General features: G+C 49.8%; 107 protein-coding genes, 13 tRNA genes and 2 rRNA genes (1 of these 122 running past the window's edge). 60 read left to right on the forward strand and 62 right to left on the reverse strand.

What is annotated here, in order from left to right; all coding sequences use genetic code 11:
• The first annotated feature begins 35 nt into the window (after positions 1-35).
• From AC6R0S_RS01175 to AC6R0S_RS01195, 5 genes are all read left to right on the forward strand, one after another.
• Positions 36-111, forward strand: a tRNA-Lys gene (locus AC6R0S_RS01175).
• 94 nt (positions 112-205) lie between these two features.
• A tRNA-Val gene (locus tag AC6R0S_RS01180) sits at positions 206-281 on the forward strand.
• A 377-nt stretch (positions 282-658) separates the two neighbouring features.
• Positions 659-3547: ribosomal RNA gene (locus AC6R0S_RS01185) — 23S ribosomal RNA — on the forward strand.
• Positions 3548-3687: 140 nt separating this feature from the next.
• Positions 3688-3803, forward strand: a 5S ribosomal RNA gene (gene rrf, locus AC6R0S_RS01190).
• 41 nt (positions 3804-3844) lie between these two features.
• Positions 3845-3921: transfer RNA gene (locus tag AC6R0S_RS01195), tRNA-Asp, on the forward strand.
• A 341-nt stretch (positions 3922-4262) separates the two neighbouring features.
• On the opposite strand, the gene AC6R0S_RS01200 is transcribed toward AC6R0S_RS01195, so the two are convergent.
• On the reverse strand, positions 4263-5423 hold the full coding sequence (locus AC6R0S_RS01200; RefSeq protein WP_500637055.1) for a GGDEF domain-containing protein: 1161 nt from the start codon (positions 5421-5423) through the stop codon (positions 4263-4265).
• Positions 5424-5567: 144 nt separating this feature from the next.
• Positions 5568-6845: a cation:proton antiporter gene (locus tag AC6R0S_RS01205; protein ID WP_500631414.1), complete on the reverse strand. Its 1278-nt coding sequence runs from the start codon at positions 6843-6845 to the stop codon at positions 5568-5570.
• Between the two features lie 169 nt (positions 6846-7014).
• On the opposite strand from AC6R0S_RS01205, the gene metH reads away from it, so the two are divergent.
• Positions 7015-10695, forward strand: coding sequence for a methionine synthase (gene metH, locus AC6R0S_RS01210; protein ID WP_500637056.1), 3681 nt, complete (start codon positions 7015-7017; stop codon positions 10693-10695).
• Positions 10696-10800: 105 nt separating this feature from the next.
• Here the strand turns inward: metH and mgtE are convergent, their stop codons facing one another.
• The 12 genes from mgtE to AC6R0S_RS01270 all read right to left on the reverse strand — a co-directional run bounded on the left by mgtE (position 10801) and on the right by AC6R0S_RS01270 (position 20201).
• Entirely contained in the window at positions 10801-12156 is a 1356-nt protein-coding gene (mgtE, locus tag AC6R0S_RS01215) for a magnesium transporter (RefSeq protein WP_334553454.1), read from the reverse strand.
• Between the two features lie 181 nt (positions 12157-12337).
• Positions 12338-12616: an HPr family phosphocarrier protein gene (locus AC6R0S_RS01220; protein ID WP_334553456.1), complete on the reverse strand. Its 279-nt coding sequence runs from the start codon at positions 12614-12616 to the stop codon at positions 12338-12340.
• 4 nt (positions 12617-12620) lie between these two features.
• On the reverse strand, positions 12621-13484 hold the full coding sequence (rapZ, locus tag AC6R0S_RS01225) for an RNase adapter RapZ (protein WP_500627839.1): 864 nt from the start codon (positions 13482-13484) through the stop codon (positions 12621-12623).
• The gene (gene ptsN, locus AC6R0S_RS01230) at positions 13484-13930 is read right to left on the reverse strand and encodes a PTS IIA-like nitrogen regulatory protein PtsN (protein WP_334553460.1); all 447 of its coding nucleotides are present in this window, start codon (positions 13928-13930) and stop codon (positions 13484-13486) included. The genes rapZ and ptsN overlap by 1 nt, the downstream gene beginning before the upstream one ends.
• A 10-nt stretch (positions 13931-13940) precedes the next feature.
• A complete protein-coding gene (hpf, locus tag AC6R0S_RS01235; RefSeq protein ID WP_334553461.1) occupies positions 13941-14228 on the reverse strand; it encodes a ribosome hibernation promoting factor in 288 nt (95 codons plus the stop codon).
• Between the two features lie 25 nt (positions 14229-14253).
• Positions 14254-15741, reverse strand: a complete 1488-nt coding sequence (locus tag AC6R0S_RS01240; RefSeq protein WP_500637057.1) for an RNA polymerase factor sigma-54 — start codon at positions 15739-15741, stop codon at positions 14254-14256.
• A gap of 71 nt (positions 15742-15812) precedes the next feature.
• Positions 15813-16538: an LPS export ABC transporter ATP-binding protein gene (gene lptB / locus AC6R0S_RS01245; protein ID WP_500631417.1), complete on the reverse strand. Its 726-nt coding sequence runs from the start codon at positions 16536-16538 to the stop codon at positions 15813-15815.
• A 120-nt stretch (positions 16539-16658) separates the two neighbouring features.
• Positions 16659-17156: a lipopolysaccharide transport periplasmic protein LptA gene (gene lptA, locus AC6R0S_RS01250; RefSeq protein WP_500627772.1), complete on the reverse strand. Its 498-nt coding sequence runs from the start codon at positions 17154-17156 to the stop codon at positions 16659-16661.
• Positions 17137-17700 (reverse strand): LPS export ABC transporter periplasmic protein LptC, encoded by a 564-nt coding sequence (gene lptC / locus AC6R0S_RS01255; protein ID WP_500633838.1) that lies wholly within the window; start codon positions 17698-17700, stop codon positions 17137-17139. The genes lptA and lptC overlap by 20 nt, the downstream gene beginning before the upstream one ends.
• On the reverse strand, positions 17697-18254 hold the full coding sequence (gene kdsC / locus AC6R0S_RS01260; protein ID WP_500627770.1) for a 3-deoxy-manno-octulosonate-8-phosphatase KdsC: 558 nt from the start codon (positions 18252-18254) through the stop codon (positions 17697-17699). The genes lptC and kdsC overlap by 4 nt, the downstream gene beginning before the upstream one ends.
• Complete coding sequence (locus tag AC6R0S_RS01265; RefSeq protein WP_500633837.1) at positions 18254-19219, reverse strand: KpsF/GutQ family sugar-phosphate isomerase; 966 nt, start codon at positions 19217-19219, stop codon at positions 18254-18256. The genes kdsC and AC6R0S_RS01265 overlap by 1 nt, the downstream gene beginning before the upstream one ends.
• Before the next feature lie 16 nt (positions 19220-19235).
• A complete protein-coding gene (locus AC6R0S_RS01270; RefSeq protein ID WP_334553471.1) occupies positions 19236-20201 on the reverse strand; it encodes a calcium/sodium antiporter in 966 nt (321 codons plus the stop codon).
• Between the two features lie 241 nt (positions 20202-20442).
• Between AC6R0S_RS01270 and mlaF the strand changes: the two genes are divergently transcribed.
• From mlaF to AC6R0S_RS01310, 8 genes are all read left to right on the forward strand, one after another.
• Positions 20443-21240: a phospholipid ABC transporter ATP-binding protein MlaF gene (mlaF, locus tag AC6R0S_RS01275; RefSeq protein ID WP_334553473.1), complete on the forward strand. Its 798-nt coding sequence runs from the start codon at positions 20443-20445 to the stop codon at positions 21238-21240.
• Positions 21240-22028, forward strand: coding sequence for a lipid asymmetry maintenance ABC transporter permease subunit MlaE (gene mlaE / locus AC6R0S_RS01280; protein WP_334553475.1), 789 nt, complete (start codon positions 21240-21242; stop codon positions 22026-22028). The genes mlaF and mlaE overlap by 1 nt, the downstream gene beginning before the upstream one ends.
• A gap of 2 nt (positions 22029-22030) precedes the next feature.
• The gene (gene mlaD, locus AC6R0S_RS01285) at positions 22031-22519 is read left to right on the forward strand and encodes an outer membrane lipid asymmetry maintenance protein MlaD (RefSeq protein ID WP_334553477.1); all 489 of its coding nucleotides are present in this window, start codon (positions 22031-22033) and stop codon (positions 22517-22519) included.
• A gap of 10 nt (positions 22520-22529) precedes the next feature.
• Positions 22530-23168 (forward strand): ABC transporter substrate-binding protein, encoded by a 639-nt coding sequence (locus AC6R0S_RS01290; RefSeq protein ID WP_500637058.1) that lies wholly within the window; start codon positions 22530-22532, stop codon positions 23166-23168.
• Complete coding sequence (locus tag AC6R0S_RS01295; RefSeq protein WP_500637059.1) at positions 23168-23476, forward strand: STAS domain-containing protein; 309 nt, start codon at positions 23168-23170, stop codon at positions 23474-23476. The genes AC6R0S_RS01290 and AC6R0S_RS01295 overlap by 1 nt, the downstream gene beginning before the upstream one ends.
• A 14-nt stretch (positions 23477-23490) precedes the next feature.
• On the forward strand, positions 23491-23745 hold the full coding sequence (ibaG, locus tag AC6R0S_RS01300; RefSeq protein ID WP_487903523.1) for a BolA family iron metabolism protein IbaG: 255 nt from the start codon (positions 23491-23493) through the stop codon (positions 23743-23745).
• A 9-nt stretch (positions 23746-23754) separates the two neighbouring features.
• A complete protein-coding gene (murA, locus tag AC6R0S_RS01305; RefSeq protein ID WP_500633834.1) occupies positions 23755-25014 on the forward strand; it encodes a UDP-N-acetylglucosamine 1-carboxyvinyltransferase in 1260 nt (419 codons plus the stop codon).
• A 122-nt stretch (positions 25015-25136) separates the two neighbouring features.
• On the forward strand, positions 25137-25877 hold the full coding sequence (locus AC6R0S_RS01310) for a 1-acylglycerol-3-phosphate O-acyltransferase (protein WP_487903521.1): 741 nt from the start codon (positions 25137-25139) through the stop codon (positions 25875-25877).
• A 110-nt stretch (positions 25878-25987) separates the two neighbouring features.
• On the opposite strand, the gene AC6R0S_RS01315 is transcribed toward AC6R0S_RS01310, so the two are convergent.
• From AC6R0S_RS01315 to mutY, 12 genes are all read right to left on the reverse strand, one after another.
• Positions 25988-26063: transfer RNA gene (locus tag AC6R0S_RS01315), tRNA-Asn, on the reverse strand.
• A gap of 45 nt (positions 26064-26108) precedes the next feature.
• Positions 26109-26184: transfer RNA gene (locus AC6R0S_RS01320), tRNA-Thr, on the reverse strand.
• A gap of 33 nt (positions 26185-26217) precedes the next feature.
• A tRNA-Asn gene (locus AC6R0S_RS01325) sits at positions 26218-26293 on the reverse strand.
• 27 nt (positions 26294-26320) lie between these two features.
• Positions 26321-26396 (reverse strand) — tRNA-Thr (locus tag AC6R0S_RS01330).
• Positions 26397-26456: 60 nt separating this feature from the next.
• Positions 26457-26532 (reverse strand) — tRNA-Phe (locus AC6R0S_RS01335).
• A gap of 399 nt (positions 26533-26931) precedes the next feature.
• Positions 26932-27007 (reverse strand) — tRNA-Asn (locus AC6R0S_RS01340).
• Positions 27008-27045: 38 nt separating this feature from the next.
• Positions 27046-27121: transfer RNA gene (locus AC6R0S_RS01345), tRNA-Phe, on the reverse strand.
• A 7-nt stretch (positions 27122-27128) separates the two neighbouring features.
• Positions 27129-27204, reverse strand: a tRNA-Thr gene (locus AC6R0S_RS01350).
• 164 nt (positions 27205-27368) lie between these two features.
• A tRNA-Phe gene (locus AC6R0S_RS01355) sits at positions 27369-27444 on the reverse strand.
• A gap of 103 nt (positions 27445-27547) precedes the next feature.
• Positions 27548-28702: a membrane-bound lytic murein transglycosylase MltC gene (gene mltC, locus AC6R0S_RS01360; protein ID WP_500631425.1), complete on the reverse strand. Its 1155-nt coding sequence runs from the start codon at positions 28700-28702 to the stop codon at positions 27548-27550.
• A 55-nt stretch (positions 28703-28757) separates the two neighbouring features.
• The gene (locus AC6R0S_RS01365; protein ID WP_138971437.1) at positions 28758-29030 is read right to left on the reverse strand and encodes an oxidative damage protection protein; all 273 of its coding nucleotides are present in this window, start codon (positions 29028-29030) and stop codon (positions 28758-28760) included.
• Complete coding sequence (gene mutY, locus AC6R0S_RS01370) at positions 29027-30103, reverse strand: A/G-specific adenine glycosylase (RefSeq protein WP_500637060.1); 1077 nt, start codon at positions 30101-30103, stop codon at positions 29027-29029. Before mutY ends, AC6R0S_RS01365 begins: the two co-directional genes overlap by 4 nt.
• A 228-nt stretch (positions 30104-30331) precedes the next feature.
• Here mutY and trmB point away from each other — a divergent pair, with 228 nt between their 5' ends.
• Both trmB and glsB read left to right on the forward strand, forming a co-directional pair.
• Positions 30332-31051, forward strand: a complete 720-nt coding sequence (trmB, locus tag AC6R0S_RS01375; RefSeq protein ID WP_334568334.1) for a tRNA (guanosine(46)-N7)-methyltransferase TrmB — start codon at positions 30332-30334, stop codon at positions 31049-31051.
• Between the two features lie 77 nt (positions 31052-31128).
• Positions 31129-32049 (forward strand): glutaminase B, encoded by a 921-nt coding sequence (gene glsB / locus AC6R0S_RS01380; RefSeq protein ID WP_334568335.1) that lies wholly within the window; start codon positions 31129-31131, stop codon positions 32047-32049.
• 52 nt (positions 32050-32101) lie between these two features.
• Here glsB and hemW read toward each other — a convergent pair whose 3' ends face one another.
• The 7 genes from hemW to AC6R0S_RS01415 all read right to left on the reverse strand — a co-directional run bounded on the left by hemW (position 32102) and on the right by AC6R0S_RS01415 (position 36936).
• Positions 32102-33280 (reverse strand): radical SAM family heme chaperone HemW, encoded by a 1179-nt coding sequence (gene hemW / locus AC6R0S_RS01385; RefSeq protein WP_500637061.1) that lies wholly within the window; start codon positions 33278-33280, stop codon positions 32102-32104.
• A gap of 18 nt (positions 33281-33298) precedes the next feature.
• Positions 33299-33898 carry an XTP/dITP diphosphatase gene (locus tag AC6R0S_RS01390; RefSeq protein ID WP_500627761.1) on the reverse strand — a complete coding sequence of 200 codons (600 nt, stop codon included), beginning with the start codon at positions 33896-33898 and terminating at the stop codon, positions 33299-33301.
• Between the two features lie 24 nt (positions 33899-33922).
• Complete coding sequence (locus AC6R0S_RS01395) at positions 33923-34354, reverse strand: DUF4426 domain-containing protein (RefSeq protein ID WP_500627760.1); 432 nt, start codon at positions 34352-34354, stop codon at positions 33923-33925.
• A gap of 95 nt (positions 34355-34449) precedes the next feature.
• Positions 34450-34740 carry a DUF167 family protein YggU gene (gene yggU, locus AC6R0S_RS01400; protein ID WP_500637062.1) on the reverse strand — a complete coding sequence of 97 codons (291 nt, stop codon included), beginning with the start codon at positions 34738-34740 and terminating at the stop codon, positions 34450-34452.
• The gene (locus AC6R0S_RS01405; RefSeq protein WP_334568339.1) at positions 34740-35297 is read right to left on the reverse strand and encodes a YggT family protein; all 558 of its coding nucleotides are present in this window, start codon (positions 35295-35297) and stop codon (positions 34740-34742) included. Before AC6R0S_RS01405 ends, yggU begins: the two co-directional genes overlap by 1 nt.
• Before the next feature lie 50 nt (positions 35298-35347).
• Positions 35348-36166, reverse strand: a complete 819-nt coding sequence (gene proC, locus AC6R0S_RS01410; protein ID WP_500629335.1) for a pyrroline-5-carboxylate reductase — start codon at positions 36164-36166, stop codon at positions 35348-35350.
• A 68-nt stretch (positions 36167-36234) separates the two neighbouring features.
• The gene (locus tag AC6R0S_RS01415) at positions 36235-36936 is read right to left on the reverse strand and encodes a YggS family pyridoxal phosphate-dependent enzyme (protein WP_500637063.1); all 702 of its coding nucleotides are present in this window, start codon (positions 36934-36936) and stop codon (positions 36235-36237) included.
• 24 nt (positions 36937-36960) lie between these two features.
• Between AC6R0S_RS01415 and AC6R0S_RS01420 the strand changes: the two genes are divergently transcribed.
• Together AC6R0S_RS01420 and AC6R0S_RS01425 are read left to right on the forward strand one after the other, a co-directional pair.
• Positions 36961-37998: a type IV pilus twitching motility protein PilT gene (locus AC6R0S_RS01420; RefSeq protein ID WP_500637064.1), complete on the forward strand. Its 1038-nt coding sequence runs from the start codon at positions 36961-36963 to the stop codon at positions 37996-37998.
• 10 nt (positions 37999-38008) lie between these two features.
• A complete protein-coding gene (locus AC6R0S_RS01425) occupies positions 38009-39115 on the forward strand; it encodes a PilT/PilU family type 4a pilus ATPase (protein WP_487903652.1) in 1107 nt (368 codons plus the stop codon).
• Between the two features lie 62 nt (positions 39116-39177).
• Here AC6R0S_RS01425 and ruvX read toward each other — a convergent pair whose 3' ends face one another.
• The 8 genes from ruvX to metK form a co-directional block, all read right to left on the reverse strand.
• On the reverse strand, positions 39178-39600 hold the full coding sequence (gene ruvX / locus AC6R0S_RS01430) for a Holliday junction resolvase RuvX (protein ID WP_334553512.1): 423 nt from the start codon (positions 39598-39600) through the stop codon (positions 39178-39180).
• 95 nt (positions 39601-39695) lie between these two features.
• Entirely contained in the window at positions 39696-40259 is a 564-nt protein-coding gene (locus tag AC6R0S_RS01435) for a YqgE/AlgH family protein (protein WP_334554101.1), read from the reverse strand.
• A 77-nt stretch (positions 40260-40336) separates the two neighbouring features.
• Positions 40337-41287 carry a glutathione synthase gene (gene gshB / locus AC6R0S_RS01440; protein WP_500637065.1) on the reverse strand — a complete coding sequence of 317 codons (951 nt, stop codon included), beginning with the start codon at positions 41285-41287 and terminating at the stop codon, positions 40337-40339.
• A gap of 16 nt (positions 41288-41303) precedes the next feature.
• Positions 41304-42035: a 16S rRNA (uracil(1498)-N(3))-methyltransferase gene (gene rsmE, locus AC6R0S_RS01445; protein ID WP_500637066.1), complete on the reverse strand. Its 732-nt coding sequence runs from the start codon at positions 42033-42035 to the stop codon at positions 41304-41306.
• Between the two features lie 141 nt (positions 42036-42176).
• Positions 42177-42875, reverse strand: a complete 699-nt coding sequence (gene endA, locus AC6R0S_RS01450; RefSeq protein ID WP_500637102.1) for a deoxyribonuclease I — start codon at positions 42873-42875, stop codon at positions 42177-42179.
• A gap of 199 nt (positions 42876-43074) precedes the next feature.
• On the reverse strand, positions 43075-43572 hold the full coding sequence (locus AC6R0S_RS01455) for a SprT family zinc-dependent metalloprotease (protein ID WP_500627753.1): 498 nt from the start codon (positions 43570-43572) through the stop codon (positions 43075-43077).
• A gap of 89 nt (positions 43573-43661) precedes the next feature.
• Positions 43662-44462, reverse strand: coding sequence for a DUF2189 domain-containing protein (locus AC6R0S_RS01460; RefSeq protein WP_334568345.1), 801 nt, complete (start codon positions 44460-44462; stop codon positions 43662-43664).
• Positions 44463-44950: 488 nt separating this feature from the next.
• Positions 44951-46105, reverse strand: a complete 1155-nt coding sequence (gene metK, locus AC6R0S_RS01465; RefSeq protein WP_334553521.1) for a methionine adenosyltransferase — start codon at positions 46103-46105, stop codon at positions 44951-44953.
• Positions 46106-46463: 358 nt separating this feature from the next.
• Between metK and tkt the strand changes: the two genes are divergently transcribed.
• From tkt to mscS, 5 genes are all read left to right on the forward strand, one after another.
• On the forward strand, positions 46464-48458 hold the full coding sequence (gene tkt / locus AC6R0S_RS01470; protein WP_500637067.1) for a transketolase: 1995 nt from the start codon (positions 46464-46466) through the stop codon (positions 48456-48458).
• A 169-nt stretch (positions 48459-48627) separates the two neighbouring features.
• On the forward strand, positions 48628-49674 hold the full coding sequence (gene epd / locus AC6R0S_RS01475; protein WP_500637068.1) for an erythrose-4-phosphate dehydrogenase: 1047 nt from the start codon (positions 48628-48630) through the stop codon (positions 49672-49674).
• 185 nt (positions 49675-49859) lie between these two features.
• Positions 49860-51020, forward strand: coding sequence for a phosphoglycerate kinase (locus AC6R0S_RS01480; protein WP_500629325.1), 1161 nt, complete (start codon positions 49860-49862; stop codon positions 51018-51020).
• Between the two features lie 165 nt (positions 51021-51185).
• Positions 51186-52262, forward strand: a complete 1077-nt coding sequence (gene fbaA / locus AC6R0S_RS01485; protein ID WP_500627749.1) for a class II fructose-bisphosphate aldolase — start codon at positions 51186-51188, stop codon at positions 52260-52262.
• A 173-nt stretch (positions 52263-52435) separates the two neighbouring features.
• Entirely contained in the window at positions 52436-53299 is an 864-nt protein-coding gene (gene mscS / locus AC6R0S_RS01490; protein WP_500627748.1) for a small-conductance mechanosensitive channel MscS, read from the forward strand.
• A gap of 60 nt (positions 53300-53359) precedes the next feature.
• Here mscS and AC6R0S_RS01495 read toward each other — a convergent pair whose 3' ends face one another.
• The gene (locus tag AC6R0S_RS01495) at positions 53360-53986 is read right to left on the reverse strand and encodes a LysE/ArgO family amino acid transporter (protein ID WP_500627747.1); all 627 of its coding nucleotides are present in this window, start codon (positions 53984-53986) and stop codon (positions 53360-53362) included.
• A gap of 109 nt (positions 53987-54095) precedes the next feature.
• On the opposite strand from AC6R0S_RS01495, the gene AC6R0S_RS01500 reads away from it, so the two are divergent.
• From AC6R0S_RS01500 to AC6R0S_RS01510, 3 genes are all read left to right on the forward strand, one after another.
• Positions 54096-54998 (forward strand): LysR family transcriptional regulator ArgP, encoded by a 903-nt coding sequence (locus AC6R0S_RS01500; protein WP_500637069.1) that lies wholly within the window; start codon positions 54096-54098, stop codon positions 54996-54998.
• Between the two features lie 86 nt (positions 54999-55084).
• The gene (locus AC6R0S_RS01505; protein ID WP_500637070.1) at positions 55085-55801 is read left to right on the forward strand and encodes an oxidative stress defense protein; all 717 of its coding nucleotides are present in this window, start codon (positions 55085-55087) and stop codon (positions 55799-55801) included.
• A gap of 194 nt (positions 55802-55995) precedes the next feature.
• Positions 55996-57816: a GGDEF domain-containing protein gene (locus tag AC6R0S_RS01510; protein ID WP_500637071.1), complete on the forward strand. Its 1821-nt coding sequence runs from the start codon at positions 55996-55998 to the stop codon at positions 57814-57816.
• Positions 57817-58012: 196 nt separating this feature from the next.
• On the opposite strand, the gene pykF is transcribed toward AC6R0S_RS01510, so the two are convergent.
• Positions 58013-59425 carry a pyruvate kinase PykF gene (pykF, locus tag AC6R0S_RS01515; protein WP_334553540.1) on the reverse strand — a complete coding sequence of 471 codons (1413 nt, stop codon included), beginning with the start codon at positions 59423-59425 and terminating at the stop codon, positions 58013-58015.
• A gap of 431 nt (positions 59426-59856) precedes the next feature.
• Here pykF and AC6R0S_RS01520 point away from each other — a divergent pair, with 431 nt between their 5' ends.
• Positions 59857-60618, forward strand: a complete 762-nt coding sequence (locus AC6R0S_RS01520; protein WP_500632911.1) for a DeoR/GlpR family DNA-binding transcription regulator — start codon at positions 59857-59859, stop codon at positions 60616-60618.
• A gap of 156 nt (positions 60619-60774) precedes the next feature.
• The gene (gene glmS, locus AC6R0S_RS01525) at positions 60775-62607 is read left to right on the forward strand and encodes a glutamine--fructose-6-phosphate transaminase (isomerizing) (RefSeq protein WP_500637072.1); all 1833 of its coding nucleotides are present in this window, start codon (positions 60775-60777) and stop codon (positions 62605-62607) included.
• A gap of 49 nt (positions 62608-62656) precedes the next feature.
• Here the strand turns inward: glmS and AC6R0S_RS01530 are convergent, their stop codons facing one another.
• Complete coding sequence (locus tag AC6R0S_RS01530) at positions 62657-64753, reverse strand: TonB-dependent siderophore receptor (protein WP_500637073.1); 2097 nt, start codon at positions 64751-64753, stop codon at positions 62657-62659.
• A gap of 136 nt (positions 64754-64889) precedes the next feature.
• Here AC6R0S_RS01530 and AC6R0S_RS01535 point away from each other — a divergent pair, with 136 nt between their 5' ends.
• From AC6R0S_RS01535 to AC6R0S_RS01585, 11 genes are all read left to right on the forward strand, one after another.
• On the forward strand, positions 64890-66713 hold the full coding sequence (locus AC6R0S_RS01535; RefSeq protein ID WP_500637074.1) for an ABC transporter ATP-binding protein: 1824 nt from the start codon (positions 64890-64892) through the stop codon (positions 66711-66713).
• Positions 66714-66848: 135 nt separating this feature from the next.
• Positions 66849-67694, forward strand: coding sequence for an ABC transporter ATP-binding protein (locus AC6R0S_RS01540; protein WP_500637075.1), 846 nt, complete (start codon positions 66849-66851; stop codon positions 67692-67694).
• Positions 67625-68689 carry a FecCD family ABC transporter permease gene (locus tag AC6R0S_RS01545; protein WP_500631443.1) on the forward strand — a complete coding sequence of 355 codons (1065 nt, stop codon included), beginning with the start codon at positions 67625-67627 and terminating at the stop codon, positions 68687-68689. Before AC6R0S_RS01540 ends, AC6R0S_RS01545 begins: the two co-directional genes overlap by 70 nt.
• Position 68690: 1 nt before the next feature.
• A complete protein-coding gene (locus AC6R0S_RS01550) occupies positions 68691-69734 on the forward strand; it encodes a FecCD family ABC transporter permease (RefSeq protein WP_500637076.1) in 1044 nt (347 codons plus the stop codon).
• Positions 69735-69754: 20 nt separating this feature from the next.
• Positions 69755-70702 carry an iron-siderophore ABC transporter substrate-binding protein gene (locus AC6R0S_RS01555; RefSeq protein ID WP_500637077.1) on the forward strand — a complete coding sequence of 316 codons (948 nt, stop codon included), beginning with the start codon at positions 69755-69757 and terminating at the stop codon, positions 70700-70702.
• A 48-nt stretch (positions 70703-70750) separates the two neighbouring features.
• Entirely contained in the window at positions 70751-71527 is a 777-nt protein-coding gene (locus AC6R0S_RS01560; protein ID WP_500632904.1) for a DUF3450 domain-containing protein, read from the forward strand.
• Between the two features lie 5 nt (positions 71528-71532).
• Positions 71533-72879, forward strand: a complete 1347-nt coding sequence (locus AC6R0S_RS01565) for a MotA/TolQ/ExbB proton channel family protein (RefSeq protein ID WP_500637103.1) — start codon at positions 71533-71535, stop codon at positions 72877-72879.
• Entirely contained in the window at positions 72879-73427 is a 549-nt protein-coding gene (locus AC6R0S_RS01570; protein ID WP_334553577.1) for a MotA/TolQ/ExbB proton channel family protein, read from the forward strand. Before AC6R0S_RS01565 ends, AC6R0S_RS01570 begins: the two co-directional genes overlap by 1 nt.
• An 8-nt stretch (positions 73428-73435) precedes the next feature.
• A complete protein-coding gene (locus AC6R0S_RS01575) occupies positions 73436-73840 on the forward strand; it encodes an ExbD/TolR family protein (RefSeq protein WP_334553579.1) in 405 nt (134 codons plus the stop codon).
• Between the two features lie 43 nt (positions 73841-73883).
• The gene (locus AC6R0S_RS01580; RefSeq protein WP_334568364.1) at positions 73884-74510 is read left to right on the forward strand and encodes an energy transducer TonB; all 627 of its coding nucleotides are present in this window, start codon (positions 73884-73886) and stop codon (positions 74508-74510) included.
• Entirely contained in the window at positions 74510-75727 is a 1218-nt protein-coding gene (locus AC6R0S_RS01585) for a tetratricopeptide repeat protein (protein ID WP_500637078.1), read from the forward strand. Before AC6R0S_RS01580 ends, AC6R0S_RS01585 begins: the two co-directional genes overlap by 1 nt.
• Here AC6R0S_RS01585 and AC6R0S_RS01590 read toward each other — a convergent pair.
• Entirely contained in the window at positions 75708-76388 is a 681-nt protein-coding gene (locus AC6R0S_RS01590; protein WP_500637079.1) for an HAD family hydrolase, read from the reverse strand. The genes AC6R0S_RS01585 and AC6R0S_RS01590 overlap by 20 nt on opposite strands.
• Before the next feature lie 465 nt (positions 76389-76853).
• Between AC6R0S_RS01590 and AC6R0S_RS01595 the strand changes: the two genes are divergently transcribed.
• The 3 genes from AC6R0S_RS01595 to AC6R0S_RS01605 all read left to right on the forward strand — a co-directional run bounded on the left by AC6R0S_RS01595 (position 76854) and on the right by AC6R0S_RS01605 (position 80618).
• A complete protein-coding gene (locus AC6R0S_RS01595; RefSeq protein WP_500637080.1) occupies positions 76854-78737 on the forward strand; it encodes a PTS mannitol transporter subunit IICBA in 1884 nt (627 codons plus the stop codon).
• 142 nt (positions 78738-78879) lie between these two features.
• Positions 78880-80031 (forward strand): mannitol-1-phosphate 5-dehydrogenase, encoded by a 1152-nt coding sequence (locus tag AC6R0S_RS01600; protein ID WP_500629574.1) that lies wholly within the window; start codon positions 78880-78882, stop codon positions 80029-80031.
• Positions 80032-80081: 50 nt separating this feature from the next.
• Positions 80082-80618, forward strand: coding sequence for an MltR family transcriptional regulator (locus tag AC6R0S_RS01605; RefSeq protein WP_487902172.1), 537 nt, complete (start codon positions 80082-80084; stop codon positions 80616-80618).
• Between the two features lie 155 nt (positions 80619-80773).
• Here AC6R0S_RS01605 and nagB read toward each other — a convergent pair whose 3' ends face one another.
• From nagB to ispB, 4 genes are all read right to left on the reverse strand, one after another.
• Positions 80774-81574, reverse strand: a complete 801-nt coding sequence (gene nagB, locus AC6R0S_RS01610) for a glucosamine-6-phosphate deaminase (RefSeq protein WP_500637081.1) — start codon at positions 81572-81574, stop codon at positions 80774-80776.
• Positions 81575-81894: 320 nt separating this feature from the next.
• Positions 81895-82956 carry a TRAP transporter substrate-binding protein gene (locus AC6R0S_RS01615; protein ID WP_334554112.1) on the reverse strand — a complete coding sequence of 354 codons (1062 nt, stop codon included), beginning with the start codon at positions 82954-82956 and terminating at the stop codon, positions 81895-81897.
• A 330-nt stretch (positions 82957-83286) separates the two neighbouring features.
• The gene (locus AC6R0S_RS01620; RefSeq protein WP_500637082.1) at positions 83287-85050 is read right to left on the reverse strand and encodes a bifunctional lysophospholipid acyltransferase family protein/GNAT family N-acetyltransferase; all 1764 of its coding nucleotides are present in this window, start codon (positions 85048-85050) and stop codon (positions 83287-83289) included.
• Between the two features lie 177 nt (positions 85051-85227).
• Positions 85228-86199, reverse strand: coding sequence for an octaprenyl diphosphate synthase (ispB, locus tag AC6R0S_RS01625; RefSeq protein ID WP_500629569.1), 972 nt, complete (start codon positions 86197-86199; stop codon positions 85228-85230).
• 269 nt (positions 86200-86468) lie between these two features.
• Between ispB and rplU the strand changes: the two genes are divergently transcribed.
• The 6 genes from rplU (at position 86469) to folA (ending at position 90401) form a co-directional block, all read left to right on the forward strand.
• Complete coding sequence (rplU, locus tag AC6R0S_RS01630) at positions 86469-86780, forward strand: 50S ribosomal protein L21 (RefSeq protein ID WP_000271393.1); 312 nt, start codon at positions 86469-86471, stop codon at positions 86778-86780.
• Positions 86781-86800: 20 nt separating this feature from the next.
• On the forward strand, positions 86801-87058 hold the full coding sequence (rpmA, locus tag AC6R0S_RS01635) for a 50S ribosomal protein L27 (RefSeq protein ID WP_004409945.1): 258 nt from the start codon (positions 86801-86803) through the stop codon (positions 87056-87058).
• Positions 87059-87308: 250 nt separating this feature from the next.
• Positions 87309-88481 (forward strand): Obg family GTPase CgtA, encoded by a 1173-nt coding sequence (cgtA, locus tag AC6R0S_RS01640; RefSeq protein WP_500637083.1) that lies wholly within the window; start codon positions 87309-87311, stop codon positions 88479-88481.
• Positions 88482-88639: 158 nt separating this feature from the next.
• Positions 88640-89407 (forward strand): threonine/serine exporter family protein, encoded by a 768-nt coding sequence (locus tag AC6R0S_RS01645; RefSeq protein WP_500637084.1) that lies wholly within the window; start codon positions 88640-88642, stop codon positions 89405-89407.
• A complete protein-coding gene (locus AC6R0S_RS01650; protein ID WP_334553598.1) occupies positions 89395-89886 on the forward strand; it encodes a threonine/serine exporter family protein in 492 nt (163 codons plus the stop codon). Before AC6R0S_RS01645 ends, AC6R0S_RS01650 begins: the two co-directional genes overlap by 13 nt.
• A 35-nt stretch (positions 89887-89921) precedes the next feature.
• Complete coding sequence (folA, locus tag AC6R0S_RS01655) at positions 89922-90401, forward strand: type 3 dihydrofolate reductase (protein ID WP_500637085.1); 480 nt, start codon at positions 89922-89924, stop codon at positions 90399-90401.
• 135 nt (positions 90402-90536) lie between these two features.
• Here the strand turns inward: folA and apaH are convergent, their stop codons facing one another.
• The 6 genes from apaH to lptD all read right to left on the reverse strand — a co-directional run bounded on the left by apaH (position 90537) and on the right by lptD (position 97330).
• Positions 90537-91346 (reverse strand): bis(5'-nucleosyl)-tetraphosphatase (symmetrical) ApaH, encoded by an 810-nt coding sequence (gene apaH, locus AC6R0S_RS01660; RefSeq protein ID WP_500637086.1) that lies wholly within the window; start codon positions 91344-91346, stop codon positions 90537-90539.
• Positions 91347-91360: 14 nt separating this feature from the next.
• Positions 91361-91738 carry a Co2+/Mg2+ efflux facilitator ApaG/CorD gene (apaG, locus tag AC6R0S_RS01665; RefSeq protein WP_334568374.1) on the reverse strand — a complete coding sequence of 126 codons (378 nt, stop codon included), beginning with the start codon at positions 91736-91738 and terminating at the stop codon, positions 91361-91363.
• Positions 91739-91803: 65 nt separating this feature from the next.
• Entirely contained in the window at positions 91804-92610 is an 807-nt protein-coding gene (gene rsmA / locus AC6R0S_RS01670) for a 16S rRNA (adenine(1518)-N(6)/adenine(1519)-N(6))-dimethyltransferase RsmA (protein ID WP_334553605.1), read from the reverse strand.
• A gap of 12 nt (positions 92611-92622) precedes the next feature.
• Positions 92623-93615 carry a 4-hydroxythreonine-4-phosphate dehydrogenase PdxA gene (gene pdxA, locus AC6R0S_RS01675; protein ID WP_500637087.1) on the reverse strand — a complete coding sequence of 331 codons (993 nt, stop codon included), beginning with the start codon at positions 93613-93615 and terminating at the stop codon, positions 92623-92625.
• Positions 93605-94900 (reverse strand): peptidylprolyl isomerase SurA, encoded by a 1296-nt coding sequence (gene surA / locus AC6R0S_RS01680; protein ID WP_500637088.1) that lies wholly within the window; start codon positions 94898-94900, stop codon positions 93605-93607. The genes pdxA and surA overlap by 11 nt, the downstream gene beginning before the upstream one ends.
• 51 nt (positions 94901-94951) lie before the next feature.
• On the reverse strand, positions 94952-97330 hold the full coding sequence (lptD, locus tag AC6R0S_RS01685) for an LPS assembly protein LptD (protein ID WP_500637089.1): 2379 nt from the start codon (positions 97328-97330) through the stop codon (positions 94952-94954).
• 148 nt (positions 97331-97478) lie between these two features.
• Between lptD and djlA the strand changes: the two genes are divergently transcribed.
• Positions 97479-98330 carry a co-chaperone DjlA gene (gene djlA / locus AC6R0S_RS01690; RefSeq protein WP_500631459.1) on the forward strand — a complete coding sequence of 284 codons (852 nt, stop codon included), beginning with the start codon at positions 97479-97481 and terminating at the stop codon, positions 98328-98330.
• Positions 98331-98377: 47 nt separating this feature from the next.
• Here the strand turns inward: djlA and AC6R0S_RS01695 are convergent, their stop codons facing one another.
• From AC6R0S_RS01695 to rpsU, 6 genes are all read right to left on the reverse strand, one after another.
• The gene (locus AC6R0S_RS01695) at positions 98378-99688 is read right to left on the reverse strand and encodes a methyl-accepting chemotaxis protein (protein WP_500637090.1); all 1311 of its coding nucleotides are present in this window, start codon (positions 99686-99688) and stop codon (positions 98378-98380) included.
• A gap of 301 nt (positions 99689-99989) precedes the next feature.
• Positions 99990-100065 (reverse strand) — tRNA-Ile (locus tag AC6R0S_RS01700).
• A 148-nt stretch (positions 100066-100213) separates the two neighbouring features.
• On the reverse strand, positions 100214-102073 hold the full coding sequence (rpoD, locus tag AC6R0S_RS01705) for an RNA polymerase sigma factor RpoD (protein ID WP_500631461.1): 1860 nt from the start codon (positions 102071-102073) through the stop codon (positions 100214-100216).
• A gap of 98 nt (positions 102074-102171) precedes the next feature.
• Positions 102172-103932, reverse strand: coding sequence for a DNA primase (gene dnaG, locus AC6R0S_RS01710; protein ID WP_500637091.1), 1761 nt, complete (start codon positions 103930-103932; stop codon positions 102172-102174).
• A 102-nt stretch (positions 103933-104034) separates the two neighbouring features.
• Entirely contained in the window at positions 104035-104478 is a 444-nt protein-coding gene (locus tag AC6R0S_RS01715) for a GatB/YqeY domain-containing protein (RefSeq protein ID WP_334553619.1), read from the reverse strand.
• Between the two features lie 26 nt (positions 104479-104504).
• Positions 104505-104720: a 30S ribosomal protein S21 gene (gene rpsU, locus AC6R0S_RS01720; RefSeq protein ID WP_001145625.1), complete on the reverse strand. Its 216-nt coding sequence runs from the start codon at positions 104718-104720 to the stop codon at positions 104505-104507.
• Between the two features lie 228 nt (positions 104721-104948).
• Between rpsU and tsaD the strand changes: the two genes are divergently transcribed.
• A complete protein-coding gene (gene tsaD / locus AC6R0S_RS01725) occupies positions 104949-105974 on the forward strand; it encodes a tRNA (adenosine(37)-N6)-threonylcarbamoyltransferase complex transferase subunit TsaD (RefSeq protein WP_500626383.1) in 1026 nt (341 codons plus the stop codon).
• 67 nt (positions 105975-106041) lie between these two features.
• On the opposite strand, the gene plsY is transcribed toward tsaD, so the two are convergent.
• Entirely contained in the window at positions 106042-106638 is a 597-nt protein-coding gene (gene plsY / locus AC6R0S_RS01730; RefSeq protein WP_487902140.1) for a glycerol-3-phosphate 1-O-acyltransferase PlsY, read from the reverse strand.
• A 184-nt stretch (positions 106639-106822) separates the two neighbouring features.
• On the opposite strand from plsY, the gene folB reads away from it, so the two are divergent.
• From folB to nlpD, 10 genes are all read left to right on the forward strand, one after another.
• Positions 106823-107182, forward strand: a complete 360-nt coding sequence (gene folB / locus AC6R0S_RS01735; protein ID WP_500626382.1) for a bifunctional dihydroneopterin aldolase/7,8-dihydroneopterin epimerase — start codon at positions 106823-106825, stop codon at positions 107180-107182.
• Complete coding sequence (gene folK / locus AC6R0S_RS01740) at positions 107179-107676, forward strand: 2-amino-4-hydroxy-6-hydroxymethyldihydropteridine diphosphokinase (protein ID WP_500631464.1); 498 nt, start codon at positions 107179-107181, stop codon at positions 107674-107676. The genes folB and folK overlap by 4 nt, the downstream gene beginning before the upstream one ends.
• Positions 107677-107683: 7 nt before the next feature.
• Entirely contained in the window at positions 107684-108487 is an 804-nt protein-coding gene (locus AC6R0S_RS01745) for an undecaprenyl-diphosphate phosphatase (RefSeq protein WP_500631465.1), read from the forward strand.
• Between the two features lie 102 nt (positions 108488-108589).
• The gene (ftsB, locus tag AC6R0S_RS01750) at positions 108590-108868 is read left to right on the forward strand and encodes a cell division protein FtsB (RefSeq protein ID WP_334553629.1); all 279 of its coding nucleotides are present in this window, start codon (positions 108590-108592) and stop codon (positions 108866-108868) included.
• Positions 108869-109603 (forward strand): 2-C-methyl-D-erythritol 4-phosphate cytidylyltransferase, encoded by a 735-nt coding sequence (gene ispD / locus AC6R0S_RS01755; protein ID WP_500637092.1) that lies wholly within the window; start codon positions 108869-108871, stop codon positions 109601-109603. It begins immediately after the preceding gene.
• A gap of 18 nt (positions 109604-109621) precedes the next feature.
• A complete protein-coding gene (gene ispF, locus AC6R0S_RS01760; protein ID WP_500637093.1) occupies positions 109622-110098 on the forward strand; it encodes a 2-C-methyl-D-erythritol 2,4-cyclodiphosphate synthase in 477 nt (158 codons plus the stop codon).
• A 65-nt stretch (positions 110099-110163) separates the two neighbouring features.
• Entirely contained in the window at positions 110164-111219 is a 1056-nt protein-coding gene (gene truD, locus AC6R0S_RS01765; RefSeq protein WP_500637094.1) for a tRNA pseudouridine(13) synthase TruD, read from the forward strand.
• Between the two features lie 63 nt (positions 111220-111282).
• On the forward strand, positions 111283-112041 hold the full coding sequence (surE, locus tag AC6R0S_RS01770) for a 5'/3'-nucleotidase SurE (RefSeq protein ID WP_500637095.1): 759 nt from the start codon (positions 111283-111285) through the stop codon (positions 112039-112041).
• A gap of 2 nt (positions 112042-112043) precedes the next feature.
• Complete coding sequence (locus AC6R0S_RS01775) at positions 112044-112670, forward strand: protein-L-isoaspartate(D-aspartate) O-methyltransferase (protein WP_500631469.1); 627 nt, start codon at positions 112044-112046, stop codon at positions 112668-112670.
• Between the two features lie 2 nt (positions 112671-112672).
• Positions 112673-112706 carry the 5' portion of a murein hydrolase activator NlpD gene (nlpD, locus tag AC6R0S_RS01780; protein ID WP_500637096.1) on the forward strand. The gene runs 896 nt beyond the window's last position, so only the first 34 of its 930 coding nucleotides appear in the window; the start codon lies at positions 112673-112675; its stop codon lies beyond the right edge, outside the window.

The following is a 112706-nucleotide window of genomic DNA, read 5'->3' on the forward strand; positions in this document are numbered from 1 at the left end:
GGTAACAGGGGTTCGACTCCCCTACGGGATACCACGGGTCGTTAGCTCAGTTGGTAGAGCAGTTGACTTTTAATCAATTGGTCGCAGGTTCGAATCCTGCACGACCCACCACTTTTCTCTTATGCGGCGTTAAGTTGCTCGTTGTGTATTTTTGTACACGGCCTTACAACTTGCCTTGCCTAAGAAAAAAGTAACCACATAATGTGGGCGATTAGCTCAGTTGGGAGAGCACCTGCCTTACAAGCAGGGGGTCACTGGTTCGAGCCCGGTATCGCCCACCATTCTCTAAATGTTTTTGGATAGAAATTCCAAACCACTTCAGTAATTCGTATGTGGTTGGTTTTTTTGACGCCGAAAGTCTTTAGAAAATGACCTTCTTCGGAAGAATCATGCTCTTTAACAATTTGGAAAGCTGACAAAACAACAATTTATTGTTGTTTGTAAAGTTCTCAAAGTATTCATATACATGAATACACAAAAACACATTCAAGTGTTCTTGGGTTTTGTCTTACTGTTTCAGTAAAACAAAACATATTTGAGTCCGGCAAAATCGAGTCTGCATCATGTTTAAATAATTGCAGACAACTTTGGTTGCTTAGTTTGTTTTCACTTTTCAAACTGAAAGTAAATGAGCCAATAAGACCCTTTGGGGTTGTATGGTTAAGTGACTAAGCGTACACGGTGGATGCCTTGGCAGTCAGAGGCGATGAAGGACGTATTAACTTGCGATAAGCCCAGATTAGGTAGTAAAAACCACTTGAGTCTGGGATTTCCGAATGGGGAAACCCACCTGCATAAGCAGGTATCGTTATGTGAATACATAGCATAACGAGGCGAACCGGGGGAACTGAAACATCTAAGTACCCCGAGGAAAAGAAATCAACCGAGATTCCGAAAGTAGCGGCGAGCGAAATTGGACTAGCCCTTAAGCTTTATATGCGTTAGACGAACGGTCTGGAAAGTCCGGCAATAAAGGGTGATAGCCCCGTAGTTGACAACGCACATTCAGTGAAATCGAGTAGGGCGGGACACGTGATATCCTGTCTGAATATGGGGGGACCATCCTCCAAGGCTAAATACTACTGACTGACCGATAGTGAACCAGTACCGTGAGGGAAAGGCGAAAAGAACCCCTGTGAGGGGAGTGAAATAGAACCTGAAACCGTGTACGTACAAGCAGTAGGAGCACCTTCGTGGTGTGACTGCGTACCTTTTGTATAATGGGTCAGCGACTTATATTCAGTGGCAAGGTTAACCATCTAGGGGAGCCGTAGGGAAACCGAGTCTTAACTGGGCGCTCAGTCTCTGGATATAGACCCGAAACCAGGTGATCTAGCCATGGGCAGGTTGAAGGTTGAGTAACATCAACTGGAGGACCGAACCGACTAATGTTGAAAAATTAGCGGATGACTTGTGGCTAGGGGTGAAAGGCCAATCAAACCTGGAGATAGCTGGTTCTCCCCGAAAGCTATTTAGGTAGCGCCTCGGACGAATACTACTGGGGGTAGAGCACTGTTAAGGCTAGGGGGTCATCCCGACTTACCAACCCTTTGCAAACTCCGAATACCAGTAAGTACTATCCGGGAGACACACGGCGGGTGCTAACGTCCGTCGTGGAGAGGGAAACAACCCAGACCGCCAGCTAAGGTCCCAAATTATTACTAAGTGGGAAACGATGTGGGAAGGCTTAGACAGCTAGGATGTTGGCTTAGAAGCAGCCATCATTTAAAGAAAGCGTAATAGCTCACTAGTCGAGTCGGCCTGCGCGGAAGATGTAACGGGGCTAAGTAATAAACCGAAGCTGCGGCAATACCTTTTAGGTATTGGGTAGGGGAGCGTTCTGTAAGCCGTTGAAGGTGTGTTGTAAAGCATGCTGGAGGTATCAGAAGTGCGAATGCTGACATGAGTAACGATAATGGGGGTGAAAAACCTCCACGCCGGAAGACCAAGGGTTCCTGTCCAACGTTAATCGGGGCAGGGTAAGTCGACCCCTAAGGCGAGGCCGAAAGGCGTAGTCGATGGGAAACGGGTTAATATTCCCGTACTTCAACTTATTGCGATGGGGGGACGGAGAAGGCTAGGTGGGCCTGGCGACGGTTGTCCAGGTTCAAGTGCGTAGGCTTGAGAGTTAGGTAAATCCGGCTCTCTTTAAGGCTGAGACACGATGTCGAGCGCCCAAGGGCGTGAAGTCATTGATGCCATGCTTCCAGGAAAAGCCTCTAAGCTTCAGATAAGTTGGAATCGTACCCCAAACCGACACAGGTGGTCGGGTAGAGAATACCAAGGCGCTTGAGAGAACTCGGGTGAAGGAACTAGGCAAAATGGTACCGTAACTTCGGGAGAAGGTACGCTCTTGACGGTGAAGTCCCTCGCGGATGGAGCTATTGAGAGTCGCAGATACCAGGTGGCTGCAACTGTTTATTAAAAACACAGCACTGTGCAAAATCGTAAGATGACGTATACGGTGTGACGCCTGCCCGGTGCCGGAAGGTTAATTGATGGGGTTAGACTTCGGTCGAAGCTCTTGATCGAAGCCCCGGTAAACGGCGGCCGTAACTATAACGGTCCTAAGGTAGCGAAATTCCTTGTCGGGTAAGTTCCGACCTGCACGAATGGCGTAATGATGGCCACGCTGTCTCCACCCGAGACTCAGTGAAATTGAAATCGCTGTGAAGATGCAGTGTACCCGCGGCTAGACGGAAAGACCCCGTGAACCTTTACTACAGCTTGGCACTGAACATTGAGCCTACATGTGTAGGATAGGTGGGAGGCTTTGAAGCAGGTACGCCAGTATCTGTGGAGCCGACCTTGAAATACCACCCTTGTATGTTTGATGTTCTAACTTAGCCCCGTTATCCGGGGTGAGGACAGTGCCTGGTGGGTAGTTTGACTGGGGCGGTCTCCTCCCAAAGAGTAACGGAGGAGCACGAAGGTGGGCTAATCACGGTTGGACATCGTGAGGTTAGTGCAATGGCATAAGCCCGCTTGACTGCGAGAATGACAATTCGAGCAGGTGCGAAAGCAGGTCATAGTGATCCGGTGGTTCTGAATGGAAGGGCCATCGCTCAACGGATAAAAGGTACTCCGGGGATAACAGGCTGATACCGCCCAAGAGTTCATATCGACGGCGGTGTTTGGCACCTCGATGTCGGCTCATCACATCCTGGGGCTGAAGTCGGTCCCAAGGGTATGGCTGTTCGCCATTTAAAGTGGTACGCGAGCTGGGTTTAGAACGTCGTGAGACAGTTCGGTCCCTATCTGCCGTGGGCGTTGGAAGATTGAAGGGGGCTGCTCCTAGTACGAGAGGACCGGAGTGGACGAACCTCTGGTGTTCGGGTTGTGTCGCCAGACGCATTGCCCGGTAGCTAAGTTCGGAATCGATAACCGCTGAAAGCATCTAAGCGGGAAGCGAGCCCTGAGATGAGTCTTCCCTGATACTTTAAGTATCCTTAAGGGTTGTTCGAGACTAGAACGTTGATAGGCAGGGTGTGTAAGCGCTGTGAGGCGTTGAGCTAACCTGTACTAATTGCCCGTGAGGCTTAACCATACAACACCCAAAGGGTTTTGATGGACTCAATAAAAGAACATTGAATGTGTAAGAACGTAAACAGCTTTCCGAATTATTAAGTTCTAGGAACTAGGGGCTAGGCACTAGGCACTAACTTCTAAGAACTTTAACAAAATTTGCTTGGCGACCATAGCGATTTGGACCCACCTGATTCCATGCCGAACTCAGAAGTGAAACGAATTAGCGCCGATGGTAGTGTGGGGTTTCCCCATGTGAGAGTAGGACATCGCCAGGCTTCAAATTATGGACACTTGCTTAGGCGAGTGATACCACTGCGGAGTGGTAGTTCAGTTGGTTAGAATACCGGCCTGTCACGCCGGGGGTCGCGGGTTCGAGTCCCGTCCACTCCGCCACTTATTAGAAAGCCTAGTCGAAAGACTGGGCTTTTTTACGTTTAACGCTCCCGAAAGTGCTGTGCACTTTTTCGCAGGCCGGAATGCCAGACCACGGAATGCTGGACCATCTACTCTCCCCTGCTCAGCCAGCAACTCGTATCCAGCTGTACTACTACAGGTAGAAAAGTAGGCTTCTTCGCATCAAAGCAATACAAATTGCCATCAACTCAGCGTTTTCAGCAGAGTCGAAGTCTCTAGTTTCTATGGGTCAGCTCCCGCTTTCTGAATGTCACCTTTGTACAGACAGTATAGATGTGAGAAGCCCTGCTATAGGCAGGCTTCTCAACAAATGGTTGCGGTCACTGGGCAACAACCACTTGGTTTCGTCCACCATTTTTGGCTTCATAGAGGGCAATATCGGCATTGGAGAGTAGGTCATCCACCGAGTCACTGCGTTTGAGTTCTGCGACGCCAAAGCTCATGGTGCAATCAAGATGAACACTACTGACGATAGGGTTCAGCGACACCTTTTGCCTCAATAGTTCTGCTTGTTGAATCGCTTCTTCCGCTGTGTGCTTGGGTAACAGTAGCATAAACTCATCACCGCCAAAACGTATTGCCAAAACCGAGTCTGGTAGAGAGTGCTGCATAAGCTTGGCGACTTTCTCAATGGTTTTGTCTCCCACCAGATGCCCTAGCTCATCGTTAATCTGTTTGAAGTTATCGATATCGGTCATTATCACGCTAAGGGGCAGATGTTCCTCTTTCGATTGACAAACTAGAGAAGGCAGTAACGAGTCCATCGCTCGTCGGTTATAGAGTCCTGTCAATGGATCCTTTTGTGACAACTGATGGATGGAGTCGAGCAATCTCGCATTGATGAGCCATAACATGCTCAGGCTAATGGCAACCATTAATATGATGCAGAATAGGTAGGTCAGGGCATGAATCAGTCCAGAACTCATATAACTGCTAATTGTAGGCCCCAGCGCGGTATAGACGAGGCGAAAAGCCATAAAACTGCCATAGCTGACAAATGGAATCACCATCATGAGAAGAGGAAACTTGGCATCGTCCTTCTCGCCCTTAAGCAGTGCCCAAGCCGCGAAAAAACAGGAGGCGCTGAGGTAGGCGCTTAAGATAAGAATACGGGCATTGATGGATGGCGTTACATAGGTAAAGAAAACAAACAGTAGACCTGCTAGCAGCAATGCCCCCTCTAGCCATCGCACTCCTTTACTGTGATAGGCGCGAATCGCGCAGATGCCTTTTACGGTAAAAAGAAAACCCAGCATGATGAGGGTATTGGCGAGCACTATGGTCAGCCACTCTGGCGCGGTTCCTCGAAAACCTAAAAACATCGGCCCTAAGCCAATCATAAAGATGCCAGCGGCCAGTCGGTTTAGTCCAAGAACTTGTTTCTGCGAGGTTTGATAAAAGAACAAGCCTGAAGAATAAATAAAGGAGAAGACGATAACCGTGAAGTTAAGTGTGCGAATGTCTAAAGAGAGGATTTCCATAATGTAGCCAAAGATGGGGGCGCCTATCGAAGAGTCATAGTAGACATTTTGCTTGGCGATAGCTGCAATCGGATGTCATTTATCCGATACAGGTAGAAAAATGCCAGCGTATTTCGCTGGCACTTATGCACTATGCTGCATCGATTAGGCTTGCTGTTCTGCCCGTTTGGCTTTCTCTATCATTGGGGTAATGGTAGAGCCTTGCACTAAGATGGAAAATACCACTACAGAGTAAGTCATAACCAGGATGATCTCTTTAACGTCAATCAGCTTATCTTGAATGACCCAAATGCCAGAGGGAATGGAGAGTGCCATGGCCAGCGCTAATCCACCTCTTAGGCCGCCCCAGGTAAGGATTTTGATGGACCAAGGGTTGTAGGTGCGATAGCGCTTAAACCCTACGTAAGAGAAAAACACGCTCAGATAACGCGAAAGCAAGACCAAAGGAACGGCGACCGCCATCATGATCCAGTCTTCTTGATGGAATTCAAACAGCAACATCGACATACCGATCAAAAGGAACAAGACCCCGTTAAGGAATTCATCGATCAGCTCCCAGAAATGGTCGAGGTGATCTTCACTCTCTTTTGAAAAGCCGATAAAGCGCGTCCAGTTACCGATCATGATTCCTGATACCACCATTGCTAACGGGCCCGACACATGCAAAATCTCGGCAAAGGCATAACCTGCAGTGGGAATGCCGATGGTCAGCAGCAGCTCCATAGAGTGATCGTCGGTCGCGCTGATCAGGTAGTGGAACAAGAGCCCTAAGGCAAAGCCATACACAATGCCACCTATCGCTTCTTGTGCGAACAGCAAGGCGACGCTGCCTAGTGTTGGCGTGTCGTGACCAAAAGCGATAGTGTAAAGAGTGACGAAAATGACCAAGCCAAAGCCGTCATTAAAAAGGGACTCTCCCTCAATTTGGGTCGAGATACGTTTGGGGGCATCGAGCTTTTTGACAATCGCTAACACGGCAATCGGGTCCGTCGGAGAGATCAGTGCCCCGAAGAGTAAGCAGTACACCAGATCAAACGGAATGTGCAGCCATTGGCAAAAAGCATAAAGACCAAATCCGATGAAGAACGTCGAAAACAGCGTGGCGCCCAAGGCTAAGACAGTGATCTCCCATTTTTGATCTTTAAGGTTGGGCAGTTTGATACCCAATCCGCCAGCGAAGAGGAGAAAGCCGAGAATCCCCTTCAACAAAAAATCTTCGAAGTTGATGCTGGCGACCGTCTTTGACGCAATGTCTGTCAGTTGGAACCAATCATTTTGGCCTGCAACCAAAATGAGTAACGACAGCACCATAGAGCCCGCTGTGATGGCGATGGTGGTCTGCATTTTACCTATCTTGCTGTTTACAAAGGCAATCAGCATTGCCGCAGCCGATAAAAAGCAGAGTGTGTAGTAGACTGACATGAGCGTTCCAGTATGTAACAAATTATGAACAAGAATTTTGTTACTGACTTGTTCAAATAGCAAATGATTTTTACCCGTGGTGTGAGACGTATTTTTACCGTTTAGACGTCTAGACTCCTTTTTGATCTGTGATAGGATGGGGAAATAACGAAAGGAATGAGGCAGTACTGTGGGAAGTAATGTAAGGCAGCAAATCGAAGCGCAATTGCAACAACGAATACTTTTGATCGATGGTGGTATGGGCACCATGATCCAAGGTTACAAGCTCGAAGAGCAAGATTATCGTGGTACGCGTTTCGCCGATTGGCATTGTGATTTAAAAGGGAACAACGATCTGTTGGTGTTGACTCAGCCTACATTGATCAAAGAGATCCACAGCGCCTATTTAGAAGCCGGTGCGGATATTCTCGAAACCAATACCTTTAATGCCACCACGATTGCGATGGCCGACTACGACATGCAGAGTTTAAGCGAAGAGATTAACTTCGCAGCGGCCCAACTTGCACGTGAGGCGGCCGATGAATGGACGGCAAAAACGCCGGACAAACCTCGCTATGTCGCGGGCGTATTGGGCCCAACCAACCGAACCTGTTCCATCTCTCCTGATGTGAACGACCCAGGTTATCGCAACGTCAGCTTTGATCAGTTGGTCGAGGCGTACTCTGAGTCGACTCGCGCCCTAATCAAAGGCGGCAGCGATCTGATTCTTATCGAAACCATCTTTGACACCCTCAACGCCAAAGCGTGTGCGTTTGCCGTTGATAGCGTATTTGAAGAGCTCGGCATTACCCTGCCTGTGATGATTTCAGGGACGATTACCGATGCCTCTGGACGTACGCTCTCTGGCCAGACTACCGAAGCTTTTTACAACTCACTGCGTCACGTTAGACCGTTATCGTTTGGCTTGAACTGTGCACTTGGCCCTGATGAACTGCGTCCATACGTCGATGAACTCTCGCGTATTGCGGAGTCTTTTGTCTCGGCGCACCCAAACGCCGGTTTGCCGAATGCGTTTGGTGAGTATGACTTGTCGCCACAAGAGATGGCGCAACATGTTGAGGAGTGGGCGAAAAGCGGCTTTCTTAACTTAATTGGTGGCTGTTGTGGTACCACACCAGAGCATATTCGTGAAATGGCTCGTGTGGTCGATGGTGTAACACCGCGCGCGCTGCCAGAGCTCCCCGTCGCGTGCCGTTTGTCAGGGTTAGAGCCGCTCACTATTGAGAAAGAGACGCTATTTATTAACGTCGGCGAGCGAACTAACGTCACGGGCTCGGCACGATTCAAGCGCCTTATTAAAGAAGAGCAGTATGATGAAGCGCTGGAAGTGGCACGTCAGCAAGTGGAAAACGGTGCACAAATCATCGATATCAATATGGACGAAGGCATGCTTGATGCGCAGGCCTGCATGGTGCGCTTCCTTAACTTGTGCGCCTCTGAGCCTGAAATCTCCCGTGTGCCGATTATGGTCGACTCGTCGAAGTGGGAGGTGATTGAAGCGGGTCTGAAATGCATCCAAGGCAAAGGCATCGTTAACTCGATCTCGCTCAAAGAAGGCAAAGAGAAATTCATTGAGCAGGCCAAGCTGATCCGACGCTACGGCGCCGCTGTGATTGTGATGGCATTTGATGAAGTGGGTCAGGCGGAGACGCGTGAGCGTAAACTTCAGATCTGTACTAACGCGTATCGTATTTTGGTTGACGAAGTGGGCTTCCCACCGGAAGACATCATTTTTGACCCGAACATCTTCGCGGTGGCCACCGGTATTGAAGAGCACAACAACTACGCCGTCGATTTCATTGAAGCCGTAGCAGACATCAAACGCGATCTGCCGTATGCGATGATTTCAGGTGGCGTATCCAACGTGTCGTTCTCGTTTCGCGGTAATAACTATGTACGCGAAGCAATTCATGCGGTGTTCCTCTACCATTGTTTCAAGAACGGCATGGACATGGGCATCGTCAACGCCGGTCAGTTAGAAATTTATGACAACGTTCCAGACAAGCTGCGTGAAGCGGTAGAGGATGTGGTGCTTAACCGCCGCTCTGATGCCACCGAGCGCTTATTGGATATTGCCGGCGAATACGCCGAAAAAGGGGTCGGCAAAGAAGAGGATGCCTCAGCACTGAAATGGCGCACATGGCCTGTTGAAAAGCGTTTGGAACATGCGCTAGTGAAAGGCATCACCGAGTTTATTGTTGACGATACAGAAGAGGCGCGAATCAATGCGAGCAAGCCTCTTGAGGTCATCGAAGGGCCACTGATGGATGGCATGAACGTGGTTGGAGACCTGTTTGGTGAAGGGAAAATGTTCCTTCCTCAAGTGGTGAAATCCGCGCGTGTGATGAAGCAAGCCGTGGCTCACCTAGAGCCGTACATTAATGCAGAGAAACAAGCCGGCTCGACCAACGGTAAGATTCTGCTGGCGACGGTAAAAGGCGATGTTCACGACATAGGTAAAAACATCGTTGGTGTGGTGCTGCAGTGTAATAACTACGAAATTATCGACTTAGGTGTGATGGTGCCGTGCGAGCAAATCCTAAAAGTCGCAAAAGAAGAGAAGGTAGACATCATTGGTTTGTCTGGCCTGATCACCCCATCGTTGGACGAAATGGTGCATGTCGCCAAAGAAATGGAGCGCCTCAACTTCGATTTGCCACTCTTGATTGGTGGCGCGACCACATCGAAAGCGCATACCGCAGTGAAAATTGAGCAAAATTACTCACAACCTGTGGTGTATGTGAATAATGCCTCACGAGCGGTCGGGGTCTGTTCCTCACTGTTGTCTGAGACGTTAAAGCCAGCGTTTGTTGAAAAGCTGCAAGCGGACTACGACGTGGTGCGCGATCAACATAACCGTAAGAAACCCCGCACTAAGCCGGTAAGCTTAGAGCAGGCGCAAAGCAATAAAGTGGCAATTGATTGGCAAAGCTACACGCCGCCGGTCCCTTTGAAACCCGGTGTGCATGTGTTTGATGATTTTGATATTGCAACGCTGCGCCAATACATCGATTGGACGCCATTCTTTATGACGTGGTCCTTGGTCGGTAAATACCCAGCAATCTTTGACCATGAAGAGGTCGGTGAAGAGGCGAAACGCTTGTTCGAAGATGCCAACGCTCTGTTGGATCGCGTTGAAAAAGAGGGCTTGATGCAAGCCCGGGGCATGTGTGCTTTGTTCCCAGCGGCCAGCGTTGGCGATGACATTGAAGTGTACACCGATGAGTCGCGTACCGAGGTGGCTAAAGTGTTGCACAACTTACGTCAACAGACGGAAAAACCTAAAGGTTACAACTACTGTTTGTCGGATTACATCGCACCGAAATCATCCGGTAAAGCGGATTGGATTGGCGCGTTTGCGGTGACAGGTGGCATCAATGAGCGTGAGTTGGCCGATGAATACAAAGCGCAAGGGGATGATTACAATGCCATTATGATTCAGGCGGTGGCAGACCGTTTGGCCGAAGCGTTCGCCGAGTACTTGCATGAGCGGGTGCGCAAAGAGATCTGGGGCTACGCGGCCGATGAGAACTTATCCAACGAGGAGTTGATTCGCGAGAAATACCAAGGCATTCGTCCTGCACCGGGCTATCCTGCGTGTCCTGAGCACACAGAGAAGGGCGCAATTTGGGAACTCATGGACGTTGAAAACACCATAGGCATGACGCTGACGTCGAGCTATGCGATGTTCCCTGGCGCTTCTGTCTCGGGTTGGTACTTCTCTCACCCTGACTCGCGCTACTTTGCCGTTGCTCAAATCCAGCAAGATCAGGTGGAGAGCTATGCACAGCGCAAAGGTTGGGACATGTTGGAAGCGGAGAAGTGGCTTGGTCCCAACATCAATGGGTAACCTGCTCTCTTAGCACTTGCGCTGAGTGTCACAAACAAAAAGCGCGGCCCTTGGGTCGCGCTTTGTCTTTTTGAAATATCTGTTGAATATCTGTTGGCGGCTGAGTTAAACAAACAGCGTCGCTAAGCCTAAAAAGACCGACAGACCTATGACGTCGGTGACAGTAGTGAGCGCCATGCCGCCTGCCAATGCAGGGTCGATGTTCATTTTTTTCAGCAGCACTGGAATCATTACGCCAGCCACACCGGCAACAAACAGGTTGGTGAGCATGGCGGCAGAGATGATGCCTCCAAGCATCCAGTCGCCTTTCCAAGCAATCACGATCCCGCCGATGATCAATGCCCACAAAATGCCGTTAAGCAGACCGATGGCGGCTTCTTTCATTAATAGTTCACGTTTGTTGGCGTCACCGATATGGCCCAATGCCAAGCCACGGATGACGAGCGCGACCGTCTGATTGCCTGCTACGCCGCCCATCGAAGGCACTATGGTCATCAAGACGGCAATAGCGGCCATCTGCTCGAGTGTGGCTTCAAACATGTTCGATACCGAGGCCGCTGCAAGCGCCGCTAACACATTGGCCCCAAGCCAAATGCTGCGTTTTCGGGCTGATTTGACCACGGGCGCAAAGGTATCTTCGTCGTCGTCCATACCGGCCATACTCATCATGGAGTGCTCGGCATCTTCTCGGATGACATCGACCACATCATCGATGGTAATACGCCCAACCAGATGTTTGTTCTCATCGATAACCGGCGCTGAGACCCAATTACGGCGTTCAAACAAGCTGGCGACGTCGGAGTCGCTCATGGTCACTTCGATGGCTTCATCCGCATCTTCCATTACTTCGGCGACTTTGATGTCGGGCTGAGTCGTAATCAGCGTGGTAATGGGCAGTTCACCAATAAGGTGGTTCTCTTCATCAATGACATACAAGGCATCCGTCGCTTCTGGAAGCTCGCCTTTCATGCGCAGATAACGCAGCACGACATCCACATCGACATCACCACGAATGGTGATGACATCGGTATTCATTAGACCACCGGCTGAGTCCTCTGGGTAAGAGAGCGCGGTTTCAATGCGTAGACGCTCTGTCGAATCCATTTGGGACAGAACTTCTCTAGAGAGATCATCCGGTAGGCTTCGCAGTACGTAAGCGACATCATCGGTGTCCATCCCTTCGGTGGCTTCGGCGAGCTTTTCTGGTGCCATTTTGGACACCAAGTCGTCTTTGACGTCTTCGTTGAGCTCGTCGAGGATTTCACCGTAATCTTCTGGATCGGTGAGTTGCCAAAGGACTTCACGGCTTTTACGAGGTGAGGCTTCGAGGAGATGGGCGATATCTTCGGGTTCCATGTCCTGCAATTGGCGACGGACATGGACGAAGCGGCCGTTTTCGAGCGCTTCAGATACTTCTTGCAGGGCTTGGTGAGCTTGATCGAATTCAATTTGCTCGGCCATGGATTCCCCCTGACTCTAATGGTTCACAATGGTTTGAATAGTAACTTAAATCTTACGTTAAGTAACCTCATGATACGACTTTGCCGAGGAGAAAAGTGCACCCACGTGATGAATGGAAGGCGAGTGGCATTCTAAGGGGGGAATTAAAAGGTAGCGTGTGCGAGTGAGGACCGAGTCGGTGTTATTCCTCTTCGTCGAACTTGTCTTCGATCAGCGAGCAGACCGCTTCTAAGGCGGGTGAGGCATCGCTGCCTTCTGCGCTGATCGTCACGTGTTCACCTTGAGCGGACTCAAGCATCAGTAGACCCATCACACTGTCTGCGGTGGCTTCTTTGCCTTCAGGGTTTTGGATGGTGAGCACGGCATCGAAGGATTGAGCAAGCTCGACCAATTTGACGGCAGCACGAGCATGAAGGCCAAGTCGATTTTGAATGAGGACGGTTCTGCTCTCTTGCTGCATACGGCTATTCCTTGTGATGTTTCTCTAGAGAGGTATGACGAATTTGGACCTGATGGCCCAGCTGGGCAAAGTACTCGCCAATCTGCTGAGTGAGGTAGACCGAGCGATGTTTCCCGCCGGTGCAACCTATGGCTACGGTGAGGTAGCTGCGATTATTTTTTTCAAGCAGCGGCAACCACTGCTCAATAAATCCTTGGATTTGTCGTTTTAACTCCAGCACCTCTTGATGCTGCTCTAAAAACGATTTGATTGGCGTATCGAGGCCAGTCAACGGCCGGAGCGACGGATCCCAATGTGGGTTAGGTAAAAAGCGCACATCGAACACGTAGTCGGCATCAGAAGGTAGGCCATATTTAAAACCAAACGACTGAAACACCATCACCAAATCTTTGCGTTCGCGGCCTTCCACGCGCATGCGCACGGTTTCGCTCAGCTCATGCAATGATTGGCTGCTGCTGTCGATGATCAAGTCGGCTTGCTCTTTGAGCGGGGCGAGGAGGCATTTCTCTTTTTCGATCGCTTGCTCAAGGGAGGTGTTGTGCTGGGTTAACGTCAGCGGGTGAATGCGGCGCGTTTCACTGTAGCGTTTGAGTAACGTTTCTTTGTTGGCATCGAGAAACAACACGCTGGCATCCGATGATTGCTTAAGTTTGGTCAGGATGTCTTCCAGTAGTGTTGGCTCTGAGGGCAGGTTGCGGATATCAATGCTGACTGCAACGCTCTGTTTGCTGGTCTGCACTCTCTGGATAAACACATCCAAAAGATCCACCGGTAGATTGTCGACGCAATAGTATCCGAGGTCTTCTAAGACACGCAGTGCCACGCTTTTCCCGGCCCCCGATTGACCGCTGACCACAATTAAGCGCATTACTGATTTACCATGATGTCGTAGAGTTCTTGATCAGACTGAGCTTTGCGCAGCTGTTTGAGGACCTGTTTGTCGTTGAGGCGTTCTGCCATACTCGAGAGGGTTTTCAAATGCTCTTTGCACTGCTCGTCAGGGACCAGAAGCGCAAACATCAGATCGACAGGGCGATTGTCGATGGAATCAAATTCGACCGGCGATTCGCATTGCAGTAGAACGGCAATCGCTTTGTCGCTCGATTGCATACGAGCATGGGGAATGGCAATTCCATTTCCTATGCCAGTACTGCCCATTTTTTCGCGGCTGAGCATACATTCGAATAATTCAGTGGAACTTTGGCCTGTTTTATCAGCCACAATTTCACTGATCATTTCTAGGGCTCGTTTTTTGCTGGTGCACTGAACTGCACTTTTCGTGCAGTCCAGTGTAAGGATTTCGCGTAGTTGCATGGTTATGGACTTAGTGGGTATTTAGCTTTTCTTTGTGCTTGTTCAATTGACGCACGAGTTTATCGACCAACGAATCGATCGCCGCGTACATGTTTTCTTCGTCTGAAGAGGCGTGAATGTCGCCTTGGTTTACGTGAAGGGTAGCTTCAGCGATCTGACGGACTTTTTCAACTCGAAGTACCACATGGACGTTGTTGATGTGATCGAAGAACCGCTCTAGCTTTTGAAACTTTTCGTTTACGTAGTCTTGCATTGCATCGGTGAGCTCGACGTGATGACCGGTAATATTAATTTGCATAGACTTTCCTTCTCGGTTGTTGGCCTTATAGCAGGCGTTTACGCTGACTCGACGGGGCGATCCCTAGAGATTCACGGTACTTAGCTATTGTCCGCCTTGCGACCTGAATTCCTTGGTCAGCGAGTAGTGCTGCAATCTTACTGTCACTAAGAGGTTTGGCGCTGTTTTCGGCAGCGACCAGCTTCTTAATGAGTGCTCGGATTGCAGTGGATGAGCACTCTCCGCCATTGTCGGTACTGACATGGCTAGAGAAGAAATATTTCAACTCAAAAATGCCACGAGGGGTGTGCATATACTTTTGTGTCGTAACCCGTGAGATGGTGGACTCGTGCATATCAACCGCTAATGCGACGTCGTTCAATACCATCGGCTTCATGGCTTCTTCGCCATACTCAAAGAAATCGTGTTGATGTTCAACAATACATTTTGCAACTTTGAGTAGCGTCTCATTTCTACTTTCTAAGCTTTTGATCAGCCATTTCGCCTCTTGCAAATTGGTGCGAATGTACTGGCTATCGGCACTGTTGCCTTTACCGAGCGCCGCGTACTGTTGGTTGACTTTCAAACGTGGCACAGAGTCGGGATTGATGGTCACCACCCATTTGCCATGATCTTTGTACACCGACACATCAGGGATAACGTACTCGGCGTGATCTTCAGCGATCCGGCTACCAGGGCGAGGATCTAACTGTTGAATCAGTGCTAAGGTCTCTTTGAGCTCGGCTTCTTTGAGCTTAGTCTCTTTAATGATCAGTTTGTAGTCGCGGTTACCTAATTGATCAATATGATCGGTCAGCACCTTTTTCGCTTCCGCAAGCCAAGGGGTCTCTTCAGGGAAGGTCGCCAGTTGCAGCAGCAAGCAATCTTGCAAGTTCACAGAGCCGACGCCGAGTGGGTCAAATTGCTGGATGCGTTTACGCACCGCTTCAATCTCTTCGATTTCGATCTCTTCATTGTCGAAGCTGTCGAGAATATCTTGCGGTGAAACGGTGAGGTAGCCGTAGTCATCAATGGCATCAATGAGCGCGAGTGCTATGGTGCGGTCAGTGTCGCTAAACGGGGTCAGATCCAGTTGCCACACCAAGTAATCTTGGAGAGATTGGGTGGTTTCACCCTGATAAACCGGCATGTCATCATCAACGGCTAACCCTGTGCTGCCGGTGTTGGCGCTGTAGACATCATCCCATGTAGTATCGATTTCAAGCTCATTACTGATTTCCGATTTTTCAATCATTTCGGAGCTGTCTTGGGTCTCGATCTCGGAAAATTCAGGTTCTGCAGAATCCGAGTCTGACGCCTCGTTGCGGCTCTCTTTTTCCTCAGTACGGTTTTTTTCTTCAACGTTTACCTCGTCATTGGCCTCTTCCACTTCGAGTAGTGGGTTGGAGTCTAATGCTTCCTGAATTTCTTGTTGAAGATCCAAGGTCGACAACTGCAATAAGCGAATCGCTTGTTGCAATTGTGGCGTCATGGCTAACTGCTGTCCTAGCTTGAGTTGTAATGAGGGTTTCATTCAGTAATGCTTGCCTTAATGCTGGAGAACTTTCTTGTTCGTCCTATTATTATCTCTGTTACTTACTGTAATCATAGACGGAATTGTTCACCAAGATAAACTTGTTTCACCTGCTCGTTGTTCAACACTTCGCTCGGTGTGCCCTCTGCAATCAGATGGCCTTGGCTAACGATGTATGCCTTTTCACACACATCCAGTGTTTCTCGAACGTTGTGGTCAGTGATCAAGACACCGAGACCTCTATCCCTGAGGTGTTCAATGATTTTCTTGATGTCGATAACGGAAATGGGGTCGACCCCAGCAAAGGGTTCATCCAACAAAATGAACTGTGGATTGGCCGCTAATGCTCGCGCGATTTCAACTCGGCGACGTTCTCCCCCTGATAATGCCATACCCGCACTGTGTCGAATGTGCTGAATGTGGAATTCTTCAAGTAAATCTTCCAAGCGGTCTTGGCGCTGCTCACGGGTCAACTCTTCACGTGTCTCAAGTACCGCCATGATGTTGTCCTCGACCGACAACTTACGAAAAATCGACGCTTCTTGAGGCAGGTAACCAATGCCCATGCGAGAGCGGCTGTGCATCGGCAAAATACTGATATCGTTGTCATCAATGCTGATAGAGCCTTCGTCACGAGCCACTAACCCTACGATCATGTAGAAGGAGGTGGTTTTACCCGCGCCGTTCGGGCCGAGCAACCCGACGATTTGGCCCGATTCGACTTGCAGGCTGACGTCGGTCACGACGGTTCGATTGCCGTAGGTTTTCGCTAAGTTTTGCGCTTTTAATATCGCCATAATTTTTTGTGTCGCTATGGTTTCGTATCGCTGTAGTTACGTATCGATATAGTTACGTATCGAAATAGCTACGTTTCGCTTTAGTGATGCTTTCGCGAGTGATCGCGACGTTTTAGCTCGTTACTCTTGTACCGTTTGTGGCTGAAGAACCGTCGACACGCGGTCGCCTTTCTCTTTGCCGTCTGCAATCAACTTCTGTGAAGAGATTTTATAGCGAATTTTGCTGCCGCGAATCACGCTGTCGTCTTGAGATAGCATCGCTTGGTCAATCATCGTCAGTTGATCATCGCTCATCTTGTAGTAGAGCTCTTTCGCTTCACCGTAAAGGGTTTTACCATCGTCGGTCAACTGGGAAAACGTCGCTAAATCCCCATACCCTTCAATCTCTTGAATGGAACCATCGGCAGGATCTCGAGTCACTACCACTTTATCGGCGTTGATATTGATGCTGCCTTGCTTGAGCTTCACATCGCCGAGGAAGGTGACTTGGTTACTCTGCATATCGAGCTGTTGACTGTCAGAGTCAATGTATACGGGCTGATCTCGGTCGGTTGAGAGGGCCATGGCGTTGCTTGTCAGTAACAAGCAGGAAATCAGACTAAGGTGTGAGAGTTTCATATCTACCTTGTACGTGTTTGTAGAGGGTTGCGTTGTTATCTGCAAAGTTGCCTTTCATGGCTTGCCCTACTGTTTCAAACTGTGGGCCGACTAAAGTGACTTGGTTGTCAGCCCAAAAATCTCGGTTGTCCAATTGAATACTCATGGTGTCAGTGGACAGAGTGTCAAAGCCAGAGTCTGGCAATAAGTTGGTGGTCAGAACGTCTTCATACAGAGTCAATACATGATCTTTGGTGAGGACACCACGTTTTGCGGTGACTTCCCACTCTTGCACTGTGCCGTCTCGATAGACTTTTAGCACAGGGCTTTGAAAAACGGTATCGCCGCTTTGCGCGAAGTGATCCAAATGAGCAGACGTGATCACATAGCTGCGAATCCCTTGTTCATTGTATGAGGTATTTTCTAAGCCTTGACCACTGAACATGGGCAGTTCTGTGTCCGGATCAACTTGAATATCATAACTTTGCTGCTTGTTGATCAGAGTGTAAGCACTGATGGCGACAACAAGTAGCAAGAGTAGATAGCCAATACGGGTTAGTGTCATATACTCAAACCTTTGTGAGTATCCAGTTCATCGCGTGCTTGAAGGATCAGGTCGCACACCTCACGCACGGCGCCATGTCCGCCACGAATAGCTGTGACATAATTGGCGCGCTGAGCTAGCAATGGGTGACCATCCGCCACGCACACTTTGAGCGCGACTTTATCCATAACTGGCCAATCAATCAAATCATCACCAATGTAACCGGTATGCTCAGGTGCAATGTTGAGCTTGTCGCAAATGTCTTGGTATGCCTTAAGTTTGTCATCTTGGCCTTGATAGATTAGCGTAATTCCCAGTGCTTTCATGCGATTTTCGACAATCGCAGAGCGGCGCCCGGTAATAATGGCAATCTCAATGCCTGCATTCATCAAGGACTTGACGCCATAGCCATCGCGAGTGTGAAAGGTTTTGAGTTCTTCGCCCTGATTACCCATGTAAATCAGGCCGTCAGAAAACACCCCATCGACATCGCAAATAAGCAGTTTAATCTGTTTGGCAATCGCAAACAGATTCGGTTCCACGGGTTGGTAAAGAGTGTCAATCATCGCAGACATTACATCACTCCCGCTTTCAATAAATCGTGCATATTCAGTGCGCCCACGACGCGTTGGTCTTGACATAAAATCAGGCCATTGATGCTTTTGTTTTGCATCAAAGCCAGACCTTCTGCGGCCAGAATGTCCGGGCTGGCCGTCGTCGGGTGTGTGGTCATGACATCACCGATTAATGCGGTGTGGATATCAATACGTTTATCGAGAATACGACGTAAATCACCATCGGTGAAAATGCCCACCAGTTTTTGCGCTTCATCGACCACAGCCGTCATGCCCAATCCTTTCTCGCTGATGACCAAGAGAGCATCGCGAATCACTGTGGTTGGCGTCACCAAAGGCAGTTGATCGCCGGTGTGCATGATGTCTGACAGTTTCAGCAGTAGCTTGCGACCCAAAGCGCCGCCTGGGTGGGAGAGCGCAAAATCTTCGGCGGTAAAGCCGCGTGCTTGGAGCATGGCAACCGCCAGTGCATCGCCCATCACCAGCGTTGCCGTGGTGCTCGAAGTAGGCGCTAAACCGAGTGGGCAAGCTTCTTTTGGCACCGTGATTTGCAAATGCAAATCAGACAGCTTAGCCATGTTGGATTCTGGCTTGCCGGTCATGCTGATGATTTTGATGTTTAGGCGCTTAAGCACTGGGAAAAGGCCTAGGATTTCTGAAGATTCGCCGGAATTTGAAATAGCCAGCACGATATCATTTGGGTCAATCATGCCGAGATCGCCATGCGCGGCTTCGCCTGGGTGGACGAAAAACGCCGATGTGCCTGTGCTCGCCAGCGTGGCGGCAATTTTATTGCCAATATGGCCAGATTTGCCAATCCCCATTACGACCACTTTGCCATCACGGTTGTTCAAAATGAGATCGCACGCCTTGGCAAAATCGTCATTGAAGTATTGGTCGAGCTGCTTGAGTGCATCAATTTCAGTGTTCAGCACCTCGAGCGCGGCGCTGCGGTAGTCGTACATACAAAACTCCAAAAGGTTAAGCGGCCATGTTCATCACGAGATAAGTCTGGTAGGCGATAAAGCAGAAAAACAGCACGCCACCTTCTAATCGATTGATGCTGCGTGATTTACCCAGCGCCATCGCGACCAATAAGAGTGATACGCCGAGCATGACCCAAAAATCACGTCCCATTGCATACTCGCTGAGCATGGATGGGTTAAGAATGCCAGGGATGCCCATGACCGCAAGAATATTGAATACGTTTGAGCCGATGATGTTACCGACCGCCATGTCATCTTCCCCTTTCATGACGCCAGCCAGTGAGGCGGCGAGCTCAGGAAGACTGGTGCCGACAGCAATGATGGTCAGGCCGATGACCAGATCGCTCATGCCAAAGTATTGGGCGATGACCACCGCGTTATCGACCAAAGTGTCGGCCGCGATGGGCAGCAAAATTAAACCGACCACAACCCAGATGCCCGCTTTGAGGTTACTCACCCCTTCAGGCACTTCAGACTCTTGCTCTTCCAGTAGTGCGTCGCCTTTTTGTTTTTCGCTGCGGCTTATTTGCAACATCGCCACAATAAAGGCAGCAAACAGCACAAACAGTAGCGCGCCTTCATAAAAGCCTAAATGGTTATCCCAGAGCAGGACACCCGCTAGGACGGTAACGCCCACCATCAGTGGTAACTCACGTCGAATAACGGCTGAACTGATGGAGAGAGGTTTAATGAGCGCTGTGATGCCGAGAATCAGTGCGATGTTGGCGATATTCGAGCCTAGTACGTTGCCCACCGCGGTATCGGTTTTACCTTCAAGGGCGGCGGTTGCCGAGACCATCATTTCCGGTGCTGAGGAGCCCATCGCCAAGATTGTCATACCGATAACCAACGGAGAAATACCGAAGTTTCGAGCCAGCGCGGCGGAGCCAAACACCAGTTTGTCCGCACTCCAAACAAGCAACACTAACCCGACGATGAGAAACGCAATCGCTTCAAGCATGATAATCCCTAAACAGTAGACAACGTGAGAATTTAACCGTCAATTTTGACGCTTTGCCGTTTAAAAGGGAAGCGGTAAAAGGAGAATTTTCATGTTCATTTTGTTGTGAAATTCGTAATTTAATTATTTTTGTCGTTAAATTAATAAAGAAAGAGTCACTCACAATTCACGCTATGTGGCTTTAAATTCGTCATTAATCTGCTTATGATTGCGCATCAATAGGGATATCAACGGGTTCGTTATGCCAGAAGAAGATTTGGTTACTATCCAGAAGCTTACCTTCTCTCGAGGGACGCGCAAGATCTTCGACAATGTCGATCTCAGCGTGCCGAAAGGCAAGGTCACAGCCATCATGGGCCCATCAGGGATTGGTAAAACGACCTTACTCAGGTTGATCGGCGGTCAACTCTACCCAGACAGCGGTGAGGTGTGGTTTGACGGTCACAATATTCCTACCCTCAGTCGCAACAAGCTCTATCGAGAGCGTAAAAAAATGAGCATGCTGTTTCAATCGGGCGCACTGTTCACCGACTTAACCGTGTTTGACAACGTGGCATTTCCGCTGCGTGAACATACCGAACTCGACGAAGCCATGATTCGCACTTTGGTGCTGCTTAAGCTGGAAGCTGTTGGCCTGCGCGGGGCAGCCGAGTTAATGCCAAGCGAGCTCTCCGGTGGGATGGCACGCCGCGCTGCGCTGGCTCGCGCTATTGCGCTAGACCCAGAGCTCATCATGTTTGATGAGCCTTTCGTTGGCCAAGATCCAATCACCATGGGCGTGCTGGTGGAGCTGATTCGCAGTCTTAACCACGCACTTGGGATCACCGCTATTGTGGTCTCACACGATGTCCCTGAGGTGATGAGCATTGCTGATAAGGTGTACTTAATGGCCAATGGGCAAGTGATTGCGTCAGGGTCGCCACAGCAACTGCGTGATAATCCGGATCCACAAGTGCAGCAGTTTCTGCTTGGCCAGGCCGATGGCCCTGTGCCGTTTCGTTATCCCTCTCAACCCATCGCAAAGGAGCTGTTCTCCTAATGTCGGATTTGGTCAATGTCATCGCTCATATCGGGCAACGCAGCTTAGCTATCGCGAGTGCCTTTGGTCGCTCGAGTTTGATGTTGGCGGGCGCGATCATCGCTCGCCCTCAGCCCGTCAAACACTTGCCGTTATTGGTTAAGCAGCTTTATAGCGTCGGTGTGCAATCGCTGATCATTATTGTCTTGTCGGGGCTATTTATCGGCATGGTACTGAGTTTGCAGGGCTACGTTATCTTGGTGGATTTTGGCGCGGAGGGCGCACTCGGCCAGATGGTGGCGTTGTCGCTACTGCGAGAGCTTGGCCCTGTGGTGACGGCGCTGCTGTTTGCCGGGCGAGCGGGCTCAGCATTGACCGCAGAGATCGGTTTGATGAAAGCCACCGAGCAATTATCGAGCATGGAAATGATGGCGGTCGATCCGCTGAAACGAGTGATTGCGCCACGCTTTTGGGCCGGGGTGATTTCTATGCCGCTGCTGACGATGATATTTATGGCGGTCGGCATCTGGGGCGGGCAACTGGTCGGCGTTGATTGGAAAGGGATTGATCACGGCAGCTTTTGGTCGGCGATGCAGGCGTCGGTTGAGTTAGGTCAAGACATAGGTAACAGCTTCATCAAAAGTTTTGTATTCGCTATCACAGTGACCTGGATAGCGCTGTTTAATGGCTATGATGCCGTGCCGACTTCGGCCGGGATCAGCCAAGCGACGACACGCACCGTCGTGCACTCTTCACTCGCGGTACTGGGGCTAGACTTCGTACTCACCGCATTGATGTTTGGGAATTAATCATGCAACAAACACGAAAGACAGAATTATGGGTCGGCAGCTTTGTCCTTGCCGGAATTTGCGCAATCTTAGTGATGATTTTTCAAGTCGCTGACGTTAAAGGACTCGGTTCTGGTGACACTTACACGCTCAAAGCCGAGTTTGACAACATCGGCAGCTTGAAGGTGCGTTCGCCGGTGAAAGTGGGCGGGGTAGTGATTGGACGCGTGGCGAAAATTGAGCTTAACCCTGAGTCACTGCTGCCGGTGGTCACCTTGTCGATTAGCCGCCAGTTTGATCAGTTTCCGGAGACATCGAGCCTTAAAATTCTCACCTCAGGTTTGATTGGCGAACAGTATATTGGTTTGACGCCTGGATTTGTCTTTGATGATGAGCAGATGCTGGTGGACGGCGATTATATTGAAGACACCAAGTCAGCCTTGGTATTGGAAGATTTGATTGGCCAAGTGCTATATAGCTTTGGCAGTGACTCTGACAAACAGGCAGAGTAAGGAGAAAAGGATGTTTAGAAAGTTAGTGCTTACTCTCGCATTGGTTATTGCCAGTGTTTCGGTTGGAGCAAAAGAGGTCAACAGGCAAGACCCGTATCAAATGATGGTTCAGGTGTCGGATCAAACCTTTGCGCGTCTCAAAGCGGAGCAGGCGCAAATTCAGCAAGAGCCAGAAAGATTGAAGCTCATCGTAGAACAAGAGTTGATGCCGTATGTGGATGAAAAATACGCGGCGCTCAAGCTGCTAGGGCCAAATTTAAAAGGGGCGAAGCGTGAGGACGTGTTGGTGTTTATCGACGCTTTTCGCGCTTATATTGTCGCCTCTTACGCGCAAGTGCTGACCCAATACACCGACCAGACGATTGAATTTGAACCTGAAGGTCGTGTGGATAACAGCCGCACCATTACTGGCGTGAAGCTCGACATCATTGATTCGCCAAGACCGAACATCAAGCTTGAGTTCAAATTGCGTAGAGACAAATCGAGTGGTGAGTGGAGTGCCTTTGACATGATTGCGGAAGGCATCAGCATGCTGTCGAGCAAACAATCTGAGTGGAGTGGCAAGCTGCGCCAAGAAGGAATTCTTGCCGTCGCACAGGAGCTGCAAACACTGGCGAAAACGCCGATTCGCTACGAGAACAAGTCGTAATGAGCGGGGCGACATGGCAGTCGTTGTCCGCCGAATGCTGTGAACTGTCTGGCCAATTGAATAGAGACAGCGTACCTGCACTTTGGCACACATTACAGCAGTGGCAACCTCAGGCGCAGAACGTAGAATGGTCATTAAAAGCGGTTAATCGTATCGATTCTGCCGGAATGGTGATGCTAATTCACCTAATTGAGCATGCAAAAAAACAAAACTGTCATATAATGCTCAGCTTCGTACCAGTGGAACTCAATACCCTTTTTCAATTGAGTAATATCCGCAAGGAGCTGGCTGGACACATTAAAAATTAATACCGGGGTGGATCGTGGATAGCGCACAAGTACAACAGATTTTAAATAACGCACTAAACCTGGAAGAAATACACGTTAAAGGAGAGGGCAGCCACTATGAAGTGGTGGCCGTTGATGCGTGTTTTGATGGCATGAGCCGCGTTAAAAAACAGCAGCTAATTTATGCTCCTCTCATGGAATACATCCAAAGAAATGACATTCACGCTGTTTCTATCAAAGCCTTTACGCCGCAAGAGTGGGCTCGTGATAAGAAGTTGATGTCACTATAAGGTTTAGTCATGGAAAAGTTTCGAGTAACGGGGTCTAAGCAACCTCTCGTTGGTGAAGTCACCATTTCAGGCGCCAAAAACGCGGCTTTGCCGATTTTGTTTGCCTCTATTTTGGCCGAGGAGCCTGTTGAAGTATCGAATGTTCCCAAGTTACGTGACATCGATACTACTATGGAGCTGCTTAAGCGCCTTGGCGCTAAGGTTGAGCGCAATGGCAGTGTCCATGTCGACCCAAGCTGCATCACAGAGTACTGCGCGCCGTATGACTTGGTGAAAACCATGCGCGCATCGATTTGGGCGCTTGGCCCGCTGGTGGCACGTTTTGGTCAAGGCCAAGTCTCGCTGCCTGGTGGCTGTGCAATAGGTGCTCGTCCTGTGGATTTGCATATCCACGGTTTAGAGCAACTAGGCGCAACGATCACTCTAGAAGACGGTTACGTGAAAGCGCACGTTGATGGTCGCCTTAAAGGCGCGCATATCGTGATGGATAAAGTGAGCGTGGGCGCAACCATCACCATCATGTGCGCTGCGACCTTGGCAGATGGCAAAACCGTATTAGATAACGCCGCGCGTGAACCAGAGATTGTTGATACGGCTGAGTTTTTGAATAAGCTGGGCGCAAAAATTTCTGGTGCAGGTACGGACACCATCACGATTGAAGGGGTTGAGCGCTTAGGTGGCGGTCAGCACTCTGTGGTGGCCGATCGCATTGAAACGGGGACCTTCCTTGTAGCTGCCGCCGTATCGGGAGGTAAAGTGGTGTGTCGCAACACCAATGCGTACTTGCTTGAAGCGGTACTGGCGAAACTGGAAGAGGCGGGGGCCTTGGTTGAAACGGGAGACGATTGGATTTCCGTGGATATGACTGGGCGCGAGCTTAAAGCCGTGTCGATTCGCACTGCACCACATCCAGGGTTCCCAACCGACATGCAGGCGCAGTTCACTTTGCTGAACATGATGGCGAAGGGTGGTGGTGTGATCACGGAAACCATCTTTGAAAACCGCTTTATGCATGTGCCTGAATTAATGCGTATGGGCGCGAAAGCCGAGATCGAAGGCAATACCGTTATTTGCGGTGATGTGACCTCGCTGAGCGGCGCTCAAGTGATGGCGACGGATTTGCGCGCTTCTGCCAGTCTGGTTATCGCCGGCTGCATTGCCCAAGGCGAAACCATCGTTGACCGTATTTACCACATCGATCGTGGTTACGACAAAATCGAAGACAAGTTGACAGCGCTAGGCGCCAAGATTGAGCGCTTTCGCGATTAACGTCTTGTCATAGTCTCTTGCCGACAATAGTAAGCCGAAACGGGAGTTTCGGCTTTTTTATAAGGGTGAGATCAGTTAGAGTCGAGCTAGTTTTTAGTTCATAGTGTTCTTGGAGAACCACAATGATTGCACTACTTCGTGTATTGGCTGTTGCGCTTTTTGCAATTGTTATGTTTATTTTTGGTTGCGGCTATTGCTTGTTAAGTCCTCGCAACCCTAAACATGTTTTCACCTTCGGTCGCCTGTTTGGCAAAATGTCGAGTGTGTTTGGTATCAAGCTAGAACTGCGCATTCCAGACGATGCCTACCAACGCGGTCAACATATCTACATTGCCAACCACCAGAACAACTGGGATTTGTTCACTGTCTCTTCGGCGGTGACACCAAAAGTGGTCACTGTGGGTAAGAAGAGCCTCGCGTGGATGCCACTGTTTGGTCAGCTGTACTGGTTGACCGGTAATATCCTGATTGACCGTGCGAACCGCTCGAAAGCGAAAGGTACCATTGATCAAGTGGTCGATAGCATGAACAGCAGCGATGTCTCTGTATGGATGTTCCCTGAAGGAACGCGCTCACGTGGCCGTGGCCTACTGCCATTTAAAACCGGTGCCTTTCACGCCGCTGTGGGAGCGAAATTACCGATCATTCCTATTGTGTGCAGCTCAACCAGTGGCTTGAAGCTCAATCGTTGGAACAACGGTCATGTCATTGTAGAAATGCTGCCACCGGTCTCTACCGAAGGGTATGGCAAAGAGAATGTGCGAGAATTGGCAACGCTATGCCGCGAGCAGATGGCGAAAAAGCTAGAAGAGCTCGATAATGAAGTGGCGATGCTGAATCAGCAAGAGGGTGTGAAAGCCTAATTCAACCCACGACCGCAAAGTCGAATATGAGCAGTGACCTAGAGTCGCTGCTTTTTTGTTTGATTTATAGAGACACAAAAAAGCCAAGTCTTTCGACTTGGCTTTAAAAGTGGCTCCTCCTGCTGGGCTCGAACCAGCGACCTGCGGATTAACAGTCCGTCGCTCTACCAACTGAGCTAAGGAGGAATTATCTTTTTACGCTTCTTTATGAACAGAGCTCTAATAAAGAAATGGTGCCGACTACCGGAATCGAACTGGTGACCTACTGATTACAAGTCAGTTGCTCTACCTACTGAGCTAAGTCGGCGCCGGATTAACAAGCTAAGCTCGTTAATGATATTGGCTCCTCCTGCTGGGCTCGAACCAGCGACCTGCGGATTAACAGTCCGTCGCTCTACCAACTGAGCTAAGGAGGAATTATCTCGTTTGCGATAAAGAATAAATGGTGCCGACTACCGGAATCGAACTGGTGACCTACTGATTACAAGTCAGTTGCTCTACCTACTGAGCTAAGTCGGCACACTGTATTCTTTGCGCTTTGCTGATGTTTAATTGTCTTAGACACCAACAATCAAATTGTGGTGCCCGGAGGCGGAATCGAACCACCGACACGAGGATTTTCAATCCTCTGCTCTACCGACTGAGCTATCCGGGCGACGGGGTGTATTAAAAGACTTTTCGTGTTTGAGGTCAACATCAAATTGCAAAAAAAATATCGTTTGTTGCTTTTCTATACTTAGTGGGCTGTTTTTGCCCATTTTGCTGATTTGAACCATAACGCTTGGCGTATAAAGCCGGGTGGAAAAGAACAAAGAGTGATAACAGAGAGGAAAAAGCACGCGTTAAAGCGTGCTTTTTGTTACTTATCGTATGGATTAGTGTTTAACGTTAAACTTGCTTACCTAGATTCTGACTCTCTGCTCCGTGGAGTGATATGCGCTGTACCGTTTAGCACGGGAGCTCCAAAAGCGAGATGGAGGCAATCTATATTTGTACTGAAACGATAAAGGTGTCGATACAAAAAAGCCCCAGTCTTTCGACTGAGGCTCTGATGTGGCTCCTCCTGCTGGGCTCGAACCAGCGACCTGCGGATTAACAGTCCGTCGCTCTACCAACTGAGCTAAGGAGGAATTATTCGTGTATCGCGTATAAACATGACACCAAATAATGGTGCCTCGAGGCGGAATCGAACCACCGACACGAGGATTTTCAATCCTCTGCTCTACCGACTGAGCTATCGAGGCAAAAGAATGGTGCCGACTACCGGAATCGAACTGGTGACCTACTGATTACAAGTCAGTTGCTCTACCTACTGAGCTAAGTCGGCACACTGTATTCTTTGTGCTTTGCTTGTGTATTAATATTTTATTAAGACACCAACAATTAAATTGTGGTGCCCGGAGATGGAATCGAACGCGGACGGCTAGTTCACCGACACATAATTGCAGAGCAATTATCTTTGCATTCGTCTTACTTCAAACACCTTAAATATGGTGCCCGGAGGCGGAATCGAACCACCGACACGAGGATTTTCAATCCTCTGCTCTACCGACTGAGCTATCCGGGCGACGGAGCGCTATTAAACGGATTTTCCGTCTTCGCGTCAACTTGTTTTTGGAAAAAAAAACAAAAAAGTGGTTAAGTGCCGACAATTTAGCCGTTTTGGCACATTAGGTTCTCCCCGAGTTAAAGGCTTTTTTGAAATTTGTTACTTTCTCTAGGTAACGACGCGCTTCTGCGTTGGGATGCTTTTTCGTCAGCGCCCAGTAGACCTGATTTGGCTGTAGGGCATTGAGGTCACGCATTGCCCGTTTCCTGTCGTTGCGATCAAAAGTGTTGAGTACGCCCCCGGTGCCACCGTTGTAGGCAGAAATCATGCTGTATTCGAGCGATGTCGGATGGCGAACGTCTTTCAAGTAGCGATTTTTGAGAATGTAGAAGTAGGCGGTACCCGTATCTATGTTGTTTTCAGGATTAAACAGATACTCCGGCGTCGGTTGGCCGGATTTCTTTTTCACCAGTTGAAACACATCGCGCCCTGCAGTTTTCGGCACGACCTGCATCAGGCCATACGCGTTGGCCCAACTCACCGCATAAGGATTAAAGCTACTTTCGGTTTTAATGATGGCGTAGATAAGATCTTCTGGAATGTCATATTTTTTCGATGCGCGGCGGACAATATCGGCGTACTGATAGCTGCGGATCTCAATTTGCTCTTCCACCATTGGAATTTCAACGTAGTAGGCTTTTTTGAAGTCGACATCTTTGACTTTTAGGTGATTGGCAATGAGGTAATCGGCGAAGCGATTCGCGCGCCATGACCACTGAATCGCTTTGTTGTCTTGGTCGACCACTTGGCGATAAAGAAACGGCTGACCTTCGAGTTTGATTCCTTTAGAGGAGAAGAGATCGACGTTCGCGGGATCATCGGGCGTGAGCAGTGTGGTGACGATGGCGTTTTTTAAGTGGCCTTTAGGATCGGTTGGAGAGACGGTTTCAACCGTGATCAGTCCTTTATCGAAGTTCACTTCTGAACGACTTAGATAGTTGTCGATGTATTTGACGTAGTTACTTTTACCGGCGAATTTGACTTCCGCGCGGCCCCAGCGTTTTTCGATGTTGCCAGAGAAACTGGATATGAGCGACTCCAGTGCGGCGGTGTCTTTCTCAAATTGACCAGGCAACTCAGCCAGATTTTTGGCGAAACGGTTGGTGGGCTCGTAGTTGACGTCATAAAGGCTTTCAACAAATTCGCGGCTACAACCCGTTAAGACCACGGCTAGGCTCAAGGATATAACTGGGCCAAAGTAAGCTAACTTCTTCATATCTCTCTCAAAAAAAAGACACCCGCTCTTAATGGGGTGTCTTTAAAGGCTGCTGTTATTCGCTCGGTGGCGTGTATCCCTCGATATGGACCTCTTTGCCTTCAAACAGGAAGTTGACCATCTCGGTTTCGATCAATTTACGGTGCTCAGGATCCATCATGTTGAGCTTCTTTTCATTGATCAGCATGGTTTGTTTGTGTTGCCACTGCGCCCATGCCTCTTTTGAGATGTTGTCAAAAATACGTTTACCTAGTTCGCCTGGGTAGAGCTGGAAATCCAGTCCATCGGCTTCTTTTTGTAGTCGAGCACAAAATACCGTGCGGCTCATAACGACTCCTTTGATCGAATGCTGCGTAGTTCTGACGGTAAGCTCTCCAGCAATTGCTTCACGGGAGCGGCCAAACCGACTTCTACAGGTTGAGATAAGTTATACCAAAGACCTTTGCTGCCTTCCATTATCCTATCGGGTTGCTTTGATACGTCTACCAAAATTGGCGTGATATCGAGGTGATAGTGACTGAAGGTGTGGCGAAACGCGATCAGTGGTTGTTGGTCGACAATGCTGCTTGGCAGTACGCCTCGGGTGTCGAGTGATGGTTCGATAGCAGCGTTGTTGTGTTCAGGAAAACAGTACAAACCGCCCCAAATGCCCGACTGTGGGCGCTGCTCGAGCCACACCTGTTGGTTGTGATGCAAGATCACAAACCAGGTCTCTTTGACCGGTTTCTCTTTCTTCGGCTTTTTGCCCGGGTAATCTAGCGGATTGCCCTGTTTGTAGGCCGCGCAGAAGGTGGAGACAGGGCAGAGTGAACATTTTGGTTTGCTGCGCGTGCAGACCATCGCGCCCATGTCCATCATGGCTTGGTTGTACTTGTCTACGTCGCGGCTTGGTGTGTGTTCACAGGCAAAGGACCAGAGCTGATTTTCGACCCGTTTTTGCCCCGGCCAACCTTCTACGGCAAAACAGCGTGCGAGAGTGCGTTTGACGTTGCCATCTAAGATCGCATGTGGCTGTTTGTACACAGAGGACAAAATCGCCGCCGCAGTGGAGCGGCCAATGCCGGGTAGGGCGTTGAGTTGTTCAATCTGTTGTGGAAACTCGCCTTGGTACTGGTCACGAACGATTTGAGCGGCTTTGTGCAAATTGCGCGCTCTGGCGTAATAGCCGAGCCCAGTCCATAGATGCAGCACTTCGTCTTGCGGCGCATCAGCAAGCGCGGTCACCGTCGGAAAGCGCGCCAAAAAACGCTGGTAATATGGGATAACCGTAGCGACTTGGGTCTGCTGGAGCATGATCTCCGACAGCCAAACACTGTAGGCGGTTTTATTCTGTTGCCATGGAAGGTTTTTGCGACCATAGGCGTCATACCACTCTAAGATGGCGGTTGCATAAGGCGTCACGACTTGCTCTGTGTTCTATGATTTATGGAGCAAAATTGCACCACAGAACACGCCTTGAGTGCAACCGACAATCTGTAGGGATATGTTGAGCTCATGGTTGAGCTTAGAGTTGTGTTGAGGCGCTTGAGCAATTGTCGCTTTGTTCGCGTAAAACACTTGCACCAGTGGCGATTCTTTGGATAATCACAATCCCTTTGAGGCGAGACCAATTTTTAGACAGGCAGAATCATGAGTGAAGTGACCACCAACGAGTACAACGAAGACGGTAAACTGATACGCAAAGTAAGAAGCTTTGTTCGTCGCGAAGGTCGTTTGACCAAAGGTCAAGAGAATGCGATGAAAGAGTGCTGGCCGACCATGGGCATCGATTACAAAGCGGAGCGACTCAATTGGCGTGAGGTGTTCGGCAATGATAACCCTGTTGTGCTAGAAATTGGTTTTGGCATGGGCGCCTCTTTGGTCGAAATGGCCAAGAATGCCCCTGAAAAGAACTTTATCGGTATTGAAGTACACAGCCCAGGAGTGGGTGCGTGTCTATCGGATGCGCGTGACGCAGGCATCAGCAACCTTCGCGTCATGTGTCACGATGCGGTTGAAGTGTTTGAGCACATGATCCCAGACAGCAGTCTGGCGACGCTGCAACTCTTTTTCCCAGACCCATGGCATAAGAAGCGTCACCATAAGCGCCGTATCGTTCAGCTTGAGTTTGCTGAGATGGTGCGCAAAAAGCTGATTGAAGGCGAAGGCATCTTCCATATGGCGACAGATTGGGAGAACTACGCGCAGCACATGATTGAGGTGATGAATCAAGCGCCGGGCTATGAGAATATCGCCACAGAGGGCGATTTTGTTCCTCGTCCTGACGAGCGCCCTCTCACCAAATTTGAAGCCCGAGGCCATCGTTTAGGCCACGGCGTTTGGGACATTAAATACAAGCGCGTTGGCTAATCTAAGCGCCACGTAGAGTCACAAAAGCCGACATGATTCATGTTGGCTTTTTTCGTTGAACTGATTGAGGTTTTGCAATGACACCGACCAATGACATGCTAGCGAGCATTCTCGATGAGGTGCGCCCACTGATTGGTAAGGGCAAGGTCGCGAACTACATTCCCGCGCTGGCGAGAGTGCCCGCAGACAAACTGGGCATGGCCGTTTTCACTAACCAAGGTGAGGTGTTTAAAGCGGGGGATGTCGATGAGCCCTTTTCGATTCAATCGATTTCGAAAGCGCTCAGCTTAACGTTAGCCATGTGTCTCTATCAGCCAGAAGAGATCTGGCGCCGTGTGGGGAAAGAACCGTCTGGTCAGGCGTTCAACTCTTTGATTCAGCTTGAGATGGAGCAGGGCATTCCACGTAACCCGTTTATTAACGCTGGCGCTATTGTGGTGGCGGATCTGCTCAGTTCGCGCCTTTCAGCGCCCAGGCAGAGGCTGCTGGAGTTTGTGCGTCAGTTATCCGGTGATACTCATATTTGCTATGACAAAGTGGTGGCCGCATCAGAGATGATGCACAGTGACCGCAATGCGGCGATCGCGTATTTGATGCGCTCATTTGGCAACTTTGAAAACGAGGTCATCCCGGTGCTGAACAACTATTTTCACGCTTGTGCGTTGAAAATGAGTTGCGTCGACTTGGCGAAAACCTTCAGTTACCTGGCCAACAAAGGCACCTCAGTGCAAACACAAAAGCCGGTCATCACGCCGACACAAACTAAGCAGCTCAATGCGCTACTGGCGACGTGTGGTCTCTATGATGGCGCGGGCGAGTTTGCCTATCGAGTGGGGATGCCGGGTAAATCGGGCGTTGGCGGTGGCATTGTCGCGGTGATTCCTGGTGAGATGACCATCGCAGTGTGGTCACCAGAGCTAGACGCCTCTGGCAACTCATTAGCGGGCACTCGCGCCCTTGAGTTGTTTTCTCAGCGTATCGGGCGCTCTATTTTTTAGTGCTTGCTTTCACTGGTGCTTATTAGGGCACAGGTTGGCCTGTCGCGCGCCCTTATTCACTCTCATCCATAAACGCTGCGAGCAGGTCATTGAGAAACAATTTGCCTTTCTCGGTGACTTGCCAGCTTGTTACGCTCTCATCGATATAGCCTTTTTCAACCGCCCAGTTCATGGTTGGCGCGATCACGTCTAGCGCTAAGCTAGTGGTGTCGATGAAGTCTTGCTTCGGACACGCTTCAAGCAAGCGAAAACGGTTCATAAAGAACTCAAAAGGACGCTCTTTGTGCTCGACTTGATGCTCATCAGATATGTAGGGCTTGGTGAGGTTCTGATACGCCGCCAAGTACCCTTTGGGGTGTTTGATTTTCGTGGTCCGCACAATGCGACCATCGGCAAAGCTTATCTTCCCAGCGCTGCCACAACCAATGCCAAGGTAATCGCCAAAGCGCCAGTAGTTGAGGTTGTGCTGACACTCATAGCCCGGCTTACTGTAGCCAGAGATTTCATACTGCACGTAGCCTGCTTGAGTGAGCTTTTGATGGCCCAGCTCGAAAATATCCCACAGCGCATCGTCATCCGGCAGTACGGGTGGTTTGGAGTAGAATAGGGTGTTGGGCTCAATCGTCAGCTGATACCAAGAGAGGTGCGGAGGATTGAGCTCGATGGCTTGTTCAAGATCGGACAATGCCTCTTGGACTGATTGATCCGGCAAGCCGTGCATCAAATCGAGATTAAAGCTGTTTAAGCCTATGGTATGCGCAAGTTTCGCTGCGTTGACGGCTTCTTGCTCGCCGTGAATACGGCCCAATCGTTGGAGTTTCTCGGCCGCAAAACTCTGCACGCCAATCGAGATGCGGGTCACTCCTGCAACTTGGTATCCGCCAAAGCGCTCAGCCTCTATCGTGCCAGGGTTGGCTTCCATGGTGATCTCAATGTCATCTTTAAACGCAATGCGCGCACGAATACCAGAGAGCATGCGCTCAATGCCCTGAGGCGAAATCAAGCTTGGCGTGCCGCCACCGATGAAAATCGAGTGCAAAGGCCGCGGGTTAGCATTGAGCTGGTAGCGCTCAATATCGCTGTCGAGATCCTCAAGCAGGGCATCAATGTATTGCGCTTCAGGAATCGTATCCTTGAGTGCATGGGAGTTAAAATCGCAGTACGGGCACTTTTGTACACACCAAGGGATGTGGACATAGAGACTGAGATTCGGAGGCGTTAGCTTGGTCATGAACGTTGACATGAGCGGTTACAGCGGCTGTTGTGATAGCTGAGCAAAGAGCTGCTTAAGCGCTTTACCGCGGTGCGATAGCTGCTTTTTGCGTGCGGGTTCAAGCTGCGCGCTGGCGCACTGTTCTTCTGAAACAAAGAAAATCGGATCGTAGCCAAAGCCATGTTCACCTTGAGGCTCAGTCAAAATGCGCCCTTCCCACACGCCATGACAGACGATCGGAGTAGGATCTTGGTGATGACGCATCAGGACCAAAACACAATGAAAGCGCGCCGTGCGCTGCGTTTCTGGAACATTCTCCATCGCCGCGAGCAGCTTTTCTAAGTTCTGCTGATCGCTGGCACCTTCTCCGGCATAACGCGCAGAATAAATGCCCGGCGCGCCTTGTAGGTAATCGACTTCAAGACCTGAGTCATCGGCAATGGCGGCCAGCCCCGTCTCTTTCGCGGCGTGGCGCGCCTTGATGATGGCGTTTTCGATAAAGGTGGTGCCTGTCTCGGCCACTTCTGATACCGCATAGTCACTTTGTGCGACCACATCAAAGCCAAATTCAGACAACAGATCCGCCATTTCGCGGACTTTACCTTGATTGCCCGTGGCTAATACGATTTTCTTCATACTTCTCTCGCTCTCTCTATCGTCTTACTCTTCGACATAAAATTTTTGGCTGAACTTTACTGGTCCTGTGCCTTTAATGCCAGCATTAACATCAATCGTGAACGACAAGGTTTCTTCATTGCTGATTGGAAACTCGGCGATATAGTAAATCGCTTCGCCTTCTACTATTTCGCGGAACGCCAATGTTTTGCTTTGGCCAATCAGGTTTTTGGCCTGACCGCTGACCGCAGCCTTGATAGCCGGTTTGCCGGCTGCTGAGTTGTCGAGCACACTGATATTGAGGATAGCCGAGTAGCCGTTGCGTTTGAGCTGGTAGCTGCGCGCCACCGCTGGGGTCAAAAAGGTCGAATTGAAGGCGGAGTAGTGCACTTCGATGTCTTTGATGGTTTTGAACTGCTCGGCGGCGCTAGGGAGTGACAGCAGAGCGAGTAGAAGTAGGTAAAAGCGAGCTTTCATGAGCATTCCTTTTAATGATTGTTTTTCATGCCTGGTAGACATGATCTCCTTACATGGCCGGGCAGAAAGAGGCTTGAGCGTAAAAGTAAGCCACCCTAGAGGATGGCTTGGATAACGGGTGGTATCTGCTTGGCATCGGCGATACGCACTTGTTTGTGGCGGCCCAATTCACCTTTTTCTATCGCCACCATGCCCTTGGCCACTTTGCATTGCTTGGCAAGATATTTAGTGAGATGCGCATTGGCTTTACCGTCTACTGGAGGGGCGGTAATGGCGACTTTTAATTCATCACCATGCAGCCCGACGAGACTATCGCGGCTCGCTTTAGGTTGGATATAGAGGCGCAGCACCAGATCGCTGCCCTCTAGCCAAGCCGCGAGTGCCATTAGAGCTGATACCAAATAGGGCCAATGATGTCACCCATCAGGAAGTTAGCAAACTGCAGCACGATAAACAGCACCAGTACGCTCAAATCAAAGCCGCCCATGGCTGGAAGAATGCGGCGAATCGGCGCCAACATGGGTTCAGTCAACTGATGGAACACGTACTCAATTGGGCTGCGGCCTTGGCTGACCCAGCTCAAAATCGCGCGGATCAGTAGAACCCAGAACAGTAAGCTGCCCGCGGCTTTGAGCAAAGAGAGCAAGCCAAGGAACAGGAAGTCGGCACTGAAGGTGACGGAGCCGCCTGAGGCAATCAAAATCAACGCGACAAACTTCAAAACGCACAACACGTAAGCAAATAGCACGGTGGCGAGATCAATGCTGCCTACCGATGGGATCACGCGGCGCAGCGGCGCAACGACCGGTTGTGTCGCTTTAACGATAAATTGCGAGAAGGGGTTATAGAAATCGGCGCGCGCCGCCTGTAACCAGATCCGCAAAATGACGACCATAATGTAGAGGTCGAACAGTGTGGAAATCAAAAAACTCATTGAATTCATAGGGTAACCTTACTTCGTCGAGCCAAGGCTCGGGCTGTTAAAACAGAACTTTAAAACAGTGTTTCCATCTCTTTCGCACGGCTGACCGCAGCTTGCATTGCTTTGGCTACTATAGCGGAAAGTTGGTGTTCGTTGAATGTACGCAGCGCTTCTGCGGTAGTACCACCTTTGGAGGTCACCTGCTCGCGCAGTGTCGATAGTTCAATATCTGGGTTGGCGACCACCATCTCAGCCGCGCCCAATGCCGATTGCTGGACGAGCAATCTGGCGGTCTCTTTGTCAAATCCTTGAGCCATCGCCTCTTGCTGCATCGCTTCCATAAATAGGAAGAAGTACGCCGGCGCGCTGCCTGCGGCGGCAATGATGTTGTTGATGCCGGACTCTTGCTCTACCCAACAGCAGCGGCCCACTGCGCTCATCAGCTGCTCAGCAAAGGCTTTGTCGCTATCACTGACGCTCTCTGGCGCGTAGAGACCGCTCATCCCTTTGCCTAGTTGCGATGGTGTGTTTGGCATAACACGCACCAGTGGCGCCTTTGTGGCGAGCATCTCTTGTAGGCGTTGGCAATGAATGCCTGCGGCAATAGAAATGACCAGTTTGTTGGAAAAGTCGATGCCCTGTAGTGGCTGACAGACCGCTTCCATCATTTGTGGCTTGACCGAAAGAACCACCACATCCGCATCGTTTGCTGCTTGAATATTGTCGCTGGTGGTGTGAATGCCATAGGTCTCTTCCAGTGGCAAGCGGCGCGTGGTTGACGGCGCGGTCGCGGTAATCAGTGATGCTGGGTAACCATCGGCGACAAGGCCAGCAACGATAGCGCGAACCATATTTCCTGCGCCAATAAAGGCAATCTTCTTCTGTTCCATGGCGGAGTGAATCCTTATCTCTGTGTTATTTGGCCCAAGTGTTGGCCCCTGATGGTTGGGAATGGCGCTTAACTACGGGCGCCAAAAATCGCGCTACCGATCCGCACCATAGTGCTGCCTGCTTCAATGGCGGCGTCCATATCCCCGCTCATGCCCATCGATAATGTATCTAAGGTGACGTCGGGCAAACGTTGCGCCAACGACCTCTGCAGCTCAGCCAGTTCAGTGAATGCACCTAGCTGAGCCGCGTAATCGGGTGTGCTTGCCGGAATGGACATCAATCCTCTTAAAGTGAGGTTGGGCAGCGTAGAAATCAACTCTGCGAGTGCGAAGATTTCCTCGTCGCTGGCGCCGGATTTGGACGCTTCGCCACTGGTGTTGACTTGAATGAGCACTTGCAGCGGCGCTAGGCCTTCTGGTCGCTGGTCATTAAGGCGCTGCGCTATTTTGGCGCGGTCAACAGTATGTACCCAGGCGAAATTCTCCGCCACGATACGGGTTTTGTTCGATTGAATTGGGCCGATGAAGTGCCACTCCAACGCTAACTCTGGGTGATTTTGGCGAAAGTAATCGACTTTATCCGCCCCTTCTTGGACGTAATTTTCGCCAAACGCGCGTTGCCCAACCTGCGCCGCTGCAAAAATATCGGCAACAGGTTTGGTTTTACTTACCGCGAGAAGTTGCACTGAGTCTCGAGGGCGTCCACACTTTTGTAAGGACGCATCAATCTGTGAGGTGATCTGTTCGATGTTTTGTTGAATACTACTCATAGCTAACTTTATTAAGGAATTGAAATGGATATCGCTGAGTTACTGGATTTTAGTGTAAAGCATAATGCCTCAGATCTACATCTTTCTGCTGGGGTTTCTCCAATGATTCGTATTGATGGTGATGTCAGAAAGCTGGGCGTTCCTGCTTTGTCGCACTCTGAGGTGCATCGCTTAGTGTTCGACATCATGAATGATGCTCAGCGCAGCGAATTTGAAGAGCGCCTTGAGGTCGATTTCTCGTTTGAACTCTCCGATGTTGGCCGTTTTAGGGTCAACGCCTTCAATCAAAGTCGTGGCTGTGCGGCGGTCTTTCGTACTATCCCGACAGAGATCCCAAGCCTAGAGCAGTTAGAGGCGCCAAAGATTTTCTCTGACATTGCCAATATGGAAAAAGGCTTAGTGCTAGTGACTGGGCCCACTGGCTCGGGTAAATCCACCACATTAGCCGCCATGGTGGACCACATAAATCGTCACCACAATAAGCATATCCTCACCATTGAAGATCCGATTGAATTTGTGCACAGCAACAATAAGTGTTTGATTAACCAACGCGAAGTGCATCGTGATACTCACAGCTTCAACAACGCGCTGCGCAGTGCGCTACGTGAAGACCCGGATGTGATTTTGGTTGGTGAGCTGCGTGACCAAGAGACAATCAGCCTTGCTCTCACCGCCGCAGAAACCGGTCACCTGGTGTTTGGTACGCTGCACACCAGTAGCGCCGCGAAAACCATTGACCGGATTATTGATGTGTTCCCGGGGAGCGATAAAGACATGGTGCGCTCTATGCTGTCTGAATCCTTGCGCAGCGTTATCGCCCAAAAACTGCTCAAGCGCCTTGGCGGGGGACGCGTGGCGTGTCATGAAATCATGATGGCGACGCCGGCGATTCGTAACCTTATCCGCGAAGATAAAGTGGCGCAGATGTACTCAGTTATTCAAACGGGCGCGGCGCACGGCATGCAAACCATGGAGCAAAATGCCAAGCAGTTGATCATGCAAGGCTTGGTGGATGCCGACGAAGTGGCGAAGAAATTTGAAGTGCAAAGCACGCCATTTTAAGAGGTGACGGATGGACATTACAGCCTGTTTAGAAGAGATGGTGGCGCAAAAAGCGTCGGATCTCTATATCACGGTAGGCGCGCCGCTGTTGTATCGCGTTGATGGTCAGCTTAAAGCGTACGGTGAAACGCTGACTCAACCCGATGTGGATGCGCTCTTGGTCGGCATGATGGATGAAAAACGCCAAACGGAGTTCGCCCAAACGCACGAAGCCAATTTCGCCATTGTGCGAGAAGTGGGGCGCTTTCGTGTCTCAGCATTTCACCAGCGCGAGTTGCCCGGCGCGGTCATTCGTCGCATTGAAACCAAAATCCCAACGTTTGAGCAGTTAAAGCTGCCAGAGGTGCTGCAAGACCTGGCGATTGCGAAGCGGGGCTTGGTGCTGGTGGTGGGCGCGACGGGCTCGGGTAAATCGACCACGATGGCCGCGATGACGGGTTATCGCAACCAGCATCGCAGCGGGCACATTTTGACGGTCGAAGACCCGATAGAGTTTGTTCATGAACATCAGCGCTGCATTGTGACGCAGCGCGAAGTGGGGCTCGACACCGAGAGCTATGAAGTGGCGTTGAAAAACTCATTGCGCCAAGCGCCGGATATGATTCTGATTGGTGAGATCCGCAGTCGTGAGACGATGGAATACGCCATGACCTTCGCTGAAACGGGCCATTTGTGTATGGCCACACTGCACGCCAACAACGCCAACCAAGCGCTAGAGCGGATCTTACATCTGGTGCCGAAAGAGCAAAAAGAGCAGTTCTTGTTTGACCTGTCGATGAACCTGCGCGGCGTGATCGCTCAGCAGTTGATTCGCGATAAAAACGGTCAAGGGCGTCACGGCGTGTTTGAAATCCTACTCAACAGCCCACGTGTTTCGGATCTGATTCGTCGCGGCGATTTGCATGAGCTGAAAAGCACCATGGCGAAATCCAACCAAGTGGGCATGCAGACCTTTGACCAAGCGCTATATCAACTGGTAGTGGAGGACAAGATCAACGAAGAAGATGCCCTGCACAGTGCCGATTCCGCCAATGATTTGCGCATCATGCTGAAAACCAATCGCCAAGAAGGCTTTGGCGGTGGGGCGTTGGACAACGTTAAGATTGATATGGATTAGAGTGGCGAGTTCCTAGTTCCTAGAGGGAGGGCGTTTGATAGAACTCGCTTTAGGAATTGGGGTTATTGGTATTGGGCTTCAAACCAGCTTTCTAGAATGATCACGGCGGATTGGCAGTCAACGTTGCCTTTGGTGAGCGCTTTGTAGCCGCCCATCGAGAACAGCTCGGAACGGGCTTCGGTGGTCGAGAGGCGTTCATCGTGCAGCTCTACCGGTAGGCCAAATCGGCCATGGAGGCGGTTGGCGAATTTTTTGGCTCGCGGCGTGATGCTTTCGAGATCTTTGCCGTGCAGGTCTGTGGGTAGTCCTACCACCAACAGATTCGGTTGCCACTCGGCAATCTGCTTTCCTATCTCATCCCAATTGGGAATGCCGTCTTTGGCTTTAAACGCTTTGAGTGGTGAGGCGGTGCCGGTAATTTCTTGGCCAATGGCGCTGCCAATGCTTTTGGTGCCATAGTCGAAGGCCATGATGGTTTTAGACATAAGGGTTCTGCTTAGTGAAACTAGATTCGTGAAATTAAAGTGAATCAGCGGCGAGGGGTTATCGCCGCTTATCGTTTTAGCGCAACACGGAATCGTCACGCATGACCGACGTCGTTGGACAGCTGTGCGACGTCAATGCCGAGCATCTGCACCGCTTTTTGCCAGCGATCGGCAATCGGGGTATCAAAGATGACCGATGGGTCGGCTTCAATGGTTAGCCATGAATTCTCCGAGAGCTCTGACTCCAGCTGACCCGCCTCCCAACCGGAATACCCCAGTGCGACCAAGTAGCGATTAGGCTCTGCCTCGGTGCCGAGCACACTCAAAATGTCTTTTGAGGTGGTGACACTGATTTCACTGGTCATCTGAATGCTGGATTCATACGTGTCTTTAGGGCGATGAAGGATAAAACCTCGGTCTTCAGATACAGGCCCGCCATTAAGGACCGGTTTTTCCAGACTGTCGGTATTGAGCTGCGGATGAACGGGCTGCACATCGACGCGTTCGAGCATTTTTCCAATGGTGATATCAATAGGCGCATTGATCATGAGGCCCATAGCGCCCTCTTCGTTGTGTTCACACACATAGATGACACTGCGCTTAAAGTAGGGATCTTTCATCCCCGGCATGGCAACGAGAAAATGGTTGGTTAAATTCATCATGACTCCACCTTAAATTGAGCGGCATCCACAGAGCGAATACCGCTCAAGAGCTGGGTTATCCCATCACCGATAGATTATTTCTGCTCAATGCGACGTTCAATCGCATCCATCAGCTTGCCGGTAATGGAGATATCAAATGCGGCTTCGATTTCACGAATACACGTTGGGCTGGTAACGTTAATCTCAGTCAGTTTGTCGCCGATGACGTCAAGGCCAACAAAAATCAGCCCCTTTTCTTTAAGTGTAGGCGCTACAGCGAGAGCGATCTGTTTATCTGTCTCACTCAGTGGTCTTGCTTCGCCACGTCCGCCTGCGGCTAGGTTACCGCGAGTCTCTCCTTTGGCAGGAATACGCGCTAAGCAGTAGGGCATCGGTTCGCCATCCACCACCAAAATACGCTTGTCACCATTGCTAATATCTGGGACGAAAGTTTGCGCCATCGCGTAGTGTTGACCATGGTTGGTCAAGGTTTCGATGATCACGGAAACGTTAGGATCGTTCTCTTTTACACGGAAGATCGACGCGCCGCCCATGCCATCCAATGGTTTTAAAATCACGTCGCCATGTTGCTCACGGAAGGCTTTGATCTTGTCTGCGCTGCGAGTCACCAAGGTGGTTGGCGTCAGCTCTGGGAACCACGCGGTAAACAGTTTTTCATTGCAGTCGCGCAAGCTTTGCGGCTTGTTGACGATCAAGGTGCCTTTTTCTTCGGCGCGCTCAAGGATGTATGTGGCGTAGATGTATTCGGTATCAAATGGGGGATCTTTACGCATCAATACCGCATCAAGCTCTGACAGCTCAATGGTCTGCTCAGACTTAAACTGATACCAGCGGCTCGGATCTTCTTTCAGCTCCACCACTTTGGTGTCCGCAATCGCGACGCCCTGTTCTAGATGAAGATCCTTCATCTCCATGTAGTGAATTTCGTAGCCGCGGCGCTGCGCTTCCAGCATCATGGCAAAGCTAGAGTCTTTTTTGATGTTGATGGACGAAATCGGGTCCATCACGATGCCGAGTTTGATCATGGATAGTGTTCTCCGTTTAGCCAAGATCGCCAAAGCGAACTTGTAGGGCGGTAATAGCGGTAAGGGCTGCGGTTTCGGTACGTAGCACGCGAGGACCGAGCAGCGTCTCTTCAAATTGGTATTGCTGCGTCATATCGATTTCATCGCTAGAAAGGCCGCCTTCAGGGCCAATCAACAAACGCACTTTTTCTACCGGAGTCGGTAGGGTGTTGATTGAGTATTTGGCGCGCGGATGCAAATTGAGCTTCAAGCCACCGAATTGCTCTTGGCACCACGCTTCGAGCGACATAATCGGGCGAATGGTAGGAACGGTATTCCGGCCGCATTGTTCACAGGCGCTGATAGCAATTTTTTGCCATTGAGCGAGCTTTTTCTCAAAACGTTTGGGGTCGAGTTTGACGCCACAGCGCTCAGAGATAAGGGGCGTAATGGTATTGACGCCAAGCTCAACGGATTTTTGAATCGTGAACTCCATTTTATCTCCGCGTGAGATCACTTGACCTAAGTGCAGATCCAGCGGTGACTCGCAGCTTTGCTCAACGCGGTCTAACACCTCGACGTCGACGTTTTTCTTTCCTACAGCGGTAATGGTGGCAGGGAATTGTGCGCCGCTGCCATCAAACAACAGCACCTGTTGACCCTCTTTCATGCGCAGCACTCGGCCGACGTGTCCGGCGGCATCGTCACTGAGGGCGAGAGGCCCAAGCTGGTGGATGGTCTCTGGGTGATAGAGTCGTGGCATGCGCATTGCGTTGGTTTCCTGCAAATCCAAAAGTTATCCCACTAACATGGATGCCTTTGAGCGAAAAAACAAGGGGCTAGCGTGAGATAAAGCGTGCTGAGAAGTCGAGTGCCTAGTTCCTAGTTTCTAGTTCCCAGAGCTAGGTGGTTATGGGGTTGCTTGGCATGCCTCAACCACAAACGGGTTGTGATTGCCTTGCACTTTAGCGATGCGTTTGTCACGTTCACACTCCCAGGCGTCAGCGGGGTAGGTTTTATTCCATGCATTCATTAGCTTGGTTTGCTGGCTTGAGAGTTTAAATCCGTACTCTTTACTCATGTAGAGATAGGTGCGAGCAATGGAGCCGCGGGCTCGATCGGGTGGCATCACTTCACGCTGTTTGAAGTTGACCTGCATCTCACAGCGCCCATAGCTCACCCCTTGAACCCCATTCCACTGGCTAAAGTTGTAATTTGAACGATCGCCGTTGACCTCACCAATCGCTGGGGTCAAGTTATGCAAATCGGCTTCCATCGAGCGAAATTGCTGATCGTTTTTAGTGCAGTATTTACGCCCACCTTGTTGCCAGCATTGGCGCTGATGACCAAATTGCCAAGCAGGCACCACATGCTCCCACTCAATGCGAGAGGCTCGGCGCTCTTGCTTACGCACCTGATAGCCGCACGAGTTAAGATCCGGCGTGCCTTTGCGCCCTTGCCACTCAATATTGCAGCCACAGTAAAAGCTGGTGGGGTGATCGGCGTAGATCTTGACCGCCTCTTTCTTTGCTTTGGAAAAAGAGGACGGCGGCGCTGCGTGCGCGAAAGAGAAAGCAGAAGAGAGCGTCACCGCTAGCAGCGAGCTCATCACAGTAAACCAAACGGGCAGTCGAGACATAATGAAACCTGAGTGAGCGTTAAAGCATGAAAAAAGTATTATTTTTCACAGTCTAGCACGCAAAAAGGTAGGATTTTAGTGATGATGTTATTTGTTACGCTGAACGAGATCGCGCCACAGGGTGTGATTTAGTGGGGATAGATAGCTGGCAGGGATGGAGTGCGGGTGATTACGACAACTGTTTGCCAGAAAATACCAGTGTCTGCTGACACTGTTGGCAGCGATAGCTTGCCTGTTTGCGCTGCACTTTATTGTGGCGTCGAATAGAGAGCGGGTAGTCACGACACGCACAACGGTATTCAAAGGTTTTACCCTGAACAGAGGTGACAGCAAAGCTGTGGGTGGTGTTGGCTTTGACACCGAACACTGACTCCATGACCCCTTGCCACTCTTTGCCGTGCGGGCGAACGCGACCATAAACTTGATAGGTGACAAGGTGGGCCACTTCATGGGGGATCACTTCTTGGAGAAACGCCGCTTGATTCTCCGCAAACAACACCGGATTGAGGCGGATTTCATTGAGTTGCAGGTACGCTTTTCCTGCCGCTTTGCCGCGCAGCTTAAACGAGAGCGTTGGCATAGGAAACGGCCGGCCGAACGCCTGGCGGGCTTGCTCGATGCATTGTGCGATCACTCGCTGAGTTGAATAGGTGAGGGTCAAATCCACAGGTGACTCATCTTCGCTGGCAGAGATACAGGATAAAAAACGCCCCGAGAGAGCTCGGGGCGTTCACTATACCTCAAATAGGCCACATGTTAAGGGTGATGGCGTTTCTTAATCACCTCATGATACGCGTGCCAAGTGGCGTAGCCGAGTATCGGCATCGTAAAGAGCATCCCGATACCATAAGTGGCAAAGCCAATTAAGATTCCGCCACAAATGATCGCAGCCCAGACGATCATGGCACCAATATTGGATTTAACGGCGTTAAAGCTACTGAATACGCCAGTCATCATATCCACGCGTCGCTCCATCATCAGCGGAATGGCAAACGCTGAGATACTGAACACAACACACGCCAGCACTAAACCCACTAATGAGCCGATGATCAAGAAGGGGAGAAAGTCGCTCAACGGCGCCCCTTGTACTGAAGGGTAAAGTGCATGCAACAGCGCCGCGATACGCATCCAAAAAATCATACACACCGCAAGCAGCACGGCAAACGCCCATTGTGAGGTGGAGTTGCGCCCGATGGCTTTCATCGAGTGAAGCAAACTGGGTTTATGTCCGCGCTCTCGCTCCCAGCTTGCGTCATACAAACCGAGCGCTAAAAAAGGCCCAATGAGCATATAGACGACCAGACTGGGCATCACCACAAGGTGTGTGCCTTGCCACTGGACGAGGAGAACAATGCCGATGGCCGCCGCCATAAAGCACAAGCCGTAGAAAGCGCTAATCAGCGGCATGCGAACAAAGTCGTGCAAGCCGAGCGCGAGCCAATGAAATGGGGCAGAGATACTGACCTGATTACACGGTATGGTGCGCGCGTATTCGTGGTCGCTGACTTCCTTATGTTTTTGCTCTTTGAAGTCATGTGGGTTAACCGTACGAGGCATAACTCCTCCTTGATCAATCTCGATTCTCATCCTCTTCTTTGCCTTTTGAGTGGTGGCCGAGAAAAGGGGTTGTTACGTATTTGTAAACAAAAGACGTTTTTAAACGCAAGCCGTTCGCAAACACGAGAGAGTGCTGACCCGATTCGCTGATGTGCTCCTAGACGCTGACGTTAAAGGGTGTGAACTCTCAGTTTCATGTTGATGCCGTGATCTGAACACAAGCTTTGCGCGTGTTACTCGGCGCAGAGGGGATGGCAGTCACGTCTGGTTTTATACGTAAAGACGTCATCCTTGGATGCGTTCATTTAACATATTGTTAACTATTGACCTCAATGGCGTAAATTACAACCTGGGAGGTTAAATTTTGTTCAATGATGGGTGGGGGGGATGCGAGGTCGGGGTGAGCAAAGCGAGCGAGGAGGCTAGATGGCAGGCAAAAGAAAGGGCTTTTGGCGAACCAAAAGCCCTGAAATAGTGTGGCTCAGTGATTACTTGAGACCAGCGAAGTCACGCAGTTCTGCGGCTTTATCCGTCGCTTCCCAAGGGAACTCTTCACGACCGAAGTGGCCGTAAGCGGCGGTCTTCTTGTAGATCGGCTGAAGTAGGTTCAGCATCTCTTGCAGGCCGTATGGACGTAGATCGAAGAACTGACGTACCGCCTCAATGATGATGTCGTGCGAGACTTTCTCAGTACCGAACGTTTCCACCATGATAGACGTTGGATCCGCAACACCGATTGCGTAAGACAATTGGATTTCACAGCGATCTGCCATACCCGCTGCGACGATGTTTTTCGCCACGTAGCGTGCTGCGTAAGCGGCACTACGGTCTACTTTCGATGGATCTTTACCAGAGAATGCACCACCACCGTGACGCGCTGCGCCGCCGTAGGTATCAACGATGATCTTACGACCGGTCAAACCACAGTCGCCCATTGGGCCACCGATAACAAAACGACCGGTTGGGTTGATGAAGAAGTTAGTGTCTTTGTTGAGCCACTCAGCTGGTAGAACAGGTTTGATGATCTCTTCCATTACCGCTTCGCGCAGATCCGGCGTTGAGATAGAGTCACAGTGCTGAGTTGACAGTACGACCGCATCGATACCAACGATCTTACCTTCGTTGTACTGGAACGTAACCTGAGATTTTGCATCTGGACGCAACCATGGCAGTGTGCCGTTCTTACGTACTTCCGCTTGCTTTTGCACTAGGCGGTGTGAGTAAGTGATAGGCGCTGGCATGAGGACTTCAGTCTCGTTACATGCGTAACCAAACATGATGCCTTGGTCACCGGCACCTTGCTCTTTTGGATCCGCTTTGTCGACACCTTGGTTGATGTCTGGAGACTGTTTACCGATGGTGTTTAGCACTGCACACGAATCCGCGTCAAAGCCCATGTCAGAGTGAACGTAGCCAATTTCACGTACGGTTTGGCGCGTTAACTCTTCGATGTCTACCCATGCAGAAGTGGTGATTTCACCGCCGACCATGACCATACCGGTCTTGACGTAGGTTTCACACGCTACGCGAGCTTTTGGATCTTGCTCGAGGATCGCATCGAGAACCGCATCTGAGATTTGGTCTGCAATTTTATCTGGATGGCCTTCTGATACGGATTCAGAAGTAAACAGGTGCTTAGCCATGAGAGCTCCATTTAATCTGTTGGATGGGCGTCATTGCTCGCCCAGCACAAAAATAAGGTTAAATTATGTAGGTGTATCTACATCTAGACGTCTATTCTAGTTTTGCGTGCTCGAATTACAAGTTATTTTTGTGATTTAAGTAGAGTAAAAACGCGTATTTTTCTCAATCCGCCGCGTGAGGTAAAGAGCAATCGTTTGCATCAAGCAGTAACGAAAACCGGCGGTCTTCGAGAAATTTGCAATAAATATCGTAGATCTGGCGTTGATTAGACAGTAATCGATTGCACCCGCGCAGATGCTCTGCGAGAATTATCGCCCACATTAGTTATCAATTCGCTTAATGCATTCAGGAGCAGACATGTCTTCTCGTAAACACTTGGCCAATGCAATTCGTGCACTTAGCATGGATGGTGTTCAACAAGCTAATTCCGGTCACCCAGGCGCACCGATGGGGATGGCGGATATCGCCGAAGTTCTTTGGCGTTCACACTTAAACCACAACCCAGCGAACCCAGAATGGGCAAACCGCGACCGTTTTGTGCTATCAAACGGCCACGGCTCAATGCTGATTTACTCTTTGCTGCACCTAAGTGGTTACGAGCTGTCTATTGATGATCTGAAAAACTTCCGTCAGCTTCATTCAAAAACGCCGGGCCACCCAGAATATGGTTATGCACCGGGCGTAGAAACCACTACTGGTCCTCTTGGCCAAGGTATCACTAACGCAGTGGGCATGGCGCTGGCAGAGAAAGCATTAGCGGCGCAGTTCAATAAAGAAGGCCATGACATCATCGACCACTTCACCTACGTATTCATGGGGGATGGCTGTTTGATGGAAGGGATCTCTCACGAAGCATGTTCACTAGCGGGCACTCTGGGCCTTGGCAAGCTGATCGCTTTTTGGGATGACAATGGCATCTCGATTGATGGTGAAGTGGAAGGTTGGTTCTCTGACGATACACCAAAACGCTTTGAAGCTTACGGTTGGCATGTTATTCCAGCTGTCGATGGCCATGATGCTGAGGCGATCAACGCCGCCATCACTGCCGCGAAAGCGGACCCTCGCCCTACTCTAATTTGTACTAAGACCATCATCGGTTTTGGTTCACCAAACAAAGCGGGCTCTCACGATTGTCACGGCGCGCCACTAGGTGCAGACGAAATCAAAGCTGCGCGTGAGTTCCTAGGTTGGGAGCACCCAGCATTTGAGATTCCAGCAGACGTATATGAGCAGTGGGATGCGAAAACCGCAGGCGCAGCATCTGAAGCGGCGTGGAACGCTCAGTTTGAGGCTTACGCAGCGGCGTACCCAACAGAAGCGGCGGAGCTGAAACGTCGTCTCAACGGTGAGCTTCCTGCGCAATGGGAAGAGAAAGCGAATCAAATCATTGCTGATCTGCAAGCCAACCCAGCGAACATTGCCTCGCGCAAAGCGTCTCAAAATGCGCTTGAAGCGTTCGGTAAAATGCTGCCTGAATTTATGGGCGGTTCGGCGGACCTTGCGCCATCCAACTTGACCATGTGGTCGGGCTCAAAATCACTGGAAGCAGACGATTTCTCAGGGAACTACGTTCACTACGGTGTGCGTGAGTTCGGTATGACGGCCATCATGAATGGTATTGCGCTGCATGGTGGTTTTGTCCCTTACGGTGCGACCTTCTTGATGTTTATGGAGTACGCTCGTAACGCGATGCGTATGGCCGCGCTGATGAAAATTCAGAACATCCAAGTGTACACGCATGACTCGATTGGTCTGGGTGAAGATGGCCCAACGCACCAACCCGTTGAGCAAATGGCGTCACTTCGCCTAACGCCAAACATGAGCACATGGCGTCCATGTGACCAGGTGGAATCTGCGGTCGCTTGGAAATTGGCGATTGAGCGTAAAGATGGCCCAACGTCTCTGATTTTCTCTCGTCAAAACCTCGCGCAGCAAGAGCGTGACGCTGAGCAAGTGGCTAACATCGCTAAGGGTGGTTACATCCTAAAAGATTGCGCGGGCAAGCCAGAGCTTATCCTTATCGCCACCGGTTCTGAAGTGGAACTGGCTGTCGAAGCGGCGGCGCAGCTTACTGCTGAAGGCAAGCAAGTACGTGTGGTGTCTATGCCATCGACGGATGCGTTCGATAAGCAAGACGCAGCGTACCGTGAATCCGTACTGCCAGCTGACGTAACAGCACGTATCGCTATCGAAGCGGGTATTGCGGACTTCTGGTACAAGTATGTCGGCTTTGGCGGCAAGATCATCGGTATGACAACCTTCGGTGAATCAGCGCCTGCTGGAGAGCTGTTCAAGCTGTTTGGCTTCACGACAGAAAACGTTGTGAACACAGCGAAAGAACTGCTTGCTTAATTGTGGCGATGTAGTTTGAAGGAAACCGAGTCGTGAGTGGCTCGGTTTTTTTTATTTAGTTCCTAGTTCCTAGTTACTAGAAATAGGCGGTTTCGGGGATTGGAACTCGCATCTGGGCACGGGCTCAGTTACTATCTGTGACACGAAAATCAGGTAGGGTGAGGAAAGGATGCTTAAAATTGCGATCAATGGATTTGGACGTATCGGTCGTAATGTGTTGCGCGCGGTTTACGAGAGCGGCAAACATCAGCAGATCAAAGTGGTCGCGGTCAACGAGTTGGCACAGCCTGATGCGATGGCGCACTTACTGCAATACGATACGAGCCACGGTCGTTTTGGCAAAAAAATCACGCATGGCCAAGAGCATATCTATATTCATCACGGCGTCGTGGAGAGTGGCGACTTTGATTCGATTCGGATTTTGCACCTAAACGACATTGAGCTACTGCCTTGGCGCGATCTTGAGGTCGATATGGTGCTCGACTGCACCGGTGTCTATGGCTCGCAAGCCGATGGCCAAGCGCACATCAAAGCCGGCGCTAAAAAAGTGCTTTTCTCCCACCCGGGCGCCAGTGATATCGACAACACCATCATCTATGGCGTGAACCATGAAACATTAACCGCAGAGCATCGCGTCGTTTCTAACGGTTCGTGTACGACCAACTGTATTGTCCCTATCATCAAAGCGTTGGACGATGCTTTTGGTATCGATTCTGGCACGATCACCACCATTCACTCCTCAATGAATGATCAGCAGGTGATTGATGCGTATCACAGCGATTTGCGTCGTACTCGAGCCGCCAGCCAATCCATCATTCCAGTCGATACGAAATTGCACAAAGGGATTGAAAGAATCTTCCCGAAATTTTCCAACAAATTCGAAGCCATATCCGTGCGCGTTCCCACGGTAAACGTCACTGCGATGGATTTAAGTGTCACAATTAATACGAATGTGAAAGTTAATGACGTAAATCAAACCATTGTTAACGCATCTCAGTGTACATTACACGGCATTGTTGACTATACTGAAGCGCCGCTCGTATCGATTGACTTTAATCACGATCCCCACAGTGCCATTGTTGATGGTTCCCAGACTCGCGTGAGTAATGGGCACCTAGTCAAAATGTTGGTTTGGTGTGATAACGAATGGGGCTTTGCGAACCGCATGCTGGATACTGCGCTCGCAATGCAGGTCGCTTCAGAACAAGCTGGGTAGTGCCGTTTAGCGGTCATTTTCACCCAGATTGGAAGCGCCGAAAGGCGGTGGAGTAATATTTATTTTTACCCTTGAAATAAATATTGATAATCTCCATATCAAAACCAGTTTGAAGAATTAATAGGCTTGGCAGGGTTGCCGAGTGACTGAAAACTTTATTTTTTGAATAGTTGAGAGGACAAACCATGTCTGTAATCAAGATGACTGACCTGGATCTAGCAGGTAAACGTGTATTCATCCGTGCTGACCTAAACGTGCCAGTAAAAGACGGCAAAGTAACTTCTGATGCGCGTATCCTCGCGTCTCTACCAACAATCAAGCACTGTCTAGAAGCAGGCGCGAAAGTGATGGTTACTTCTCACCTAGGTCGCCCAACTGAGGGTGAATACGCGGAAGAGTTCTCTCTACAACCTGTCGTAAACTACCTAAACGATGCACTTGACTGCGAAGTGAAGCTAGCGAAAGACTACCTAAACGGTCTAGAGCTGAACGCGGGCGAGCTTGTTGTTCTAGAAAACGTTCGTTTCAACGTTGGCGAGAAGAAAAACGACGAAGCACTGTCTAAGCAGTACGCTGCACTTTGTGACATCTTCGTAATGGACGCATTCGGTACGGCTCACCGTGCACAAGCATCAACTCACGGTGTGGGTATGCACGCTGACGTTGCGTGTGCAGGTCCTCTACTTGCGAACGAGCTAGAAGCGCTAGGTAAAGCAATGGACAAGCCTGCGCGTCCAATGGTTGCTATCGTTGGTGGTTCAAAAGTGTCGACTAAGCTGACTGTGCTTGAGTCTCTATCTAAAATCGCTGACCAACTGGTTGTCGGTGGCGGTATTGCTAACACCTTCATCGCAGCGGCTGGCCACAACGTAGGTAAATCTCTATACGAGGCAGACCTAGTCGACACAGCGAAAAAGCTAATGGAAGAGTGCGCGATTCCAGTGGCGACTGACGTTGCTTGTGCAAAAGCATTTGATGAGAACGCAGAAGCGGAAATCAAAGACGTATCTGAAGTTCAAGACGACGACATGATTTTCGACCTAGGTCCAAACTCTACCGCGCAATTGGCTGAGATTCTGAAGAACGCGAAAACCATCCTTTGGAACGGCCCTGTGGGCGTATTCGAATTCAAGAACTTCGAAGCGGGTACAAAAGGTATCTCTGAAGCGATCGCAGCGTCTGAAGGTTTCTCTGTTGCAGGCGGTGGTGACACGCTAGCGGCGATCGACAAGTTCGGTATCAAAGCAGATGTGTCTTACATCTCAACGGGCGGCGGTGCGTTCCTTGAGTTTGTAGAAGGCAAAGTCCTTCCAGCGGTTGAAATGCTAGAAGCACGCGCTAAGTAATTGATAGAAAGCGGGGGAGTCTCTCTCCCGCTTTCTTGTTTGCGGCACATCACATTTTTGCTAGAATAGCGCAAGTTGTGAGCAAACGTTTGCAAGAATTTAAACTGAAAAGTTTTATTTTTATAACGACCATTTTTAAAAATGACAGCTAATAGGATTAAATCCATGTCTAAGATCTTCGATTTCGTAAAACCAGGTGTTATCTCTGGCGATGACGTTCAGAAAGTGTTTGAAGTTGCAAAGGAAAACAACTTCGCTCTACCAGCAGTGAACGTAGTAAACACAGACTCAATCAACGGCGTTCTAGAAGCAGCAGCAAAAGTAAAAGCGCCTGTTGTGGTTCAGTTCTCTAACGGCGGTGCCGGTTTCTTTGCGGGTAAAGGTCTAAAACTTGAAGGTCAAGACGCACAAGTGCTTGGCGCAGTTGCTGGCGCGAAATACGTTCACGCTGTTGCAGAATCTTACGGTGTGCCTGTTATTCTTCATACTGACCACGCAGCGAAAAAACTGCTTCCTTGGATCGACGGTCTACTAGATGCGGGTGAAGAGTTCTTCGCTCAAACTGGCAAGCCACTTTTCTCTTCTCACATGATTGACCTTTCTGAAGAGTCTCTAGAAGAGAACATCGAGATCTCTGCAAAATACCTAGCTCGCATGGCGAAAATGGGTATGACTCTAGAAATCGAACTAGGCTGTACTGGTGGTGAAGAAGACGGCGTTGACAACTCACACATGGACGCATCTGAGCTGTACACTTCTCCAGAAGACGTGGCTTACGCTTACGAGAAATTGGTGGCAATCAGCCCTCGTTTCACTATCGCAGCGTCTTTCGGTAACGTACACGGCGTTTACAAGCCAGGTAACGTTGTACTGACTCCAACTATCCTACGTGACTCTCAAGCGTACTGTGCTGAGAAGTTTGGTATTGCACCTAACGCACTAAACTTCGTATTCCACGGTGGTTCTGGTTCAACTGAAGCAGAAATCCAAGAGTCAATCAGCTACGGTGTCATCAAAATGAACATCGATACTGATACTCAGTGGGCAACATGGGACGGTATTCGTAAGTACGAAGCGGAAAACCACGATTACCTACAAGGTCAAATCGGTAACCCAACTGGCGAAGATGCGCCAAACAAGAAGTACTACGATCCACGCGTATGGCTACGTGCTGGTCAAGCTTCAATGGTTGCTCGTCTAGAGAAAGCATTTGCTGACCTAAACGCGGTTGATGTTCTGTAATTCAGCCCGTCACTTTGATTGATAAGAAGCCGCTCATCGAGCGGCTTTTTTTGTGTCCGCTTTTTAATACAAATGAATATAAATTGTTATAAACTCTGGCGAAATACCATGGCTTTGCGTAATCTGTAAGCTACAACTATTCAACTAAGTCACTTTAATAGAGGAAAGAGAGTATGGCAGAAGAATCAACAGGGATTGAAACGCCAATCATTGACAGCTTGTCTCACGCCGAATCTTGGCTAAATAACAATTCAGATTTACTGATTCAGTATGGTGTGAACATCATTTCTGCGATCGCTATACTGTTTATTGGTAACATCATTGTTAAAAGCATTGCTAACAGCATCTCTAAAGTTTTAGAGAAGAAGCAGATGGATAAAGCGGTCGTCGACTTTATTCATGGTCTGGTTCGCTACCTACTCTTTGTGATTGTTTTGATTGCCGCGCTTGGCCGAATTGGTGTTCAAACGGCGTCTGTGGTTGCGGTTATCGGTGCGGCCGGTCTTGCGGTTGGTTTAGCGTTGCAAGGCTCGCTGTCTAACTTCGCAGCGGGTGTGTTGATTGTCGCGTTTCGTCCTTTCAAATCCGGTGATTATGTTGAGATTGCCGGTGTGGCAGGCAGCGTTGATTCCATCCAAATCTTCCAAACGGTGCTGAAAACGCCTGACAACAAAATGGTCGTGGTGCCAAACGCTGGCGTTATCGGCGGTGCGATCACCAACTACTCTCGTCATGAAACGCGACGTGTTGATCTCGTGATTGGCGTTTCCTACAAGGCAGATCTTAAGCAGACTAAGCAAGTGATCCGTGAAACGTTGGAAAAAGATCCGCGTATCTTGAAAAATCCAGATATCACGATTGGTGTTCTCGCTTTGGCGGATTCTTCGGTGAACTTTGTGGTTCGTCCTTGGGTGAAAACGGCGGACTACTGGGGGGTTTACTTCGACGCCATGCAAAACATTAAAGAAGCGTTGGATGCGGCGGGTATTGAGATTCCATTCCCACAAATGGACGTGCATCTCAACAAAGTCGACTAATACGATTGAACGACGTAAAGCGAAAAGCGAGGCCCTTGAGCCTCGCTTTGTTTTATCCACTCATCCCCAGCCTTGCAGCAAGTGCTTGGCGAGCATGCCCGCGATGACCCACATCATGGTACCGACCAGAAAATCAATCACTTGTTTTACTCTAGGTTTGGATAAGGTGGGCGCCAATTTAGCGGCGCCAATCGACAGCCCGTAAAACCACACAAAGGACGCCAAGATAGTACCGATGGCGAAAGAGAGTCGCTCCTGACCTTCGAATTGGCCGCCGATGGATCCCAAAATAACCACGGTATCGAGATAAAGGTGCGGATTGAATACGGTGACGGCGAGCGCGCCTAAAATGACCGCTTTACGACCGCGCGATAGCTCACTGCTTTGTAGCCCTTCGCTGTGGGAGGCCAGCGCACTTTTCAGAGAAAGAAACCCATAGTAGCCGAGAAACAGAATGCCGCCGATGGTCACTAAAGTCAGCAAGGTCTCATTTTGTGACAGAATCGCCCCGCCGCCAAAAATACCGACAGAGATAAACAGCATGTCGAGAAAGCTGCAGATCGTCGCCGTAGTCAGGTGGTGTTGACGTTTGATGCCTTGATTCAGTACGTAAGCATTTTGCGCGCCAATGGGGATAATCATACTGGCCCCTAAGCCAAACCCTTGCAGCATTAACCAGAAACTCACGATAACCTCTCTTTTTGTTCATGATAGGCGCCCACAATAATCAGAATTAAGATATAAATACAATTAATGATTTTAATTGATTATTAGTAATGCTTATGAGGATGGTGCGATGAAAGGGCTGGATTATCGTTGGATTGAAGCGCTGGATAGCGTGATCAAAACCGGTGGCTTTGATAAAGCGGCCAATGCGCTGTATGTCACCCAGTCTGCGGTTTCACAGCGAATCAAACAACTTGAGCGATTCGTGGCGCAGCCCGTCTTGGTTCGTGACCAGCCACCAAGGCCTACTCCCCTTGGTCAAAAGCTGCTCGGTTTCTATCAGCGCATTCAATTGCTGGAACAAGAGTTGATTCCGGAAATTAGCAATCAGCAGCCTTTGCAAATCCGTCAGATCTCGATTGCGACCAACGCCGATAGTTTGGCCACCTGGCTACTACCGGCGTTGAGCCCGGTACTGAAAAAGCACCCGCTCGAGATGAGGTTTGAAGTCGATAGAGAGGGCCGTACACTAAATAAACTCAAGCAAGGTGAGGTGGTGGGGGCGATCAGTATGGCAAGCCAAGCTCTCAGTGGTTGCGTGGCCCGCTATTTGGGTCGGATGGATTACATTTGCGTGGCCACGCCGCAGTTTCGCGAGCGTTTTTTTCCAAAAGGATTGACCAAAGAGGCGCTCTCGATAGCCCCTGCGGTCTCGTTTGATCAACACGATCCATTGCATCGAGATTTTCTCAAACAGCATGACATTGATATTGATCGAGGGATCAACCACTGGGTCTCGAGCTCTGAGGCGTTCGTCAATATGGCGCTTAATCATTGCGCTTACTGTTTGATTCCCACCATACAGATCGAAAAGGAGCTTGAGCAGGGCACTTTGGTCGATTTGCTTCCCGGGTTTTGTCTCTCCTTTGAGATGTATTGGCACCACTGGCAACTCGAAACAGGCCTGATGAAAGAAGTCAGCGAAGCGATTCTCAGTTATGCGCAGCAGCATCTGATCCAGCCGAGTCGTTAATTCTTTGTCAGTTTTCTCTTGTCTCACTTGGTGAAGAAATCAACGTTTTCTATTATGTATGAAATACCTAACATACGGATCGCTTTATGACCAACCCAACTCGAATGTCTGCTGTGCGCGTTCAATGTCGCTGGCTCGTTTTGCTGGCATGTGTGGCCAGCGCGCCGAGCTTTGCCGAGATAGATTTTCCCCACCTCAGTACCACAGGCTATGGTGAGGTCACCGCTGAGCCTGATATGGCGAAATTTACGGTGACCGTGGTCGAATCGATGCTCACCGCAGAGCAGGCAAAACAAGCCGTCGACCAAGTGGTGAGTGACTTTCTCAAAGCGTTAGGGCGAGAAGAAGTCCCGAGCGAGCAGATTCAGAGCTCTAATCTCTATCTCTCACCTCAATATCAGTATCCTAAGAATGGGGCTCCTGAGTTGGTCGGCTATCGTGCGACTCGTACCATTCAAGTCACGGTCAATGAACTGGAAAAGCTCAATGATTATCTTGACCTGGCGCTGAGTGTGGGCATCAACCAAGTGAGCAATATTGAGTTGAAAGTAAAAGAGGCCGCACGTTACCAAGATCAAGCGCGTCAAGCGGCGATCCGTGATGCCAATCAGAAAGCGCACGCGTTGTCTGAAGGGTTTGGTAAAACGCTCAAAGGCGTGTGGCGAATCGATTATCGCAGTCAGCAAAACCAACCGGTATTGATGCGTACCATGAGTATGGACGCGAAAAGAGAGTCAGTGGGCTACCAAGACTCATCGATCATCATTCGTGATAGCGTGGATGTTATTTATCAGATTGATTGATTTCTTACTAAAAGCCTTTATTTTTTAAAGGGAAAAATAGCGAGGGGTCGAATGTGTCATCGCTCGCTCTTTAATCGACTTTCGTATTAATGCTATACTTCCTCCTCATTTTTTTAAGAGCATAGCTAGTGATGAAAAGCCGCAGTAACTTTTGGTATCTAATACTAGTTATGTTAGTGCTCATATTGATAGTGATGACTTACTATCATAGCCGATACCAAGAAGTAAAAACGGCGGCAATGAACACCATCATCACTCAAGCTTCACATCAATTGACCTACAGCGAACGCGAGTATCTGAATGTTCGCAATCAGTTTGTTTCTGTCGTCAATTTGTTATCGCACAGTCGTAATCTTTATGACTATATTGCCGAGCCAACGGACGAGCATAAAACCATTGTCGAGCAGTCTTGGGCCTCGGTGACTGACAGCCAGCTGTGGTATACCCAAGTCCGCTATCTGGATCGTCAAGGCAAAGAGCAGATCCGCGTGAACTTCCTCGATGGCAAAAGTGTGGTCGTGAGTGAGGAGAACCTGCAAAATAAATCGCAGCGCGACTACTTTGATTACGCTCAAACTCTGGCAAAAAATGAGATAGGGACTTGGGGCGTCGATTTGGAAATCGAGCGTGGTGAGGTGGTGTATCCCTATCGTCCTAGCCTGCGTTTGTTGACACCGATATACATTGATGAGGTGAAGACGGGGTACCTTATTCTTAATGTCGATGTGGAAGCGTTGGCATCGAGACTCAACTATGCCCCCGATGGCCTGCTGAGGCCCAAATTGGCTAATGACGGTGGTTACTTCTTAGTCAGCGATAATCAACAAGAGCGTTTTGGCCATGTGATTGAAGAGCGTAAGCACTTCAGTTTGCCTCAATTGTATCCTCAAGCTTGGGTCAAAATGCAGGTGAAAGAGTCCGGCTCAGTGATGGAGAACGGCGAGCTACTCGTGTTTGAGAAGTTGTACCTTTCCCCGCGCCATGAGATGTACTTGGTGATCCATTTAAGCCAGCAGCAGCTCAATGATCTCACGGGTCGAGAGTTATTGGAGCTGTTTCAAGAGGCGCTGCTCGCGACGCTACTGGTGATCGCAGTGATCGTGCCTGGCGGCGTATTGATCTTCTATTATCGTAAACGCAGTATTGAGAGCCAACTGGCGAGAGCGGCGCTCAGTGGGATGTCGGCGGTGATCATCACCGACCGCTGGTATCGAGCAATTTTAGTCAATGATGAGTTCAATAAGCTTACGGGACTAAGCCAACAAGAGGTGGTGAATCGGAATGTGTTCAAGATCTTGCTGGGGGAAAAGCAGATCGAAGCCTCAATGCACATTTTTGAACAACTCTCTAAGCATCAGTTTTGGGAAGGAGAGGTGAGACTCAACAGTTCGCCGCTCGATTATGACGTCACTGTGATTGCACGTGTTCAGAGCGTATTATCGAAAACGGGCAACGTCAGTTATTACATCACCTCTCTCGTGGATATTTCTGATCGCGTTGCCCTTGAAGAGCGCCTCAGGGTGCTGAGCGAAATTGATGAGTTAACCCAGCTTTGGAATCGACGCAAGTTTGATGCAGAGCTAAGAAAGAGTGCCAAGCTAGTGGAGCGCTACGGAGAGAGCAACACCACCTGCCTTGCCTTGATTGATATTGATTACTTTAAGCGAATCAATGATGAGCAAGGGCACGACCAGGGGGATCGCGTGATTCAGCGTGTAGGCAATCTGATTAAAGAGCGCTTACGCGATACTGATTTTGTGGCGCGAATTGGCGGCGAGGAGTTTGCAGTGATCATGCCTCACACGCCGCTTGAAGAAGCAGAGCGCGCGCTCGATAGGTTGAGAGTAGCGACGGCGAATCAACTGGATATTCCGGTCACGATCAGTGTGGGGGTTACGGATATGACTCACGATTACACTCGCTGTTATAAATGCGCGGATATCGCACTGTATGAATCAAAAACCTTAGGGCGCAACCGCGTCTCTACTTGTCGCAGCAGCGACGACATCGCATAACGAACTCTTTCGTCTTAAAGAAGGTCTCATCTTAAAGTACGTCGCGTCTTCATTGAGCACGTCAGTGCCTAAGTTAGTCCCACCAATTTTCTTTCTATTTACACTCTCTTTGTTCACTGCTCTATGCGTCTCTGTGATTGCAGGCAAAAGAAAAGGGAGCCGAAGCTCCCTTTATTCATGTTACTGAGTTGAACGATTATAGAACGTGAACTGACGCTGTGTTGGTTGTGCCAGAAGCAACAAGTGCACCTGATACCATTACAACGATGTCGCCTTTGTTACCAAGGCCAGACTCAAGTGCCAACTCTTTACCTTTGATGTAGAAAGAGTCAGTGCTGTCGATTGAGTCAACCAATACTGGACGAACGCCTTTAGTCAGAACAAGTTGAGCGGCTGTCTTCTTGTTAGTCGTTAGCGCTAGGATGTTTGCTGTTGGGAAGTACTTACGTACTGAACGAGCAGACTTACCGCCTTCTGTTGCAACAACGATAAGAGGAGCCGCTAGCTTCTCAGCAGTGTCTACAGCGCCTTTACATACCGCTTCAGTGATGCGTAGACGTGGGCTGTCTAGGCGTGAACCTAGTTCCGCTTTTAGTGCAGAATCCGTGCGGTTAGCGATTTGAGCCATGATAGTTACCGCTTCTACAGGATACTTACCTTTCGCTGTTTCGCCAGAAAGCATCACTGCATCTGTACCGTCCATGATAGCGTTCGCTACGTCACCCGCTTCTGCGCGTGTTGGACGAGGGTTCTTGATCATAGAATCCAGCATTTGAGTCGCTGTGATAACCACTTTACGTGCACGGTTACATTTCTCGATCATCATCTTCTGAGCGAAGATCACTTCTTCTGCTGGGATTTCAACACCTAGGTCACCACGAGCAACCATGATACCGTCAGAAAGCTCTAGGATTTCGTCGAAGTTATCCACACCTTCTTGGTTTTCGATCTTAGAGATGATGTGGATGTTTTCGCCGCCGTTTGCGTCTAGAAGTTCACGGATTTCTTTCACGTCTGCTGCTTTACGAATGAAAGAAGCGGCAACGAAATCAACGCCTTGCTCACAACCAAATTTAAGGTCGTTTTTGTCTTTTTCAGATAGAGCTGGAAGTTGAACAGAGACACCAGGAAGGTTAACACCTTTGTTTTCACCTAGTGCGCCGTTGTTTAGAACTTTACACTTCACTTCAGTTTCTGTTGTTGCGATCACTTCCATCTCGATAAGACCATCATCGACTAGGATAGTGTTGCCAACGTTTAGGTCAGCAGCGAAACCTGCGTAAGTGACCGCAACGGTGTTTTTGTTACCAACAACAGAAGTGTCTGTTGTGAATGTGAATTCTTGACCCGCTTCTAGATCAACGTCATCGCCGTTTTCTAGTTTGATCGTACGGATTTCAGGACCTTTAGTATCCAGAAGAATCGCAAGCTGCTTACCCGTGTTTGCCATGACTTCACGGAAGTTCGTGATACGAGTGCCGTGTTCTGCGTAGTCACCGTGAGAGAAGTTAAGACGCATTACGTTCATGCCTGCGTTTACAAGCTCAGTCAGTTTCTCTACAGATTCAGTTTTAGGGCCAATCGTACATACGATTTTGGTCTTTTTCATGGAAGATACTCTCCGGTCAATAATAGTTACAATTTGAAAGTCATGGATCATGTCGAAGTCGAGCGTTTTCTCGGGCTAAATGAGACGTCGCTCATAGAGAAAAACGTACTTTCAAGGTCAACTTCGCTACTGAAAGTCTTTCATCAAATTTAGTCATTTTATGACTAAATTGATGGGAAAATTCGCCGCAAATTTGTGACTAACCTAGGATATCAGCGGTTAGTTGCAAAAAAATAACAGTCAATTCTGTAATTTTTTTTCTTTTCGGTGGCGAATTCTACCACTGATTGACTCAAGGATCACTGTTTAAGAATTGTCTTAGGACAAGGTTTTGCCGCAATTTTTTTATTTTTTGGTTCAAAATAAATGGACGAAAATGTTTCGTTTTGATTATAATTTGTTTTGATTTGAAACTTTGATTTTTGGTAGTCATGTCGAAACGAAACACTCAATTAAGAAGACACTCTATTTCCCATCTCGTTAACGAGAAAGGAGAGGTCAGTGTTGAAGAGCTTTCTCAGCGCTTTGAGACCTCTGAAGTCACGATTAGAAAGGATCTGGCTTCTTTAGAGAAAAATGGTCAGCTGCTTCGCCGCTACGGCGGGGCGATCGCGCTACCGAAAGAAGTGGTCAGCGATGAATTGAGTGAAAATGTTTCGATTCGCAAGAATGAGCTAGCGAAAGCCGCCGCCACCTTAATCCGTGAACACAACCGCATTGTCATCGACAGTGGTAGCACGACGGGCGCATTGATTCGTCAACTGGATGGCATGCGTGGTTTGGTGGTGATGACGAACTCGCTCAATGTCGCTAATGCGCTTAACGAATTAGAGAGTGAACCTACTTTACTAATGACGGGCGGCACTTGGGATGCACATTCCGAGTCGTTTCAAGGGCAGGTGGCAGAGTCGGTACTGCGTTCCTACGACTTTGACCAGCTGTTTATCGGTGCTGACGGCGTCGATTTGGCGCGTGGCACCACCACGTTCAATGAGCTTGTGGGTCTTAGCAAGGTGATGGCGGAAGTCTCACGCGAAGTGATTGTGATGGTCGAGTCCGAGAAAATTGGCCGTAAAATCCCAAACTTAGAGCTCGCCTGGGACAGTATTGACGTATTGATTACCAACAGCGATTTGCCGCCGGAGTACCAACAACAGATTGAGTCTCACGGCGTCACCGTAATTTGTGCCTAAACTTAAGTGTGAGTCTAGGCATCTCGTTTTAACCATATTATCGGCGCACGAACCGAATTGGCCACTTGGCGATATACGCCAGTGTTTTTTGCTTGCTGCTTATTCGGCTGACGCCTAAATCAAACAACCCTAGCAAAAGGGAAGGGAGTAGAACCTATGTGTGGAATCGTTGGTGCAGTGGCACAGCGTGATGTGGCGGAAATTTTAGTGGAAGGTCTCCGCCGTCTTGAATACCGCGGCTATGACTCAGCAGGTGTGGCGGTGGTCGACAGTGACAATAACCTCACTCGCGTACGTCGTCTCGGTAAGGTGCAAGAGTTGGCCGACGCTGTTGAGCAAGCGAACGTGCTTGGTGGCACTGGCATCGCACACACACGCTGGGCAACGCACGGTGAGCCGTCAGAAGTGAACGCGCACCCACACATGTCTGGTGATATCGCCGTCGTCCACAACGGGATCATCGAAAACCACGAAGCGTTGCGCGAGCTGCTTCAATCTCGTGGTTACGTGTTTGAATCACAAACTGACACCGAAGTGATTGCACACTTGGTTGAGTGGGAACGTCGCACCTCAGACACATTACTTGAAGCGCTGCAAAAAACCGCCAAGCAACTGGAAGGCGCTTACGGCACGGTAGCCGTGGATCGCAAAGATCCCTCTCGCATTGTGGTTGCCCGTTCGGGGAGCCCAATTGTGATTGGTTTTGGCGTCGGTGAAAACTTCCTTGCGTCTGACCAACTTGCGCTGCTGAGCGTGACGCGTCGCTTTATGTATCTAGAAGAGGGCGATGTTGCTGAGGTGACTCGTCGCTCGGTCACCGTCTTTGATGCCAACGGCGAAGCAGTTGAGCGTGAAGTGATTGAGTCCAACGCTGAGCACGATGCCGGCGATAAAGGCAAGTACCGTCACTTTATGCAAAAAGAGATTTTTGAGCAGCCGACGGCGCTGATCAACACGATGGAAGGTCGTATTTCCGACAAAGCCGTCATCACCAATGCGATTGGCGTGAATGCAGAAGAGATCCTGAGCAAAGTCGAGCACGTGCAGATTATCGCGTGTGGTACCTCTTACAACTCAGGCATGGCAGCGCGTTACTGGTTTGAATCCATTGCCGGCGTGAGCTGTGATGTGGAAATCGCGTCTGAATTCCGTTACCGCGATTTCGTGGTTCGCCCAAGCAGCTTGTTGGTGACGCTATCTCAATCTGGTGAAACGGCGGATACCCTAGCCGCGCTGCGTTTGGCTAAAGAGAAAGGCTACATGGCGGCGATGACCATCTGTAACGTCGCGGGCTCCTCACTGGTGCGTGAGTCTGACTTTGCCTTTATGACGCGTGCAGGCACAGAGATCGGTGTGGCCTCGACCAAAGCGTTTACGACCCAGCTTGCTGCGATGCTGATGATGGTGGTGTCCATTGGTCGCTTGCAAGGCCGCGTTAATGAAACGCGCGAAGCAGAGATTGTAAAAGCGCTCCATGAGCTACCCAGTGCGATTGAAAAAGCGCTCGCCTTTGACAAAGAGATCGAAGCGCTGGCTCCAGATTTTGCCGATAAGCACCACACCTTGTTCCTTGGCCGCGGCGAGTACTACCCAATCGCGATGGAAGCGTCGCTCAAGCTCAAAGAGATCTCTTACATTCACGCAGAGGCCTACGCCGCGGGTGAACTGAAACATGGCCCTCTAGCATTGATTGATGCGGACATGCCTGTTGTCGTGATCGCGCCGAGCAACGATCTGCTTGAGAAGCTGAAGTCTAACGTTGAAGAAGTGCGCGCCCGTGGCGGCCTGCTGTACGTCTTCGCCGATGCTGACGCTGGGTTTGAAGGCGATGAGAACATGAAGATCATCAAGATGCCGCACGTCAACGAAGTGACTGCACCTATCTTCTACACCGTTCCAATGCAGCTGCTGTCTTACCACGTTGCGCTGATCAAAGGCACCGACGTCGACCAACCTCGCAACCTAGCGAAAGCGGTAACGGTGGAATAACAGCCAAAAAAAGCCTAGCATCTCGCTAGGCCTTTTAGTATCTGCTTGATTACCAGCGGTAATTGGCGTTTATCACCACTGAACGTGATTGGCCGTAGTAGCAGTAAGTGTCACAGCCTGCAACGTACTCTTTGTCCAAAATATTGTTGATATTTAATTGGGTCTGCCATTGAGCGTTGATGTCATAGCTTACAGCAATATCCCATAGCGTTGCGCTATCAACCGTAGCATCGCTATACGTTGCGAAAGGAGAGACAGCAGATTCGCCGATATAACGTACGCCAGATCCAAGGTTCAGACCGTTGATGCCAGCATAGCTCGCATCATAATCTAGCCAAAGAGTAGCTTGTTGCTCGGGAATCAATGGTGCTTGATAGTTATCACCGCTGTTTCGTTCATCTGTAATTTCAGTATCTGTATAGGTGTAAGCAGCAGATACCTTAGTACTTTCAGTTACGTATCCAACAACTTCTAGCTCTATACCTGTTGACGTTTGTTCTCCCGTCTGCGTTTGAGTCGGACTATCGAATGAGCCAGACAAGGCATTTTTATTGACGATATCGAACAATGCTACGTTGATAAAACCATCAAGGAAATGAGGCTCGTACTTTAGTCCTAGTTCCCATTGTTCCGACTCACGAGGTTCATAGAGTTTACCTGTCTGCCAGTCAATCGAACTAAGAGCTTCAAAACCTTGAGCAAAGCTTACATAAGGAGACACACCGTTGTCAGCTTTGTACATCAAACCAGCATTGAAGCTAACTTTGCCTTCTTTTAAGCGTTCATCTTCATTGGTGCTGGGCCCCACACCTGTATTACTTACATCAAACCAATCGTATCGAGCTCCCGCTGATGCAAGCCAGCGTTCTAGATAGGATAATTGGTACTGAGCGTAGATACTCAACTGGGTTTTATCGATGTTTCTATGAATGTTGTTAGCGGTATCGATAGGAGTAAAACCTGCATCTCCCGGCGCCCATGGATTGATGCTGTCAGTTGACGGCTCTTGCTCTTGTGAGTCTACATTGTGATATTGAACCTCAAAGCCAGTGAGTAACTGGTGCTCAGTATTATCTTGATACCAAGTACCAACGGCATTATTGTCTAGTGTAATGCTTTGGTTAACACCATCTTCATAGACAATTCCACGGCTGTATTGATCGTTTGCATCACCAAATGGCCAAATATAGGTGCTGTGTAAGTTTAGTTTGTTGTATCCATAGTTGAACTTTTGCGCAAGTGCCCATGTTTGGTTTAAATCATGAGACAGTGCGTAACCAACAGAAATTTGTTCTCGTTTGTAAAAGTCATGATCTGGTGCACCTAGGTTGAGGCTTGGATCTAATTGCCCTTTATCCGAGTTGATTAGGGTTCCTTCCATAGGCATAAATGCATTGGTTGGGACACCGTCATCTTTCAGGTAGGTGGCAAAAAGTGTCAACATGGTTCTGTCTGAAATATCCAGTTCAAGACTGGGAGCGAGAAAGAAGCGCTCGTTTTCTGTGCCATCAAGTTGCCCATCAACGCTTTTCACCATGCCAACCAAGCGATAGCGAGCACTGCCATCTTCGTTGGCCAAATCTGAGATATCAAATGCGATCGATTGATGACTATTATTCCCTACCTCTACCTTTACTTCTCCCTTTGGTGTATAGGTTGGCTTTTTCTGAACAGCATTGACGACTCCTCCTGGAGAAGACTCGCCAAATAAAATCGCTGAAGGGCCTTTAACAACTTCAACACTCTCCAATCCGTAAGGTTCAAGTAGCCAAGTATAATAGCCATCACGATACAGGCGACTGCCATCTAAATAGCTCGCCGCTTCAAAACCGCGCACACGGAACCAATCCGTATCATTATCCGCACCATAAGGCTGAGCCGTTACACCTGACGTATAACGCAGCGCTTCATCAAGCTTTTGTGGGGCGCGAGTGCGTAGGTCATCTTCGGTGACAATCGACACACTGCGAGGCGTTTCTTGGGCAGGGGTGTCGACTTTGAGTGCTTGGGCTGTGACTGTGATGGTTTCCAGTTCCGAGGGGCTCTCTTGTGCAAAGACAGCGCTTGAACATACCACTGCAGCAGGCGCCAATCCCAACCAGATCGCTTTACGAACGGCGACTGAAAGAGGAGTTTGGTTATGCATGTCCTTTTCCTATAAATAAAAGCTAAATTAATAATGATATTTATTATTATTCGTATTGGTTTTATTTTACTGACTTTTTCATCAAAAGATAGTAAAACGTGCCCGACCCGAAACCCGAAACCCGAAAGTAGGAAGCATGTTCAATTGGTTTGAAAAATTAACGCAAGCGTTTCCCGAGCAAGAGCCGCAAATGCCGCCGAAGCATTTACTCGGCTTTTGTCGTCACTACACCCGAGGCTTTAAAGTGCCATTACTCTTGATGGCGATACTCAGTGCGTTGATTGCCTGGACGGAAGTGACGCTACTCAGTTACATGGGCGAACTGGTCGATATTCTCAGCACCCAAGATCGCGCGACGTTTTGGCAAGACCAAGGCGATCGGATGTGGACTATGGTGCTGCTGGTTGTGGTGGTGATGCCCGCGCTGGGGATTACCCACTCGATGATCATGCATCAAACCTTGCTAGGTAATTATCCGATGTCGATTCGTTGGCTGATTCACCGCTATTTGCTCAAGCAAGCGGTCGGCTTTTTCCAGCGAGATTTTGCTGGCCGAGTGGCAACCAAGGTGATGCAAAGTGCCCTGGCTGTACGTGAAACCGTGATGAAGCTGGTTGATGTACTGGTGTACATCTCGGTCTATTTCGTGGCGATGATCTGGATGATGGGCGAATCGGATCTGCTATTGATGCTGCCGATTGCGATTTGGTTGGCGATGTATATTCTCATCCAGCTGTTTTTTATCCCACGCTTGAAAAAGGTGGCGACTGACCAAGCCGATGCACGCTCAGTGATGACAGGACGAATTGTCGATACCTACACCAATATTTCAACCGTTAAGCTTTTCTCCCACTCCAAGCGTGAATTGGAGTATGCCAAAGGCAGCATGAAGCAGTTTTTGCTGACGGTATATCGCCAAATGCGCATGGTGACTTGCCTGCTATTGAGTGTTGATGCGATTAACTATCTGCTGCTCATCTCTATTGCCGCTTTGTCGGTCATGTTATGGCTTGAGGCGAGTGTCACCATCGGTGTAATTGCGGTGGCGATCAGCATTGCGCTGCGCGTACAAGGCATGTCGAAATGGATCATGTGGGAAGTAAGCGCGCTGTTTGAAAATATTGGTACCGTGGTCGATGGCATGAACACCATCTCCAATGATGTTGAAGTGCAAGATAAACCCAATGCACCCGCGTTGACGGTGACAAAAGGCGCCATCGAGTTCGACGCCGTGGACTTTGACTATACCGATGAGAAACCGGTGTTTGAGCAGCTTAACTTAGCCATTAAACCGGGTGAAAAAGTCGGGATTGTTGGCCGCTCTGGTGCAGGTAAGTCAAGCCTGGTTAACTTGCTGCTGCGTTTTTACGATTTGAAAGGCGGCGATATTCGCATTGATGGTCAAAACATCGCAGACGTAAGCCAAGAGTCGCTGCGCCAGCAGATCGGTATGATCACGCAAGACACCTCACTGCTGCACCGTTCGATCAAAGAGAACATCCTCTACGGTGATCCTGATGCCGACGACGCGGCGCTGATCGAGGCGGCGAAAAAAGCCCATGCGCACGACTTCATCTGTGGCCTCAAAGATGAGCAGGGGCATAGCGGCTATGATGTCGAAGTGGGCGAGCGCGGGGTGAAATTATCCGGTGGGCAACGTCAACGTATTGCCATTGCGCGTGTGTTACTCAAAAATGCGCCGATCTTGATTATGGATGAAGCGACGTCCGCGCTCGATTCTGAAGTGGAGTCGGCGATTCAAGAAAACTTGCAAGTGCTGATGGAAGGCAAAACCGTGATCGCGATTGCGCACCGTTTATCGACTATTGCTGCTATGGATCGCTTGATCGTGATGGATCAAGGCCGTGTGGTTGAACAAGGCAGTCACCAAGAGCTCCTCGCACAAGAAGGCATCTACGCCCAACTTTGGAAGCACCAAACCGGCGGCTTCTTAGGTTAATCTCTCCAACCTTCATCACTCAAAAAGGTTCAACGATAGCGCGCTATGGTTGAACCTTTTTTTAATTACTCATATTATAAGGAAATAAAATTGATAATTGTTATCATTTTGTTTTCTTCGCTTTAAGAAAGAGTAATGCTAGACCCCCATCAACACAGTGCACGTCTCGCGGCTTCGTCCCTGGTCGTCGGTTACGATACACCGATCGTCAACAACATCAGTCTTGAGATTCAACCCGGTAAACTGACGATTTTGGTCGGTTCGAATGGGTGTGGAAAATCGACGCTGCTCAAATGCTTAGCACGAGTACTGCCACCGATGTCTGGTCAGGTGCTGCTCAATGATGAGCCCATTCATCAACTCGGCGCGAAAGCGGTAGCAAAAACCTTAGCGCTTTTGCCACAAGGCCCGATTGCACCGGAAGGTCTCACTGTACGTGAGCTCGTTGCTCAGGGGCGCTATCCGCATCAAACCTTTTTCCAGCAGTGGAGTGAGCATGACGAGCAAATGGTGGATGAGGCAATGGCGATGGCCAAGGTCACAGATCTAGCCGATCGAGCGGTGACCGACCTGTCGGGTGGTCAGCGTCAACGTTGTTGGATTGCCATGGTGCTGGCGCAAGAAACCGACATTATTTTGCTGGATGAGCCGACCACCTATTTGGATCTCAAAGTTCAGGTCGACTTGCTGAGCTTATTGAGCCAATTGGCGCATCAACACCATCGCACCCTTGTTGTGGTGCTACATGAACTGAATCTTGCCGCTGCGTATGCCGATGAGCTCATCATGATGAAAGCGGGCACCATCTACGCCGCTGGCCATCCCGAGCAGGTCTTTACCGCCGACAACCTTAAGCAGGTGTTTGGTTTAAATGCCAATGTGATTCGCGATCCGCACACACAAACCTTGCAATGCGTACCCACAGAGACCGCCAGTGTTGCCCATGGGCAGACAAGGTCGGTGATGTCGGCGGTGATATGAGACGCTGTGCTTGGTTAAGTGGCGCCGGTCTTGGCGTGATGGCGATGATACTGCTGGGCTTTTTGCTTTGGCATTTATCCCTAGGGGCGCAACCTGTCGCGCTGACGGAGGTATGGTCCGCGTTGGTGGCGTACGATGACAATCAGTTCTCTCATTTGGTGGTGCGAGAGTTGCGCTTACCACGCGCCATCGTTGCTGCGTCAGTGGGTGCGAGTCTGGCTGTGGCGGGCGCCTTAATGCAAGGTGTAACGAGAAATCCGCTCGCCGACCCTAGCTTACTCGGCATGATGACGGGCGGCGCGTTGGCGGTGGTCTATTGGATAAGCTTTGCGCCTGTCGAGGGCATCGTATGGTTGCCATTGGTGGCGGCCGTGGGCTCGCTGATTGCCGCTGCGGTAGTCTGGACAATTGCCGCGCGAACGCCGAGCGGAGTGACGCCGCTGACGTTGACGCTGACCGGCTCGGCGTTTAGCGCGTTTACCGCAGCGCTCTTGTCGATTCATCATTTGATCGACCAGAAAACGTTTGAAACCTTGCGCGGCTGGCTGGTGGGCTCTCTGCTGGGGAGTCAGTTGGAGACATACTGGTGGTGCCTGCCTTGGATTCTATTTGGCTTAGTGGCTGCGATACTGCTGGCCCCTGCGGTGACGGCGATGTCGATGGGCGATCAGGTCGCGACGGGCCTTGGCATTGATATTCAAAAGCGCAAATGGCAGTTGCTGCTGTGCGTAGTGTCCTTGACGGCGGCCTCGGTCGCACTGGCAGGTCCGCTGGGTTTTGTCGGCTTGGTGATTCCGCATGTGGTCAAGCTGCTGGTGGGCAGTGATTATCGTTGGGTCGTGCCGTATTCGCTGCTGCTTGGCGGCGCCTACTTGTTGTTTGTTGACAGTTTGGCGCGCTGGTTGATTGCCCCGCAAGAGGTGGCGACTGGGCTGATGACGATTTTGCTCGGCGCACCGCTGTTTGTGTGGCTGGTTAAAACGAGGATTCGTTAACATGGTGGCGCTAAGGTGGCTCGGCGGTCGAGTCTCATTTCGGGTTCGGCCCAAAACGCTCGGCGTCATGGTGTTGATGGCTCTTTTGATGGCGTTGCTGTGGTTGCTCAGTATTGGCATCGGCAGTTATGCGCTCTCGATGCAGGCGCTATTGGATGAGGTGATGAGTGCGCTCGGCATGCAAGGCTCCATCGCTGATAGCCAGGCGGCGTTGGTGATGTGGGAGCTGCGCTTGCCGCGCAGTTTAGCGGCCTTGCTCGCGGGAGGCTTGTTTGCGCTTTCAGGAGCGCTGCTGCAAAACCTGACCCGCAACCCTCTCGCCGATCCCAGTTTGGTCGGTATCAGTCAAGGCGCGGCGTTTGCCGTGGTGTGTTTGACGATGCTGTTTCCGGAGGCGATCGACGCTTGGCGTGAAGTGAGCGCGTTTACCGGGGCGATGGTGGTCGCCGCGGGCGTGCAGAGCTTGAGTGGCTCTGGGCATCCGCTGAAATTTATTTTAATGGGTATCGGGGTGGCGGCGTTTTTCAGTGCCTTGACCTCAAGCTTGCTCACTTACGGTGACATTGACGCTGCCATGTCTGCACTGGCGTGGCTATCGGGCAGTGTGCATGCGGTGACTTGGTCTGAAGTCGGACTGCTCTCCATCGCGCTGCTGACCACCTTGGCGTTGGCGATCGGCCAAGCACGTAACATGGCGGCATTGTCGTTTGGTGTTGATATGGCGGTCGGTCTGGGCGTGAACAGTGTTTGGGCGAGCCGTATTCAGTTGATGCTGAGTGTGTGCGCGGCGGCGCTAGCGACCGCCATTGTTGGGCCGATCGGTTTTGTCGGTTTGCTTGCACCGCACATGGCGAGAAAGATGACCATCGCAGGTCCTAATAGCCACTTAATATTGACTACATTGGTCGGCGCAAGCTTAGTGCTGTTCGCCGATACCTTAGGGCGCACCCTGTTTGCGCCGACGCAATTGGCCGCAGGCTTAGTGACCGCGCTTATCGGCGCGCCTCTGTTTGCGCTGCTTTTAATGCGAAAACAACAAGGCTAGAAAAAGAGAAGGGATACATCATGGTAAGAGAAGTCACTCGGCTAGGCGCGTTGCTGTTGGCCAGTGTCGTGAGTGTGTTGGCGCAGGCCTATCCGCTGACGATTGAACACAAATACGGTCAGATTGAGCTTAGCGAACAGCCGCAGCGCGTGGTCTCTGTCGGCGTCACGGATCATGATGATATTCTGGCGCTCGGCGTTATCCCGTTAGCCGTGCGCGATTGGTATGGTGACCAACCCTACGGCGTGTGGCCATGGGCGCAAGATGAGTTGGGCGATGCGAAGCCGGTATTACTTAAAGGACAAACGGTCGATTTTGAGGCCATCGCGCAGCTGAAACCGGATCTGATCATCGGCGTCTCTTCCGGCATGGATAAGAAAACCTACGACAAGCTCAGCACGATTGCGCCCACGCTCGCACAATCTGGTGCTTATACCGATTGGGCGATGCCGTGGGATGAGCGTCATCTTATGATAGGTAAAGCGCTAGGTTATGAAGAAAAATCGCAAGCCATAGTGCAAGATATAAAGCAGCAGATTGCTACGCTGCGGGCAAAGCACCCTGAGTTTGAAGGCAAATCGGCGGCGGTGGCGTTTTACTACAACAAACAGCCTGGCGCCTATGCGAGCAAAGACTTACGTTCACAATTTCTGATTGCGCTGGGCTTTCATATTCCAGAGTCCATTGATGCGCTCGCCAAGGAGGCGTTTTACACCTCGTTCAGCGTGGAGCGTATGGACTTGCTAGACAACGACCTAGTCATTTGGCTGACCACGGAAGAGCAGCTTGAGCAGTCTAGCAACGCTATTTTTCGTAAACGCATGCCGTTTTACAAAGAGAAACGCGAATACTTCACTGGCGATATCATCGGTGGCGCGTTCTCCTTTTTTAGCCCATTGTCGATTCAATATTTGATTGATGAAATGGTGCCAGCGATGGCGAACATTCTTGAAGAGAAGTCATCCTAGCCCAAGCGCAGAGATTAACGTCAAAGATAACGGATCAAAGAGAAGAGTATGACACACAATCGTTTACCCCATTTGTTGCTGGCAGGTTGGATGCTGACCGCGTCTTCTGCTGCGATGGCAACGGGGGCTGAGTTGAAACAGTCGCAACGTCTTGAAACAGAGATCACCACCGCAAATGCCAACACGCAAAGCCGCGTGTCGGCCAGCAGCGACAAAGCGCTCGATCTTGAAGCGCAAATTGAGCAGCGCCAAGCTGAGGTGGAAGGGCTAGAAGTGTATCGAGATCACCTTCGCGGCATGCTCGACAGCCAACAGAAAGAAATCGCCAGCTTTGATGAACAGTTGTCAGAGATTGAGCGCACGCGTGAAAGCATCGTGCCGTTGATGTACAGCATGCTTGATGGGCTAGAGGCATGGGTAGAAAGCGATCGCCCACTTCGCCAAGAGGTGCGCCGCGAACGCGTTGCCAAGTTGCGTGAAATGATGACTCAGTCTGACGTCAGTGATGCTGAAAAGTACCGCCGCATTCTAGAGGCATACCAAATCGAGTTGGATTACGGCACTAAGCTTGGTGCTTATTCTGCGCCGATTGAGGTAGACGGCAAATCACTGATTACCGAGCAGCTCTATCTCGGCCGAATCAGCTTGGTGGCGCGCAGTGTTGATCGCGCGCACTACTGGGCGTGGAATGCGTCTAACGAACAATGGCAAGCGCTCGACAGCAAAGCCGGTTTAGAGATTGATAAAGCGTTTGATGTAGCGAATAAACAAGCCGCCCCAACGTTATTGCATTTACCGGTGTCGGTTAAGGAGAGTCAACAATGAGAGGGATGACTTGGCTAGCGGCGAGCGTGATCGCCGTTTCACTGTCTACGGTCTCGCTGTCTGTTGCTGCTTCGGATGCTGCCTTACTGAAAGAGACGCAACAAGCGAAAGTTGAGCAAGCGAAGCATAATCAAGCGCGTGAAGGGGAGTTTAAGCAGCGTGAACAGGCGTTGCAGGCAGAGCTTGATAAGCTCAACGCGCAGCTTGCCTCTCTCAAACAAGAAAACGAACAGCTGTCAGAGACCTTTCAGCAAAACGAAGCCGTACTGGCCGAAAAAGAGCAAGCCTTGCATCTGGCAACGGGCAGCTTAGGTGAGCTGTTTGGCGTGGTGCGCCAAGCGGCAAAAGATCTCGACCTTGAGCAAGCTGGCTCTGTTGCGACCCTAGGTCACGCTGATCACCGAGCGGTAGTAGAAGAGATTGTGGCCGCAAGACAGCTACCAGAGAAGAGGCAGCTCTACGGCCTGTGGCAGGCGTTTGCACAGCAAATCCAGGCCAGTGCTGAGGCACAAACGCTCAACGTTGATGTCATCAACGGACAAGGTGAAACCGAGACAAAATCGGTGCTGCGTTTGGGTAGTTTTGCCTTAGCGGGTGAAGAAGGTTACTTAGATTGGAATGGTCAGCGCCAGCGCGCTACCGTGTACGCTCAGCAGCCACAGGGTGCACTGACTCTAAGCACTGATGTCATAAGCGGACTACCGATCGTTGCACTGGATGCCTCACGAGGCGCGCTGCTCGAACAGCTGGGAATGGCGCCGACTTTGCTCGATCGCATTGAGCACGGCGGTATCGTTGGCAAAGTGATCATCGCGCTACTGCTGGTGGGCATGGTGATTGGTTTGGTTCGCGGCGCAGCGTTACTGAGCGCGAAAGCAAAAATTGCCAAGCAGCTTAAACACACCGACTCGCCGCAAGATGACAATGCACTTGGGCGTATTTTGAATGTTTATCGTCAAGATAGCAGCCCGAATGTTGAGGCGTTGGAGCTGCGCTTGCTCGAAGCGGTGATGGACGAACAGCAGCACCTAGAACGTGGTTTATCGATGATCAAACTGCTGGCGGCGCTCGCTCCAATGCTTGGTTTGTTGGGTACGGTGACCGGGATGATTGATACTTTCCAAACCATTACTCAATTTGGCAACGCCGATCCGCGTGTCATGGCTGGCGGGATCTCAATGGCACTGATCACCACCGTATTAGGTCTGATTGCTGCGATGCCTCTGCTCCTGATTCACAATATCCTCGCCTCGAAAGCGGAAGCGATTCGCACCATTATCGAGAAGCAGGGTATTGGCTTGGTGGCTGAGCGCGCCGAGCAAGCGACCCGACTTGTGAAGGATGCCGCGTAATGGAATGGCTGTCTCTACTCGATTTCGGGGGGAGCACGCTTGGCAGCACCATCAACGAGTTTATGTATCGTGGTGGTCCACTGCTGTGGTGGTTAGCCGGCGTGTTGGCGCTGTTTTGGTTACTGGCGATTGAGCGATTGGTGTACCTTTTTTGGCTGTTCCCCAAAGCGCAGCATCACTGGGTCGCTAAGTGGCAACTGCGTGATGATCGCCACTCCTGGTATGCGCTCGCTCAGCGCAGCGCTTGGTTGGCCGAAGCGAAGTTGGCGCTTGATCAACACTTGTCGTTGATGAAAGTGCTGGTGGCGCTCTTCCCTATGCTGGGGCTACTCGGCACAGTAACGGGAATGATCTCCGTGTTTGATGTGATGGCCGGGCAGGGCAGTGCGCAGCCGCGCTTGATGGCTGCGGGAATTTCGATGGCCACGTTGCCAACGATGGCGGGCATGGTTGCCGCATTGGTCGGCATGTTTGCCCACGCTCGCCTCGCTAAGTGGAGCGAAACGCGTCACCTTCACCTCGAACGTTTAATGCGTATGACTAAATAGGAATGACCATGAGACTAGGTCGATACAAAAAACCGTCAGACGATGCCCAAGTGGACATGACCTCGATGCTCGACATCGTATTTATCATGCTGATCTTCTTTATCGTCACCAGCTCGTTTGTGCGAGAGTCGGGCGTAGAAGTGAACCGCCCAACGGCGGCGAATGCCACTAGCCAAAAAGACGCGGGCATTTTTATTGCCATTACCGCCAACAACGAGGTCTACATCGATAAGCGATTGGTCGATGTAGAGCGAGTGCAAGCGACACTCGAAAATGTTCTGCTTGAACAACCGGATGCCTCCTTGGTCATTCAAGCCGATGCCTTTGCGTTCAATGGCACTGTGGTGCAAGTGATGGATGGCGCTAAAGGGGCGGGCATTGAGAAGATCGCATTGGCCACCGAGCAGAAATAGCCGGAAGAAGGAAGGGTATCCGTATGCTAGGACGTAAATTACGATGCTAAAACGATGGCTGATTGCCACCCCATTGGCCCTATTAGTGACGCTCTCTCTCTTTGCGTTTATGGCGTGGCTGGTGGACGCAGGAAAATCGCCGCTGCCAGAGCCGCAGTCGGCGCTGCGCTTTGATGTCGTGCAAGTGGAAAACGAGCGAGCGGCGGCGCGCAGAGCAAGACAATTGCCTGAGCCACCCAAAGCGCCGACCTTGGCCCCGCAAGTGGAGCGCTTGACGACCCAAATGGCCGCGCAGCAAATTCAGACCACGGCGCTACCCAATTTGCCTAACGTCAATCTGAGTACGTCAGTAACGGGAATGGCAATGGCAACGCCAGGGCCGATTCAACTTGCGCAAAACCAACAGCTCATGCCACTGCATCGTATTGAGCCGCGTTACCCCTCGCGGGCATTGAAACGAAAAATTGAAGGCTATGTAGTGATGCGATTTGCCATTGATGAAACCGGTCGGCCCGATGCGATTGAGGTGGTGGAAGGGTCGCCTCGCGGCGTATTTGATCGTGAAGCGATGCGCGCATTGCGTCAGTGGAAGTATCAACCTTTGATCGTCGCAGGCAAAGCGACCAGACAGGAAGGGCAAACCGTGAAATTAGAATTTAGGTTGCAATAATGACAAAGGTTACAGCATGGATACGCCGTCTTTTGGCATGGTCAGTGTTGATGGGCTTGATGAGCGTCCCGCAGGCGCAGGCGCAAGAGCTATCACGCAGCGTTGCGATGCGAGTCCATCAAGCGTTTGAGTTGTCTCAGCAAGAAAAAACAGCCGAGGCGGTGACCATCTTAGAAGGTATCGACGCCGTGAAAGCGTACGATCAAGCCTACGTGGCGCGTATGTTGGGCATTTTGTATTGGCAACAAGCGCAACCTCAGCGCTCACAAGTTGCGTTGGAAAATGCGTTGTCCACTGGTGCTTTGCCGATTGAACAGGCGATTGAAACCGAGCGCATGCTGGCCGATATTTTGTTATCGACTGGGGAGCCGGCAAAAGCACTCAGACACTATCAAAGTGTGCTGGATAAACAATCCGATGTGAGTCGCTCGCAAGCTGAAAAATTGTATACCACGGAATTTTTCACTCAACTGTGGCTGCGGGTCGCTCAGTCCAATTACCAGCTGCAAGATTGGCAAGCGGTACTGTCGAGTATCAAGCAGTATCAAGCGCTAGATAAAAAAGCGGATGTCTCTTTGCTGAGCATGAAGCTTGGCGCTCAAGTGGCGCTGAGTCACTGGAAAGGAGCGGTGAGTACCACAGAGCAACTGCGTGCTTTGGAGTCCGATAACGAACTGTGGTGGAAGCAATTGACCAGCTTGCATCTTCGTTTGAAACACTACCCCGAGGCGTTGGCGACGCTCAAACAGAGAGAGCGAAAAGGCTTTGCTTTATCCTCCAGTGAGTATCAAACCTTAGCAGGGCTTTACGCCTCACAAGGCGCTCCAGAACTTGCTGCGAAGGTTTACGCCGAGCATCTGCTTGAACAAGAAGAGGCAGAGAGCTACGCCACTTTAGCTCGCTACTGGCAAGTCGCAAAGGAGTGGCAATACGCGCTAGAGGCCTGGCAACACGCCTCGCGCCTCAGTGCAGATCACCATTGGTCGTATGCGCAATTGCTGATGCAGCAGAAGCAGTATCAAGCGGCGCTGAATGTACTGGCCAGCATGCCGAGCAGTCAGCGTGTGGAATTGGCCAAGACGCAAGCTTTCTACCGATTGGATGAGCATGAAAAAGCCCTAGAAAGTGCGCAAAAGGCTCATCAACTGAAGGCCGATGAAACAACGCTGACCTGGGTACGATTCTTGACTCAGTCGCTTAACAAGGCGTCGTCTTAGGGATCAACGCGATCACCTCAGTTAAAGAATCGACCAGTGTCACTTTCTCGATAAGTGGGGGTTCTGGTGGCAGCAAATCGGGCACCATGATGACTGAACAACCTGCTGCCAAGGCCGATTTCACGCCGTTATTGGAGTCTTCTAACGCTAGGCATTGTGACGGTTTGAGGTTGAGTTGCTGGCATGCCATTAAGTAGCCATCTGGCGCGGGCTTGCCTTGACTTACTTCATCAGAGGTGATCAGGCACTCAAACTGTTCGAGGACCTCGCGGCCAGCAAAATTTCTTAGCACCTCTTTTCGACCGGATGAGGTCACGATCGCTGCCCTCACACTGTTCTGTTTAAGGTGGCGCATCAGCGTCTCAAAGCCTTTTTTGTAGTCAATGCCTAGTGCGCTGCGCTCAGTAAAGTCCTGATCTCGGCAGCGTATAAATCGCTGGAGATCAAACTCAGCACCAAAATGGTGCTGTAAGCGACGCTCACACTCGCCATCTTGTACGCCGATGAACCCCTGATAAAACTCGTCACACAAATCGAAACCTTGCTCTTGTGCCGCCCGTTGCCAGCTTTTCTTATAGAGCGACTCTGTATCAAAGATTAGCCCATCCATATCAAACAATACCGCTTTCATTGTCTTTTCTCCGTCACTGCTCTTCGTCATCAATTCTCTTGGCCATTGTGCGTCACCATCCTAACCAATTTTACGATGAAATTTTGATGAATCTTATTTTGTAATTTAATTACACATTCGCAGCTGTAATCAATATTTGATGAATAATTGAACCAAAGTCGCGCAGAGAGTGAACTGAAGTGGTGCTTAAAAATCGGATAAATAATAAAAATGAGATCTTTGTCACTAACTATTTTAAGTGTGTGGATTGTGTTTTTGTGATCTAAGTCTCTGGTTGTTGATAATCATTATCGACAAAATGGCTTTGTAATTTACTGACAGTGATTGAATGTGATTTAGGTCACCATAAAAAAGATATGTTAATGCTTTGTGTGTGATCTGGGTCACTAATTTGTGGGTGGGGGTGCCTTTTAGAAATGTTGTGATACATTTTAATCGACTTTTGAACAAACATTTTGGGCCATTTGGCCAACCAATACAAACTGAGGTCTCCCTATGTTATCACCAGAAGCTAAGATCAAAGTCCAAAACTTTGGTCGTTTTCTATCCAACATGGTAATGCCAAACATCGGTGCATTTATTGCCTGGGGTTTCATTACTGCACTTTTCATCCCAACCGGCTGGTTGCCAAACGAAACATTGGCATCACTGGTTGGCCCAATGATCAAATTCCTATTGCCACTGCTGATCGGTTACACTGGCGGTAAAATGGTGGGCGGCGACCGCGGTGCGGTTGTAGGTGCCATCACGACAATGGGTGTGATTGTCGGTACTGATATTCCTATGTTCATGGGCGCGATGATTGTCGGTCCACTTGGTGGCTACGCTATCAAGAAATTCGATGAGTCGGTTCACGGTAAAGTGAAAAGCGGCTTTGAAATGCTAGTGAACAACTTCTCTGCCGGTATCATCGGTATGATCCTCGCTATCCTAGCATTCTTCATCATTGGCCCTGCGGTAAAAGTTCTTTCTAGCGCATTGGCAGCGGGCGTAAACGTGATGGTAGAAACAGGTGCATTGCCACTCGCTTCTATCTTCGTTGAGCCAGCGAAAATCCTCTTCCTTAACAACGCGATTAACCACGGTATCTTCTCGCCACTGGGTATCCAGCAGTCTGAAGAACTTGGCCGCTCAATCTTCTTCCTAATTGAAGCGAACCCAGGTCCTGGTCTAGGTCTTCTATTGGCTTACATGGCGTTTGGTAAAGGTAACGCGAAGCAGTCGGCAGCGGGTGCGTCAATCATCCACTTCCTAGGCGGTATCCACGAAATCTACTTCCCATACGTGTTGATGAACCCTCGTCTTATCCTTGCGGTTATTGCCGGTGGTATGACAGGCGTGTTCACTAACGTGATGTTCGATTCTGGTCTTATTTCTCCAGCGTCTCCTGGTTCAATCTTTGCGGTACTACTGATGACGCCTAAAGGCTCATACGTGGGTGTGGTTCTATCTGTGATTGCATCCGCCGCTGTGTCGTTCATCGTTGCTTCTATCCTAATGAAAACTTCAAAAGCGACCGACGAAGACGAGTCTCTAGAGAAAGCTTCTGCCGCCATGCACGACATGAAAGCAGCATCTAAAGGTCAAACCGCTGCAGTTTCTGTGGACCCAGCAGCAGTGAAAGCGATTTACGTTGCCTGTGATGCGGGTATGGGCTCAAGTGCGATGGGTGCCGGTCTTCTACGTAAGAAAGTGCAAGCGGCTGGTCTGGATATTGAAGTCTCGAACTTGGCTATCAACAACCTACCGAGTGACTCGCAAATTGTGGTGACCCACAAAGATTTGACAGACCGTGCTCGTACTCACGCTACTGGCGCAATGCACATCTCTCTAAGTAACTTTTTAGATGGCACTGTGTACGACAACCTTGTTGCTCAGCTAGTTGAAGCAAGGAGTGGCGCTGTAAAAAAGCCTGAGGCACCTGCAGCGACCGAGGAAAAGGAACAGACGTTGACGCTGACTAGCGACAGTGTATTCCTCGGATTAAAAGCCAACTCTAAGGAAGAGGCGATTAAGTTTGCAGGTGAGCAACTGGTCAAATTAGGCAACGTTGCACCTGAATATGTTGATGGCATGTTTGCCCGCGAAGAACTCGTGTCTACCTACCTAGGTGAGTCAATTGCGGTGCCACACGGAACCATTGAAGCGAAACAGTACGTCAAGAAAACCGGCATTGTGTTCTGCCAATACCCTGAAGGCATTCAGTGGGGTGAAGATGAGGATGACATCGCCAAGATGGTCATCGGCATCGCTGCCCAAGGTGATGAGCACAACATGGTTCTCATGGCTATTACCAATTCACTTGATGACGAAGAGGCCGTTGAGCGTTTACAGAACACAACCAACCCAGAAGATGTTCTGAATATTCTCAATGCATAGCAGTACTTTTGTCTAGCTCCTAAGTGAACGAGGCCAGTTCTCCCCCGCTCTGGCCTCCTTTTTAGTCTAGATAGCTGAAGGCTTAGTCGTGTGCTGTTAAGCCGTTAGCTATACAGATTCAACATTTGAAAGGTTAGTGATTATGAAAGCGTTACATTTTGGTGCAGGAAATATCGGTCGTGGTTTCATCGGTAAATTACTCTCAGACGCAGGCATGGAAGTCACATTTGCAGACGTCAACGAAACGGTCGTCTCTGAGTTGCAAAGACGCAACGAATACCCAGTGAAAGTCGTCGGTGAAGAGTGTGTCGTGGAAGTGGTAAAAAACGTCACGGCAGTCAACTCCGCCACCGATGAGGTGATTGGCTGCATCGCCAACGCCGACCTCATCACTACAGCGGTAGGCCCAACCGTACTCAAGATTATTTCTGGCTCGATTGCTAAAGGCATTGAGCAGCGTTTTGCTGCGGGCAACACGTCGCCACTGAACGTTATCGCGGCAGAAAACATGGTGCGTGGTACCACTCAGCTTAAAGAAGCTGTGTATGCGCATCTTAGTGATGAACTCAAAGCGTTCAGTGATGCGCACATTGGTTTTGTCGATTCTGCGGTTGACCGCATCGTGCCGCCGGCAGAAGAGGGCGAAACTGATCCACTGGCCGTCACGGTGGAAACCTTCAGTGAGTGGATTGTAGATCAAACTCAATTCAATGGCCCAATCCCAACCATCCCGGGAATGGAGTGCACAGACAACTTGATGGCGTTTGTCGAACGTAAGCTGTTTACGCTCAACACTGGTCACTTGATCACAGCTTACCTCGGTGTACTGGCGGGTCATGAGACCATCAAAGACTCGATTGAAGATCCCGCGATTCGCCAAGAAGTGAAAGCGGCGATGGAAGAAAGCGGGGCGGTACTGATTCAGCGCTACGGTTTTGATCCTAAAGCCCACGCAGCCTACATTGAGAAAATCTTAGGTCGTTTCGCCAACCCGTACTTGCGTGATGAAGTGGACCGCGTCGGTCGCCAGCCTATTCGTAAGCTCAGCCCGCAAGATCGTTTGATCAAGCCACTCAATGGCACCTTGGAGTATGGGTTGCCAAACGCGCATTTGATCAAAGGGATTGCTGCGGCCTTCCATTACAAGAATGACGATGACCCACAAGCGGTTGAATTGCAGAGCATGTTCGCAGAAAAAGGATTTGCCGAGACGCTAGCCCACTATTCAGAGCTGAATATTGACTCAGAAGTTGTTAAACTAGCCGAACAAGCGTATAACGCAATCAATGAATGATGGAACACCAAAGTGCCACTGATGTGGCACTTTCTCCTTTTGAAGAAACCATGCCAATACACTCGAGTCATGAAGTTGAACTCTTAGAAGAGCTAGCAGAATCAGCCAATGCCGCTGAGTGTCTGCTATGTGCTTATGATGTATTGGAAGACATGCTCGATGCCTTGTTAAAAAGTATTTTCCACAAAGACGATTACGCAGTGAAATTCGTCGTCGACCCATTACTGACCAGTGATGGGCCATTAGGGGAAATACTGGTGCGCATCAAGTTACTGCTCGGGCTTGGGGTGATCAGTAAACAAACTTATGACGACATCGAAGTGTTTGTCACCCTAAAAGAGTGGGTTAAGGTTCAAGAGGGGAAAGTGGACTTCTGGGACCAAGATATCGTGTTTGAGCTCAACCGAGTGAACGCGATACAGAAAATCATGCCTATCGATTACTCACCCGAGTTGGTCGAGGGATTAAATGACGAAATGAAAGCCATGTTTTTAGACCGTCATTTCCAAAAAGTGCGTTCCACCATAGTGTTGGCCGTGAACGACATCCATCAGCAGCTCGCAAGAGAAAACGCGCTGACCTCCTAGTGATTTTCTTTGTCAGTTCTGTTGACGCTATCTTTAGATAGCGTTTTTCGTCATCTACAGTAGACAGCCATTCTAGGCAATTTCCTTAGCCAACTATATCAGACAAGAAAAAAGCCACCGAAGTGGCTTTTTTGTTTCGTGCTAGCGAAAACGTCTTAGAGACCTTTGATGTTTTCCGCTTCCAGTTCAGAGAAGTATTTCACTGTCTTCACTTTGAGCTCTTGCTGCGCTGGTTCATCCGCAACGATGATTGCTTTGCGATGCATTTGCAGTGCAGTGACTGTCCACATGTGGTTTACGCTGCCTTCAATCGCCATTTGCAGTGCCAAGGCTTTGTTGTGACCAAGCGAGAGAATCATCACTTCTTCGGCATCCAGTAGCGTCGCGACACCAATCGTTAACGCAAATTTTGGCACTTGGTTGATGTCGTTATCAAAGAAGCGAGAGTTTGCGATACGCGTGTCTTCGGTCAATGTTTTGATACGAGTACGTGATGAGAGTGATGAGCCTGGCTCGTTAAACGCGATGTGACCATCAATGCCAACGCCACCCATAAATAGGTTGATCTTGCCGTAAGAGCGGATTTTGTCTTCGTAAGCCGCGCAGTGTGCATCGATGTCGTCCGCTTGGCCATCAAGCAGGTTGATGTTCTCTTCTTGAATATCAACATGGTTGAAGAAGTTGTTGTACATGAAAGAGCGGTATGACTCTGGGTGATCTGGGTCGATGCCCACGTACTCATCCATGTTGAACGTGACGACGTGTTTAAAGCTGACTTCACCAGCTTGGTATAGCTCGATCAGTGCTTTGTATGTCGACAGTGGCGTACCGCCAGTGGGTAGACCTAAAACAAATGGGCGTTCTTCCGTCGGTTTGAAGGCGTTGATTTTCTTCGCGATATGACGTGCAGCCCATTTGCCGACTTGTTCTGCATTTTTTAGGGGAATCAGTCTCATTGGTCTTTATCCTGTTTCAAGTGCTCGATTGGATTTCTTAATTTGCATTGTAAAATAAGGCGTGAGATTTCGCCACTATTTTTGTGGAATAAATGATCTTTCGTCACGAATTAGGCTGTCAATGGCTTCTATGACTCTATTCTCCACATCAATAGTGACAGTTTTTTTATAAAGCGAGAAAAGGAGTGAGAAGGGAGGGGAGGGGGTGACAAACGAGTGACTAAAACGCCGCCCGAAGGCGGCGATAGTTGTTGAGAATGTCGCTTTGAAAGCAATACTTTTTGACAGCCATATTTTTGACAGGAATAACCGTACAGCGCTTAAGGCGTCGTCTCAAGATAGGCTTTGGTTGAGATGTCGGTCCAAGCGCGCACTTTAGTGAGGTACTCGCGTTGCGAAGTGATGATCTCTTGCGCCAGTGCGTCTTTCTCCGCTTGCTCTTGCAGCAAGGCTTCTGTGGCGCTGTGCAGCGCTGACAATACTTGCGGCGGGAAGTCACGCACTTTGATGTCTGGGAACTCTTGGCTCATGCTTGCCCAACTGTTGGCATTAGCGTCAATCGCTTGGGTATACATATCAAAAGCGGCCACTCTAAAGGCGGTTTCTAAGATCACTTGCAGATCCTTTGGCAAGCTGTCCCACACCTTCTTGTTGACTAAGAACTGCGTCTCGGAACCTGGCTCGTGCCACGCGGTGTAGTAATACGGCGCGATTTTTTGAAAGCCCATGCGCAAATCAAAAGCAGGGCCGACCCATTCGAGTGCGTCAATTGTGCCTCTCTCTAGTGAGGTGTAGAGTTCCCCAGGCGCAATGTTGGTTGGAGCGGCGCCAACGCGCGCCATGACTTCACCGGCAAAGCCCGGAATGCGGATTTTCAGCCCTTGCAGATCATCAATGGTGTTGATCTCTTTTTTGAACCAGCCACCCATCTGAATATCGGAGTTACCGCCGGGGAAAGAGAGCAAATTGTGCGGCGCGTAGACTTTCTCCATCAACTCCATACCGCCACCGCGATAAAACCACGCGTATTGCTCGGTCGCCATCATGCCAAAAGGCATCGAGGAGAAAAATAGCGTATTGGGTACCTTGCCTTTCCAGTAGTAAGAACTGGAATGGCCTAAATCGTATTGACCGGATTTGACCATATCAAAAATACCCAAAGGCGCTTTGTGCTTATTGGCAGAGTCAATACGGATCTGCAAACGACCATTGGACATCTCTTCAGCCAGTTTGGCCATGTTCTTACTTGCATCACCTAAGATGGGGGTATTGGGCCCCCAAGTTTCGGCAAGTTTGAGTCGGTAGACTTTATCGTCAGCGTGGCTGACGCTAGCAAGCAGAGCGCATACGCTCGCGAGCAACGTGGTCGTCACGCGTTTCATGTTTTTGAGTGAGCGGGGAGTGGATGGCAGCATGTTGAGTTCACGTCCTTTTGTGTTGTTATTAGAATATTGCAATGTTTTTTGTCTATTGCTTCAAATTCTCTGTTAGCTTCGAATTTGCGCTATTTTTCGTCAACCATTTTATTGGTGACATCAAGTGATTAGACGAGAAGATATTCGGATAGAGAATGAATAAACAGTGAGAAGTGAGCTTAGCTGAGCAGCAAGAAGTCTAATTGCCCTAAAACTAACCGCGCTTTTAGAGTAATGATGCGATCCATAGAAAATGCCATGTGAATCACATGGCATTGAGTTTTTGCTCGACAGGGATCAATCCGCTCGCGGGTGATGATGGTCAAGGTATTGGCTTGCGGCGTCTTGCCCCATATAGCGGGCAAGAGTTTTGGTGCCAACGCGGGTTAAATCCACCATGATCAATCCATCCAAAGCGTTGTTGAAATCAGGATCGACATTGAATGAGACCAGCTTGCCATTGAGGTTCAAATATTGGCGCAGCAGAACAGGGACTCCCTTGCCTTCGTCAATACGATCAATCACGCGAGAGAGCAGTTGTAAATCCGCCAGCGCGGTTAACATGCTGGTGTTCCAGTGGGTGTCGTGTTTCGGTAGCGGGTTGGACGGCGAGACGTACTCAGCGGCTTTCGTGTCGTAGTGGTGCAGCGTCATGGTTTCTGCGAGCAGTTGTCTTGCCTGCTCGCTGTAATCACTACTGATGCTGACTGGGCCAAACAGGTGCGTATATTGAGGATGGCGAGAAACAAACGTAGCTATGCCCTTCCAGAGCAAGAGTAAAGCGCCCATGCTTTTTTGATACGGCTTATCGATCACTGAGCGGCCCATTTCAATGGCGCAGCCCATCGTATTAATAAAGCGCTCATCATATTCAAACAAAGTACGAGAGTAGAGCGCATCAACCCCTTGTTGCTCAATCAGTTTATCGACCAAACCGAGTCGGTAGGCGCCGACCAGGCGGCGTTGCTCTCTGTCCCAAATAAACAGATGTTGGTAGTGACCATCAAACTGATCGATGTCGAGGGCTAAGCCCGTTCCTTCTCCTACCGCGCGAAAGTTCTTTTCACGCAGGCGTCCGATTTCATACAACACAGAAGGAATGTAGTCGGCGCTGGTACAGTAGACGTCGAATTCACCGCTCGATAATAGGTGATGATCGCGCGGCAATTGGTTGAGATCCACTTCAAGATCGCTCGCTGGGAGAGGGCTCGCGATAGGACCGCTGAGATCAATGCCAGGCGCTTTATTGGAGCGAAGCTGAGTGTTTGCCGCTAGCAAATAGGTATTGAGACGCAGATAGTTGACGACTTGAGTATCACTGAGCGAGTGGAGCTCTTTGTACTTGATGGCCGAGCCGATGGAGAGTCGAATCGGGGTGTGTGATTTGTTGAGTAATTCTCGACCCAGCATTAATGTGCGCAGCAGTGGATGCACTTTTCCCGCAAGGTAAAAGCGTTTTGAGTTTTGGCCATCAATAAAGACGGGCACCGTGGTGGCTTTGGATCTTCGCACTAAGCTAGCGACCGAGCGGCTCCACTCTTTATCTTCTAATTTCTGAGTTTTGCTATCGACCAGTTGTGACACTTCGCCAGCGGGAAAGATCAATAAGATCCCCCCTTGCTCTAGGTGTTGGTGAGCCAGTCTCAGCGCTTTTAAATTGGCTTTGTGCGCCTGTTTGCCTTCAAACACATCCACACCAATAAATAGACGATCCAACTCAGGGACAGTTTTTAGGTACTGGTTGGCTAAGATCTGCACGTCTTGGCGGATATGCAGTAGCAATTCAGCGAGGATTACACCTTCGACACAACCCAGCGGATGATTGGCGACCACAACGGTCGCACCACTGCGCGGGATAGGATCGAGCGAGCCTTTTGCAATCTGGTAGTCGATACCTAGGATAGTTAAGGTGTAGCGAAGAAACTGTTCTGTTGTCGCGTTAGCCGGGCGCTTGGCGTAAAACTTATCCAAACGACTGAGGCCCGTGGCCCATTCAGTGAGGTTCTCACCAAGGCCAAATGGCGTTTTGCGCGGCAATCGGAAAGGGCTAGATACGTCCATATCAATCTCGTCTAAACAGGAGTTGATGATGAGCGTAGGTCATTTAGATGTCACTGAAAGGACAGTTTAGTGAGAGTTCGGTGACTGAGCGATGACGGTTTGATGACGAACGATAGGATGGCGATCAGGCAGTGAATGCTGACTCACTGCCTGATAAGGAGAGGACGATTTCGCTGTTTAAGCGCTGCGATGCACCGCCATATGAGCAAGCGTTACCAATGCTTCTTTATAAGGCGAGTCAGGCACAAGGGCAAGCTGAGCGATGGCTTTATCGGCTTCTTGATAAGCCAGCTGGCGCGTGTACTCCAAAGAGCCGGTTTCATCCATCGCGGCCAGAATCTCGTTGAGCTTCTCCATTCCGTTTGCTTGTTCAATGGCTTCGCGAATCATTGCCGCTTGTTCTGGGGTGCCATGGCGCATTGCGTAAAGAAGAGGGAGGGTCGGTTTGCCCTCGGCCAGATCGTCGCCCACGTTCTTACCCATCTCCTCGCCGTCAGAGGTGTAATCCATCACATCATCAATCAACTGGAATGCGGTGCCGAGATATTTGCCGTAGTTTTGCATCGCGAGCTCAAGTTCGGCGTCAGCGTCGGTGAGAATCGCGCCGATTTGCGTTGCCGCTTCGAATAGGCGTGCCGTCTTCGAATAGATGACCTGCATGTAGCTCTCTTCGGTGGTATCGGGATCGTTACAGTTGATCAACTGCTGCACTTCACCTTCGGAAATCACATTCACCGCGTCACTCATTAGCTCGAGGATCTTTAATGATCCGAGTGCCGTCATCATTTGGAATGAACGGGTATAGATGTAATCACCCACCAAAACACTGGCGGCATTGCCAAACGCGGCATTCGCGGTGGCTTTACCACGGCGCATGTCAGATTCATCCACGACATCATCGTGCAACAGGGTCGCTGTGTGAATAAACTCAATGAAGGCGGCAGCGGTGGTGTGATCCTGACCTTGGTAGCCCAGTGCCCGGGCAGACAGCACCGCAAGCAGAGGCCGGATTCGTTTACCGCCACCACTGACGATATAAAACCCGAGTTGGTTGATTAAAGAGACGTCAGAGTTGAGTTGGGCATGAATTGTTTCATTCACTTTTGCCATGTCATCGGCAGTGAGCGCTTGGATAGCTTTAAAATCCATTATACATCCGGCTGAAGGTTAGAACTGGTAAGGTATTCTTATCTGTATTTGTTGGCCAATAATACACTAAAAAACGTTGATTAATACATGCTTAACGGGCATGATTGGCGCACTTTTCATTGGCGATTAGCTTTTCGCCAATTTTTTAAAAATATGGCTTGTCATAGGTGCGAGCTTTCTGTAGAATCTGCGCCCTATTGATGATTAGTTTAGCGCACACCCAAATTGCCCAAAGTGCATAAGGCTGTGCGGAAAAAGCGGAGTAAGATATGTACGCTGTTTTCCAATCTGGTGGTAAACAACACCGTGTAAGCGAAGGTCAAACTCTTCGTTTAGAGAAATTAGACGTTGAAACTGGTGCAACTGTTGAATTTGATAAAGTTCTACTTGTTGCTAACGGTGAAGACATTAAAGTTGGTGCTCCTCTAGTAGAGGGCGGTAAAGTTGTAGCAGAAGTTGTACAACACGGTCGTGGCGATAAAGTTAAAATCGTTAAGTTCCGTCGTCGTAAGCACTCTCGTAAGCAACAAGGTCACCGTCAGTGGTTCACGGAAGTGAAGATCACTGGTATCAACGCTTAATCGATTAGGAGAGTTTAACAATGGCACACAAAAAAGCTGGTGGTTCTACTCGTAACGGCCGCGATTCAGAAAGCAAACGTCTAGGTGTTAAGCGTTTCGGTGGTGAATCTGTTCTTGCAGGTAACATCATCGTTCGTCAACGTGGTACTAAGTTCCACGCTGGCACCAACGTTGGTATCGGTAAAGACCACACTCTTTTCGCTCTTACTGAAGGTAAAGTGAAATTTGAAGTGAAAGGTCCTAAGAACCGTAAATTTGTAAGCATCGAAGCTGAATAATTTACCTTCTGACTGAATTCAAAAGCCCTGCCGATTCGGCGGGGTTTTTTATTTATGAACCAATACTCAGGCACTCTGTATAAGAGTCCCTCATTATTGGTTCCCCACGGGCGATGTCCTGCTCAGCTGATGAGATCAAGCTGAAGGTGGAATCTGCTAGAATTTATATCATTCAACCTGAGTGGTTGAGATGATGTTGCAACGCAGCGGCGCACTCAGCGAGGTGCGCGGTAAGAGAGCGGAGTAAGAGATGAAATTCGTTGATGAAGCGGTCGTTAAAGTTCAAGCCGGCGACGGCGGTAGTGGTGTTGTCAGTTTTTGGCGCGAAAAATTCGTAACCAAAGGTGGCCCTGATGGTGGTGATGGTGGTGACGGTGGTGATGTTTACATCCTAGCGGACGAGAACCTCAACACCCTAATTGATTACCGTTTTCAGCGCTTCTATGAAGCAGAGCGTGGCGAAAATGGCCGCGGCGGTAACTGTACGGGTAAACGCGGAAAAGACAAAGTGTTGCGCGTGCCTGTTGGTACACGTGCGGTGGATATCCACACCAATGAGATCGTGGCTGAAGTGGCCGAGCATGGCAAAAAAGTCATGGTCGCAAAAGGCGGTTGGCACGGTTTAGGTAACACGCGTTTTAAATCCTCGGTGAACCGTGCACCACGTCAAAAGACGCTGGGTACGAAAGGTGAAATCCGTGAGCTGCGTTTAGAGCTATTACTATTGGCCGATGTGGGTATGCTTGGTCTTCCTAATGCGGGTAAATCGACCTTTATTCGCGCCGTTTCTGCGGCGAAGCCGAAAGTGGCGGACTACCCATTCACGACCTTGATCCCAAGCTTGGGTGTGGTCAGTGTTGTCCCAGAGAAAAGCTTTGTTGTCGCCGACATCCCGGGCCTCATCGAAGGCGCGGCAGACGGTGCCGGTCTTGGTATTCGATTCTTGAAGCATCTTGAGCGTTGTCGCGTGTTGCTGCATATGATCGATATCATGCCGATTGATCAATCGGATCCGGTGCAAAATGCGCTGACGATCATTGATGAGCTTGAGCAGTATAGCGAGAAGCTTGCGGATAAGCCTCGTTGGTTGGTCTTCAATAAAGTGGATCTGATGCCAGAAGAGGAAGCCAATGAAGTGATTCAAGCTATCCTTGATGCACTGGGTTGGGAAGACGAGTACTTCAAAATCTCTGCCATCAACCGACAAGGTACTAAGGAGCTGTGCTACAAGCTGGCTGACTTTATGGAATCTCTACCACGCGAAGAGGAAGAGATCTCTGAAGAAGATAAGGTCAACTTCATGTGGGATGATTACCACAAAGATGCCATGTCAGGTAAAGACGTCATCACTGAAGATGAAGACGACTGGGATGATTGGGACGACGAAGAAGACGACGGTCATGTGGTCTACGTCCGCGATTAATTAAACCTTTTGAAGCAGCCGCAATCACATATTGCGGCTGTTTTTTTACCTACATCAATACGTATAGTGTGTGTGAGTTGCACAATAGGGCTCTTTCTTGATCAATATAAGCAGCCTTTGGCTGTGACTTCTCTCTAATGGAATAGGACATCGGTAATATGGCATCGAAGCAGCGAGCTGTCTCTCGCTTGATTGCCCAAGCAGGGCAAGTGCTCTTGGCTCACGGCGCGGAAAGCACGTTGGTGGGCGATTTGATGCGCCGCTTTGGGCGCGCCTCTGGAATGGATGAGGTGGAAATCTCGCTATCATCAAGTTCACTCGTCGTGACGACCTTATATCAGCAGCACTGCATCACCACCACTCGCAGTTGCCCCGACCGCGGCATTAATATGCGTGCCGTCACTCAAATCCAACGTATCTGCATTATGCTTGAGCGCGGCGTGATTGACTATGAGATGGCGCAGCGCAAGCTCAACGCCATCAGCCCCGAGCGATATAACCGTTGGTTGGTGGTTGGGATGATTGGCTTATCATGCGCCGCCTTTAGCCGCTTAGCAGGAGGCGACTGGACAGTGTTTATGATGACGTTTCTCGCCTCATCCGGTGGCATGATCGTGCGCCAAGAGATAGGCCATCGTCACTTTAACCCGCTGATGAACTTTGCAGTAACGGCGTTTGTCACCACAGTGATTTCGGCCCAAGCCGTGATTTATGAGCTGGGTAATGCACCATCGATTGTGATGGCGTCTTCTGTGTTGATGCTCGTGCCGGGCTTTCCGTTGATCAATGCGGTGGCTGATATGCTCAAAGGCTACACCAACATGGGCATCGCTCGATTCGTGATGGCAAGCTTACTGACGTTGGCGACCTGTTTGGGCATTGTCGCCGCGATGAGTGTGGTTGGCGTTCGTGGATGGGTGGTGTGATGATGGATGTCGGAATGGAACTGTTGTTAGGTCTACTCAATGATATGTTGTTCGCCGCCATACCCGCGGTGGGCTTTGCTCTGGTGTTCAATGTGCCGCAAAAAGCCTTGCTGTATTGCGCACTGGGTGGTGCGATTGGTCATGGCTCACGCTATCTGATGATGCAATTTGGCGTGCCGATTGAGTGGGCGACGTTTTTTGCGGCCATGATCGTCAGCATGGTGGGGATTGTTTGGTCACGCCGATTTTTGGCGCATCCGAAAGTGTTTACTGTCGCGGCGTTGATCCCCATGGTGCCGGGCGTGTTTGCTTTTAAAGCTATGATTGCATTAGTCGAGCTCAACCATGTGGGTTACAGCCCTGAGTTGGTGGCCATGCTGCTCGAAAATTTTCTCAAGGCGATGTTTATTATTGCAGGATTGGCGGTTGGCTTAGCGATGCCTGGGTTGCTATTCTATCGCCGCAAACCCATTGTATAGCGTTGATATTGCGCAGTCTTGATTAGGAGTAGAGTATGATCATCAGTATGATCGCGGCGATGGCCCAGGATCGTGTCATTGGAAAAGATAACCAAATGCCGTGGCATCTGCCCGCTGACTTTGCGTGGTTCAAGCGCTGTACGATGGGCAAGCCTGTGGTGATGGGGCGCAAAACGTATCAGTCGATAGGTCGTCCTTTACCGGGACGAACCAATATTGTCATTAGCCGAGACAGTAGTTTGTCTATTGAAGGAGTGACGATGGTGGCATCGATTGAGCAGGCGCTTGCCGCAGCTGGCGACGTCGAGGAAGTGATGATCATCGGTGGCGGCTCCATCTATCAACACTGTCTGGCGCAAGCAGATAAGTTGTACCTGACCTTTATTGATGCCTCGGTAGAGGGCGATACCCAGTTCCCAGACTGGGGCGATGCGTATCAAGAAACCTACCGCGAAGCCTACGCTGCGGATGAGAAAAATCGCTACGATATGCAGTTTGTGGTGTTAGAAAAGTAGGGCAGTACTCTGGCGCGGACCATTCCCGTTCGCGCTCTTTTTACCTAATAGCGTTACCTAATAGCGCTTGCACTCGCCCATTTTGTCCCTAAGCTCCATCACCCATCACCCATCACCCATCACCCCAAACCTCTACTATTTCTTCCCCGCTGCGACACTGTGGTAACGCTGCTTTTCCCAATGGAGTAAGGTCAGTTTTCCGCCCCACACGCAGCCAGTGTCTAAGCCAATCACTTCCTTGCTCTGGTAGCCTTCTAAGGCCGCCCAATGACCAAACAGCACGGGCTTTTCCAGTGCGATACGACTGGGCAGTTTAAACCAAGGCATCAATTCACCACCGCTCACTTGTTTTGGTGGCAGTTTGCAAGCCATGTCTAGTCGACCATCGGCAAAACAAAATCGCATCCGCGTGAAGGCATTGATGGTGTAGCGATAGCGCTCTAATCCGCTTAGTGCGTTGTGCCATTTGTCTGGTTGGTTGGCATACATGTTTTCAATCAGCCAAGGCCAATCGTCACTTTTTAAAATCGCTTCCACTTCGGCGGCGCACGCTCTGGCCTCTGCGAGATCCCAGTCAGGTGAGATGCCCGCATGGCACATCACGAACTCGTCATGTTCTGCCAATAACGGCTGTTGTCTCAACCAGTCAAGCAGTGCCTGTTTATCGGGCGCATCAAAAATCGGCGCCGTTTTGTCTTTGTCTTTTTTCTTATGGATACCCAGCGCAACAGCCAGAAGGTGTAAATCGTGGTTACCGAGCACCACTTTGGCGCTCTCGCCGAGGCTTTGGACAAAGCGCAGGGTTTCCAGTGATTTGGGCCCGCGTGCGACCAAATCGCCGGCGAACCAGAGGGTATCTTTTTTGGGTTTGAATTTGATGTTACTGAGGAGTTGCTGCAATTCGTCAAAGCAGCCTTGAATGTCACCGACAATATAGGTAGCCAAACTGTTGTCCTAATTTAGTTAAGAATATTGGGCAGTGCGAGGCGAAAAGGTTCAATCTCGGCATGGAACTCTCGACCTTGCTCATCGTGCATTATGTATTGGCCTTGCATAACACCGACCGGTGTTTCGAGTGCAGTACCACTGCTGTACGTGTATTCATCACCGGCGGCGATAAATGGCTGCTGGCCGACGACGCCATCGCCTTCCACCGTCATCTGCTTGCCATTAGCATCGGTAATCAGCCAGCGTCGGCTGATCAATTGCACGGTCTGATTGCTGAGGTTTTTTATGGTGACCATGTAGGCGAAAATATAGCGCTTCGCGTGTGGTTGAGACTGCTCAGGGATATAGCGAGTATTGACCTGAACTTTGATGCAAGGGTCGACATCCATTTCACACCTCCAAAAAAGAAAAAGGGCGACAATGCGTGGCACTGTCCCCCTTATACTAGATGATTTTATTGATGTTTTGCATCCAGCCAGTTGGCGAGGGAGACAAATTGCTGCAAGGTGAGGTTCTCTGGTCGCATGCCAGGGTTAATACCTAGTGCTTCAAGCGATTCTGCATCAATCAGTGACTTGTAGCAGTTGCGCACGGTTTTACGGCGCTGGTTGAAGCCCTCACGGCAAACGCGATCAAGCCAATTCAAGCTGGTCGCTGGGTAAGGCAGCGTCTCGTAAGGCACCAAACGAACCACAGCTGAGTCGACTTTCGGTGGCGGAACAAACGCCGTCGGCGGCACTTCAAGGACCGGCACCACTTTGCAGTAGTATTGTGCCATCACCGTCAAGCGGCCGTATGCCTTAGTACCAGGGCCTGCAGCGAGGCGGTTCACTACTTCTTTTTGCAACATAAAGTGCATGTCTTGTACGTCTTTATGGTACTCAAAAAGGTGGAACATCAACGGCGTTGAGATATTGTATGGCAGGTTGCCGAAGATACGCAGCTTGTTGTTCGGCTTAACGAGTTGCGAGAAGTCGAAACGCATCGCATCGCCTTCATGAATGGTCAGCTTATCCGCCAGTTCAGGGTGATTGCGTAGGCGCTCTGCTAGATCGCGATCGAGCTCGATCACGGTGAATTTATCCACTTCACGACCGACTGGCTCAGTGATGGCGCCAAGGCCAGGGCCGATCTCAACCAAGTTCTGCCCAGGTAGTGGGTTGATGGCCGAGACGATACCGTCAATGATGTATGGGTCGTTTAAAAAGTTCTGACCAAAGCGTTTACGTGCTTTGTGTCCTAAGTGGACATCGTTTCTCATAATGATCTCAAGTTAACTGGGTTTCTTTTCCACTAGCTCAATCGCATGAGCCAGTGCAGTTCTAAAGCTTCCTGTGTCCGCATCGCCTGTTCCTGCAAGATCTAATGCGGTGCCGTGATCAACGGAGGTCCTAATAAAGGGCAAGCCCAAAGTAATGTTTACTGAGCGCCCAAATCCTTTGTATTTTAGTACAGGAAGTACCTGATCGTGGTACATCCCTAATACGGCGTCCGCCTCTTCAAGGTATTTTTCGTTGAAGATGGTGTCAGCGGGTAACGGCCCGATGAGGTCGATGCCATCGCGCTCGCGTAAGCGCTCTAATGTTGGCGTTATCGTCTCTATCTCTTCTCGGCCTAAGCAACCGTCTTCACCTGCGTGTGGGTTTAAGCCACACACGTAAATTTTCGGTGATGGGATCGCAAATTTCTCGACCAAATCTTGGTGAAGAATATGGATGATGGCTTCCAAGCGTTCAGTGGTGACCGCTTTGGACACATACGCTAAAGGTATGTGTGTGGTGACAAGCGCGACGCGCAAGCCTTGTGTCGCCAACATCATGACCACCAGTGGCGTATTCGACTTTTCAGCGAAAAACTCAGTATGGCCACTGAATGCAACACCTGCACGGTTGATGACCCCTTTGTGCACAGGGCCGGTGACAATAGCATCAAATTCACTATTCATACAGCCCAAAGCGGCTCTTTCGAGCGTTTTTAGTACGTAGTGACCGTTCGTTTCATTGAGTTCGCCCGCAATGCAGGGGGCATCCATCGCAATGTGATCGACAATCAGCGTACCTTGACGCTGTGGGCTCGGGTCGCTGCCTTGCTCATAATCCAGCAGCTCAACCTCTATGCCGAGTTGCTCAGCGCGCTCGGCGAGTAAGGACTTGTCGGCGCACACCACTATCTGATGAGTCCAACTCTCTTTGGAGAGCGCAAGAACTAAGTCTGGGCCAATACCGGCAGGTTCACCGGCGGTGACTACGATACGTCTAATTGTCATCTTGCTCATCCTCAACCATTTCGACAAAGGCGCTGGCGCGGATCTCTTGAATCCATGTGCTGGCTTCTTCATTAAATTTGCGGTTGAACAGGATGCGATACGCGCGGTTTTTCAGCGCAGAGTCCGTGCGGTCCACCTCGCGGCGATCGAGGACTTCGACAATGTGCCAACCATGAACGGTTTTAAACGGCGCACTGATCTCTCCAGCCGGTAAGGTGTCCACTTGGTGTTTGAACTCAGGTACGTAGAGATCTGAGGTTTGATAGCCGAGTTCACCATCGCGTGCGGCAGAGCCTGGATCTTGGCTGTATTGCTGCGCCATCTCACCAAAGGTCGCTTCGCCATTGTTGATGCGTTCAATGATGTCGTTTAGCTCTTTTTGCACCCCTTCATCACTGAGGATCACCGTCGGCTTAATCAGGATATGACGCGCGTTTACCTCGGTCACCGCCACGGTTTCTAGCCCTTTGACATCGTCGATTTTGAGGATATGGAAACCGACACCACTGCGAAATGGACCAATGATGGTGCCTTTGTTTTGCAAGCTAATTTGGTCGGCGAAGATGGTCGGCATCTCTTCTTTACGCATCCAGCCCCAATCGCCACCTTCCAGGGCTTTCGGGCCTTTTGAATAGGTGTAGGCCATGGTGCTAAAATCTTCACCCTGATTGAGGCGTTCAACGAGCGCCTTGGCCTCTTTTTCTACCGCAGTTTTGTCTTCGCCATCGTCGACACGTAACTGAATGTGGCTGATTTTGTACTGCACGGTAGCGTTGGTCTCTTGCGCGAGAATATCCGCTAGGTTATCGACCTCAGCCGGCAGAATGTTGATGCGGCGACGAACCAGTGCATTGCGTGCTTCGCTCGCCGCGATTTCTTTGCGGATTTGTTCACGAAATTCAGGATAACTCAAACCTTCACTGACAATAGCGTTGCTCAGTTCTTCGATGGTCTGGTTGTTGTTTTCGGCAATCTCAGCTATGGCTTGGTTAAGACGGTTGTCATCAATACGCACACCCAATCGTTCGGCTTCTTGCTGCTGAATGGTATCAACGATAAGTTTTTCCGTGACTTGTTCACGCAGCGTCGCTTCATCGGGTAACGCTTGGTTGTTTTTACGCGCGTTGGCTTTCAATGTTTTCAGTGATGCGTTGATGTCACTGTGTAAAATCACCCCGTCATTGACGATGACGGAAACGCCATCCAGCTCAACCGGCTGCGCGTGAGCGATGGCAACTTGGCTCGCGGCAACAAGCGCGAGTAGGGTGTGTTTCAATGGTTTCATTAACATCCTATCCATTATTAGGCTCCTGCAGCCTCGCAGCAGGAGAGAGATTTAGTTGTTTAAGAAGAATGGGCGACCGTAGCCGAGGGAGTTGCCTGCACTGTCCATCCCTGCCATTCCTGAGCCTGCCCCAATATTTGTGCCAAAGCCGATAATGCCAAAGTTAACACTAAAGTTATTTTCATAGACAGGGTCTGAATCTGGATAACTTGAGAAGCTAGGATCCCAGCTATCCAGCTGATTGCTGTAGGTGAAGCCGATATACCAGCAGTCGTCGGTATAGTTCACTCTCGCCAGCCACTCTAATGCCTCGTTGGTCGTGACATCATGAAAGTACTGAGCACCTACACTCCAGTGGCGGGAGATATTATAGCTGGCCAAAATACCGGCTTGAGAAATACCTTCTTCCGTGATGCTGTCTAGGTCACCTAAGCTGTCGCCTAATGTTTGCTCAATATAGTCTCTCGTGACATATCGGTAATTACCTTGAAGGTAACCACCATTGAATCGATACTCCAGTGTGCTGTTGGCGAGTTGTACTTCTTCCGCATCTATATCGTATTGGATACCACCATGATAGAACAAGAAATCATCATAGTTGAAATCCATTTCGACGGCCCACGCAGAGTAGTTGGATGTGCTATCAGTATCGCTATCAGTGTCACTATCCGTGAGAGACTGGTTTTTTATGCCATTCTTCAAGTAGAAGATTTGTCCAAAGGAGACGTTCAATCTTTCTTTAAACTGGTCGTCTAAGAAACGAGTCGATGCACCGTAGCTAATTTGGTTAGCGTGAGCAATTTTATCAACACCACTGTATCGACGACTGCGAAATAAGCCGTAATAGTCGGTTTGCATCAAGGTTGTATCATATGTTGCGATGTCGCTTTGGTCTTGATTCGGGACGTAGACATATTGAATTTGTGGTTCTAGTGTCTGCGTATAACTGTCTAACACGACAGTATCTCGCTCCAAAATCAGACCTGCGTGAGTTCTAAATTCGGGTATTACACGAGACACGCTCTCTTTTAATCCATAATAATCGCTATCATCATCTGTGATATCGACACCTTCGAGGTCTTGTTGATAGTAGGTACCTAGCAAGCGTGCTTCGGTTGTCCATGAACCCCAAGTCGTACCAATAGGAATTTTGAATCCAGGCTCGACGTGTACGCGAGTGGCACTGGGCTTTCCGTCAGCGTCAGTGTCAAAGCGGGATATGTGACTGATTACATCAAAGTCTAGATAGCGCAGTACTTCAGGCGCATAATAGTTAAACTCCAGTTGAGGTAACAGTCGGTATGGAAGGCTGCTAGTACTTTCGGTTAATAGCTGAAAGTCACGGGTGAGGATTGATGCGTCCCAAGAATCACTACGGTACGTCGCTTGTGCTTCTTGAATCAATTGCCCATCTTCTCTATTACCGATACTGGAGTCTACGTGGGAGAAGTAGTCAATATCACTGACTTTTGAGTAATCCACCTCAAACTTCCAGCTTTGTCTAAATATGCCATTGTGTTGCCATTGCAAACCCCAACGATCACCGTAATCAGTGTACTTCTTATCATCTGGCAAGTATTCCGATTTGATATTAGTGTTGCCCAGCGTCGACAGATAGCGGAATTCACTATTGAGTTGCGTCCCACGGTTTTGCATGTATTTGAGTGTGGTTTCGAGGTCATAGTTGGGGGCTAAGTTCCAGTAAAACGGCACCTCCATTTCAAAACCATCGCTTGAACCGTATGAGACCGTCGGATACAAAAAGCCTGTCTTACGAGTGTCTCCGATAGGTACGGTCAAATAAGGCAAGTAGAATACGGGCACATTGACGATTTCGAAACGCGGATTGTAGAAGGTCGCTTCTTCTTCGTTTTGGTCAACATCGATACTAGAGGCACGCAGTCGCCATGATTTATCACCTTCCGGGCAAGAGGTAATCGTACCGTCTTCGATTTCGTACATCGCCTTACCCGTCTTGGCCACGTAAACCGCTTCACCGCGCCCTGGCTCACACAAGAATTGATACTGGGTGTTCTCCAATGTCACTTCTTCTGTGTTGAGGTTGTTGGTGGCTTTCTCTGATATACTTTTCAGCTCACCGTCGCTGAACATCACGTTCCCTTCCGCAACTACGATGTTTTCTTGCTGGTGGAGGGTGACGTTATCGGCACGCATCTGCTTCTTGCCTTGAACGACCACAACGTTACCGCTGTAGGTCGCTTTATCGCCGTTGATCGCCTCTAAGCTGTCTGCTTCGACATTGATGGGATCTTGATTCGGGTTATCAGACTCAGGTTCGTTGATTAAGCATTGATCAATAGAGGGCAGTTCCTGCACACTATCGTCTACGGTTACTTCAGATAAGGCCTGAGGGACATAGAGCGCAGCGCCGATCGATGCGGCCAGTAAGGTGCGGGGGAAAAATGACATCGAGTTTTACTATCCTGTTGAACTTGATATATCCGGTGAATAGGTAACCGAATCTAAGATAAAACGGTCTTTATAATAAAGTAAATTGTGGCGTACGGCACTATCAGACCGCGTTGAGAAGAAAAAATTCAGAGGTTGAGAGCATATAATGCACATTTTCGGCAAAATCCTTGGCACTTTTTTTGGTTTTCTGTTTGGAGGACCATTTGGGGCGTTGTTCGGTCTTTTTCTAGGCCATCAGTTTGATAAAGCACGCCGTTTAAGACAGGCGGGGTTCAATAGCGGCTTTGGTGAAGGACCAAGCCAAGCGCAGCGCCAAGAAGAGTTTTTTAAAGCGGCGTTCTCCGTGATGGGGCACGTTGCGAAATCAAAAGGGCAGGTCACTCGCGAGGAGATCCAGCTGGCTTCAACGATGATGGATCGCATGAACCTGCATGGTGAGCAGAAATTAGCGGCACAAGAAGCCTTCAGAGAAGGAAAAAGCGCAGATTTCCCATTGGAGCGAGTCTTAGAGCGTGTCCGCATCTCAACCGGAGGTCGTTTTGATTTGCTGCAGTTTTTTCTCGAGTTACAACTATCTGCAGCGTTTGCGGATGGCGAGATTCACCCGGCAGAGCGCAATGTCCTGCACAAGATTGCACAAGGTTTGGGGTTTTCATCAGAACAACTTGAGCAACGCCTTCGCATGCAAGAAGCGGCGTTTCGTTTTCAACGCGGGGGTTTTGGTGGCAGCAATGGTGGGCACTCTCATCAATCTGGCGGGCAGTGGCAGCAAGCGAGTACCGCAGATCAACTGAGCGATGCCTACAAATTACTGGGTATTGATAGCAGCGCTGATGCCAAAGCGATCAAGCGTGCCTATCGTAAACTGATGAATGAGCATCATCCAGATAAGTTGATGGCGAAGGGCCTCCCCCCTGAAATGATGAATGTCGCGAAAGAAAAAGCGCAGGAAATTCAAAACGCTTACGACTTGATTAAGAAAAGCAAAGGCTTTTAGTAAAAACATGTGCCCGACGCTGGTCGCTGGTCGGGCACATATCCTTATCAATCTTTGACCAGTTGCGTCACTGTATCTGCAACGTTCTGCGCTCCTTGTCGAATCTCGTCAATCAGGGCTTGTGTCTCCTGCAACTGCTGGTTGCATTCGACGACTCTCGCTTGAATCTGCGCCATGGTTTCCTCAGATTCTGAAGTCAACTCACTGTTGCGCTTAACAATATTCCCTATCTCATCGGTCGCTTTCGTTGTATTCGCTGCGAGGTTTCGCACCTCGTCAGCAACAACCGCAAACCCGCGGCCAAACTCCCCTGCGCGTGCGGCCTCTATGGCGGCATTCAGTGCGAGTAAGTTGGTTTGATCGGCAATGTTGGAGATGGTCGTGACAATGTGGGTAATTTGTTGCGATTGCTCCGTCAGTTTCCCCATTAGAGTGGAAGCGGTACTGACTGATACGTCAATTTGATTGGCGACATCGGTCGCGGTACCTAGCGTTCGAGCGCCATCATTGGCAATGTCTAAAGTGTGAAGCGAGGTCTGCTGAGCCACCTTAGAGGCATCTCTTATAGCCTGCTGATGAAGAATTCGGTCAGTGATATCACGGGCAAATTTCACCACACGCACCACCTTGCCATGACGATCAAAAACAGGGTTGTAGGTCGCTTCTAACCACAGTATCTCACCGTGCTTGTTACGTCTTTCAAAGAGCCCGCCTTTGAACTCGCCTTTGGCTAGTGAGGGCCAAAAATTTGGATTGTTGTGGATGAAATCTTCGCTACAAAAAATGTGGTGATGCTGACCTCGAATCTCAGAAAGCTTATAGCCAACACAGGCGCAGAAGTTATCGTTGGCATTGATGATTTCCCCTTTTGGGGTAAATTCAATATAGGCCATGGATTTTTTAAGCGATTCAAAAATGGCTTCTTGATTGTCTAGGCGGTGCTTTTTCTCCGTGACATCACTAGCGACTTTGATCACTTTGACCACTTTATTATTGTCATCTTTCACGGGAACGTAGGTCGCCTCAATCCAAATCTCTTCGCTCCCCTTACGAAGGCGTCTGAAGGTGCCTGTCTGAGGCTGTCCATTGGCTAGATCGCGCCAAAATTGTTGATAATCGGAAGAAGAGGTCAGGATCGAATCACAAAAAAGGCGATGATGTTTACCCTGAACGTCACTCAATTGGTAGCCGAGTGTGTCGAGAAATAAGTGATTTGCGGTGATGACATGACCGTCAGGCTGAAACTCAATGTAGGCAACGCTGGATTTGATGGCGCTGAACACTTGCGCAGAGGTACGCATTCCATTGAGTTCAAGATCAGTGTAAGCAGAGTCTTTACGGCTGCGAAAAAATAACATAAATGGCCTCATTGGCACCAACAGGGTGCGTTAGGTCGATGAAATATAAAAAGGAGTGCTACTTTCTAATGAGTGCTTGTTATCAACCTAGCCGAAAAGGCTGACGCATACTTATACTAACTTAGTTTATATGTGGCACAGATTTAAAAAATGTCTCGTTTTTAAGAGTTTGAAAAATTAGCGTTTACTAATATTTAAATCGAACGATACGAGAGAGCTGTAGTATGATTAGAGAGGACACGACAATTAAGTATGGGATCTAAAAAGGCGAGTTAACCTTTGGTTACTCGCCTTCTAGAATTGGTGGCCCCTCCCAGACTTGAACTGGGGACCAATCGATTATGAGTCGACTGCTCTAACCACTGAGCTAAGGGGCCGTAGGGCATCGATTATAGGGGAAGCCCCCGAAGCTGTCTAGCCGCAAGCATGGCTAAATGCGCTTAGTTTTTATTCACTTAAGTCTGCTAATAATAAAAAAGGTGAGCGCTTGCTCACCTTTTCATCAATCATGAGTCTTAGCGTGAATTACTCATCCAAGAAGCTGCGCAGAGTTTCTGAGCGGCTAGGGTGGCGCAATTTACGTAGCGCTTTCGCTTCGATCTGACGAATACGCTCACGCGTTACATCGAACTGCTTACCGACTTCTTCCAGAGTGTGGTCTGTATTCATGTCGATACCAAAGCGCATGCGCAGTACTTTTGCTTCACGAGGTGTGAGGCCGGCCAGTACGTCTTTGGTGGCCACTTTCAAGCTGGTGGCGGTGGCAGAATCGAGAGGCAACTCAAGCGTGGTGTCCTCGATAAAATCACCTAGATGTGAATCTTCATCATCACCGATCGGTGTTTCCATTGAGATTGGCTCTTTGGCGATCTTCAGCACTTTACGGATCTTATCCTCTGGCATCTGCATGCGCTCAGCCAACTCTTCCGGTAGGGGCTCACGACCCATCTCTTGCAACATTTGACGAGAGATACGGTTGAGTTTGTTGATCGTTTCGATCATGTGTACCGGAATACGGATCGTACGTGCTTGGTCTGCAATCGAGCGAGTGATTGCCTGACGAATCCACCATGTTGCGTAGGTCGAGAATTTGTAACCACGACGGTATTCAAATTTGTCGACCGCTTTCATCAAGCCGATGTTACCTTCTTGGATAAGATCCAAGAACTGTAGACCACGGTTGGTGTATTTCTTCGCAATCGAGATAACCAGACGTAAGTTCGCTTCCACCATCTCTTTCTTCGCACGGCGAGCTTTCGCTTCACCAATCGACATACGGCGGCTGATCTCTTTGATGTTTTGCACCGTCAAAGAGGTCTCTTCTTCAATCGCTTTTAGCTTCATGATCGAGCGGCGGATGTCGTCTTCGCTGCGACGAACTTTCTCTGCGTACGGCTTGTCAGAAGCAAGGATCTCATCAAGCCAAGCGTCGCTAGATTCATTGCCGGTAAAGAGCGTAATGAACGATTTCTTCGGCATTTTGCCGTATTCAACGGCCGCTTTCATGATCAGACGTTCTTGAGTACGAACGCGCTCCATCGAGGTGCGAAGTTCATCGACCAAGTAGTCAAACTGCTTCGGCGTCAGACGGAACTCTTTGAATACGTCGAGGACGAGTTCATGAGCGATTTGCGCTTTCGGACTCTCTTTGCCGTACTCGTTACAGGCGAGCTGGAAGTTCTGGAAGGTATTACGCAGCGACGTGAACTTCTCTAGTGCAAGCTCAGGGTCGATACCAGTATCTTCTTCAGAGTCATCGTCATCTGAATCGTCCTCATCGTCATCCGCATCTTCTTCGTCTTCATCTTTCAAGTCAGACTGTGCGAGCTCAGAGCCGATGTGCGTCGCCGTCGGTGCTGTGGTCTCTTCTGCATCTGGATCAACAAAGCCAGTAATGAGATCGGTAAGACGAAGCTCTTCCGCTTGTACTTTGTCGAACTGCTCAAGAATGTATGGGATAGTGCCTGGGTATTCGGCAACAGCGTTTTGAACTTGGTTAATACCGTCTTCAATACGCTTAGCGATGTCGATTTCGCCCTCTCGAGTCAGAAGTTCAACCGTACCCATTTCACGCATGTACATGCGAACTGGGTCAGTTGTGCGGCCAATTTCGTTCTCTACGCTAGAAAGCGCCGCTGCCGCAGCTTCTGCTGCGTCTTCATCGGTAATGGTGTCATCATCATTCAATGCAAGATCATCGGCATCGGGCGCCGTTTCGACGACTCGAATGCCCATGTCATTGATCATCTGAATGATATCTTCAACCTGCTCGGAATCAACGATTTCTGCTGGCAGGTGGTCGTTTACTTCTGCGTAGGTCAGATAGCCTTGTTCCTTGCCTTTAATGACAAGTTGTTTCAGCTGTGACTGCGGATTTTGATCCATAGACGGTATCCAACTTAGTATCTGGTGAAGGAATTAGTATGCGAGTTGCAAACCACACATAATAACAAATTAATTGATTGCTGACTAATTAAACAGGGTTACGCTTTCAAATCTAGCATCAACGCTAGCAGCTCCCTTCTTTCTTCGGCTGATAAACCGACACTTCTTTCTTTGGCCTGCAGGTTTTCAATTTGTTTTTCGACGCACTGGGCCAGTATTCTGTCCAATGAGTCTAAAAATATATCTTGCTCGTTATCTTCATCGAGCGGGATTTCCCAGCTCGCTAAACGAGACAGTAGCGCTTCATGGCTCGTATTTCGCCAGGTCTCTAACAACTGGCCTGTGTTGATATTGGGGTGCTGATGACAATATTCAAGCACCTGGGCAAATAAACTTAAACCGGGTACGGGTAACTCTCGGACGCTCGATAAATCCGGTACCATTTGAGCATAGCTCGGATTTTGGATAAGCAAAGCGATCACCTCACGCATGGGTGTACGTTTGATCTCTTTGTGTGGCTGAGGTTGAGTTTCGCTTTGCTTTTTGCGCGGTTGTCTAAGCTGATTATCGAATCCGGTTCGCTCGTCGAGCAATTTTTCTAGCAGTTCTTGAAAATACGGGTCTGGAATCTTATCGATCAGGCTACTGGCGTGCGCGCGCAGTGCTGACTTGCCCTCGTTTGAACCTAAATTGAGGTTGTGAATCTCAATCAGATTATCAAACAAGTAACTGGAAAGCGTCGTGGCCTGCTCCATTTGTTGCTCAAACGCTTCTTTACCGTATTTACGTACGTAACTGTCTGGATCTTCTCCGTCCGGCAGGAAGAGAAACTTCAGCGTGTTGCCTGTTTTTAGGTACTGAAGGGCATTCTCTAGAGCGCGCCATGCGGCTTCTTTACCTGCTCGGTCACCGTCATAACAACAGACCACGGTATGGGTTTGTCGAAACAAAAGCTGGATATGATCACCGGTCGTTGAGGTGCCAAGTGACGCTACGGAATAATCAATACCATATTGCGCGAGGGCAACCACGTCCATATAGCCTTCAACCACGAGGATTTGCTTGGGCTCTCGATATGCCTGCATGACTTCATACAAGCCATAGAGCTCTTTACCTTTGTGGAAAATCGGCGTCTCTGGCGAGTTGAGGTACTTGGGCGTGCCTTCGTCAATAATTCGGCCACCAAAGCCAATCACCCGCCCGCGTCGGTCACGAATCGGGAACATAATACGCCCGCGAAAACGGTCGTAGCGGTTGCCTTTGTCGTTCTCAATCAACATGCCGCCACTGACCAGCATGTCTTGGGTCGCTTTATGCTGACCAAAGTTCTTGCGCACTAAATCCCATTCGTCGGCGACATAGCCAATGCCAAATTTCTGCACGATTTCGCCAGAGAGGCCGCGCTGCTTAAGGTATTCAATCGCAGGCTTGCTGCTAGAGAGCTTAAGCTGGTCACGATAAAACTGCGCGATGGTGCCCATCAAATCGTAGAGGTTGCGCTTTTGTTCGCTGCTGGCTTGCGGTTGATTGCTTCGGTTGAAACGACCATCTTGGCGCTGCTCTCTCGGGACATCTAAACCTAGGAATGAGGCAAGCTCTTCAATGGCTTCGACAAATTCGAGGCGCTCATACTCCATCATAAAGTCGATGGCGTTGCCATGCACACCACAGCCAAAACAGTGGTAAAACTGCTTCTCTTGCGACACGCTGAATGATGGGGTTTTTTCGTTATGGAAAGGGCAGCACGCGCTGTAGTTTTTGCCTTTTTTCTTAAGTTTTACTCGTGCGTCTATGATGTCGACGATATCCAGTCGAGCAAGCAGATCATCAATAAAACTACGAGGAATGTGTCCTGCCATAAAACCTTAGAAAAATGCACTAACTAAACAATTGGGGGATAGATACAAACAAGCCGCGCATTCCGAAGGATAGCACGGCTTGTTGTAATAGGCTTGGGTGTGTTAAGCCAGTTTAGCGCGAACTAAACCGCTCACTTTACCCATGTCTGCACGCCCTTGAATCTGTGGTTTTAGAACGCCCATTACTTTACCCATGTCTTGCATGCCCGCTGCGCCTGATTCAGTAACTGCATTGTCAATCAATGCGGCAACTTCGTCGTCGGTCAGTGGTTGAGGCATAAAATCCTCAAGTACCGTAATTTCGGCTTTTTCTGCATCCGCAAGGTCTTGGCGACCCGCTGATTCATATTGAGCGACAGAATCGCGACGCTGTTTAACCATTTTCGTCAACACAGCAAGAATGTCGTCGTCGTTAAGAGTGATCTGTTCGTCGACTTCACGTTGCTTAATTGCTGACAAAGCTAAACGGATAGTGCCAAGGCGCAATTTGTCCTTGGCTTTCATCGCTAATTTTTGCTCTTCTTTGAGTTGGTCAATCAGAGCCATAACTAGAATCCTTTAGGACTTAGCTATTAGTACAGGCGAACGCGACGAGCGTTTTCGCGAGCTAGCTTCTTAGCGTGACGCTTTTGAGCTGCTGCTTTAGCGCGTTTGCGAACTGTAGTTGGTTTTTCGTAGTGCTCACGACGACGCACTTCAGAAAGGATACCTGCTTTTTCGCAAGAGCGTTTGAAACGACGTAGTGCAACGTCGAACGGTTCGTTTTCACGTACTTTAACTACTGGCATATGCCTTTCACCTCAGGGGTTAATTCGTTAATGCTGACTTCACAGTACCTGCTCAGTTGCAAGGCCTACAATCAGCTTGATCAAAAATGGTGCGGAATTTTAATCCGATCACATTAGCTTTGTAAAGCCTTTTATTGTTTATACACTGTACAAAATTTGTTTGCAGCGCGAAGGCAAGGTAAGATTGCGCCAATTTTGAAATTGAGACAGAGGCATCCAGGGTAAACCATGCGCATTATTGGTATTGAAACCTCGTGTGATGAGACAGGCATAGCCATTTACGATGATGAGAAAGGGCTGCTTTCCCATCAACTCTACAGCCAAGTTAAGCTTCATGCTGACTACGGCGGTGTTGTGCCTGAGTTGGCCTCTCGCGATCACGTTAAAAAGACGATTCCGTTAATTAAAGCGGCGATGAAAGAAGCGGGCGTCACGCCAAAAGAGATTGATGGTATTGCTTACACCGCTGGCCCAGGTCTTGTGGGGGCGCTGCTGGTTGGGGCGACCATTGGTCGCAGTCTCGCGTACGCTTGGGGTGTGCCAGCCGTGCCCGTACATCATATGGAAGGGCATTTGCTCGCGCCGATGCTAGAGGAGAACCCGCCGCCGTTTCCGTTTGTTGCGGTGTTGGTCTCAGGTGGCCACTCGATGATGGTCGAAGTAAAAGGGATTGGCGAGTACAAAATCTTGGGTGAGTCGATTGATGACGCCGCGGGTGAAGCCTTTGATAAAACAGCAAAACTGATGGGGCTAGACTACCCAGGTGGTCCGCTGTTGTCGAAACTGGCCGAGAAAGGCACGCCGGGGCGATTTAAGTTTCCGCGCCCTATGACGGATCGTCCGGGCCTGGATATGAGCTTCTCTGGTTTGAAAACATTTACGGCCAATACGATTGCTGCCAATGGCGATGATGAGCAAACCCGAGCGGATATTGCCCTAGCGTTTGAAGAGGCCGTGTGTGCGACGTTAACCATCAAATGTAAGCGAGCGTTGGAACAAACTGGCTTTAAGCGCATCGTTATTGCCGGTGGCGTGAGTGCGAATAAGCGTTTGCGGGCTGATTTGGCGGCGCTGGCGAAAAAAATTGGTGGGGAAGTCTATTATCCGCGCACGGAATTTTGTACCGATAACGGTGCGATGATCGCGTTTGCGGGCATGCAGCGCCTTAAAAACGGCGAAGTAGCAGATTTGGCGGTTCAAGCGACGCCGCGATGGCCCATCGATACTCTGCAACCACTGCGCGGCGCAGAATAATCGCGGCATTCTTGGTTCCGTTCAATGGAATATATCGTGTTTAAAGGCTTCTTGGTTGAAGCCTTTTTTATGCCTGCTTCTTTTCGCCCACTTTGGGCTCGGTGCCAGCAAACAGGCGTTTAATGTTTTGATGATGACGCAAGACAATCAGACAACACAGCATGGCGACTGGCAAGGTGTACTGCGGCTTGACCATCCATGTATAAAACGGTGCCAGCAGCACGGTGACAATCGCCGCTAACGAAGAGTAGCGAAAGATCAGCGCAACGCTGAGCCAAGTGGCGATGATCATGCCTGTTAAATCCAAACCGATAGGGGCTATCGCACCTAATGCCGTGGCCACGCCTTTCCCACCTTTAAAGTGGAAGAAGATAGGGTACATGTGACCCAGACAGGCAGCAATTGCAACAACACCAAGAATGATTGGATCAATGTGTAAAAAGTACCCACCCCATACTGGAATGGTGCCCTTGAGCATGTCGCAGAGTAATACCGCGATAGCGGCTTTTTTGCCCCCAATACGCAACACATTAGTGGCGCCGGGGTTGTGTGAGCCTTGCTTTCTGGGGTCGGGGAGTTTGAGGAGACGACAAATCAGCACCGCACTTGAGATTGAGCCTAATAAATAGGCGCAAATGATCAAGATGAGGGCAAGTGGTGTCATTCGAATTCACTCATAGTCAGCAAGGGTGGGGTAAACCAGTCATTGATATTCTGTTGCGTTTAACTGGTATCATATCGCGGCTTCGCGACTTAAACTACTGACACTGAGCGCCAGAGCAGTAAAATAGTACGACTTTTTATGAGAAATGGGTATCCGACCTCTCCTCGGATCAAACAGGACAGCAGTGACCATGGATAAAGTATTTATTGAGCAGTTAGAAGTCATCACCACCATTGGCGTGTACGACTGGGAACAACAAATCAAACAAAAATTGGTGTTGGACATTGAAATGGCGCACGACAACCGCCCCGCAGGTAAAAGCGATGATGTGGTGGACGCCTTAGATTACGCCAAGGTGAGTGAAGCGGTGTTGAACCACATTGAGCAAGGCCGTTTTTTGTTAGTTGAGCGTGTGGCGGAAGAGGTCGCGGAGTTAGTCATGACCACCTTTAATGTACCCTGGATTCGCATTCGACTAGCCAAGCCGGGCGCGGTGGCACAGGCCAAAGCTGTGGGTGTGGTGATTGAGCGAGGCAAGGCATGATCACCGCATACATTGGCGTCGGTTCCAATGTGGAGAGAAAAAAGCACATCAAGGCGGCGATTGATGAATTGCGCCATTTAGGCCAAGGATTAAGACTGTCGACCATTTACGAGTGCCCGTCGGTCGGATTTGACGGGGACCGTTTCTATAATTTGGTCGTTGAGTTGCAAACAACTGAAAATCTGACAAAATTTTCACGCTCGTTGCGAGATATTGAGCTTAAATGGGGCCGCTGTGAACACGCAGAAAAATTTCAGCCTCGCACTATCGATCTGGACATTCTGCTGTTTGGTGATGAAGTCTCTGCGCAATCGCCCCAGATTCCGCGCAAAGACATTTATCACTACGCGTTTGTTCTCAAACCATTGGCGGAGCTTTGCCCCGATAGGGTCATTCCCGGTGATGGCCGACAAGTGCAAGAACTCCAGCAACAACTGAATTTAACCACGCCATTGACCGCCGTTCCGATGTGGTTCGATGACACCACCCAATGAGATATCCATGAGTTATTTTGAAGCCTTTATTTTGGCCTTGATCCAAGGTCTGACCGAGTTTTTGCCCATCTCCAGCTCTGCGCACTTAATTTTACCTTCCGCCATTTTAGGTTGGGATGACCAAGGCTTAGCGTTTGATGTCGCGGTACACGTGGGTACGTTAGCGGCGGTCATTATCTATTTCCGCCAAGAAGTGGTGACACTGCTCTCGTCCTTTTTTGCGTCCATTTTTAGAGCAGAGCGCAGCAAAGAAGCCAAATTGGCGTGGATGATTCTATTAGCCACGATTCCGGCCTGTATCTTCGGGCTACTGATGAAAGACATCATTGAGATCTACTTGCGCAGTGCCTGGGTGATTGCCACTACCACCATAGTGTTTGGTTTGTTGCTCTGGTGGGTGGATAAAACCGCCACGCTGACCGATGATGAATACCAAGCGGGTTGGAAAAAGGCGCTCTTTATTGGTCTTGCGCAAGCGATGGCGATGATTCCGGGTACCTCACGTTCTGGCGCAACGATGACGGCAGCGCTCTATCTAGGCTTTACTCGCGAAGCCGCGGCGCGTTTTTCGTTTTTGATGTCTATCCCTATCATTCTTCTTGCCGGCGGTTACTTAGGTCTTAAGTTGGTGATCAGCGGTGAGCCAATCCACACTGGTTTCCTATTAACGGGCATTGTCACGTCATTTGTCAGCGCTTACCTCTGTATTCACTTCTTCTTGAAGCTGATTTCAAAAATGGGTATGACGCCATTTGTGATTTACCGTTTGCTTTTGGGTGTCGGTTTGTTTGCTTTTCTGCTGACTCGCTAATCCCACTCTTCTCAGACCACATAGACAATCCGTACCTCGCGTGAGGGGCAACATTGTGATATATATGTGGTCTTTCTTTATCTCTCATCTTTGATTGACAGTATGCGTGTTTTTGCTCTGACTCTATTGCTGATTTTAGGCTGGCTACAATATGAGTTGTGGCTGGGTAAGAATGGCGTGGCCGACTACCAAGCGGTCAGTGCAGAAATCGACGTTCAACATCAAGTCAATGCGAGCCTCCAATCTCGCAACAATGAAATGTTCGCCGAAATTGACGATTTACGCCAAGGACTTGATGCCATCGAAGAGCGTGCTCGGCATGAACTGGGCATGGTGAAAGAAGGGGAAACCTTCTATCGCATCATTGGAGAGGACAATTAAATGTCAGACAGCCATTTTGCTGGCAAAATTACTGCCATTGTCCCCGCTGCGGGTGTGGGCAAACGCATGCAGGCGGATCGTCCCAAGCAGTATCTAGAAATTTTGGGTAAAACCGTTCTTGAGCACACCCTCTCGCGTCTACTTTCTCACCCAGATATTGAACATGTTGTCGTCGCGATTAGCGATGGCGACCCTTACTTTGAACAGCTGCCCATTGCGACTCACCCCAAGGTGATTCGTGTCAGTGGTGGTAGTGAGCGCGCTGATTCTGTGCTGCGTGGGCTCGAGTATGTTTCTCAGCATCAGATGTCACCGTGGGTGTTAGTGCATGATGCAGCCAGACCTTGTGTGAAATTAGCGGATATTTCTCATCTGATTGAGCGCTGCTTAGCTGAGCAAATCGGAGGCATTCTTGCAATGCCGGTACGAGATACCATGAAACGAGCAGCTCATCACAACGCCGTCAGCAATACGGTGGATCACACCGTTGATAGAGAAGGGCTATGGCATGCCCTGACACCGCAGATATACCCGACTCACACCTTGACCCAAGCGCTGAGCAAGGCGTTGCAATCTCAGGCCGTCATTACGGATGAAGCGTCCGCGATTGAGTGGAGTGGCGGAGCATCACTGCTGGTACCTGGGAGCGGCGATAATATTAAAATCACCCAACCAGAGGATCTGGCTCTGGCAGAGTTTTATTTGCAGAGGGAACAGACCCTTTGCCTCGAATAAATGAAAGGACATAACACGATGATTCGAATCGGTCACGGTTTTGACGTGCACAAATTTGGCGGAGAAGGCCCAGTCATCATTGGCGGTGTTGCCATTCCTTACGAGCAAGGTTTGATTGCTCACTCCGATGGCGATGTGGCGCTGCACGCACTGTGCGATGCACTGTTGGGCGCGATTGCTGCCGGTGATATTGGTCGCCATTTCCCTGATACCGATGATGAGTGGAAAGGCGCGGACAGCCGTTTTCTTCTGCGCGATGTGTACCAAAGAGTAAAAGCGCATGGGTATGTGCTGGGTAATGCTGACATCACCATCATTGCCCAAGCACCGAAAATGGCGCCATATATCGAATCGATGTGCCAAACCATCGCACAAGATTTGGACACCGACGTCACCAACATTAATGTCAAAGCGACCACCACAGAGCGTCTCGGCTTTACTGGGCGCAAAGAAGGCATTGCCAGCGAAGCAGTTGTGCTGCTGGTCAAAGCGTAATTTCTAGCTATTTTTCAACAGCGGACGGTCACAAGCCCGGCCTCTGTCTAAACGGAACTCTATTCATGTCTGATTTACTTTCTTCTTTGGCGTACCTCAATGGTCAGCCTGTCGCCACCGGCGTACTCAAAGCGCAACCCGAGCACTTTCAAGTACGCGAAAACTTAGGGTTCTCATTTAGTGGTACGGGTGAGCACCTAATGGTGCGTATTCGCAAAACCGGCGAGAACACCAGCTTTGTCGCCAACGAACTGGCCAAAGCGTGCGGGGTGAAATCGAAAGACGTCAGTTGGGCAGGGCTTAAGGATCGTCATGCAGTCACAGAGCAGTGGCTGAGTGTGCATCTACCTAAACGCGAGACACCAGACTTTAGCGCCTTTCTGGCGGCGTACCCGAGTATCGAAATTCTTGCCACAGACCGACACCATAAAAAGTTGCGTCCCGGAGACTTAATCGGTAATGACTTTCGCTTAACTTTAACCCAAGTCTCCGACATGCCATCAGTACTGTCTCGATTGGAGAAGGTGCAAGCGAAAGGGGTTCCCAACTACTTTGGCAGTCAGCGTTTTGGTCACGATGGCAATAACCTCACTGAAGCCAGACGTTGGGGAAGAGACAATGTCCGTACTCGTAACCAAAACAAACGCAGTCTCTACCTCTCTGCCGCTCGTTCTTGGGTGTTTAACACCATCGTCTCCGCGCGGATTGAACAAGCGCTATTGAACACCTGTATTGCGGGCGATATTGTCTACCAAGGCAATGAAACGCGCCTTGTCACGCCTGAAGAGTGCGAGGCGTTCAATGCGCAGTTGCAGCGTGGCGAGGTGACATTAACCGCTGCGCTCGCGGGTGACAATGCCTTACCTACTCAGCACGAGGCGCTCGCACTTGAACAACCGCTGCTTGATAATGAGCCAGATCTCATGGCGTTGATTCGTGGTAATCGCATGCGTCACGACCGCCGAGAGGTGTTATTGAAGCCTGAGAATCTGACTTGGTCCGTCGATGGTGACAGCTTAACGCTCGACTTCTCATTGGATGCAGGCAGCTTTGCGACTGCTATTTTGCGAGAGCTGCTCATTGCGACGGAGAAAGAACGCCATTACGCTAATGACAGCTAGGACAGTGATAGTAAGTAGCCGCTGGGGCCATATGCCCTCTTTCAACAGGAAGTGACAGGATTTATGACAGCCAACACACTGAGAGTATTGATCAGTAACGATGATGGCGTGCATGCGAAGGGCATACACGCGCTCGCGCAGGCACTGAGTGACATCGCCGAAGTGACGATCGTCGCGCCAGATAGAAACCGCTCAGGCGCATCCAACTCGTTAACCCTAGAGCAGCCTTTGAGGGTGACTCGCATAGCCGAGCGTACTTATTCGGTACAAGGAACGCCGACCGACTGTGTTCACTTTGCGCTTAATGAGCTGATGAAAGACGATCTGCCGGATCTGGTGCTAGCGGGCATTAACCATGGTGCAAACCTTGGCGATGATGTGCTCTACTCTGGCACGGTCGCGGCAGCGATGGAAGGGCACTTTCTCGGTGTTCAGGCGATCGCCTTTTCACTCGTGGGGCTGCGCCATTTTGACACGGCGGCGCACATTGCCAAACAGCTGGTGTTGCAGCATGGACGACGCCCTATTCCTACTAACCGACTGTTAAACGTCAATATTCCCGACGTTGAGCTCTCCGCGCTAAAAGGCTCAAAAGTAACCCGTTTAGGTGCGCGCCATCACGCGGAAGCAATGATAAAACAGCAAGATCCTCGTGGTCATGATATTTATTGGTTAGGCCCACCAGGAAAAGAGCAGGATGCGGGTGAAGGAACCGACTTTTATGCTATCGAACATGGCTTTGTCTCCATTACACCGCTGCAAGTAGATTTGACCGCTCATGAATCGCTGATGAGCATGGATAATTGGTTAAAGGACAAGTAACAATGGTAAACCCACATGCCGACAGATTAATCGACTTTCTTGTCGCGAGTGGCATTCAAGATCAACGCGTATTAGATGCCATCTATCGATTGCCTCGTGAGCAGTTCGTGTCACAGGCGATGATGCATCAAGCATACGATAATAATGCGCTGCCGATTGGCGCTGGGCAGACCATCTCTCAGCCCTATATCGTGGCGAAAATGACCGAACTGTTGGCTCTGAATCGAGACAGCAAAGTGCTGGAAGTTGGCACTGGGTCTGGTTACCAAACCGCAGTACTAGCTCAACTGGTCGATCACGTCTTCTCCATTGAGCGGATTAAGGCGTTGCAATGGGAAGCTAAACGACGTTTAAAGCAGCTCGACATTTATAACATCTCCACCAAGCACGGTGATGGTTGGCAAGGTTGGCCAGCGAAAGGCCCATTTGATGCCATTATTGTCACAGCGGCAGCGGAGTCTGTGCCACAGGCACTGCTCTCACAACTCAGTGAGGGCGGCACCATGGTCATTCCTGTTGGTGTCGAGCAGCAGCAACTGTACAAAATCACCCGACAGGGTGAGGCGTTCTCCACAGAGCCCATAGAGATGGTACGTTTTGTTCCTTTAATCGCAGGTGAATTGGCGTAGGCATGAGCTTGAGAAGGTGTGTGTGGCTGATACTGG

Source organism: Vibrio sp. R15-SG3-ISO1B, assembly GCF_059833835.1.

What these genes read in the sequence shown, in the direction of transcription:
- AC6R0S_RS01200 (WP_500637055.1), bottom strand. Translation starts at nt 5,423, where the DNA reads ATGGAAATCCTCTCTTTAGACATTCGCACACTTAACTTCACGGTTATC.
- AC6R0S_RS01205 (WP_500631414.1), bottom strand. Translation starts at nt 6,845, where the DNA reads ATGTCAGTCTACTACACACTCTGCTTTTTATCGGCTGCGGCAATGCTG.
- mgtE (WP_334553454.1), bottom strand. Translation starts at nt 12,156, where the DNA reads ATGGCCGAGCAAATTGAATTCGATCAAGCTCACCAAGCCCTGCAAGAA.
- AC6R0S_RS01220 (WP_334553456.1), bottom strand. Translation starts at nt 12,616, where the DNA reads ATGCAGCAAGAGAGCAGAACCGTCCTCATTCAAAATCGACTTGGCCTT.
- rapZ (WP_500627839.1), bottom strand. Translation starts at nt 13,484, where the DNA reads ATGCGCTTAATTGTGGTCAGCGGTCAATCGGGGGCCGGGAAAAGCGTG.
- ptsN (WP_334553460.1), bottom strand. Translation starts at nt 13,930, where the DNA reads ATGCAACTACGCGAAATCCTTACACTGGACTGCACGAAAAGTGCAGTT.
- hpf (WP_334553461.1), bottom strand. Translation starts at nt 14,228, where the DNA reads ATGCAAATTAATATTACCGGTCATCACGTCGAGCTCACCGATGCAATG.
- AC6R0S_RS01240 (WP_500637057.1), bottom strand. Translation starts at nt 15,741, where the DNA reads ATGAAACCCTCATTACAACTCAAGCTAGGACAGCAGTTAGCCATGACG.
- lptB (WP_500631417.1), bottom strand. Translation starts at nt 16,538, where the DNA reads ATGGCGATATTAAAAGCGCAAAACTTAGCGAAAACCTACGGCAATCGA.
- lptA (WP_500627772.1), bottom strand. Translation starts at nt 17,156, where the DNA reads ATGAAACTCTCACACCTTAGTCTGATTTCCTGCTTGTTACTGACAAGC.
- lptC (WP_500633838.1), bottom strand. Translation starts at nt 17,700, where the DNA reads ATGACACTAACCCGTATTGGCTATCTACTCTTGCTACTTGTTGTCGCC.
- kdsC (WP_500627770.1), bottom strand. Translation starts at nt 18,254, where the DNA reads ATGTCTGCGATGATTGACACTCTTTACCAACCCGTGGAACCGAATCTG.
- AC6R0S_RS01265 (WP_500633837.1), bottom strand. Translation starts at nt 19,219, where the DNA reads ATGTACGACTACCGCAGCGCCGCGCTCGAGGTGCTGAACACTGAAATT.
- AC6R0S_RS01270 (WP_334553471.1), bottom strand. Translation starts at nt 20,201, where the DNA reads ATGCTTGAAGCGATTGCGTTTCTCATCGTCGGGTTAGTGTTGCTTGTT.
- mlaF (WP_334553473.1), top strand. Translation starts at nt 20,443, where the DNA reads ATGCCAGAAGAAGATTTGGTTACTATCCAGAAGCTTACCTTCTCTCGA.
- mlaE (WP_334553475.1), top strand. Translation starts at nt 21,240, where the DNA reads ATGTCGGATTTGGTCAATGTCATCGCTCATATCGGGCAACGCAGCTTA.
- mlaD (WP_334553477.1), top strand. Translation starts at nt 22,031, where the DNA reads ATGCAACAAACACGAAAGACAGAATTATGGGTCGGCAGCTTTGTCCTT.
- AC6R0S_RS01290 (WP_500637058.1), top strand. Translation starts at nt 22,530, where the DNA reads ATGTTTAGAAAGTTAGTGCTTACTCTCGCATTGGTTATTGCCAGTGTT.
- AC6R0S_RS01295 (WP_500637059.1), top strand. Translation starts at nt 23,168, where the DNA reads ATGAGCGGGGCGACATGGCAGTCGTTGTCCGCCGAATGCTGTGAACTG.
- murA (WP_500633834.1), top strand. Translation starts at nt 23,755, where the DNA reads ATGGAAAAGTTTCGAGTAACGGGGTCTAAGCAACCTCTCGTTGGTGAA.
- AC6R0S_RS01310 (WP_487903521.1), top strand. Translation starts at nt 25,137, where the DNA reads ATGATTGCACTACTTCGTGTATTGGCTGTTGCGCTTTTTGCAATTGTT.
- mltC (WP_500631425.1), bottom strand. Translation starts at nt 28,702, where the DNA reads ATGAAGAAGTTAGCTTACTTTGGCCCAGTTATATCCTTGAGCCTAGCC.
- AC6R0S_RS01365 (WP_138971437.1), bottom strand. Translation starts at nt 29,030, where the DNA reads ATGAGCCGCACGGTATTTTGTGCTCGACTACAAAAAGAAGCCGATGGA.
- trmB (WP_334568334.1), top strand. Translation starts at nt 30,332, where the DNA reads ATGAGTGAAGTGACCACCAACGAGTACAACGAAGACGGTAAACTGATA.
- glsB (WP_334568335.1), top strand. Translation starts at nt 31,129, where the DNA reads ATGACACCGACCAATGACATGCTAGCGAGCATTCTCGATGAGGTGCGC.
- hemW (WP_500637061.1), bottom strand. Translation starts at nt 33,280, where the DNA reads ATGACCAAGCTAACGCCTCCGAATCTCAGTCTCTATGTCCACATCCCT.
- AC6R0S_RS01390 (WP_500627761.1), bottom strand. Translation starts at nt 33,898, where the DNA reads ATGAAGAAAATCGTATTAGCCACGGGCAATCAAGGTAAAGTCCGCGAA.
- AC6R0S_RS01395 (WP_500627760.1), bottom strand. Translation starts at nt 34,354, where the DNA reads ATGAAAGCTCGCTTTTACCTACTTCTACTCGCTCTGCTGTCACTCCCT.
- yggU (WP_500637062.1), bottom strand. Translation starts at nt 34,740, where the DNA reads ATGGCACTCGCGGCTTGGCTAGAGGGCAGCGATCTGGTGCTGCGCCTC.
- AC6R0S_RS01405 (WP_334568339.1), bottom strand. Translation starts at nt 35,297, where the DNA reads ATGAATTCAATGAGTTTTTTGATTTCCACACTGTTCGACCTCTACATT.
- proC (WP_500629335.1), bottom strand. Translation starts at nt 36,166, where the DNA reads ATGGAACAGAAGAAGATTGCCTTTATTGGCGCAGGAAATATGGTTCGC.
- AC6R0S_RS01415 (WP_500637063.1), bottom strand. Translation starts at nt 36,936, where the DNA reads ATGAGTAGTATTCAACAAAACATCGAACAGATCACCTCACAGATTGAT.
- AC6R0S_RS01420 (WP_500637064.1), top strand. Translation starts at nt 36,961, where the DNA reads ATGGATATCGCTGAGTTACTGGATTTTAGTGTAAAGCATAATGCCTCA.
- AC6R0S_RS01425 (WP_487903652.1), top strand. Translation starts at nt 38,009, where the DNA reads ATGGACATTACAGCCTGTTTAGAAGAGATGGTGGCGCAAAAAGCGTCG.
- ruvX (WP_334553512.1), bottom strand. Translation starts at nt 39,600, where the DNA reads ATGTCTAAAACCATCATGGCCTTCGACTATGGCACCAAAAGCATTGGC.
- AC6R0S_RS01435 (WP_334554101.1), bottom strand. Translation starts at nt 40,259, where the DNA reads ATGAATTTAACCAACCATTTTCTCGTTGCCATGCCGGGGATGAAAGAT.
- gshB (WP_500637065.1), bottom strand. Translation starts at nt 41,287, where the DNA reads ATGATCAAACTCGGCATCGTGATGGACCCGATTTCGTCCATCAACATC.
- rsmE (WP_500637066.1), bottom strand. Translation starts at nt 42,035, where the DNA reads ATGCGCATGCCACGACTCTATCACCCAGAGACCATCCACCAGCTTGGG.
- endA (WP_500637102.1), bottom strand. Translation starts at nt 42,875, where the DNA reads ATGAGCTCGCTGCTAGCGGTGACGCTCTCTTCTGCTTTCTCTTTCGCG.
- AC6R0S_RS01460 (WP_334568345.1), bottom strand. Translation starts at nt 44,462, where the DNA reads ATGCCTCGTACGGTTAACCCACATGACTTCAAAGAGCAAAAACATAAG.
- metK (WP_334553521.1), bottom strand. Translation starts at nt 46,105, where the DNA reads ATGGCTAAGCACCTGTTTACTTCTGAATCCGTATCAGAAGGCCATCCA.
- tkt (WP_500637067.1), top strand. Translation starts at nt 46,464, where the DNA reads ATGTCTTCTCGTAAACACTTGGCCAATGCAATTCGTGCACTTAGCATG.
- epd (WP_500637068.1), top strand. Translation starts at nt 48,628, where the DNA reads ATGCTTAAAATTGCGATCAATGGATTTGGACGTATCGGTCGTAATGTG.
- AC6R0S_RS01480 (WP_500629325.1), top strand. Translation starts at nt 49,860, where the DNA reads ATGTCTGTAATCAAGATGACTGACCTGGATCTAGCAGGTAAACGTGTA.
- fbaA (WP_500627749.1), top strand. Translation starts at nt 51,186, where the DNA reads ATGTCTAAGATCTTCGATTTCGTAAAACCAGGTGTTATCTCTGGCGAT.
- mscS (WP_500627748.1), top strand. Translation starts at nt 52,436, where the DNA reads ATGGCAGAAGAATCAACAGGGATTGAAACGCCAATCATTGACAGCTTG.
- AC6R0S_RS01500 (WP_500637069.1), top strand. Translation starts at nt 54,096, where the DNA reads ATGAAAGGGCTGGATTATCGTTGGATTGAAGCGCTGGATAGCGTGATC.
- AC6R0S_RS01505 (WP_500637070.1), top strand. Translation starts at nt 55,085, where the DNA reads ATGACCAACCCAACTCGAATGTCTGCTGTGCGCGTTCAATGTCGCTGG.
- AC6R0S_RS01510 (WP_500637071.1), top strand. Translation starts at nt 55,996, where the DNA reads ATGACTTACTATCATAGCCGATACCAAGAAGTAAAAACGGCGGCAATG.
- pykF (WP_334553540.1), bottom strand. Translation starts at nt 59,425, where the DNA reads ATGAAAAAGACCAAAATCGTATGTACGATTGGCCCTAAAACTGAATCT.
- AC6R0S_RS01520 (WP_500632911.1), top strand. Translation starts at nt 59,857, where the DNA reads ATGTCGAAACGAAACACTCAATTAAGAAGACACTCTATTTCCCATCTC.
- glmS (WP_500637072.1), top strand. Translation starts at nt 60,775, where the DNA reads ATGTGTGGAATCGTTGGTGCAGTGGCACAGCGTGATGTGGCGGAAATT.
- AC6R0S_RS01530 (WP_500637073.1), bottom strand. Translation starts at nt 64,753, where the DNA reads ATGCATAACCAAACTCCTCTTTCAGTCGCCGTTCGTAAAGCGATCTGG.
- AC6R0S_RS01535 (WP_500637074.1), top strand. Translation starts at nt 64,890, where the DNA reads ATGTTCAATTGGTTTGAAAAATTAACGCAAGCGTTTCCCGAGCAAGAG.
- AC6R0S_RS01540 (WP_500637075.1), top strand. Translation starts at nt 66,849, where the DNA reads ATGCTAGACCCCCATCAACACAGTGCACGTCTCGCGGCTTCGTCCCTG.
- AC6R0S_RS01545 (WP_500631443.1), top strand. Translation starts at nt 67,625, where the DNA reads ATGCGTACCCACAGAGACCGCCAGTGTTGCCCATGGGCAGACAAGGTC.
- AC6R0S_RS01550 (WP_500637076.1), top strand. Translation starts at nt 68,691, where the DNA reads ATGGTGGCGCTAAGGTGGCTCGGCGGTCGAGTCTCATTTCGGGTTCGG.
- AC6R0S_RS01555 (WP_500637077.1), top strand. Translation starts at nt 69,755, where the DNA reads ATGGTAAGAGAAGTCACTCGGCTAGGCGCGTTGCTGTTGGCCAGTGTC.
- AC6R0S_RS01560 (WP_500632904.1), top strand. Translation starts at nt 70,751, where the DNA reads ATGACACACAATCGTTTACCCCATTTGTTGCTGGCAGGTTGGATGCTG.
- AC6R0S_RS01565 (WP_500637103.1), top strand. Translation starts at nt 71,533, where the DNA reads ATGACTTGGCTAGCGGCGAGCGTGATCGCCGTTTCACTGTCTACGGTC.
- AC6R0S_RS01570 (WP_334553577.1), top strand. Translation starts at nt 72,879, where the DNA reads ATGGAATGGCTGTCTCTACTCGATTTCGGGGGGAGCACGCTTGGCAGC.
- AC6R0S_RS01575 (WP_334553579.1), top strand. Translation starts at nt 73,436, where the DNA reads ATGAGACTAGGTCGATACAAAAAACCGTCAGACGATGCCCAAGTGGAC.
- AC6R0S_RS01580 (WP_334568364.1), top strand. Translation starts at nt 73,884, where the DNA reads ATGCTAAAACGATGGCTGATTGCCACCCCATTGGCCCTATTAGTGACG.
- AC6R0S_RS01585 (WP_500637078.1), top strand. Translation starts at nt 74,510, where the DNA reads ATGACAAAGGTTACAGCATGGATACGCCGTCTTTTGGCATGGTCAGTG.
- AC6R0S_RS01590 (WP_500637079.1), bottom strand. Translation starts at nt 76,388, where the DNA reads ATGACGAAGAGCAGTGACGGAGAAAAGACAATGAAAGCGGTATTGTTT.
- AC6R0S_RS01595 (WP_500637080.1), top strand. Translation starts at nt 76,854, where the DNA reads ATGTTATCACCAGAAGCTAAGATCAAAGTCCAAAACTTTGGTCGTTTT.
- AC6R0S_RS01600 (WP_500629574.1), top strand. Translation starts at nt 78,880, where the DNA reads ATGAAAGCGTTACATTTTGGTGCAGGAAATATCGGTCGTGGTTTCATC.
- AC6R0S_RS01605 (WP_487902172.1), top strand. Translation starts at nt 80,082, where the DNA reads ATGCCAATACACTCGAGTCATGAAGTTGAACTCTTAGAAGAGCTAGCA.
- nagB (WP_500637081.1), bottom strand. Translation starts at nt 81,574, where the DNA reads ATGAGACTGATTCCCCTAAAAAATGCAGAACAAGTCGGCAAATGGGCT.
- AC6R0S_RS01615 (WP_334554112.1), bottom strand. Translation starts at nt 82,956, where the DNA reads ATGAAACGCGTGACGACCACGTTGCTCGCGAGCGTATGCGCTCTGCTT.
- AC6R0S_RS01620 (WP_500637082.1), bottom strand. Translation starts at nt 85,050, where the DNA reads ATGGACGTATCTAGCCCTTTCCGATTGCCGCGCAAAACGCCATTTGGC.
- ispB (WP_500629569.1), bottom strand. Translation starts at nt 86,199, where the DNA reads ATGGATTTTAAAGCTATCCAAGCGCTCACTGCCGATGACATGGCAAAA.
- rplU (WP_000271393.1), top strand. Translation starts at nt 86,469, where the DNA reads ATGTACGCTGTTTTCCAATCTGGTGGTAAACAACACCGTGTAAGCGAA.
- rpmA (WP_004409945.1), top strand. Translation starts at nt 86,801, where the DNA reads ATGGCACACAAAAAAGCTGGTGGTTCTACTCGTAACGGCCGCGATTCA.
- cgtA (WP_500637083.1), top strand. Translation starts at nt 87,309, where the DNA reads ATGAAATTCGTTGATGAAGCGGTCGTTAAAGTTCAAGCCGGCGACGGC.
- AC6R0S_RS01645 (WP_500637084.1), top strand. Translation starts at nt 88,640, where the DNA reads ATGGCATCGAAGCAGCGAGCTGTCTCTCGCTTGATTGCCCAAGCAGGG.
- AC6R0S_RS01650 (WP_334553598.1), top strand. Translation starts at nt 89,395, where the DNA reads ATGGGTGGTGTGATGATGGATGTCGGAATGGAACTGTTGTTAGGTCTA.
- folA (WP_500637085.1), top strand. Translation starts at nt 89,922, where the DNA reads ATGATCATCAGTATGATCGCGGCGATGGCCCAGGATCGTGTCATTGGA.
- apaG (WP_334568374.1), bottom strand. Translation starts at nt 91,738, where the DNA reads ATGGATGTCGACCCTTGCATCAAAGTTCAGGTCAATACTCGCTATATC.
- rsmA (WP_334553605.1), bottom strand. Translation starts at nt 92,610, where the DNA reads ATGAGAAACGATGTCCACTTAGGACACAAAGCACGTAAACGCTTTGGT.
- pdxA (WP_500637087.1), bottom strand. Translation starts at nt 93,615, where the DNA reads ATGACAATTAGACGTATCGTAGTCACCGCCGGTGAACCTGCCGGTATT.
- surA (WP_500637088.1), bottom strand. Translation starts at nt 94,900, where the DNA reads ATGAAACCATTGAAACACACCCTACTCGCGCTTGTTGCCGCGAGCCAA.
- lptD (WP_500637089.1), bottom strand. Translation starts at nt 97,330, where the DNA reads ATGTCATTTTTCCCCCGCACCTTACTGGCCGCATCGATCGGCGCTGCG.
- djlA (WP_500631459.1), top strand. Translation starts at nt 97,479, where the DNA reads ATGCACATTTTCGGCAAAATCCTTGGCACTTTTTTTGGTTTTCTGTTT.
- AC6R0S_RS01695 (WP_500637090.1), bottom strand. Translation starts at nt 99,688, where the DNA reads ATGTTATTTTTTCGCAGCCGTAAAGACTCTGCTTACACTGATCTTGAA.
- rpoD (WP_500631461.1), bottom strand. Translation starts at nt 102,073, where the DNA reads ATGGATCAAAATCCGCAGTCACAGCTGAAACAACTTGTCATTAAAGGC.
- dnaG (WP_500637091.1), bottom strand. Translation starts at nt 103,932, where the DNA reads ATGGCAGGACACATTCCTCGTAGTTTTATTGATGATCTGCTTGCTCGA.
- AC6R0S_RS01715 (WP_334553619.1), bottom strand. Translation starts at nt 104,478, where the DNA reads ATGGCTCTGATTGACCAACTCAAAGAAGAGCAAAAATTAGCGATGAAA.
- rpsU (WP_001145625.1), bottom strand. Translation starts at nt 104,720, where the DNA reads ATGCCAGTAGTTAAAGTACGTGAAAACGAACCGTTCGACGTTGCACTA.
- tsaD (WP_500626383.1), top strand. Translation starts at nt 104,949, where the DNA reads ATGCGCATTATTGGTATTGAAACCTCGTGTGATGAGACAGGCATAGCC.
- plsY (WP_487902140.1), bottom strand. Translation starts at nt 106,638, where the DNA reads ATGACACCACTTGCCCTCATCTTGATCATTTGCGCCTATTTATTAGGC.
- folK (WP_500631464.1), top strand. Translation starts at nt 107,179, where the DNA reads ATGATCACCGCATACATTGGCGTCGGTTCCAATGTGGAGAGAAAAAAG.
- AC6R0S_RS01745 (WP_500631465.1), top strand. Translation starts at nt 107,684, where the DNA reads ATGAGTTATTTTGAAGCCTTTATTTTGGCCTTGATCCAAGGTCTGACC.
- ftsB (WP_334553629.1), top strand. Translation starts at nt 108,590, where the DNA reads ATGCGTGTTTTTGCTCTGACTCTATTGCTGATTTTAGGCTGGCTACAA.
- ispD (WP_500637092.1), top strand. Translation starts at nt 108,869, where the DNA reads ATGTCAGACAGCCATTTTGCTGGCAAAATTACTGCCATTGTCCCCGCT.
- ispF (WP_500637093.1), top strand. Translation starts at nt 109,622, where the DNA reads ATGATTCGAATCGGTCACGGTTTTGACGTGCACAAATTTGGCGGAGAA.
- truD (WP_500637094.1), top strand. Translation starts at nt 110,164, where the DNA reads ATGTCTGATTTACTTTCTTCTTTGGCGTACCTCAATGGTCAGCCTGTC.
- surE (WP_500637095.1), top strand. Translation starts at nt 111,283, where the DNA reads ATGACAGCCAACACACTGAGAGTATTGATCAGTAACGATGATGGCGTG.
- AC6R0S_RS01775 (WP_500631469.1), top strand. Translation starts at nt 112,044, where the DNA reads ATGGTAAACCCACATGCCGACAGATTAATCGACTTTCTTGTCGCGAGT.